The following is a 115343-nucleotide window of genomic DNA, read 5'->3' on the forward strand; positions in this document are numbered from 1 at the left end:
CCACCCGTCACTTCAACATAACCTCGTTGTTCGAGCGAATTTATAGCCAACGGATCTGTAACGCCCATCAAGAGCTCAAGGGTCATTCCTCCTGACAAAGACAGGACATCCATAACAAGTTGTTCCCGTTCGGAAAGACCTGCCAAGGACGTCAGCACGGTGTCCGTGACAATCCCGCTGTACCTGAAAGGCTCCCCCGACATAACCCACACGCCATCCGTCTGCACAATAGAGGAAGCGGAGATCTGCTCCGGTAGGAGAACTTCTGCTACGCGAGGGTTCCCCCCGGTAGCCCCCCAGATTGCCTCGCTGACTGACTGCGAAACCTTTCCATCAAGGGCTGCCTCAAGCCATTCGGCTGTTTCCTGCTTGGTGAAGGGGTCAACTTCAATTCTGCGCAGAAGTCCGTCTTTCCAGAGCCCGACTATGGCCTCAGGCGCCTGCAGCGGGTCCTCGCAGGCTGCTAACAATTGAACGGTCCCATTTGCGGTAAGTTGACCCACTACCAACGCCGCAAGATCATCCAGATTATGCACGTTGTCAACGCAAAGAATGATGCTGCGACCGTTCGCCCTGCTCCGGAGCAGGCCGGTTATGCCGCGTAAAACTGCCAGAGGATTTACTACCACAGCCTCATCCAGGTCATTCAGCAGCGAGCTGAACGCGCCGTAGGGCATCCGTGAGGCCACAGAACTGCCACGGATACTGACTGTATAGGCGGAATCATTCAGCTGCTCCACCACTTTTCGCATCAGGTATGTCTTGCCCGTGCCGTATTCGCCAACGAGGATGGCGCCGCATCCCTGACTACGGGTCAAAATCATAATCGTGTCGTCTATGAGCGTTTGACGAGCGTACGTGGCACGTTCAATCTTCTGCCGGATACGGGATATTGAATCCTGGGCGACGCTGAACTGTCCCGCTACAGCAGCACCTGTTTGCAACATCGTGACTTCCTCGTGTTCAGTCGGGAGAGCTGACTTCAGCTTACGAACGTCCACTACGAGGGACATCAGTATGGAGTACTCCATTTCCCCGTACCACTCCAAGAAGAGAAAGCAGGTGTACTCAGTAGTTGGCGAGTGCCGGGGCTTGGAAAGCAAGTAGTTTTATGGAGACAGCCAGGAATGAAAACGGCATACCGAGAGCTGTGACTCCCAGAGTCGCCTTGGGTCTCAGGCACGAGAGCGCGGAACTCCGTTCAGCCGCTGTACCGGATCGCCGGACTGATTGATAAGTTCCAGGGCAGTTCTCAACACCGTGCTTGACGTGTGAACTGTGTAGGGGAAGTAGACAACTTCCACACCTACTTGGCTGAGGGCAACCTCAATCCGCTGCCCTTCGGGGGTGCCGCGCCAGTCGTCCCCTTTAAAGTAGACGTTGAAGCCCAGCTCCTCCCAGACCGCCAGCTTATCCGTGACAACCTGGGCGAATACTTTGTCCACGTAACCGATGTTCCTGACAATTTCCAAACGTTCTGCGAATGGAACTACGGGAAGTCTGCCTTTCACTTGCTCAACAATCTCATCAGAAACAACTCCCGCGATAAGAAAGTCGCATTGGCTCTTGGCATGCTTAAGTATGTTGAGGTGTCCTACGTGAAACAGGTCAAAAACACCAGATGCATAACCGATCCTGAGACCCACGTCTGCTCCTTCCGCTTCCGGCCGGCAAGCGGCCCTTAGTAGGCTCCGACCGGCTTCAGGAGCACTTTGACAGTCCGCCAAAGAATCATGATGTCGCCGGTCAGCGACCAGTTTTCGACGTAGTAGAGATCCCAGCGGACGCTCTCGTCCCAGCCGAGGTTCGATCTCCCGTTTATTTGCCAGAGTCCCGTTATTCCGGGCTTGATCAGGAGGCGACGGCGGACGTCGCCTTCATAGCCCTCCACTTCTGAAGGAAGTTGCGGCCGCGGTCCCACCAGGCTCATGTCCCCTTTGAGGACATTCCAGAACTGCGGCAGCTCATCCAGCGAGTACTTCCGCATCCATAGTCCGCATTTGGTAATGCGGGGATCGTTCTTGATCTTGAATAGCAAGCCTGCAGCTTCATTCTGGGCGCGCAGATCAACAAGTTCAGCTTCAGCCGTCTGAACCATCGAGCGGAACTTGACCATCCGGAAGCGTTTGCCGTTCAGCCCCACTCTCTCCTGCAGGAAAAGGACGGGACCACGGCTGTCTATTGCGATAATCCCTGCGAGGATGCAGAACACCGGCAGTAAAAGCACCAGGGCACCAACGGCAGCGAGGATGTCTACAAAGCGTTTGAGCGTGTGCTTCCCGCCGGTGAACTGCGGCAGCTCCACATGCATCATCGGGAGACCTTCCACCGGGCGCCAGTGGATCCGTGGGCCAGCGATGTCGGTAAGGCTCGAGGCCAGGACAAGGCCTGCACTGGTTCCCTCCAACGCCCAGCCCAGCCGCTTAATCGCTTGGGTTCCTCCCGGCAATTGGCCTGCCACCACAACCGCGTTTGCTCCCGAGGCTTTGACCTGCGTGGCAACGGTGTCTATCGAGCAGAGAACAGGAACCCTTGTGGCGGAAATCTGGAGATACGCGTGTTCAAAGTCCGACGGCAAAGCTGCCCCAACCACTTCGTAAGCCGCTCCCGAAACCTTGCCGAACTGGCGGACGACATATTCGACGTCGTTCCGTTCCCCTACCACTATGACCTTGGACAAATAGTGCCCGAATTGCCGCTGCCGGTTCAACCAAGCACGCCATTGCCAGCGGCTCAGGAGGAGTAAGAGTGCTCCGCCTGGCAGCGCCAGGGCGAAGTAGCTGCGGATCACTTCAATGTCCAGAACGAGTACGACGATTGCGATTCCGCCGAAAATGCCCAAAGTGGCGTCCAGGACGCGCTTGTACTCTTCGGAACCGACGCCCAGGACAGTCTCATCACGGGTCCGATGGATTTCCAGGGCCAGAATCCATGCGATCAGGATGCAGATGCTAACGGTCAGATACGGCGTTCCGGCGTCTGTACTTTGAAACAGTGCATCACCGGTCTCAAACCGGATGCCGTAAGCAACACTTACAGTACCGGCGATGATGGCAGCGTCGGTAGCGCGAAGCCACCTGCGATACCGCTTCGCCCAGGACCGGCCCGAATCCACCGCAACCGGCGGCGTACCGTCGGAAGACCAAGTAGGGGACCCTCCGGCCAAGGCGAGTGACTTGGCAAGGCTACGGCCAAAACGTCGCTGTCTCACCCCCGCCTTTGTGGGAAATTCGTCGACGGCGCTCATTGGTGCTCCCCCACAAAGCAAGCTGTTGAGGGCACCAGCTTCTGAGACCGTTTAAGGGAGCCGACGACGACTGGGGGGAGAGCCCTGGTCTCAGGAGGCTCTGACGCCGTCGGCTCCGACCGAGGGGCGCGGGTGCCGGAAAGGACACTGCGTGGTTCCAGGGAGGAAGGCGAGAGTGGAAGGGACCCGCCTGAACGGCAGGTCTGAAGTGCGATGAGTGAAGGTGCCTTGTGGGAAAACTTCACGCCCGAGATGCGAAGCCTGATTTTGGGAACGATGGATTCCCGGAGCTTATTCATCCTGAGACCATTCTGGGTAGGTTCCACTGGATTGCCTCCAGTCAACCGCCTCAGTCGCATTGGGGCATCGGTAGTGGTTACCCGACTTCTTAGGACCATAAGACTGCGTACTACTTGCATGTACTCAGTTACGGGCGGAAGGCTTTCCCACAGCACCCCGGAAGAACGCGTTTTACGCCCGGATTGGGGATAGCGAGGCCGATCCGCTTCAACGCGTACTCACCTGCAGGATCTGCTGCCCGTCCCAGGAAGGGGGTCCCAGGCGCCTAAAGCTGCACTGCGGAAGCGAGCTGGTCCCTGCCGCGGATACCAAGTTTGGCGTAGCTGCGGTAAAGGTGTCCTTCAACGGTCCGGACCGAAACCATCAGCTTGTCAGCGATCTGCCTGTCGGTCAGCCCTTCAACAGCGAGCACGACGATGTCCTTCTCGCGCCGCGTCAGGTGCACCCCAGCGGACGATTCAGATGCCGCTGCCCCGATGTCCAGGGTGACTCGAAGTTCCCTGTCGCAATCATCCCGGCGGCTGGCAGCCTCCCTGGACCGCATCCGGTTGCCGGCCGTGCCGTAGCGGTCAGACGCAGCCGCAAACAGGTTCCGTGCAACCCGGATCAGTCCTGCCGCGTGAACTGCTTCGCCTGCTTCCATGTAGTCAGCAGCGGTACCCGAGAGGTGCGCAACGGCAAACTTATGCCATGCTCCGGCCCAGGCGCCTTCCATGTTCTCTGTCAGACTGGCAATCCGGGAGAAGTCACCCGCATGCCCCAGTCTGGCCGCCACTCCGTGGATCAAAAGCTCTGCTTCGGGCGATGACACGGCCGAGGGGTCGCCAAGGAGTGCCAGCAGAGTGACAGGGCCGGCATCGCCTGCCTGCAGGACATCGATGCTGGCGGCAGAAAAAACGCGGGCGTACTCGGCGTCGAACCCGCGCCCAAAGGTCTCAAGATAGTCAAAATCCTGCAGGAGACGGCGGGCTTTGGCGGTGTCTCCAGTTCTGGCAGCCGCGTAGGATGCAGCCGCCAGAGTCATGGGCAACAAACCAAGGGGGTCATTCTCGCGTAGGGACTCAACTGCCGGGGAGAGGTACGATCCGGCGGCATCGAGCATGTCGCGCAACAGCAGGGAAATGCCACGCCAGCTTTGCACGGTACCCCCGAAGGTGACCAACGCATGGCTTCGCTGACTTGTATACGCTCTGAGGGAGTCCTCCACCGCTACCCAGTGTCCGGCGGCCATCGCTGCACCCAGTTGGCGATGGAGAACAAACTCGGGGAAGAAAAAGAGCTCGCTGGCGTCCGCTGTGAGGATTGCCTGTGCTTCGGCGGCAAGCTTTTCGCCAGCCTCGGAGCGCCCCTCTGAACGAAGCACTTCTGAGCGCATTGTCAGCATAAAAGCGGCTCGAGCAGGTGACCCTCCGTTGGTCCCCACTCCGGGTGGCCCGGACTCGAATTCATCCAGGTATTTACCCAGTGAGCGGTAGTCGGCAGCAGCACTCAGCGCGAAAAGTTCCAGGACATTCCAGTGCCGCATCTCGCTGCCGGAAGCATCCGACTGTTCTCCCGTTTTGGCTGCATGGCCGTTAATGTCCAGGAGTCGTCGGGCATCTTCGAGGAACGCCTCCGGAATATGGCCCAGGGCGCCGTGGGTGCAAGCCCAGAGGAGTACGTCCCCGGGGTTCCGTGCAGGTTCCCCGTCGGCGGCAAAGTGGAGATCCAGCCGCTTCGCTGCTTCCTCGTACCTGCCCTGGTTGTAATGGGCCCGCGCCATGGCGACCTGCCCGCGCTGGCGGAGGTCAGGATCACGGATGCGCGCCGCCGCGTCGAGCGCCAGCGGGTCCTGAAACAGCCTGGCGGCCATGACTGATGCCTCCAGCAATTCCGCGTCGGGCACTTCGGCTCCGCATTCCAGCGACCAGCTGACCATTCGCAGCATCCCCTCCGCTGACGTGGCGTGGTGGTGTGCGTGCTCAAGGAGTTGCTTGCGTAAATGGAGGCTTCTTGATGCTGAAACCATGCGGCGGAGGGCCCCGCTGTAGCTTGGGTACAACAAGCGGAGCTCGGCCGTCGCTCCTGTTGATTCCCGCACTAGTTGGTGTTCCAAGAGGGAACGTACGGCACGGGCACCGCACACTTCTTCGATAAGGCCCCGTGGAACGGGTTCGGAGAGAGCAATCAGTTTCAATGCCTCCTGCTCCTCGGCGCTCCGGCGCTGAAGTTGTTTTGCGACGACGTCTGTGAGCTTGCGTCCCCCTGATGGCCAGTTACCCAGAAGCAGCCAGATGCCGTTCCGCTTGACCAAACATCCGGACTCGATGGCATCGTTCAGGAGGCAGTCCAGCAACAAGGGATTGCCCCCTGATTCTGCCCAGAGAGCCTGCACAGTGATCTCCGGGACGATGCCTTCCAAGGCGTGGCCCACAGCCTCGGCTACCTGCTCCTGCGTCAGGGGCCGTAGATCGATACGATCCGCGAGTCCGTCGTACCAAAGCTGATTCATGGCAGCAGGAAGGCCGGGGCGGGAACGGCCGGTGGCCAGGACGCTTGCCCAACCGGCAGAAACCATGTCAACCACAATGCTTGCAGTGGCGTCATCCAGGTGATGGGCGTCATCGACCACCAGAAGGAGCGGGCCGTCCTTGGCTGAGCGGAGTTTTTGGAAATAGGTCCACACCGACCTCAGCACGGCGACGGGAGATAAGGCGTCTTCCGCCGACAAACCGGACGTGTATGGTGCTAAAACGCCGAAGGGAACCCTAGCCAGCGACGAACTTCCATGGATCCGCAGAACATTCATGTCCCGCGCAAGCCGTTCACTGATCGCTTCGACCAGGGCGCTTTTGCCGATCCCCGGCCCGGAGATCAGAAATACTGCCTGGCTGGTTTTGCTGAGGATGGTGTGACAGACGCGTTCCATCGTCTCCCGGCGACCGGTCAGTTGCCGGTTCACCGATCCTGACTTCGGAATCCGGCCGCTAGACGAGTCCAGGCAAATCACCCCGCGAGGTCACGCCAAGCTTGGTGAAGACCTGGTACAGATGGCCCTCGACGGTGCGGACCGAGACGCCCATCTCCTGGGCTATGTCGCGGTTGGACGTGCCCCGGCCCGCCAGGCGTGCAATCTGCCGTTCCCTCGCGGTAAGGAGCGGACTTCCACTGCTGGGAATGATGGGCAAACTGCTGACAGTGGAAGAGAGGTGGTCCAGCCGGGACTGCGCAATCCGGGCAGATCCCGAATCACCGGCCATGCGGGCAAAATCAACAGCCAGGGCCGCACAGCGCGCCTCTACGACATCGAGCTCCATTGACGCGGCGAGCTCGCCCCCGGCGAGGAGGACTTTTGCGTCCCTTGTCCGGGTGCCGACGGCGATCAGCCTCGACATTTCGGCTAACGGACCCTGGCGGTGCCCGGCCACGTTTTCCAGGAGGCGGTAGTCTTCCTCCGACCCGTTGACTGTTGCGCCGAGGAGGCTGATTCCGGCCAACGTGAACCTGCCCTCCACGATGTCCTCGCGGGCGGAGGCCAGAAGTCTGTTGCTTGCGTCCGCTTCCCCCAGCCATCGACCTGCCATGTCAGCACAGAAGTTGGTGACGGTCTTGACAGCGAAAGTGCATTCGCCCCGGGACGTGCGCAGCTTTTCAAGGTACTTCCGTGCCTGGCCGGCGTCACCTAGTTGGGCGTAGGCAAAGGCCGTTGCCGCGTAAGCGGCTTGGAGGGTGTTCATGACGGGCCGAAGCTCAAGCTGCGCCACGGAGGAAAGAAGGGATTCCAGCGCAATGGCTCCGCGTCCTGAATAGACGTAGGCAAGGCCCGTAGACAACTCTGAGCCGGACGTTCGGAAAGCGAGGCCACGGGCGTCCTGGGACTTGGGAGGGTTGACGAGGTCCAAGCACTGCCGCCACCTGCCTGCCTGAAGCAACACGGTGAAAGCACGGACTGAGAACTTTTCGCGGAGTCCTACGATGTGTCCGGCGTCGGAGAGCTGACCGCCGAGTAGCCGCATGAGCTGCAGCGCGTCCATCTCCCGCCCCATCGTTGAAAGGGCTTCCATGAGGATGATGGCCGACTGCATCCTGAACCAGAGGTCGTTGTTCAGTTGAGGGTCAGCCGCCTCTTCAAGATCATGGATGATGTGCCCGAAATTTCCCGTGAAGGCATGGTATTCGAACTCGCTCAGGCTGATCCGGTTGGCAGCTGCAGCCAGCGGATCCGGCCACGATAACTTGATGCCGCGCTTCACTCCCAGGCGCTCCCGTGCCTGGTCCAGGAGTTCAGGCACCTTGCTTTTATGCTCGGGCAACCACACCATGACGTCACATTTCGCCGCTACAACTTCGGCGAAGTCCAGGTCAGCGAGTTCTTGGAGCTGAGCCGGGGTGATGTCCTCAAGGGCGGCCATGGCCTGCAGGGGAAGATCCAGAAGCAGGTAGGACGCGGCCTTCTGGCGTTGCCCTGCCACCCATTCGTCATCCGTTTTTTTAATGCTGCCGGCGCAGGTCAGGGCAAACCTCGGATCGAAGAGCTGGTTGGCCGCCTCTGCTGCCGCCAGGGACAGCGGCGGGCGCAGTTCCGCCTCACATTCATGGGTCCACGCGGCAAAGCCTATGAGCTCTTCAAGTGTCATGTGGGATACATCGGGTTCACGATCGCCTAAGAGCCGGGTACGCAACTCCCTACGCCGCGCAACGCTCAGCCAGGACCTCACCACATCACCGAGGTACTGTTCCCTAAGGGTCACCCAGCGGTTGTCTGAGCGGGCTACGGCCAACAGCCCTGCGTCTTCCATGTCAGCGATGATGTCCGTGCCGAATACGCCAGTGAGCCGTGTAAGGGAAACAGTCCGCGCACAGGACAGCATTTCAATTACTGCCCGCGTCTCAGGGGACTCACGGGTCCAGCGGGATCGGACGATGTCATCGAGCCCGGTGCCGCCGTCGAGAACCACTTTGTCCCGCAACGTCCACACCGAGTCGGAAAGGATAAGGTTCCCCGCCAGTTGCTGCTCAGCCACGAGCGCCTTCAGGAGCATGGGGTTGCCACCCACAATGGAGTGGAAAGTGCTCACGAGCGACGAGGAGACACGGTGACCCAGCAAGGAGAGCAGCACCTGCTTGGTCTGCAGTTCGTTGAGGTTCTCCAATCGCACCTCGGTGAGACGGCGTTCGGTCAAAAGCCAGTGGAAATCCGCCGGCAGATCGCTGATGTTCGGGGCAATCGCGATGATCCTCGCCGTGCGTGTCAGCAGGATGTTCAGCAGCACCCCTGCACTCATATCATCCAGGCTGGCTGTGCTGTCGAGCGTGATGACGCAGGGCCTCCCACCGGCATCGTTGCGAATGAGGGAGGTGATGCCCTGGAGAATAGCAGTGGGTGATCCCATAGCGGCCTGCGGAAGCCGGGCGAGGAGAAATGCAAGGCAGCCGTACGGAGTCTTGGAACCGGCCAAGGTGTTGCGCAACTGAAGACTGTAGATCTCGGGGCCCAATTCCATGACTGCGGTCCTGGCAAGTGAAGACTTGCCAACACCGCGTGCTCCCGTGATGACAACGCCCATGGAATCGGCGTCTGTTAATGTAGCGCGAATGTGGCCGAGATCTGCGCTTCTTGCCGGCAGCGACCATTTCTGGTGCTCATCCGGACCAGCAAACGTCACTGGATCGGCAAGCGCGCTACCAGTAGACCCACGTCCCCAGTTGAGTGGCTCAATTGACATGAACTTTTCCTTACGTCCCGCGTGGCGGGTATAAGGTGTTTCTGACCTTCCCCCGCTTAGGAGAAGACTACCTCGTGGCGCCGACTGTAAAACAGGGCAGGCACCACCTAGATTTCATCAAGGTTTGCGCATTCCAAGGGCGTTCTGTCAAGCCCCCGAAAGGAGCGCTTTCCTCTCCATGCCGGAGGCCTGTACCGGACCGGCAGGACGTCAGGCTTTGACCGGATGAAATTTCTGTTGGGCGGCTGTCAGGCCATCCCGGACGAGGAGTTCGACGGCGTCGGCGGCCTCATCCACGAGGAAGGGAAGATCCTTCTTTTCCGCCGTCGAGAAATCCCTCAGAACGTAGTCCGCGGTGTCCATTCGACCTTGCGGGCGACCTACTCCTACGCGCACTCGAAGGTAGTCCTTGGTGGCCAGGGCCTTCGAAATGTCCCGTAATCCGTTGTGCCCGCCTTCCCCTCCACCAAGCTTCAGCTTGACTGTATTAAAGGGGATATCAATTTCATCATGGACAACAACCACGTGTGCCGGATCCACCGAGTAAAAAGTGGCCAGGCCGGAGACAGGACCGCCGGAGACATTCATATAGCTGAGGGGTTTGGCGAGCACCACTCGCGGACCGCCAGGTCCCAGCCGGCCCTCCACAATCTGGGCTCTGGCCTTATGTGTCTTGAAGCTCCCGCCCACGCGGGCTGCAAGTTCGTCCAGAACCATTTGGCCCACGTTGTGCCTGTTGCGGCTGTACCCGGGTCCCGGGTTTCCAAGGCCTGCTATCAGCCACGTCTCAGTCATGAAATCCATCCTAGATTGGCGAACGCCCTCTTTTGGCACCGCCGGTTCAGCACTGCACGCTCCAAGCAACGCCAGGAAACGACAGTGGCCGGGTCCACGGACCCGGCCACTGTATTAACTCGCTGGTGCTACTCGGCGGAAGCTGCGGCCTCGCCGGCCTCGCCCTCTTCCTCTTCACCGGACTCAGTGGCCTCGGAGATGTGAACCACCAGGGCGTCGGCGTCAGCCAGCAGGACAGAGCCCTTCGGCAGGACCAGGTCCGATGCGTGGATGTGCTCACCGGCCGTGCGGCCTTCGATGTCAACCTCGACGGCGGTGGGCAGGTGGGTTGCCTCGGCCTCAAGGGAGATCACGGTGAGTTCCTGGTTGTAGACGTTACCCGGAGCAAGCTCACCGGTGACGTGGACGGGGACGTCAACGGTGACCTTTTCGCCCTTGATGACGGTCAGCAGGTCAATGTGCTCGATGATCTGCTTGATGGGATCGCGCTGGATGTCCTTGACCAGGGCGAGGTGCACGTCACCGTTGATGTCCAGGGACAGCAGGGCGTTGGCCTTGCGGACCGCGAGAGTGGTGGCCTTGCTGGGGAGGGTGATGTGGATGGGCTCTGCACCGTGGCCGTAGATAACAGCGGGAATCTGGTTGGCCATGCGTGCGCGGCGGGCGAAGCCCTTTCCGAATTCGGTACGTACTTCTGCTGCGAGCTTCTGCTCAGACATGTGGATCTCCTTGAAGACTAAAGTGTGTTCAGCAAGGGCGGAGGTCTGTTGCGACCTTCAACGCCGGCCAGCCTTTGCGGCTGTCCTTTACGAAGGAGATTCAGACCCAGTCGATAACGGAGACTGCGGTATTGATCCGTAGTTACCGGAACTAACGGCCGCTCTCCCTCGCCAAGGTATCGTCAAAAAGTTTACCAGCGTCGGACCCGATTCCTGAAAACGGGCCCGACGCCGGCTGGAGCGGCCAGCTGGCATGTTGAATTTTGATGCCGGCCGGGCTCAGGCGTTGCCGTCGAACAGGCTCGTCACGGACCCGTCGTCGAACACTTCGCGGATGGCCCGGGCAATCAACGGTGCGATGGAGAGCACTGTGAGTTGGGGGAAGCTCTTGTCTGCGGTGATCGGCAAGGTGTTGGTTACAACAACCTCGCGCGCCCCGGACTCGGAAAGCCTGCGGGCGGCCGGATCGGAGAACACCGCGTGGGTGGCCGCGATAATGACATCCTTGGCGCCGGCGTTCTTCAGGACCTGCACCGCGCCCGAGATGGTACCGCCGGTGTCGATCATGTCATCGATGAGGACGCAGGTCCGGCCCTCAATCTGGCCCACTACCGTCTTGGAGACAGCCTGGTTGGGAACAGTCAGGTCTCGGCTCTTGTGGACGAAAGCCAGCGGTGCGCCACCCAGGCGTTCCGCCCATTGCTCGGCGACGCGCACGCGGCCGGTGTCCGGGGAGACCACTGTAATGTTCTCCGCGTCCACCCGGGTGCGGATGTAGTCGGCCAGGAGCGGGATGGCCATGAGGTGGTCCACGGGGCCGTCAAAGAACCCCTGGATCTGGGAAGTGTGCAGGTCCACACTCATGATGCGGTCAGCACCGGCTGTCTTGTACAGATCTGCGATCAGTCTGGCCGAAATGGGCTCCCGGCCACGGCCCTTTTTGTCCTGTCGCGCGTAAGGGTAGAAAGGGGAAACTACGGTGATGCGCTTAGCAGAGGCCCGCTTCAGCGAATCAATCATGATCAGCTGTTCCATCAGCCAGTTGTTCAGCGGTGCCGGATGCGCTTGGATCACGAATGCATCCGTGCCGCGAACGCTTTCACCCGCACGGACGTAGATCTCGCCGTTCGCGAAATCATAAGCGTCAACGGGCAGCAATTCTGTGCCGAGCTCCTTGGCGATTTCGCGGGCAAGGTCGGGATGGGCCCGCCCAGCAGCGAGTACCAGCTTCTTCTCGCCGCGCGCCGTAATTTCGGTCATGGTTGCTTGCCTTCTTCTGTTGATGCGGGAGTGTTTGAGGAATCCTCGCGGTTCGCAGCGGCTTCTGCCAGCTTTGCTGAGACGCTGCCCGGCCGGTTTGCTGCCACCCAGCCTTCGGCGTTGCGCTGCTTAGCCAACGAAAGGGCGAGTGCCCCAGCCGGAACGTTTTGCCGAATGACGGCACCTGCCCCAGTGTAGGCTCCGTCGCCGACCTCGACCGGGGCCACGAAAACCGTATTCGAACCTGTGCGTACGCCGGAGCCGATCACCGTGCGGTGCTTCTTTTCGCCGTCGTAGTTTGCCGTGATGTTCCCGCACCCGATATTGGTGTCTTCGCCGATTTCAGTGTCACCTGCATAGCCAAGATGGGAGAGCTTCGAGCCGCGCCCGATGGTCACGTTTTTGGTTTCGTAGAATGCGCCGATCTTGCCGGACTCGCCAAGGACGGTGCCTGGCCGCAGGTAGGTGAACGGCCCGACGCTGGAACCAGCTCCAAGAACCGCCCCGGAACCGTGGGTACGGGTTACGGTGGAGCCCTCCCCCACCGTCACGTCCGTGAGGGTGGTGTCGGGGCCGACGACGGCGTCCCTCGCCACGTGCGTGGCGCCGTGGAGTTGCGTGTTCGGCAGCAGCCGCACATCTTCCTCAAGGATCACTGTCGAGTCGATCCACGTGGTGGCGGGGTCAACAACGGTGACTCCTGCCCGCATCCAGGCCTCCACAACGCGCCGGTTGTGCTCCGCGCCAAGTGCTGAGAGCTGGACCCGGTCATTCGCGCCTTCAACCTGCCAGCGGTCGGAGGTGATTACCGCAGCGACACGTCCACCTGCCGCCCGGGCCAGCCCGAGGACGTCAGTGAGGTACTTCTCGCCCTGGGCATTGTCCGTGGTGATGTGGCGCAGTGAATCCCGGAGGACTGCTGCATCGAAGGCGTAGATTCCCGAATTGACCTCTTTGATGCCTAGCTCGGCGTCGGAGGCATCCTTATGTTCCCGGATTCCTGCGACAGTTCCATCAACGTCCCGGAGAATCCTGCCGTAACCAGTCGCGTCGTCGAGGACAGCTGTCAGGACAGTGGCAGCGTTTCCCTCCGATTCGTGGACGGAAATGAGCTCGGAGAGCAAGTCTCCGGTAAGGAGCGGGACATCGCCGTAAGTGACTACAACAGTTCCGTCGAGCGGTGCGGTGCTGTCCAGTGCTTCCAAGGCAACTTCGACGGCCCGCCCGGTGCCGGGAAGATCGTCCTGATCCACGATCAACGCGGACGGGTCCAGTTCATTCAGATGGGAAGCGACAAGGTCACGTTCATGACGGACCACCAGGGCAAGCTGCCTTGGGTTGACGGAGCGGGCCGTGTGGAGAGCGTGGCCCACAAGGGAACGTCCGCCAATTTCATGAAGGATTTTTGGTGTGCGCGACTTCATCCGGGTACCGGCACCTGCAGCCAGGACGATGACGGCGGCGGGACCAGTATTTACGGGGCTCACGTACAGAGTCTCCTTGCTAGATTGCTCGGTGGATCGCGTTCAGCGTGCTGATTACTGGCCTGTGATGCGGCAAACGATCCGGAGCTGCAGTCCGGCCGAGGCATCAAGATCATCCTACTGGACACGCTTTCATCCCCACCCGGGTTGCCGGTGACCCGGCTACTGCGGCAGTTCCGCCCATAGGATTCGAACCTATACTCCACGGCTCCAAAGGCCGGGGTGCTGCCATTACACCAGAGCGGACCGCGCCCCGGAGTCAAGCCCGCGGCACGAGAATCAATTCTGCCATGAACGTCGGCGCACATGCGACTCAGCCCCAATCGCAGCCCCGGACCATTGCGACTGATAGGGCATGATGGAGCAGTGAGCAAGAGCGCAGGCATGCCCCAAGGGGCGGAGAACCCAACCGGCACGCCGGCCCGGGAGCCGCGTCATATCCCACGCTCCCGCATGACAGGTCTGCAGCGACGAACCCAGCTGATCGAGGTGGGACGCGGACTTTTCGCGGCCCGTGGGCTGGATGGAACCACCATTGAGGAAATTGCTGCCGCTGCGGGCGTATCCAAGCCAGTCATCTACGAGCACTTCGGGTCCAAGGAAGGCCTCTACACACAAGTGGTGGAATGTGAGTTCCGCATCCTCCTCGCCTCCGTCAACGAAGCGCTGACAGAGGAAGCCAAACCCCGGGTCTTGGTGGAACGTGCCGCTTTGGCCCTCCTGACATACATCGAGGACCGGACGGACGGCTTCAGAATCCTCATGCGCGATGCTCCCCCGTCTCAGCCCGAGGGTGCCTTCTCCACGTTGCTTTCCCATGTCACTGCACGCGTAGAGCACATTCTTGGCGATGAATTTTTGCGCCGCGGATTTAGCTCGGCGGACGGCGCCATGTACGCCCAGATGCTCGTGGGTATGGTGGCAATGACCGGGCAGTGGTGGCAGGACAGCCGTCAGCCGGATAAACGCGAAGTGGCAGCCCACCTGGTGAACCTGGCCTGGAACGGTCTGACAGGCCTGCAAAAGGAACCAGAGCTCCACAGCGAAGACTAGTTCGCCTATCCGCCTAAACACTGCATCTGGAATCTCGCCGGGTAGGCCGGCACATCCGTGGCTTGGCAGCGGGTGGCATCCGGAAGCGTGCGTCTAAGCGAGGAACGAGCGAGCACGCGGAGGATGCCAGTTGCTGCCATGCGCCCAATTGCAGAGTTTACTCGCCGAGGACTTCCAATGCCTCGAGCCATTCGAGCTCCAGGGCTTCCCGGTCCTCGGCAAGGGTCTTCAGCTTTTTGTTGAGCTCAGCCATGGCGTCAAAGTCGTTGTCGGCCGTGCTCTTGACCATCTGGGCGTGGATCTTTTCCTCCTGCTGGCTGACCTTGCCCAGCTGGCGTTCGATCCTGTTCTTGGCCTTGCGGGCATCCCGCTTCTCGGCTTCGGACGCTCCCGGGGCTGCAGGAGCGTTGCTGCCGCTTGCGGCGATGACGGGATTGCCGCCTCCGGTGATGGTGGAACCCGCGAGAGCCGATTCCCGCAGTTCCAGGTACTGATCCACGCCACGGGGCAGGGCGCGGATCTTGCCGTCACCCAGCAGTGCCATCTGGTGATCAGTGGCGCGTTCCAGCAGGTAGCGGTCGTGACTGACCACAACCAGGGTTCCAGGCCAGCCGTCGAGGACATCCTCCACCGCGGCAAGGGTGTCCGTATCGAGGTCGTTGGTGGGCTCATCGAGCATGAGCACGTTGGGCTCACCCACCAGCAGCCGCAAGAGCTGCAGACGTCGCCGTTCGCCACCGGACAGGTCGCGCACGGGAGTCCATTGCTTCTCGTTCGTGAATCCAAGCTGCTCAACAAGCTGGCCCGCAGTGAACTCCTTGCCGCCGACGTTGAAGGAGCGCTTCTCGCGCTCAATCACCTCAATAACGCGAAGGTCGGCGACGTCGTCGAGCTCCTTGACCTCCTGGGTCAGCACAGCCGTAACTACTGTCTTGCCGCGCTTGACCTTGCCCGACGTCGGCTCGATCTCGCCGTTAAGGAGCTTCAGGAGTGTCGTTTTTCCGGCGCCGTTCACGCCCACCAGTCCGAGCCGCTCGCCGGGAGCCAGCCGAAGGGTGATGTTGTCGAAGAGTTTCTGGCCGGGTTCCCCGCCGAGGAAGTCCAGCGTGACGTTTTCCAGATCCAAAACGTCCTTGCCCAGGCGGGCGGTGGCCATCTTGCTCAGGGCCATCGAATCTCGAGGCTCGGGGACATCCGCGATCAAGGCGTTGGCTGCCTCAATCCTGAACTTGGGTTTGGCGGTTCGGGCCGGTGCACCGCGCCTCAGCCAGGCAAGTTCCTTCTTTACGAGCTGCTGGCGCTTGCTTTCCACCACGGACGCCGAGCGGTCCCGCTCAGCGCGGGCCAGAACGTAGGCCGCGTAGCCGCCATCGAAAGGATCCATGATGCCATCATGAATCTCCCACGTCTTGGTGCAGACTTCGTCGAGGAACCAGCGGTCGTGAGTAACCACCAGGAAGGCGCCCTGGTTGGCCCGCCACCGTGTTTTGAGGTGACGGGAAAGCCAGGCGACGCCTTCGACGTCGAGGTGGTTGGTGGGCTCGTCGAGCATGATGACGTCGTGATCCTCGATCAGCAGCTTAGCCAACGCTACGCGCCGCTTTTGTCCGCCGGAAAGGGCGTGGACGTTTGCATGCCAGTCGACGTCCGAGACCAGCCCACCCATGACCTCGCGGATCTGAGGGTTCCGGGCCCATTCGTAGTCGGCCTGGTCCCCCACAATGGCGGCACCCACGGTTAGGTCGCCGTCGAGCACGTCACTCTGGTCCAGGTACCCGATGTTGACGTCGCCGCGTTTGGTCACCCGGCCTGAATCGGGGGTGGAGCGCATGGAGAGGAGGCGCATCAGCGTCGACTTGCCGTCACCGTTCCGGCCCACCATGCCGATCCGGTCGCCCTCTTCCAAGCCGAGGGTGACGCCGTCGAGGACGGTACGGGTTGCATACGAGACCGTGAGGTTCTCGCCGCCGAGCAGGTGAGCCACTGGGAACTGCTTTCTTAGGAAAAGGTCAAAACTGTCAAAACTACTAAAGGAGCGTATCGGAGATGATCCGCGCACCATGTACCGGGCCGTGGACGGCTTGGGCGTTGAGGCCATGATGGCGAAGATCTTCCGCCAGGCCTTCCGCCGCTGCAGGATTATGGGCCAGCAACGCCACCGTTGGACCAGAGCCCGACACAAGGCCGGCAATGGCGCCACGGGATTCACCGAGTCCAAGGGTATCCCGCAGCCCGGGCGCCAGTTCAAACGAGGCGCGCTGCAGGTCATTGATCATCACCCGGCTGAGGGCGTCAGCATCGCCGCTCCGCAATGCCTTGAGTATCTTGGGATCGACGGCGGTTGGCTCGTGAATCGGGAGTCCTTCCGCGTCGCGCAACTTGTCCAGGGTCCGGAAAACTTCAGGGGTCGGCAGGCCAAAGTCCGCCGTAACCAGCACCCAGTCTGTCTGGGCCTTGGCGAGGGCCGGCGACAGTTCATCACCCACCCCGAGCCCCACTGCAGTTCCGCCAAGCAGGGAGAACGGGACGTCGGCGCCGAGCTCAGCTGCCAAGTGGGCAAGTTCATCACGGGACAGTCCGCTGTTCCAGAGCGCGTCGCAGGCCACCAGGGTGGCTGCCGCATCCGCAGAACCACCTCCCATGCCTCCCGCAACGGGTACACGCTTAGTGATTTCCAGGTGGACGCCGGTAGGGTGCTCGGATACATCGGCCATGATCGCAGCAGCCTTGTAGGCAAGGTTCCGCTCGTCGAGGGGAATATCCACGTCGTCGAGGTCCAGGGTGCTGGCCGGGGCGATGCTGACCGTGATCCCAGGGGTCGCCGTACTGGTTGCTGCTACTTCCTCATAGAGGGAAACAGCGAGGTAGACGCTGGCGACTGAGTGATAGCCGTCTTCCCGCAGGGGTCCTACGCCGAGTGAGACGTTAACCTTGCCCGGAGCCTTGGCCCGAACAGTACGTGCTGCAAAGCGCCCTCTCACTGCGTTCATAAGTCCAAGCTATGGCATGGCAGGGCGGCGCTCCAAGAAAGACCGGAGAGCAGGGACTCAGACTTCGTGGGTCGCACGGGCTTCAGCGATCCTGGCGAAACCAGTGATATCTATTACCTCGCCGCGCGCTGAAGGGTCGATGCCTGCTGCCCGCAGGCACCGTTCGGCTTCGGCCGCACTTCCTGCCCATCCGGCCAAGGCCGCACGCAATGTTTTTCGGCGCTGGGCGAAAGCGGCATCAATGACTGCAAACACCTGCTCGCGGCTGGCCGTTGTGACGGGCGCTTCCCTCCGAGTGAAGGACACCAGGCCCGAGCTGATCTTTGGAGCCGGCCAGAAAACGTTCATGCCGATGACTCCGGCTTTCCGCATACTGCTGTACCAGGCAGCCTTCACAGACGGCACGCCGTAGGTCTTCGAGCCAGGGCCGGCTGCCAAACGGTCCGCCACTTCATCCTGGACCATCACCAGGCCATGCTGAAGGCTTGGGAAATACTGCAGGAGGTGCAGCACCACGGGAACCGCCACGTTGTAGGGCAGGTTGGCCACCAGCGCCGTGGGCTCCACTGGCAGGCTTGTCACCTTCATTGCATCAGCGAGTACCAAGTGGAAGTCCTGGGCAGCTTCCGGACGCCACGCCTTCACGGTGTCGGGCAGTTTGCCCGCCAGCACTGGATCGATTTCGACGGCGACAACAGCCTTGGCCGCATCCAGCAGGCCCAGGGTCAGTGAGCCAAGGCCCGGGCCCACCTCAAGCACCGTTTCATCAGCATGAATGTCAGCAACGGAAACGATGCGGCGGATGGTGTTTCCGTCAATGACAAAGTTTTGACCGAGGGTCTTGGTGGGGCGGACCCCGATCTCCTCTGCAAGCCTGCGGATGTCGGAGGCGCCCAAAAGGGGTGCGGGCGCCGCGGTGCCGGGCGTAGCGGGAGTCAGTTCAGTCACCTAGGTATCCTATCCCGTCGGGGCACGCCGGCCGTGGCCATGGAGACGGCAAAGGCCGGCGCGGGAGATCCCCGGCCGGCCTTGCTTCCCTCACCGCTGTGGTCAGCTGCGACGAAGGATTTGCCATCTTTAGTGGCTACGGCTTGTCAGCTGCTGGCGGCCCAACCACAACCCCACGGCTGGAGTCCGCGCTGAGCATAGACGCGGTTGGCGATATCGATCTGCTGGGCTTTTGTGGCCAGGCTTGCGTTCGGGGCGTACGCCCCTCCGCCTGAACCGATCCAGGTCCGGATATCGAACTGAAGTCCGCCGTAATAGCCGTTTCCGGTGTTGATCGACCAGTTTCCGCCGGACTCGCACTGGGCAATCTTGTCCCACATCGCTTCGTTCATCATTGCCGGAGCAGAAGCACCGGTGTTCGCAGCGGCGGCCGGCGCCGCTACAGGCGCAGCCACCTTGGTGCCCACTGTCACTTTTTCAGTGACGGGCTGGGCGGTGATGTCCTCGGAAACGAGCGTGCGGGAGGCTTCCCGTCCATCGACCAGGACGAGTTTGAAGGTCTTGTCTACCTTGCCGGCCGCGCCGGCCTGGGTGACCTTCCTCTCCCCCTTGGGCAGATCAGCACTTTCCGAAGACAGTGTCTCGAAAGGGATCTCTTCGGAGGTAGTGGCGGTCTTGCTGGCGTCAACCCGGGATACCTTGATGACCATGTCACTTACCACAGGGGCGTGAGCCGGCTGTGAGCTGCGGTCGCTTGCGCCCAGGACGATGCCGGCATCGTCCAGCACATCGGCCACGGTGGGGGCTGTTGTGATGGTTTTGCGTGCTTTGCCGTCTGCCACGATGCTTACGTTCTTCGGGGTGGAGATGGTGACAAACGATCCGGAGACGGCCAGCTGGGAGTCCTTCGGAACAGACACCGAGGATGCGCTGGCAACTCCAAGTTCGGTGACGAGGCCTTCGACGTTGGCGGAAGTCGTGCTAACGGTCTTTTCCGCGCCATCCAGGTTGATCTTCACTGCCTTAACGCGGTTGACATTGATGACTGAGCCGTTTTCAACTGTGGCGTCCACCGAGGGGGACACACGGTCTGCTGCCTGGAGCTCCACCTTTGCGGCCTTTACCACTTGGCCGACGGTGCCCCCAAACGTCTGGACCGAACTTACCTGGCCGTCAACGTTAAGGGTGATTGTTTTGTTGTTGCCGACAAAGGCCACGAGTCCCAGCACGAGTGCCACTAGCACCACAAGCTGGGTTCCGACCTTGACGACGCTTAACTTGCCGTCGGAAGTGAATAGTTTGACCACGATTGCCCGTAACTTTTGATCCATCCGGGCACGGGGAATAACGCACACGCCTATTGCAAGCTCTGTGCCCTCAGGGCAAAGCCGGACGACGTCCGATAGCTTGCAGCACGCCTGTGCGCCGCCACACTTGAGCTCCCCGCGCGCGCGAACGGTGCGGCCCGGAGAGCAGTGAATTATCCGAAGGCCTTCCCCGACCCCGGCTAATAGTTGTCCACTGTAACCGAAGCGTTATAAACCCACCAACAAATTTGCATACCCGGTATAGCACCCGTGGGACTGGTGGGGTCACCGGTTCAGTCCCAGGAGCCGTATGCCCGCAGCGTGTTAGCGGCAATGCCGGAGCACAGTCCGGACAGCTCAGAGCTTGTCAATTCCGCCATGGCCCGGACAGTGTAGGGGATCATATAGCTGGCATTCGGCCGGCCGCGGAACGGGTGCGGCGTCAAGTAAGGGGCATCGGTTTCAACCAGCACGCGGTCCGGGTCCGCAATGGCAAGGGCGCTCCGGAGATTACCCGCATTCTTGAACGTCAACGTCCCGGCGAAGGACATGTACCAGCCCTCGGTGTTGCAGATTCGAGCGAGAGCTTCATCACCGGAAAAGCAGTGGAAGACCACCCGGGAAGGTGCGCCTTCTTCCTTAAGGACCTGCACGACGTCGTCGTGCGCATCCCGGTCGTGGATCTGCAGCGTGAGGTCCAAGCGCTTGGCGATATCTATGTGACGGCGGAACGAATATCGCTGATGGGCAAGGCCTTCTCCCTCCGTGCGGTAGAAATCAAGCCCCGTCTCACCGATGGCACGGATTCGAGGGTGTGCAGCGAGTATTTCTATCTCAGAGAGAGCCTCCTCCAGTTTTCCGTTCCGGGCGTACTCGGGGGCGTCATTGGGGTGAATCGCCACCGCCCCGAGGAGGCGGGAATCCCGTTCTACAGCCTCAACGGTGAACCGTGAGGACTCAATGTCGCATCCCACCTGGATGGCGCCTTGGACTCCAACGGCTTCGGCCGCGTCCAGGGCGGCTGAAGCATCAACCGTCAGGGATCCGGAACGAAAATCCAGATGGGTGTGATTGTCCATGACAGGTACGGGAAGCGGTTCGGGCGCGGGCGGGTAGCCGTGCCTGCCGGAACCGTCGCTGCCTGGCTCACGGAAGGGCACGGGAGTCAGCGGGGTGAGCATCCCTCTACCTTAACCGGGCGAAGTCGCCAGATTTACCCGGAACTCTCTGTTAGGCCCGGCAGTTGTGTTAGTAGTCTGGTACCAAGACAGGCACACACCCGTTGGCGGGCGCCGGCTGTCCCAGCCGTCCCGTCGAGTTCCCCCAGGGCTGAAAGGTTGCCGATGGACCCCCAGCGACACATCACCGTAGATGAAACGCTTCCCGACAGGCAGGGATTGGCTGTTGCTGCGGCAGCGGCCGGGCATGTGAATGGCCACAGGCCTGCCGCGATGCGGGCCGAGGCCTTCCATGCAGCGAGCGAGCGAATACTGACGGCTATCAATACCGTTATCGATGGGAAGGCCGATGCCGCCAAGCTCGCCCTGACTGTTTTGTTGGCCCAGGGCCATTTGCTGCTCGAAGATGTGCCAGGGGTCGGCAAGACGCTGCTGGCAAAGACGCTGGCGCGGACCATTGATTGCTCAGTCAGCCGAATTCAGTTCACTCCGGACCTTCTGCCTTCGGACGTCACTGGCGTCTCCATCTACAACCAGGCCTCCCGGCTCTTCGAATTCCGGCCAGGAGCAGTCTTCGCCAACATCGTGATCGGCGATGAGATCAACCGGGCGTCTGCCAAAACCCAGTCGGCCCTTCTGGAATGCATGGAGGAGCACCAGGTCACTGTGGATGGCGACTCCTACCATCTGGATGAGCCGTTTATGGTGGTAGCCACCCAGAATCCGATTGAGATGGAGGGAACCTATCCCCTTCCGGAAGCGCAGCGGGACAGGTTCATGGCGCGGATTTCCATGGGGTATCCGGACAAAGACTCCGAAATAGAGATGCTGGAGACACATCAGGCAACGTCTCCCCTCGCCAACGTCTCCGCAGTGGTTACGGCAGCGGACGTTGCTGCAATGATCACAACGGTGCAGCAGGTTTACGTTTCCCAGGCCGTGAAGGAATACACGGTTGCCATCGGACGCGCCACCCGCGAGAGCGCTCTTCTGCGGCTTGGGGCGAGCCCGCGCTCCCTGCTTCAATTGCTGCGGGCGGCCAAGGCCACGGCCGCCTTGGATGGCCGGGACTTCGTTCTTCCAGATGATGTGATGGGGATCGCCGAGTCGGTGCTCGCGCACAGGATCATTTTGGACCGCAAAGCGGCCAGCACAGGTGAGAGCCCCCAAAGCGTTATCCGGGGAATCCTCGCCAAGATTCCAGTCGAACAGAATGTTGCCCTCTCCGCGGCGAGGCTGGCAGGCCAGCGCGGACTGGATCCGGGACAAACACTGCGGAACCCCAGTTAGCAGGAAAACACTGTGGCTGTCCTTGATTACCTTCCCAAGCACATTTTCAGTACCCGCGGCTGGGGCCTCCTGGCAGCCGGCGTTCTGGCGCTCCTGCTCGCCCAGGTCATGGGGCGGCGCGATCTCCTCACCCTGGCCGTGCTGCTCATCCTGTTGCCGCTTGTGGCGCTCCTCGGCGTCAGGATCCTGAAGCCGAGGTTCAAGGTCTACCGGGAATTCAATCCGTCCACCGTCGAAACCTCCGCAACCACAACCGTCAGGCTTGCGGTTGCCAGGGCCGGTGCGGGGGCCGGTGTTGTGATCATGGAGGAGAAGCTTCCGCCGCGGTTCGGAGAGTCCCCGGCATTCCGGTTCCCTGCACGCTCTGCAGTCGGCGGAACCAGCCGCTACGAGTACCACCTCAGGTCGGGGAAGCGCGGTCAGTTCACCATTGGCCCGGTCACAGCCGAATTCAGTGATCCTTTTGGACTTTCGCTCCATCGCCATGCCATAGACGACGGCGACACGCTCACCGTGACACCGGCCGCCGTCGAACTGCCCATGACCGGGCTCGCGGGTGCCCGCGGCAACGACGGCGTGACCGCCACGCGGATCCGGGCCAATCCCAGCGATGACGACGTCATGACACGGGAATACCGCCACGGCGATCCCATGCGGAGGGTGCATTGGGCAGCAACCGCACGTCACGGCGAGCTTATGGTGCGCCAAGAGGAATCTGTCACGACGCCGGAAGCCACCATCATCCTCGATCAGAGGTACACCGCTTTCCACAACGGTCTTAACTCCGTTTTCAGCGGAACGCACGGGGATTCCGGCCAGGAACTCGTCACCAGCGACGCGTTTGAATGGGCCGTCACAGCAGCCATGTCCATCAGCGCCCACCTGGCGGAACGCAACTACGTACTTCGATTCCTTGATGCGCAAGGGGATCCTGCCTTCCTGCACTCGCCCTCGGCGCCCGAACCGGAGTCTGAGGACTTCAGCGGAACGGCAGGACTGCAGTCCGTGGCCGAAAGCCTTGCGGCAATCCAGTTGTCAGGTTCCCATCACGTCCGCCGGGATTCCGCCCGAAAGGAAAGTGACCGGAGGGATGGTGACCGCAGGGACAGTGAGGCAGATGGAGACAAGCGGGAAATTCGGGACACCCGTGATCCACTCCCGGCTGAAAGCGGTCCCCGGCCCTTTGACGACCGCCTGATCGACAAGCTTTCCGCCCATCGTCTCAGGGGACCCCTCCTCGCGATTCTGGGAAAGGTCACGCTGCAGGAAGCCCGGTCCTTGTCACAGGCAGCCGCCTTCGGTGCCAACGCCTTCGCGATCGTCATCACCGAGCATCCCGAAGCAGCCCATGGCGCATTGGAAGCCCTCCGGCGTGGCGGCTGGCGGGCTATCGCGGTCAAGGCAACCACGTCCCTTCCTGCAGCCTGGGTCTCATTCGATGAGGGCGATGCCGCAGTATCCACGGCGGCCGCGGACGTACGACGAGGAGCAGGAGTAGACCGATGACCATGACGCCCCAACGGGCAGAGGCGTCAGCACCCGCCCTTGTCCTGGAACCAACCGACCCCGGCCAAGGTGCTTCTCGCCGTGTTGGCCCCTACCCGTGGGCCATGGCGGCGGCTGTGGCGGTGGCCGTGTGTGGTGCCGCTGCGTCGCTCAATGGGGTCCTCCGCGGCTGGGCATGGTACATGCCGGTCGTAACCACTGTCATTGTGGTGGTAATTGCGATGGCGTTGCTGCGGAAGGTCCGGGCCCAGCCGTTAGTGGTCGCTGCAGGCGGCTTGGTCTCCCTTGTCCTTATCCTGACCTTCACCTTTTTCCGAAGAAACAGCATCGCTGGAATGATTCCATCCGGCGAGACGATCGAGATGCTGGGGCAGTACGTACGCAGGGCCACAGAAACAGTCCTCGCAGAAAGTGCCCCTGTCGCCCCCAATGTCGGGATCGTCCTGGTGACGTGCGCCGTCCTGGGGCTGGTGGTGATCCTGGTGGACGCGCTTGCCGTCCCCCTCGGGATGCCGGCCACGAGCGGCCTTGGACTCATTGCGGTCCTGGTGGTTCCGGCCATGATCAAGCCCCAAAGCATAGGGCTCCCGGCGTTCATAATCACCGCCGTCGGCTACCTGATGATCGTGGGCTGCAGCCAGTGGTTCTCTGCTAACCGCTTGCAGGTTGGAGCGGGCAGGAATCCGGGGCAGTTGAAGCGGGCGGCCATGACAGGCGGAGTGGCGCTTCTTGCCACCCTCCTGCTTCAGCCAATGATTCCAGGTTTCGACAGGGGCACCTTTCCCCAAGGCTCGCGCCTGAACCCGTGGGGTTCATCAAGCGGCCTCAATCCAATGATCAGCCTGGGCAACAGCCTCCGCAGCCCCACTGGGGAGGGGCGGATTACGTATGCTTCCACGGCCACCTCACCCCTCTACCTCAGATCAGTAACGGTTGACCGGTTCGACGGCGAGTCCTGGGCGCCAGATGACCGTAACGACACGCGTCGGGGAGGCGTGGCAAGGTTGGATCCCGGGTACGAGATCAACGCCACCGACACCGTGCGCAGCATTACGGCCATCAACGCGGGGCAATTCACCAGCCCGTACCTTCCGGTACCGTATGCGCCCGCCGGTGTGAACGGCCTCGATGGCACGTGGAGCTGGGATCCTTCCACATTGAGCATCAAGGGCGTGGACAGCAATTCCCGAGGACAGCAATACGTGGTGGTCTCGTCCATGCCTACCCTGACGGCAGACCTGCTGGCCAGGTCGTCCGCTCCTGTGCGCGGCATCTCAGACGATTTCATCCGCGCACCGGCGGGGGTGCCCGAGATTGTTAAGACAACGGCGGACACAATTACCCGGGAAAGCAACACATCCTACTCCAAGGCCCTGGCGATCCAGCGATATCTTCGTTCCTCGGAATTCACGTACTCGCTGGAATCTCCCGTCCAGGGAGGCTATGACGGGAACGGACTATCCGTCCTGGCCGATTTCCTCGCCAAAAAGAGCGGCTACTGCATCCACTATGCATCTGCGATGGCTGTTATGGCCCGGCTTGAGGGCATCCCCAGCCGCATTGCAGTGGGTTATGCGCCGGGCAGGCCAACTGGTCAGACGGTGTCGGTGGCGGGGCAGGGCGCGTTGCCAGAATATGAGGTTGACGCCCGGGATGCGCACGCATGGCCGGAACTGTACTTCGAAGGTCTGGGCTGGGTTCCGTTCGAGCCAACCCCCTCGCGAGGCGTTGTTCCGGACTACGCCTCGGAGACAAGTGCCTCCGGCGGGGCCAGTACCAACCAGAACAACGATGATCTCATTCCGTCAGGCCCCGCCAGCGCCGCACCCCTCCCCAGCACAGCACCCGTACCGCTTCCCGGCGGTGAGGTTGGTGGACCGGCTGGGTTCCAAGTGCTGCCGGTCCTCTATGGCGCTCTGGGCATCTTGCTGATCGGCTTGCTGCTGGCTTCGCCGCGGTTGATTCGCACGGGGCTGCGTTCCCGCCGGCTGAAACCTGGATCCGTTGGCGGCGACGATACCGCCCTGCAGTCCTGGGCCGAACTCCGCGACCTGGCCGTTGATTACGGAATACCCCCACGACCCAGCGAGACACCCCGGCATTTCTCCGCCCGCCTCCGCCGGTCAGGAGCGCTCGGCGAGGAACACGGAAGGGACGGTGCAGCCCACCGGGCCGTTAACTCGCTGGTACAGGACTTTGAGCGCCGCGAATATGGCCGGCCCCTCCGGTCCCAAGCTGTCCTCGAGGAATCGGGACCAGGGGGCACTCCTGCCGCGATCGCCGCCGCCCGGATTGAGCTGGTCATCGCTGCCCTAAGGGCTAACGCCCGGCGCCTGGTACGGTTCCGGGCTGCGTGGCTCCCGCCTGCTGTGATGAACCGCTGGCAGTCCACTATTGGCACGCCGTTCCGCGCAACGGCCAGGCGCGTTGCCACCGGGCGGCGGACCGCCGCACGAACATGGGTGAGGACGCGCGACGGCCTGCGCCGTGTCCGGGAAGGCTAGCAAAGGAAGGCTGACGGAACGCCAGGGTTCTTGGAGCCGGGTCGACTCGAAACCAGAGCTAAGCCAAGCCTGACCGGAAGAGCTATCCGGCGTAAGGGTCGGCAATGCCGATGTACTGGGTGTAAAGATATTCCTCGATGCCTTCGAGGCCCCCTTCACGCCCGAGGCCGGACTGCTTCACGCCGCCAAAGGGAGCTGCGGCATTGGAGACGACGCCGGCGTTAAGGCCGAGCATTCCGGTTTCCAGGCGTTCCCCCATCCGGATCCCCCGATTGAGATCCCGCGTGTAAACGTAAGCCACCAGCCCGTATTCGGTGTTATTGGCAAGACGGACGGCTTCATCTTCAGTGTCGAAAGTGATGATCGGGGCCACCGGTCCGAAGATTTCTTCTGACAGGATCCGTGTGCCCTCGGTAACGCCCTTGAGGATGGTGGGCTGGTAGAAATAGCCGGGCCCCTCCACCGGGGCGCCACCCAGTACGGTAACGGCTCCGGCAGCAACAGCGTCCGATACAAGTTCGTGTACCTTGTCCCTGCTCTTCGCGTCAATAAGCGGACCCACCTTGGAATTCTCTTCGGTTCCACGGGCCGTGGTCATCTCCGCCATTTTTACCGCGAACTTTTCCGCGAATTCATCAGCCACGGACTCGTGCACGATGAAGCGGTTGGCCGCGGTGCAGGCCTCGCCCATGTTCCGAAGTTTGGCGAGCATGGCGCCCGCAACCGCTGCGTCGACGTCGGCATCCCCGAACACCACAAAGGGTGCATTTCCGCCTAGCTCCATGGACGTCCTGAGGACGGTTTCGGACGCGTCCGAGAGCAGACGGCGGCCAACCTCAGTGGAGCCGGTGAAGGAGAGCTTCCGCAAGCGGGAGTCTTTAATCAGCGGACCGGTGGTGGCTCCCGCCGTCGAGGTAGGGATGACGTTCAGGACGCCGGCCGGAAGCCCGGCCTCCATCATGGTGGCTGCGAAGAGCTGCGAGGTCAGCGGAGTGAGGTTGGCCGATTTGAGCACCATGGTGCAGCCGGCAGCGACGGCCGGGGCCACCTTTCGGGTAGCCATGGCAAGCGGGAAATTCCACGGCGTGATCAGCAGGCATGGCCCTACTGGCTTCTTCTGGACCAGGAGCCTGGACTTCCCGTCCGGGGAGACAGAGTAGCGTCCGAAGGCCCGGACCGCTTCCTCAGAGAACCAGCGCAGGAATTCTGCCCCGTATGTAACTTCGCCGCGGGCTTCAGCCAAGGGCTTTCCCATTTCCAGGGTCATCAGCAGGGCAAAGTCGTCGGCACGCTCCGTCACAAGCTCGAATGCGCGGCGCAGGATTTCCCCGCGCTCACGGGCAGGAACTTTGGCCCAGGATTCCTGGGCAGCGGCGGCGGCATCAAGGGCAGCGGCGCCATCCTCCGGACCGGCGTCGGCGATGCTGAGGAGCGTATTCCCAGTGGACGGATCCTCGACGTCGAACGTCTTCCCGGAAGCAGCGGGACACCACTCGCCATTGATCAGAAGGCCGGTGGGAACAGAGGACAGCAGCTCGCGCTCACGCTCCGCGGTTACAGTGTGGTGTGCAGTGACAGTCACGATGACTCCCTCGTCAGCAGTTGGTACGGGTGGGTTCAGCCAGAAGCTGGATTACTGCCACGGTACTGCCCGGCTCTCAGGGGTGTCTACGAAATTGCGCACTACTCAGAGCACTGGACGCTGTGCAGGTGCACAGCAGTCAGCGTGCAGCCAACACTGCCGAATAAAGCTCACGTTTGCTGACCCTGACGTCCTCCGCAACGGCAGCAACGGCTTCCTTGAGGCGGATCCCCTGGGACATCAGTTCGTTGACTGCGGCGACATGATCCTCAGGCTGCCCGGGCGCTTTTTCCGGCGCGCCGCCCACTACCACGGCTATTTCGCCTCGGACTTCCTGGGTCTCCGCCCATTCGAGCAACTCTCGCAGAGGACCGCGAATCACTTCCTCATACGTCTTGGTGAGTTCACGGCAGACGGCTGCCTGCCGGTCAGCACCGAACCGCTCATGCAGGGCACGGAGCATTGGCTCAAGCCTGTGCGGCGCCTCAAAGAAGACCATGGTCCGGCGTTCGTGGTCGAGCTCAGCGAGCCGGGAGGCCCTCTCCCCTGACTTACGGGGTAGAAAGCCTTCAAAGCAGAATCTGTCCGTAGGCAATCCTGACAGGGCCAGCGCAGTCAACACTGCGGACGGGCCAGGAACTGCCGTCACGGTGAGCCCTGCAGCCACAGCGCCCTCCACGAGGCGGAAGCCGGGATCTGACACGGACGGCATGCCCGCATCCGTCACCATAACCAGGGTTTTGCCCGCCTTCACATGCTCGATAAGCTCCGCAGTCTTGGTGGCTTCGTTGTGCTCGTGGTAGCTGATGATCCGCCCGGCGACTGTGATGTTCAGATTCTGGACAAGACGGTGAAGGCGCCTTGTGTCCTCAGCCGCGACGATGTCCGCCGTGCTCAGCAGCTCTATCAACCTCGAGGATGCGTCGCCCACGTTCCCGATGGGTGTGGCGGCCAATACGATCCGGCCCACGCCGACGGCTCCGCTCCCCGTCTGGTTGGCAGCGTCAGGAGCATCCGCTGGCGCAGGGCTGAGGGGAGAAGTGCTGAGTTGAGGATCCACATCAACCAGACTACTGCCGCCAAGGAGTACAGCGGCAAAAGGTAGCATGGGGCAGGTGACCCAGACCTCCCTGCAGCAGCCCGTCGAAGCCGAACCCTCGGCTCCAACAGCCACGACTCCCCCTGGTGGCGGCCGCAACCTGGAAGGCCACCGTTGGATCGCCCGGCCCTCCGAGGCGTTCACTCCCGGCGCCTTGAGGCAACGGCTGATCGGAGACATTCAAAGCTGGCGGGACTACCCGCCGTCGCTCCGGCTCTGGTACTGGTTAATCCCCACTCTGACCGCTGCTATCGCCGGGATCCTGAGGTTTGTCCGCCTTGATTCTCCCCGGAGCCTGGTCTTCGATGAGACCTACTACGTAAAAGATGGTTACTCGTACCTGATCAGTGGCTATGAACGGAGCTGGCCGGACAAAGCCAACGATTCCTTCAATGCCGGAAATCCAGGAGTGCTGCTGGGCACCCCTGAATATGTAGTCCATCCGCCGGTGGGTAAATGGATGATTGCAGCAGGCATGTGGCTTTTCGGCCCGGACAACGCCTTTGGCTGGCGGTTCGGGGCCGCCCTCACCGGAACCATCTCCGTCTTCCTGATCGCTCTCATTGCGCAAAAGCTGTTCCGTTCCCTGACACTGGGTGCCATGGCAGGGACCCTGCTCGCGGTGGACGGTCATCACATCGTGATGTCCAGGACCTCTCTGCTGGATATTTTCCTGATGTTCTGGATCCTTGCCGCTTTTGGCGCCCTGCTGATGGACCGCGACGACGGCCGACGGCGGCTCGCGGTCAGGCTGGGGCGGCAGGCGGCAGCCTCCAACGATGGCAGGCCATCCGGACTGGAGTTGTTGTCCGGCCCCTGGTTGGGCATCCGCTGGTGGCGGCTGGCCGCCGGAATGTGCTTGGGCCTGGCTGTGGGAACCAAATGGTCCGGCCTCTTCTTCGTCGCGGCGTTTGGCCTGCTGACGGTATTCTGGGACCTCAATGCCCGGCGTATCGCGGGAATCCGTGGCTGGATCAGCGGGGGCATTATTAAGGACGGCATCCCTGCTTTCCTTGCGATGATCCCCGTGGCCGCAGTGGTCTACCTGGGGACGTGGACGGGGTGGTTGCTCTCCAAAGACGCCTATTATCGCCGCTGGGCGGATACCCACCCTTCAAGCGAGTGGGGCTGGTTGCCCGATTGGGCACGGTCACTGGCCCACTATCACCTCGAAGCCTACAAATTCCACCAGGGACTGAGCTCGGAGCACCCTTACGAGGCCAGTCCCTGGACGTGGCTGGTCATGGGACGGCCCACTTCCTTCTTCTACGAGTCACCCAAAGCCGGAACTCCCGGCTGTGTTGGGGCGAACTGCACTTCAGCCATACTTTCCGTGGGCAATCCACTGATCTGGTGGAGTGCAGCGATCGCCGTCGTAATCCTGCTCTTCTGGTGGATGGGGAGGCGGGATTGGAGGGCAGGAGGCATCCTTGCCGGCATTGCTGCCGGCTATCTTCCCTGGTTCCTCTATCCGGAACGCACCACATTCTTTTTCTATGCCGTGTCCTTCGAGCCGTTCCTGATATTGGCCCTGGTGTATTGTCTGGGCCTGGTGCTCGGCAAGCGCAGTGACAGCGTGCTGCGGCGGCGGTCCGGCCTCTATTTTGTGGCCTTGTTCCTCGTGTGCGTAATGCTGTTATCCGCGTTCTTCTATCCGGTGTGGACCGCCGAGGTCATCTCCTATGAGCAATGGCGGTTCCGGATGTGGATGCCGTCCTGGATCTAGGAGACCACCACGGGGTCCAGTTCGTCAGGCTTTGACTTCCGCGACGCCAGCCGTGCCATCTGCTCCCGAAGTAGCGGGTTTGTCCTCCGAAAGCAGTCCGCGGCGTTTGGCGGTTGGCCAGGTCAGGATCATGGTAATGATGGCCGTAAGCAGCACGAGGGCCGCAATAACGATCCCGGCGTCTATCCAGAACTGCCCGGGGAACAACCGGATGAGCGTGTCTTCCAAGGCGAAGGTCCAGGACCCGCTGGCAAAGAATATCCGGTGGAACTCAGTGAAGAACTGCTCCCACCCCAGAAACGCCAGCACGCCGAGACCGATGATGATCATCAGGGTGACGATCGAGCCTGCAAACAATCCTCGGCGAACTCCCCCGGTGCTGCGGCGGCGAAGGTAAATGATGGCGATGATGCTCAGCAGCGCCAGCAGAATCCCGGCACCGAAGGCTGACAGGATCACGAGTTTGACGTCAGCCATGTGACTGACCTCGCCGTCCTTGAACAGCTGGTCGCCACTGCGGTTCACCAGCTCACCAAGATACCGGGTACCGGCCCAGTTCCCGAGGTAGTCCACGGTATAGGAACCGTACGTCATCCGGTCATCAGTGCTGAAGCCGTATCCGTCGCCCGGGAACCCCGGCCGGTTGTACTCCACCCAGAGGAACAAGGGGCTGGTGACGGCGCGGACTGCCAGCACCAGCAGAATGACGGGGTAGAAAACGGCAAGTGCCACCTGCATAACCCGAGGCAACACGGGCTTGGATTTCGCAGCCAGTTCCCGCTCCGCGTTCCGGCGCTGCACTTCGTCCTCGGGGGGACGGACCTGCAGAGCTGAGGTAGGGAGAGGTTCGCGGAAATGCGAGCCTGCCTTGGCCGGCGAGGCCCCCTTGCCTGACGTCATACCGCCAGCAGGTGCCTCGCCGCTGGCAGCAGCCGCACCGCTGGCAGATGCCGCACCGCTGGATGCCAGGGGCTCCGCCGCAGACTCGGCCGCCTTCCGATCGGCCCTGCTGCCCGCCTGGGGCAATCCTCCCGTTACCGCATCGCCGGTCTTTGCTCCGGCATTGGCTCCGCTGCCGCCAGCCGTTCCCTGATCTGTTTTTGCTGACTTCGTCTGGGCTGGGGTGGACTGGGCTGGGGATGCCTGAGTTGACGTTGCCGGTGCCGGCTTCATCCAGTCGAACGCGGGCGCGTCGGAATCCGCGGAGGGATCAAGATGGTGATCCTGGCGGTTAGGAGGGGTGGGTGTCTTTTCAGTCACTGCTGCATCGCTTCCGTAGGGCTCCGCGTTGCCAGTCGGGGGAATCGGCAACGCTATTTCTCTCCAGACGAGCCTACCGTCAGGGGCTTCCACCGGGCGAGGTGCCACCCCTGCAGGAACCATTACGCTCCGGCAACGATTACGTTCCGGCGAACGATGCCGCCTGGTTGGAGGCCACAGTTCCCGGGAGGATCATGCGGTGATCCCCGAGTAGCCGGCGTCCTGATCGTTGAGATCCCCGCGTGCGCCGGACATGTAAGCCCTCTTGCCAAGAACAAGGGCGTAAACCCAGTAGGCGGCCAGAACAGCAGCACCGATTGCCAGCTTTGCCCATACCGGGAGGAAACTGGGCGTCACAAAACCCTCCACGATTCCCGAAATAAACAGGACCAGGACAAGACCCAGGGCCACCGTGATCAGTGAACGGCCTTCCTGCGCCACCGCCTGGCTTCGCGTGCGGGGACCTGGGACGATCCATGCCCAGAAGATTTTAAGACCGGCTGCGGCAGCTATGAAGACCGCCGTCAGTTCCATCATCCCGTGTGGAAGGATGTAGCTGAAGAACACGTCCGACTTGCCAACGGAGGCAAAGACGCCGGCAGCGACACCGATGCCCTGGGCATTCATGAAGAGAATCATCGGCACCCAGAAGCCCGTAATTCCAAGTGCCACGGCCTGCGCACAGATCCAGGCGTTGTTGGTCCATACCGCACCGGCAAACGAGGCAGCAGGATTCTCGGAGTAGTAGTTAATGAAGTCCTCCTCCACGTACTGCCTCACCCTCTCGTCACTGCCAAAAGCAGCCCGCAGGGCCTCAGGGGAAGAGCCGATCCACCAGGCGTATGCAGCGGCGACCAGGCAGAATGCGATTCCACACCACAGTGTCAGCCAGCGGAGTCGGTAGAAGGCTGCAGGAAGGGCAATCACGAAGAACTTCGCAACATCGTCCATAAAATTCGAGCGTGCACCGGTAAATCTGGTGCGTGACTGGGCGAGGGTTGCGGAGAGCGTGGCGGACAGCCCGCTTTCCGGGGCAACCGAGCGGAGCAGGGAAAGATGGGACGACGTCACCTGATAGAGGCGTAAAAGCTCGTCGGCTTCCTGCCCGGTCAAGCTGCGTTTGTACGCAAGGTCATGAAGCCTTGACCATTTGTCACTGTTGACCGCAGAAAACGCATCAATGTCCACGGGACCACCCTAGCCTGCGCAATAGACTGTCAACATCAGGATCCTTGCTGAGTCAGGATTTGCTAATAGGGATGGGGCCCTGCTTTGAGTTCAATCATCACGGGCGAGGCAGTCGTCCTGGAGTTGCGTCCGGCCTCCTTCGCCGCACGCGCGTTGGGTTTGCTGCTCGACGTCCTGGTCAACATTGTGCTGTTCATCCTCATCCTCATCCTGATGTCATCCGTCTGGGACGAAATCGACGAAGCCGCAATGAGAGCCGGCGTTCTGGTCACTGTTGTGTTCTGCTTTGTGATGGTCCCCGTAGCTATTGAAACGGTGACGCGCGGGCTGTCGCTGGGTAAGTTGGCGGCTGGACTCCGGATTGTGCGCGACGACGGCGGAGCCATCCGTTTCCGGCATGCTGTTATCCGGGGACTGACCGGCTTCATTGAGATCTACCTGACTTTTGGCGGCCTGGCCATCGCCGTCGCGCTTTTCAACGACAAATCCAAACGCCTCGGTGACATCCTTGCCGGTACCTACTCCTTGCGTCGGAGAGTACCCGCCGAGCCTGCCCTGCCTTTGTTTGTTCCACCTCACTTGAGGTCATGGGTGGCTTTGGCTGATATCGGCCGCATTCCAGATGGCTCAGCACGCCGTGCCGTCCAGTTCATGCGCCAGGCAGGAAGAATGGCGCCCGCCTCACGCATTGGCATGGCGGCGTCCCTCGCAACGGAAATTGCGGAGCATGTGGCACCGGCACCTCCCCCGGGAACCTATCCAGAGGACTACCTGGCGGCAGTCCTTGCCGAGCGCCGGGAACGCGAGATGAACCGCCTGGTCAAGGCAAGGGAACGCAGCAACAGGATCGGAGAACGGCTGCACCGCCTCCCCTACGCTCGCGACAGCAAATAGCCCGGAACGGCAGCTGGCCGCGGTAGGTTTACAGACGCCCTAACTGGCGGCGGTTCCCCGAGGTCGCTCAGATTGAGGTCGGTCAGATAGCAGCGGTCAGCGCTTCGCGTACTCGGCCCAGGGAATGTTCCAGTCGCCGTAGCCTTCAAGCGGCTCCACTGCCGGCGCTCCGGTGTTGAGCGTCTGGACAACATCGCCTGTCTTCATGTTGTTGAAGAACCAGGCCGCGTCCTCCGGCAGGAGACCCACACAGCCGTGGGACACGTTGTACTTGCCGACAGCTCCCCAGGCCGACTCAAGCGCCTGGTGGACATAGACGCCCGAGGATGTCAGCCGGTTGGCGTACTCCACCGTGAGCGGCGGATAGTAGCCTTTGTCCCCGGGCTTGAGCCCGATGCTCCCGGCGTTGAACTTCGAGTGGCGCTCCTGCTCCATGATGACGGCGTATCCGGTGGGCGAGAGCCACTCCGGGTCGCCCAAGGTCACGGGAGCCGTTTTGACCAGTTGGCCGTCAAAATAGACCTTCATGGTTTTGGTGATGTCGTCCACGACGGCGAGACGCTGGGGCCCTGTGCTGAAGGCAACCGTGGAGTCAAAGTTGCCGATCATTCCGTTCCCGAAATCGACACCGAACAACTTCATGTCCACGGTGACCGTGCTGTTTGAGGCCCAGAAGGTTTCGGGACGGATGCGCACGCGCTGGTCCGAGTACCAGTGCCAGGCCACGGTCTGTCCGGATGAGGCTTTGACGGTGACGGCCTTTTCCACGGCTTCTTTGTTAATGACAGGTTCACTGAACACGATTTCGATGGGCTGACCGGAGCCCACTGTGGCGCCGTTCTCCGGATACACAGCCGCATCGGCTTCGTTGGCCTTGGCTACGGTGGTGAATGTCTGGGTCTTTTTGGTCTCGCGACCGGCCTCATCAACAATCGTGAAACTGTAGTTATAGGCGGTGTTGAAGGTCAGCGGGTCCACGGTTGTCCAGGTGGTGCCGTCGGCGCTCAGAGAACCCTTAAGGGGCGTGCCGCCGTCAGCCGGAACCAGGACTACATCCTTGACCTGCCCGTTGATTGCCTTTACGGAGGGGGCCGCAGCAGGGTTGACCCCTTTCGCGCCGTCAGTTGGGGTGACACCCAGTTCAACAGCCTTCACCACAGGAGCGGCAAGGCCGGGAGTGTTGCGGACCGGACTGGCGGATTCGGAGGCAATAGCCTGTCCGGCCCAGCTGGGAGCCGTCGCCACCCCTATTCCACCAGCGGCAACAGCCGCGCACATCGCCACAACGGCAATGATTTTCCCGGTTTTCCGGTTGCTGATCTCAGTCATGCCAAATTCTCCGTGTCCCCCGACAGCCGATAGTCAGCCCCCGTTAATCTGTTCAGCGTGCACTGCTGACGTTCCGATTTTATCCCACACGCAAACCGCTCAAGACCAAAACGTGACGCCGGCCCCAAGTGTGGCCTTAACCGGCAATGGCCCCGGATCGGTCGGGGGCCATTGCGGAGCTGAACTCAGTAGCGGTAGTGCTCAGGCTTGTACGGACCTGCGGCGTCGATGTCCAGGTACTCAGCCTGGTCCTTCGAGAGCTCCGTCAATTCAACGCCCAAGGCGTCAAGGTGAAGCCGGGCCACCTTCTCGTCGAGGATCTTGGGAAGGACGTAAACCCGGTTCTCGTATTCCTTCTGCCCGTCGGGCTGGTCCTTCTTCGTGAACAGCTCGATCTGGGCGATCGTCTGGTTCGCGAAGGAGTTGCTCATGACGAAGGACGGATGGCCGGTGGCATTGCCCAGGTTCAGGAGCCTGCCTTCGGACAACACAATGATGGAACGGGCTTTCTGTTCTTCCGAAGCATCGTCAGCGAAGACCCACTCATGGACCTGGGGCTTGATTTCCACTTTGCGGATTCCGGGGATCCGGGCCAGTCCGGCCATGTCGATTTCATTGTCGAAGTGACCGATGTTGCCCACAATGGCCTTGTTCTTCATGGCGACCATGTGATCGGCCATGATGACGTCCTTGTTGCCCGTTGTGGTGATGAAGATGTCACCCTGCCCCAACACAGATTCAAGCTTGGCCACCTGGTAGCCGTCCATTGCAGCCTGAAGGGCGCAGATGGGATCGATCTCGGTGACAATGACACGGGCACCTTGGCCGCGCAGGGCTTCCGCGGCACCCTTCCCGACGTCGCCATAACCGCAGACGACGGCGACCTTGCCGCCGATGAGGACATCGGTGGCCCGGTTGAGTCCGTCAGGAAGGGAGTGCCGGATTCCGTACTTATTATCGAACTTGCTCTTGGTAACCGAATCGTTGACGTTGATGGCCGGGAAAAGTAGCTTTCCCTGCTCCGCCAGCTGGTAAAGGCGGTGGACGCCGGTGGTGGTCTCTTCGCTCACGCCATGAATCCGGGCTGCCATCCTGGTCCACTTCTGCGGGTCCTCAGCAAGGGTCCTCTTGAGCAGGTCCAGGACAATCGCGTATTCCTCAGGATCGTCCGCAGCAGCCGACGGAACTGCTCCGGCTGCCTCAAACTCCACACCGCGGTGAAGCAGCAGCGTAGCGTCACCGCCGTCGTCGAGAATCATGTTGGGTCCCAGCTCCGGATCAGTTTCCGCACCTGGCCACGTGAGAATCTGTTCAGCGGTCCACCAGTACTCCTCGAGGGTTTCACCCTTCCAGGCGAATACGGGGACACCTTGGGGATCTTCTTCGGTCCCCTTGCCCACGACAACCGCCGCGGCGGCCTCGTCCTGTGTGGAGAAGATGTTGCAGGAGGCCCAGCGGACCTCGGCGCCCAGCGCCGTCAACGTTTCAATCAGTACGGCGGTCTGGACCGTCATGTGCAACGAACCGGCGATCCTGGCGCCCTTGAGGGGCTGCGTGGGACCGAATTCTGCACGCAGGGACATGAGCCCGGGCATTTCATGTTCTGCCAGGCGAATTTGATGCCGCCCAGCCTCCGCGAGGGAGATATCAGCAACCTTGTAGTCGAGAGTCATGTGAATCCTTTGGTAAAGCCGGAGAGATGTACTGGAATGAATAGCTTGCGGGACAGGGCCAGGAAGGCGTTCTGTTAGTGCTCGACTGGCAGATGGGTCGCCGGTGGAAGGACGGCGTCGTGCTGGTCCGATGGTGCGGCGGTCGCGGCTGGCAGAAGTTCGGGCGGCAAGAGCAGCGGGATGCCATCCTCGATGGGATAGCGGAGCATCTCCCCGGTTTCCCCTGGCATCGTTGACACGAGTTCCTCGCCGTCCTGTACAAGTGAAGATCCCGTGACGGGGCAACGCAGGATAGACAGCAGTTCAGCACTGATCTTTGGCATGGTGGATGCTCCTGGCGGGCGCCGCAGCGGGGCGCCGTTAGCTGACGGATTTGCAGCTTCAAGCCTACCGCCAGTTGCCCTCAGGAGGGTTCGCGGAGGATTCGCAGATGTCCCCGGCGGGTGCCCTCGGTGGGAGTGGGAGCTTCCAGCACGCCTGGGGATGCACGGTGGCCAGTCGATGGTTCCTTGTCCGAAGGACGGGAGGCTGCCTCACGAACGGCGTGTGCCAATGCCAAGAGGTCGTCCGGGCCGGGCTGCGGTGGATGCGTAGGCATAGCCAGTCTCAGTACTTCCCAGCCTCGGGGCACAGTCAAAGATCCGGCGTGTTGCTCGCAAAGGTCGTAACAATGCGGCTCAGCGTAGGTGGCCAAAGGCCCCAGGACAGCGGTCGAGTCTGCATAGACGTACGTCAGAGTGGCTACCGCGGACTGGCGGCAGGCTGATCTTGAACATTGACGAATTGCACCCACGACATCACAGACTACTCCCCTTACAGCCCGGCTTGATGTATTGCGACGCCGTGCCTCCCGCCGTGCCGGACCAGCGGCCCCGCCTGATGAATCTGACTGCCGTGGCTACGAGCTTTTTGTCGCGAATTTCATTCCGCGGGTTTACAGTCAGTGTATGCAGTCATCGAACCATGATCCGGCTTTTACGGTCCGGTTGGCTGACCAGGCCGCCGACCCTCGGGAAGCGAGCCTTCAGGACTCCACCGCTACCGATCCAAAGGGCCAAGCTCTCGCCATTAAGGGCTTCAGGCAGCGGCGCAGGAACCGGCACGGTCGGGGCCTCCGCGGCGAACTGATGCTGCCCACACTGCCCGGTTACCGCACCCGGTCCGAGCGCTTTGATGAGCTGGTCCTCGATTCAGCGCAGCGTCTGCATGACATCTGGGGAAAACCGCTCGACGGCGTCCGCTTTGCTGTGGATGAAATACCGCCGGGGCTCGAACAACTCGTGGCGGATTCTGCGCCCGCTCCCATGGGCTCCTACGAACCTGCCACTGCGGATGAGGGTCCCGTGATCACTCTTTACCGCCGGGTTGTGGAGCAATCCTGCAGCAGCAGGGAAGAACTGCAGGATCTTGTCCACGACGTTGTGGTGGAGCACACGGCAGAAATGCTTGGCGTTGCACCCGAGACTCTTGACCCCGTCTACCGGCGGCGGTACTGAGTCTGCTGGCTCCCCGATGCACGCAGCGCAGCATCATCAATAGCCGGCTACAGCATCAGTAACCCAGGGTCACCGGGACTTCTTCCTGCCCGGCCGCACCGGGCGCAAAAGCCACGACAGAGACGTCGGTGCTTTTGTCTTTGCCCAGCAGGACAGCGCCGTAGGCAGGGTCACCTGAAGCGGAGATGACATAACCCAGCACCGCCGCCCCGTCCACTTTTTCGGGAACCTGGATGCTCGCCGTCGTGCCCCCCGCTATATCGGCAGTGCCAGCTTCGCGGATCTTTCCGTCCTCAGTGATGGGCGTGAACGTGATCTTGGCCCGGTCCTCTGGTGCTCCGAACACGAGAGTCCGCTCCCCCGCGCGAGGGACCGGCACCACGTGTTCGCTGCCAAGCCTGGCTGAAGCCGGTGACCATGCGACGTCTGATGCCTCACCCGATTTGGTTCCGCGGGTAACGCGTGCCGCAGCGGCAAAGGAGACATCGGAAGTGGCTGACACCATGTATTGGCCAGCCGGCACGCCGGCGAGAGAAATCTCCGTCACTGAGCCGGCTTTCGCGGTCACAACACCTCCGTTGGGAAGGGCTTTTTGGCCGTCACGCCCAAAGAGCTTGATTTCCACGACGGCGTCCGCAGGCCCGGGAACGGCCAGTTGCAAGGCGGGTCCGGCATCTGCATAGCCGGCCTTCGACGTCTGCGACTTGATGTCGGCTGCATCCTCAATGGACACTCCGGACACCACCTGGCGCACTGACGGTGGTGCTCCGGGCGCTATGAAGTCCACACCTCCGGGGGTCAATCCACGCAGGACGCTTTGCTGGATGACGGCCGTGACAGGTCCGCCGACGCTGCGGACATGGACGGCGAGCCTTTCCTGCTCAGCAGCGAGTCCGGCCAGGACGATGGAGCGGGTGCTACCCGGGGGAACCAGCAGGCCTCGACTTCCAGGAGCCTGGATTTGCCCTGCCTTGCCAAAGAGATCCAGGCTGACTGTTGCCGGAGTACTCGAAGCATTGCTCAGGTTCAGGACCGCTGTCCTGCCTACCGACGTGTTCGCTCCCACCAACCACAGGTCGTTGGCTGGCTCCTGGCACGCCGCAGCCGCCGATCCGCGAAGGTCTCCGTCCGTAGCTGTGTAGCTCATGACTGCGCTGGCGGTGGCCTGCCGGTCGTTGAGCGCGTCGGCGCTCAGCACACTGACTGCATCCACATCCCGCTGGGACACAACACCGGCTGCGAGAGCTGCTGCACCCGTTTGCGCGAGCGTTCCCTCAGTGTCCTTTGAAACCTCTGTCAGCGTTTTTCCATCGAGGGCGGCCAAGCGGCTCTCCGGGACTTTTCCGGCGCTGGTGCTCAGCACGGCAGCGTCAACCAAGCTGTTGGCTGTGCCTGATTCCGGGCTGAACTGAGGATCGGTTCCTACCGGAGTGCCTTCAAGAAGCCGGGCAGGCCCGGGGCAGATTTCCACCTTGCTTCCCGCTGGTACCGCAGTGAGTGGAGCATCGAGGTGCCTGCTCCCCGAGGCAGAAGGAAGGATGGACGCCGCTGTCACCACGCCCGCTGCACAGGCCAGGACACCAACGGCGGACAGGGCACGTTTCACGGCACCTCTGGCGCCCTTTAGCCGGGGCCCTTTGATAGCCTTGGCCGCTTTTACTGCCTTCTTTGCGGGCTTGCCGGGCGCTTTTCCGGTAGCTTTTCCAGATGGTTTTTCCGGTGCTTTTCCGGACGGTTCCGGTTTGCTGTCGGTTGCCGGTTTGCTGTCTGGCGTCTGCTTGCTGTCTGGCGTCTGCTTGCTGTTCGGCGCAGTGTCCGGCATAGGTGGCACGGCCGGAACCCCCGCGGATTCAGAGGGGGACACGCCGTCGTCGTCATCCTTATGCATTCTGGTGTTCCTTACGCAGCGAGCCTTCATCCCGTGACAGGCCGGAATTCAGCCTGCGGGCAGGTACGGGAATGGCAAGAATGATCGTCAGTCCAATCACAATGGCCTGGGCCAGTCCCGAAGGGAATGCCCACGGATTTTCATAACGGATAGTTAGTTGCCCGCCTTGGGAAGGCAGCGTAAACGCCTGTGCCCAGCCGGAAGTGGTTGACGTCAGGTGTCGTCCGTCCAGCCACGCGCTCCATCCGGCATCGGCGCGCTCCGCAAGGACCACCAACCGTCCTTCGTCGCCGGCAGGTACCGGAACGTCGACCGACTCGAGACCGGATGGCACCATCGCAACGGTTGCGCCCTTTCCGTCAACAATGCGGACCCGGTGGGCGACGTCGGCGGCATCGATGACCGGCTGGTTCAGGGGGCTTATCCGCCACAACCATCCGACATCGGTCTGGCCCACAGTGACTAGACCAGGAACGGCATCAATTCGGCTGGCCGTGAGCTGGGCGGCGGTGTCGGCTGCACGCAGAACCACGAAGCCCACCCCCAACTGCTCCAGCTCAGTGCGGGGATCCACGCCCTGAGCAGCAACAATGATGGCTACAGCTTTACGGAGGGACGCGGTGGCGGCGTCGTCGTCCCTGACTGTTTCCTCGCCGGGTCCACCCATGATGTTGCGGGCGGCAGCGATGGTGGAGATGTCGTCAAGGGTGGTCCCCGCTCCACGCATCAGAGTCGCATCAAATGAGCCATCCTCCTGGGTGCTGATCAAGAGCGTCCGCGTCTGCTCCGGTCCGACACCCCGGTCGATGGCAGTCGCAGGCAGTATCCGGGGTTGGGTTGCCGCAATCAGCATTGGAGTTCCCAGTGGCGCGTCCTGCTTGGAATCGTCTTGCCCGGCCGCCCGGGGCACCACGTTTTGCGTTGTCCATGCGGTAAGACCGGCGAGAGGACCGGCGAGCAGCAGAACGGCGGTCAGAACGGCCAGCGAACGGGCGGCAACGCGCCGCCTCCGCAAACCTGTGACTCTTTCCGAGACTGCCAGCAGCCGCTCCGCTCCGATGACCGCTGCCCCCAGCAATGCAATGGAGGCGGCCGAGACAAACGGTCCGCTAAAGGGTGTCACAAGGGTGTCTGTCGATTCCCCCGTGGCAACCTGTCCGGCCAGCCAGCCTCCGGCAAGCATTATCAGCGCTGCCAACCACAGGGTCCGGGAAGTGGCCGCTCCGCGGCCAGGCATAAAGAGGCCTGCCACGGCCACCAACAATGTGGGCAGGCCGACAAGTACCGCCACCAGGAGCGCCCACGGAATGGTGCTTCCGGAAAAGACCGGCAGGCCGGACAGCCCACCGAAAACGTCGAACTCCAGCGGCTGTCCCAGTAGCTGTTGCCATAGAGGTGCAGCATTGGACGCGAGCGGCAGTCCCGGGTCCGCCAGCAGAGCTCGGGGACGGTCCAGCACAGAAAGGCCGAAAGGAATAAAGAGGACAGCGCTGGGCAGCAGAGCCCACCAAAGGGTCCGGCCGCGGCGGCGCAACATAAGGCCCAGCAGGACAATGATCGCGAATGATGGAAGCAGCAGGGATGGTGCAGCGGCAGTCAGGACTGCCAATGCCAGGCCCGCCGCTGCAGCTGCCGTCCAGGAGGGAGTTCCGTTGACTCCGGGCTTTGTGGGCGGATTCTCACGGAAGCGCGACTCCCCCTCTGCAGGAATGCTGAACCGGCCATGGCCAATTGCAGTGCCGGTGGCACGCAAGAGCGCAAGCACCAGCAAAGGCAGCATTACGTGCGCCAGGAGGGCGCCCAAACGGCCTTGGTTCAGGGAAATCTGCAGGGCCGGGGCTCCGGCCCAGAGCAGCGCCGCGATGAATCGGATCCTTCGGCGTGCGGTAAACCCTCCGGACGCAAACCACGCGGTGAGGCCCGAGAGCGGCATCGCGAGGAAAACCAGCAAGGTAATAACTATGTTGCCGTTGCCGCCACCCAGGATGCTGAGTACCCAGAGGAGGAATGCAAAGGGGTCACCGTGACCCGGTACGCCGGCACCCAGTCCTATCCACCAGCTCGAGGCATGGTGCCACACCTCGGCAAGGCCTGACGACAATGGCAGGAGAGCCCCACCGGAAACAGCTTCGGCTTGGAGCAGGGTTAACAGCCCCGTCACTGAAGCTACGGAGGCAAGGATAACGGCCGCCAGGGCGCCGTTTCCCACCCAGCCTCGTTTTGTGGTGGTCAGAGCGGCGAAGTCATCGCTTGAGTCTCCGCTGGGCTGTTCATCCAGAGGATCGTTGGAGATTGAGTCCTCGGAATCGTGGGAGCCAATGGCTTCCATCAGCGAACGCCTGTGCGACCATACCTCGCGGCGAGGTGTCTGGAGGCCCTTGATGACGGAGCGCCGGATGCGCCTGGTACGGGCGGCTTCCCTCCGACCCCGAATAACAGCGTCCGAACGGCTTAGTGAAACCAGTGTGGCCAGCAGTTGGGAGAACCCGTGTCCGGGGTCCTTCACCGCAATGCTCAGCAACAACTTGAACAGACTGCCCAGCAAGGCACCAATGGCGTGCCCGGGAACCTTCCACAATTGCGAATGCTTTAGCCGCAGGTAGACCTGGGCCCTTCTTGCCGCCGCAGCATTGCCCATGGCATGCGGGCGGTGGGAAACATGGAAGACCTTCGCCGAGGGCACAACCACCACCCGGTGGCCGGCAAGCCTGTTACGCCAGCAGAAGTCAACGTCATCGCCCGTTCCGGGGAGGGCGGGATCGAATCCCTTAAGGTCCTCCCAGACGTCGCGGCGGACCAGCATGCCGGCTGAGTTGACCGCGAAGGTGTCGGTCCTGCCGTCATATTGGCCTTGATCGAGTTCATCAACCTCGATCAGCGTCAATCGCTCGCCCCACCGGCTCGTAGAAAGCCCGACGTCGATGAGGCGGCGCCCGGCGTCCCAGTCCAGTTGCTTGCACCCGGCTACAGTCACTGAGGGCGCACGTTCGACGGCGTACAACAGTTCGGCGAGGGCGGCAGGGTGGGGGGCGGCGTCGTCGTGAATCAGCCAGATCCATTCAGTGGACGGACGGCTCTCCTGACCCCACGGCGATTTGGCCGTCAGGCCCGCTCGAACGGCACCTCCCATCCCGGTTTTTGCGCCCGTGAAGGAAATAACGTTCGCCTGACCGAAAGCTTCTTCCAAAAGCGCTGCCGAGTTGTCGCGGGAACCGGTGTCTACACCGATGAAGGCGTCAATGGGCCGGGTCTGCTGCGCCAGCGCAGCGAGGGTCCGTGGGAGATAGCCACCGCCGTTGTGGGAGACCACAACGGCCGTGACCAGTACGTCCTGATGAATCAGACCGCTCGCTTTCTCAGCCGACGACGCTCGCGCTCGGAGAGGCCTCCCCAGATGCCAAACCTTTCGTCGTTCGACAACGCGTACTCCAGGCACTGAGAGCGCACATTGCATGCTCCGCAGACCTTTTTAGCGTCACGGGTTGATCCGCCCTTTTCAGGAAAAAAAGCTTCCGGATCGGTTTGCGCACACAGTGCATCGGTCTGCCATCCGAGCTCGCCTTCGTCGTCGAAGCCTTGCTCCATAGGGAGGCCGATCCAGACTGGCTGGGCGGTGGTGCCCGAATGGAGCGTCTGCAGCTCCATGGGCGGGTCAAGAGGATCGTCGTGCTCCTGGGTCCCCTCCAGAAGTGCCTCGTGTGCGGCCAGAAATGCTGTGGCCTGGTCCTGCAGTGAATCCTTAGTGCTTTGGTCGTACCGTTCCGCAGCATCCGGGTCAGCCGGATCTACGTACCAGTCGCTTGGTACCCCCCTTGAACGGTATTTTGCCGTTGCCTGACCGGCGACGACGGCATCTTCCTGGATACGCTCAGCTTGCCCCATGGCGTCCCTTCCTGATGTTGCCGCCCTTGCCTGCTTACTGTGGCACTCGGTTGTGTGCCATGTAGTCGAACAAGAGCTTTCGATAACTAATTACACGCGTGTAAGTAGCAGTGCGTCAAGCGGCGTCCGGGATAATAATCAACACAGGGTGCGTTTGGGTGCCGCGCCACGCCCGGGAATTTTCCGACAGGAGCGCGCAGCAGCAAGGATTTTGACAGCATGCTGAGTTGTTTTGGAGGCATTTACCGGAATCCCGGCAAAGTTGCGGTCACGGTTAAATAACACCAGCAACGTTACTAAACTGAACGTGTCGGAGATCACACAACAAGCTCTCAACCCTCCGGTTGTGCGCCCGGCGGCCCCCTGTTTAACGGCTTGAGGGCTCCGGTTCAGCGGCGTGAGGGGCCATGGCAAGATGGGAGCCATGAGCATCCCGGCGACTGAACTGATGACAGCCCTTCGTTCCGGACATTCCACCTCCCCACGGCTTACCTGGTATGGGCCCGACTCCGAACGCGTCGAGCTCTCCGGCCGTGTGCTGGATAACTGGGTGGCCAAAACCAGCAACCTGCTCCAGGACGAGCTCGACGCCGGCCCCGGCTCCCGGCTCAAGCTGGACCTGCCTCCGCATTGGAAATCTGTCATTCTGGCCTTGGCCGCCTGGCAGCTCGGGATGACCACGGTCCTGGGCGATGGTGAAGCGGACCTCTTGGTCACCGGAGAGCCGGAAGCCCCAGTCGGTTCAGCCACATACGACGCCGTCATGGCAGTTCCGCTGCCGGCATTGGCTATGCGTTGGCCCGGCGAACTCCCGCCCGGCGTCGTTGACTACGCCGCGGAGGTCCGCTCGCACGGTGACGTTTTTATGGCCCACACCGACCCGGATCCTGCCGACCCCGCCGTTACATCCGCGGATGGAACCACATACCGCCATGCTGACCTGCTGGACGGTTTCGCCGCCGGCCATGAAAACGGCGCCCGGCTCCTGGTGAAGGCCAGCGAGGGACTGGAGCAGGTTCTGGTCCAGTCCCTGGGTGCATGGCAACAGGACGGGTCGGTAGTTTTGGTGCACTCCGACGTCGAGATTACGGACAGACTCCTGGCCAACGAGCGCGTCCACGGCAGCTGAAGCAACCAGTCACCTGACTGAGCTACTCAGCGGACGGTGCTGGAGGGCGGACGGAGCTAGAGGGCTTTTCCTGGCCCGTCCGAATCCTTGACGGCCTTCTGGTTTCCTGATTCCGGGGCATCATGTCGCGGAACGGTGACCGTTTCCTTTTCATGGGCATGCGGGTGCAGTTCGATGAGCTCGTGGTCGTGGGAGAACTCCGGCTCTTCATCCAGTTCCTTGTTGAAGACCAGGAAGCGGTACGCGAAAAACCTCACCACGGTGGCCACCAGAATGCCGAAGACCCCGGCCAGGAAGAGGAGGTTCTTATCGGTAATGTTCAGGCCGTACTGCGCCGCAGCCGTCAGTCCGGTGGAAATTCCAATGCCGATGCCGTTGATCAGAGCGAACATTACGAACTCGCGTGTCACGTTGTCCTGCCGACGGTGGCGGAACGTCCACAGGCGGTTCGCGATCCAGGAGAAGATTGTGGCGACTGTGGCTCCAACCAGCCGTGCCTTGGCATTGCTGTCAATCATCGGCCCGTGCATAAGGTAGTAGGTGAGACCGTTGTCGATGACGAATGCCACGCCACCCACAGCACCAAATTTGGCAACCTCGCGCCAGAACAGCGAGGCTAGCCCCCGGATACGCTCTGCAAGTGTGTAAAACATGACCCTCCATGGCTGAATGAGAATTAGGCCACTGGGCCGGGAATCCATTTTAGCCCGGCAGGCTGGGAGACAACTCCGAATATCCTGCTTTTACGCGCAGGCCGCTAACGAATGAGGCGCAAAACACGTTCCTCGCGGGGTGGAAGTCCGTAACCGGTCCCCTGTTCTGTAGGCTGGCACATGTGACTTTTCCAGTAATCGGCGTAGTTGGCGGCGGCCAATTAGCGCGCATGATGGCTCCTGCAGCTACAGCCCTCGGCTTCGAACTCCGCGTTCTGGCTGAAGGGGACGACGTTTCAGCCGTCTCCGCGGTACCCACCGCTCCGGTCGGCGACTACAAGGACCTGGACGCCCTCCTGGAGTTCTCCCGCGGCCTTGACGTTATGACTTTCGATCACGAACACGTCCCCACCGAGCATCTCCGCGCTCTCCTTCAGGCAGGGGTCAACGTTCAACCCGGTCCTGACGCCCTGGTCAATGCCCAGGACAAGCTGATCATGCGTGCTGCTATCGACCGCCTGGAGCTCCCGAATCCGGCATGGGCCGCTGTGCACGACGTCGGGGAACTGACCGCCTTCGGTGACAAAACCGGCTGGCCAATTGTCCTGAAAATGCCCCGGGGCGGCTACGACGGTAAGGGCGTGCGTATTGTCGCAACGCCGGAGGAAGCAGCTGCCGCCAGCGATTGGTTCGAGGCCATGAACCCCCTCCTCGCTGAAGCAAAGGTCGATTTCAGCAGGGAACTCTCGGCCCTCGTTGCCCGGACCCCTGACGGCGAATCCCGGGCATGGCCAGTGGTGCACACCGTGCAGGTTGACGGAGTGTGTGACGAGGTCATTGCTCCCGCCCAGGGCATGTCCCTGGATGTCGCTGCAGCCGCCGAAGAGGCAGCGGTTCGGATCGCCAATGAGCTCGGGGTTACCGGCGTCATGGCTGTGGAAATGTTCGAGACGCCCGGGGTGGGCGCAGGTTTCCTGATTAACGAGTTGGCCATGCGCCCTCACAACACAGGCCACTGGACCCAGGACGGCTCGGTAACAAGCCAGTTTGAACAGCACCTCCGTGCAGTCCTTAATCTGCCTCTTGGCGCCACCGACGTCCTTGGCGCCGTAGCCGTCATGAAGAACTTTCTGGGCGGAGAAAACCAGGACCTGTATTCGGCGTATCACCTGGCCCTCGCTGTTGAACCGGCAGCCAAGGTGCATTGCTACGGCAAGGCGGTGCGTCCGGGCAGGAAGATCGGCCATGTGAACCTGGTGGGCTCCTCGGCGGCTGATGTTGACTCCCTCCGGAAACGCGCGACGACGGTTGCCGCCACTATTCGCGACGGCCGGCGGCCTGCCCAGTCGGCAAATGCAACTTCCGAGGAGAACTCATGACCAGCGAATCTGCTGCCCCTTCCGGAACAGCAAAGCCGGTGCCCCTTGTTGGCCTGGTTATGGGCTCCGACTCGGACTGGCCCGTCATGGAAGCCGCGGCCGATGCGTTGGCAGAATTCGGAATACCGTTTGAAGCGGACGTTGTCTCGGCCCACCGCATGCCTCTCGAGATGATTCGTTATGGCCAAACCGCTCATGAACGAGGCCTGCGCGTCATCATTGCAGGGGCAGGCGGCGCGGCACACCTGCCCGGGATGCTGGCCTCAGTGACCCCCTTGCCGGTAATTGGCGTCCCTGTACCACTGAAAACTTTGGACGGCATGGATTCCCTGCTCTCCATAGTGCAGATGCCGGCCGGAGTACCCGTGGCGACGGTCTCGATCGCAGGCGCCCGAAATGCCGGGCTGCTCGCCGTCCGGATGCTTGCCTCCGCAACTGACGAACTTGCCCTCCGCCTCCAAGGTGAGCTGCTGGAATTCGCGCAAGAACTCAATAACGTCGCCACCCGCAAGGGCGAAGCCCTCCGCCAAAAGGCCGGCGAAGTGTTCTCCGACGGAAACGTCATTCGCCGGGGCAGCCGTTAGGGAGCACAAGATGTCCAACACCCAACTACACACGGATGAGCAGCAAGGCGGAGTCCTGACGGACCCGGTGCGTCATCCGGGCAGTGCGGCCTCCCCCGTCAGGACGAAGCGCGCCTTCGTTCTGATCCTGCTGACATTGTTTGTGCCCGGAAGCGCGCAGATCGTCGCCGGCGACCGCAGACTTGGCCGGCGTGCGCTGCGTGTCACCCTGGCTGCCTGGGCGCTTATTGTGCTCATGCTGATTCTGGTGGCCACGAACCGGTCACTCTTGATCGGCTTGGTCACGAACCAGGTCACGTCCCTGATTCTCATCCTGGTCCTGGTTGCCTTCGCCGTGGGGTGGGCCATTTTGTTCATCAACACCCTCAGGCTGATTCGTCCGGTGCTTCTCGAGCCCCCCGTCCGCCCTGTTGTCGGCGTTGCGCTGGTGCTCGCCATGGTCCTCAGCAGCGGTTCCCTGGGCTACGCGGCCTACCTGCTGAACATCGGCCGAAACGCCATCGGCAATATTTTCGCATCGGGGCCGGCCATCGAGCCCTCAGAGGGCAGGTACAACTTCCTGATGATGGGCGGCGACGCCGGTGCCGACCGCACGGGGCGGCGACCTGACAGCCTGTCCGTGATCAGCGTTGATGCAGAGACCGGCAAAACAGCCATTATCTCCATCCCCCGGAATCTGCAGAACGCGCAGTTCAGCGAAGACTCACCGATGCGCCAGATTTATCCTGACGGCTATGACTGCGGCAATGAATGCCTCATCAACGCCATCAACACCGAGGTCACTAATGAACACCAGAATCTGTATCCCGGCGTGACCGACCCCGGCGCACAGGCAACGTTGGAAGCGGTCTCAGGCTCCCTCGGCATTAAGGTGCAGGCATACGTCCTCGTGGACATGGAGGGCTTCTCCAAGCTCATCGATGCCATGGGCGGCATCAGGATCAAGGCCGGAGGGTGGGTTCCCATGAGCGGCCCCATGGTGGACGAGGCGAACGGGATCCATGGCATGCCGGAGGGATGGATTCCTGCAGGGGAACAGCATCTGGATGGTCACCACGCGCTCTGGTACGGCCGGTCGCGGGAATTTGTGGACGATTATTCGCGTATCCAGCGTCAACAGTGTGTGCAGCAGGCCATGTTGAAGCAGCTGGACCCCGCTACCCTGCTGTCCAAATTCCAGGACATCGCCGAGGCCGGAACAAAGGTGGTGGACTCCAACATCTCGGCTTCCCAGCTGGGGAGCTTTGTGGATCTTGCTGTGAAGGCCAAGGGACAGGACGTAGCGCGCCTGACCATCGGCCCGCCGGACTTTGATGCCTCCTTCTCGACTGTTCCGGATTTCGGGATCATCCACGACAAGGTGCGCCAGCTGTTCAGCAGCCAGGCTTCCCCTTCTGCGGGTGCCCTGGACGACGCCATGGTGGATCCTTTGGCCCGGCACGCCGCCTCCGGCGGGCAACCCATCGCTGCCGGACCGGTGACAGGGGTGCCCCTGACACAGCCTGCACCGGCGCCGTCGGACTTCACGCCGGTAACCACCACGCCGGACGGGCAGCCGATCACAGCCGAGATGCTGAACGAGTTGAAACGCCTCGGCGACGAACAGTCGATCCGCGAACTCGTGGCTACCAACGGACAGTGCGCACCGTTGTAAACCCTCCCGGCCTCCGGTGTCAGTAGCGCCGGGAACGAGGCAGCCATTTATGAAGCAGAAACAGATAGGGATTCCTGATTTTGTACGAAATTGAGAATGTCCTCCGCCCTTACGCTTGGGGTTCGAAGACGGCTATAGCGGGTTTTCTGGGACGGCCGGAGTCCGGCCAGCCGGAAGCCGAGCTGTGGCTTGGGGCCCACCCTGGCGCCCCTTCCGTCGCGAAGACAGCCGACGGCGGGACGCACAGGCTGGACTCCATCATTGCGGCCGACCCAGAGCATCACCTCGGGGCAGCAAGCATGGCCGAGTTTGGGCCCCGCCTGCCGTTCCTCCTGAAGGTGCTGGCGGCAGAGAGCCCGTTGTCCCTGCAGGTGCATCCCACGCTCGAGCAGGCCAGGGAAGGTTTCGCCCGGGAGGAAGCCTCCCGCGTGGACCTCAAGGCCCTGGAACGCAACTACAAGGATGACAACCACAAACCCGAAATGATCCTCGCGGTGACGCAGTTCGAGGCCCTCTGCGGGTTCCGCCCGGTTCCCTCCACCCTCGCGTTACTGGAGCATGTTGAGCGTTCTATGGAGCAACTGTCGTTGGAAGTTCCCGCTGTTCTGCGTCTCGTTATGGAGGACCTGAAGGCGAACGCGGAACCTGAAGCACTGAGGGCAGCATTTACACGGCTGATCAGTGGAGGCCAGGAAGTTTCCGACGCCGTTGGGCAGCTTATTGCCGCGCTGAAGGCGGGACTGGTTCAGAAGCCCTATGAAAAGGAACTCACCACAGCATCTGAGCTGAATAATCATTATCCGGGTGATCCTGGTGTTCTGATTTCCCTGCTGTTGAACCGGATTTCGCTCCGGCCCGGTGAGGCTATGTACCTTCCCGCCGGAAATATCCACGCCTACCTGCATGGGCTCGGCATCGAGGTCATGGCATCGTCGGACAACGTCCTCCGCGGCGGCCTGACCCCGAAATTCATTGACGTCCCGGAGCTGCTCAGCACCATCAATTTTTCGGCTGTTGCCGTGCCGATGCTCGCGCCCGAGTCGTCGGTTCTGGGCCAGGAGCTGTACTGCCCACCGTTCAAAGAATTCCAGCTCCAGCAGGTGGTCATTGCTCCCGACGCCGAGCCCGTGCCAGTGGCACAGTCCGGCGCGGCGCTGATCATCGTGGTTGCCGGTTCCGTGCTGCTCGATTCCCCGAAGGGAGATCTACACCTGGATCGCGGAGGCAGTGCATACATACCCGCGGCGGAGGCACCCGTGAACATTCACCCCGTATCCGGGGCGACTGAAACTGCCCGCGCTTTTGCCGTGACTACAGCATTGAGGGCCTGATCATGGATTCCTTCCTACAGTCCCCTGCGTGGGCCCGGTTCCAGCGTTCCCTCGGCAGGACGGTGCACGAGGAGTCCGGTCCCGGTTGGAGCTTCCTGGCCATCGAGGAGAAGAATCCCGCGGGAACGGTATTGTATTCGCCGTACGGCCCGGTGGCTGATTCGCTGGAGTCGTTCGACGTGGCCCTGGCCTCACTGGTGGCTCTGGCCAAGCGCTGCGGTGCGGTCTGTGCCCGGATCGAGCCGGTCAAGGCCGGTCTGCCGGACGGCCAAGCCGATGGCCTCCTGCGGGGTCGTGGACTCGAACCGGCGCCCTCCAACCAGCAGCCTGAGCTGAGCTGGATTATTGATCTGGAACCGGATCTCAAGGACATCCTCTCTGGCATGAAGCCGGTGAACCGCAATCTCTACCGCAACATCCATAAGAAGGGCGTCACCTTCCGCAGCTCGCAGGATCCGGAAGACATCGGTGTGCTTCTGAACTTCCTTCACATGACGGCCCGGCGGAACGGATTCAAGCCCCAAAGCGATGAATACCTGAAGCAAGTGGCGGTGTCGCTGATGCCTGCAGGCGCGGCCACCCTGTACATAGCCGAGCTGCATGGCGAACCCATCGCTGCTGCCTTGGCGTACGATTCCGGAGACACGCGGACCTACGCCCATGCTGCCCTGGACGACACGCACAGGAAACTCAGCGCAGGGATCCCCTTGCTAGTGACCCTCATTGCGGAGGCAAAGGAGAAAGGGCTCAAGTACGTGGATCTGTGGGGGGTGGCACCCTCGGACCAACCCGACCACAAGTGGGCGGGCTTTACCGCCTTCAAAAAGTCCTTCGGTGGCCGCGAAGTTGCCTACGCGGGTACGTGGGACTTCCCGGTCAAGAAAATCCGTTACTCCGCTTACCAGCTCGCGCGTAAAGCCCGCGACAAGGCGAAGACTCTCCGAAGCAAAGTCCCAGCGCGAACCGGTAACTAACGCTCTCAGATGCCGGACCACCCTTAACGCGAACTGGCAGTCAACGACCGTAACCTGTGGGGTTGCGGTCGTTGGCTGCCTGTTCAGGATGGGGCAGAGCGTGGTGCCTAGCGGCGGGCGTAGCCTTCCCACTTGCTGGCCTGGTGCTCGCCGTCCACGAAACGGATGGTGCCGGACTTCGACCGCATCACGATGGACTGGGTGAGGACCTTGTCCTTGGCGTAGCGCACGCCCTTGAGGAGGTCGCCGTCGGTGATGCCGGTGGCGGCAAAGTAGCAGTTGTCGCTGGTGACGAGATCGTTCGTAGAAAGCACACGGTCGAGATCGTGGCCGGCGTCGATGGCCTTCTGCTTCTCGTCATCGCTGGTGGGCCACAGCCGGCCCTGGATGACGCCGCCGAGCGACTTGATGGCGCAGGCAGCAACGATTCCTTCAGGAGTGCCGCCGATGCCCATCAGGGCGTCGACGCCGGTGCCGGTGCGGACAGCGGCAATGGCCCCTGCAACGTCACCGTCCATGATGAACTTGGTCCGGGCTCCGGCTTCGCGGATTTCCTCCACGAGCGGGCGGTGGCGGTCACGGTCCAGGATCATGACATTAAGCTGATTGACCTTGACGCCCTTGGCCTTGGCGATCAGGTGCAGGTTCTGCTTTACCGGTAAACGCAGGTCAACCATATCGGCGGCTTCCGGGCCGGTGACCAGCTTCTCCATGTAGAACACTGCGGAGGGATCGAACATGGAGCCACGCTCGGCAACCGCCAGAACGGCCAGTGCGTTGTTGATGCCCAGGGCGGTCAGGCGCGTTCCATCGATGGGATCGACGGCGACGTCACACTCCGGGCCCGTACCGTCACCGACCTGCTCACCGTTGAATAGCATGGGGGCTTCATCTTTTTCGCCTTCACCGATGACCACAACGCCATTGAAGTGGACGGTCTGTAGGAAGGAACGCATGGCGTCGACGGCGGCGCCGTCCGCTTTGTTCTTGTCACCGAAGCCAACCCAGTGGCCTCCCGCAATTGCTGCCGCCTCGGTAACGCGGACAAGTTCAAGGGCGAGGTTGCGGTCTGGCTCGTCCAGTCCTACAGCGAGCGACGGAGAAAGTGTGGAGTACTTCTGGCTAATAGACGCAGGTGACACGTGAACCTCTTCTTTGAGTGGCGATCATTGAACCCGTATGGCCGGAAGTCCGTACGGTGATTCCTCTGCTTTGATCATAGTCGGGGCCGCAAGCGAAGGTCGCGAAATGACTCGGCCGGGAAATACCGCAGCTTCTCCCAACGGCGGGCTCCGAGTGTGAGAACGTCCCGTGCATGAGCGACTATAGAGGGGTGAGTGATATGCAGGACAGGCACGCAAGCCATGCCCCGGAACCAGCCGCCGGCGCTGCTTCCGGCGCCAGCGTCCAAACCCCGACCAAGCCCGTAATCCCCGCTGCAGCAGCGAAACGGGCCAATGCATCGGTTATCGGAATGATGATCGCGCTGGCCGTGAGCATTGCCGCGTTCCTTCCCACCGTGCTGATGAACCCCGCCCCGAAGACCGACGGTTTCCGGCCGGACATCAACGTCAGCGCAGTGGCACAGAATGCTGCGGATGTGGCCGGATTCACACCGGTGGCTCCCAATCCCGGCGACACATACCGCCCCAATTACGCGCGGTGGGAATCGGGAACGGAAAGTGGAGTGCCCACTTGGGAGATCGGCTACGTCACCCCGAAAGAGGCGTTTATCGGCCTTGCCCAGACGGCTCAGGCCAATCCGACGTGGCTGGTGCAGCAGGTCGAGAACGCCCCGGTAACAGGAAAACGGAACGCCGGAGGCCTGGACTGGGAGTTGCGCGACTCCGGAAAAGGCAAGAAAAGCATGGTGCTGGTACACCAGGGAACCACTGTGGTGCTGACGGGAGCTGCGCAGCTGGACGAATTTTCGGTGCTGGCCGCCGCCGTCGTTCAGTCACTGAACAGTAATCCTCCCGCAACGATTTCACCTACGGCAGCACCTTCCCCGTAAGGTATTGGCCGTGGCTACTTATCTGACTCCCGCGCTGGCATGGCGCCGCCTGCGCGAAGGCAACGAGCGCTTTGTATCCGGTCAATCCTCCCACCCCAACCAAGACGCTTCCCGGCGCTCCTCGCTGGTGGAGAACCAACACCCTTTCGCGGTCATCTTCGGCTGTTCCGATTCCCGTCTTGCTGCTGAAATCATCTTCGATCTGGGCCTCGGCGACGCTTTCGTGGTGCGCACCGCAGGGCAGGTCATCGACGACGCCGTACTCGGCTCGCTGGAATATAGCGTCAGCGAACTGGCCGTGCCTCTCATCGTGGTCCTTGGCCATGACAGCTGCGGCGCCGTCAGCGCAACAAAGACGGCTGTCGAAACCGGCAAAATGCCCATTGGCTTCATCCGGGACCTCGTGGAGCGGATCACGCCTTCAGTGCTGACTTCGCTACGGAACGATCAGCACGAGGTCAACGACATGGTGGTTGAGCATGTCAAGCAGACGTCGCAACGCCTCGTGGACAGTTCACGTGTGATTTCCACCGCCATTGAGAACGGCCGGGTGGCGGTCATCGGACTCTCGTACAGTCTCGCGGAGGGCCGCGCCGGCTTTATTTCCGGAGTCGGGGACCTCTAGGCTCCTTCCGGCGGATTCAACGCGGCTCGCGGGAACACCGGGGCAGGGGCCCTTCATGGTTTTCAGTGCAGGGCCCTGTCGACCTAAGCTAGCCCCATGACTTCCACTACTGAAGAGTTCCGCATTGAACATGACACGATGGGCGAAGTCCGCGTCCCCGTGAACGCCCTGTACCGCGCACAGACGCAACGTGCAGTGGAGAACTTCCCCATCTCAGGCAAGACCCTCGAACGCGCCCACATTGAGGCGCTGGCCCGGGTCAAGAAGGCTGCAGCCTTGGCGAATGCAGAACTGGGAGTGCTCGACGGCGAGCTTGCCCAGGCAATTGCCGATGCTGCTGATGAGGTTGCTTCCGGAAAGTACGACGGCGACTTCCCCATCGACGTCTTCCAGACCGGTTCGGGCACGTCCTCGAATATGAACACCAATGAGGTCATCGCCGAGCTCGCCTCGCGTGCCCTGACCTCCGCAGGAAGTGACAAGGTTGTCCACCCGAACGACCACGTCAACGCCTCGCAGTCGTCCAATGACGTTTTCCCGACGTCCGTTCACGTTGCCGCCACCTCTGCCCTCATCAACGACCTCATCCCGGCCCTGGGCTACCTCGCCGGCTCCCTGGACCGGAAGGCCGTCGAGTTCAAGGACGTCGTTAAGTCCGGCCGCACCCACCTGATGGACGCCACGCCCGTCACTCTCGGCCAGGAATTCGGAGGCTATGCTGCGCAGGTCCGTTATGGCATCGAGCGGATCAACGCTTCGCTCCCCCGCGTGGCCGAGGTTCCGTTGGGCGGCACTGCGGTTGGCACGGGCATCAACACCCCTGCCGGCTTCCCCGAACGCGTCATTGAACTGCTGGCCGCAGACACGGGGTTGCCCCTGACCGAGGCCCGCAACCACTTCGAGGCACAGGCCAACCGTGACGGCCTCATCGAGGCTTCCAGCCAACTGCGCAACATCGCAATCTCCTTTATGAAGATCAACAATGACCTCCGCTGGATGGGTTCGGGTCCCAACACGGGCTTGGGCGAGATTGCCATTCCTGACCTGCAGCCTGGCTCCTCGATCATGCCCGGCAAGGTCAACCCGGTCATCTGCGAAGCCTCCATCATGGTGTGCGCCCAGGTTATCGGCAACGACACCGCCATCGCCTGGTCCGGCACCAACGGTGCCTTTGAGCTGAACGTCGGTATCCCGGTTATGGCCGCCAACCTCCTGGAATCCGTGCGCCTGCTCGCCAACACCAGCCGCGTCATGGCGGACAAGATGATCGACGGCATCACAGCCAACGTTGAGCGGGCCCGCTTCCTCGCCGAAGCTTCCCCGTCCATCGTGACCCCGCTCAACAAGTTCATCGGCTACGAGAATGCCGCCAAGATCGCCAAGAAGGCGGTGGCTGAGGGCCTGACCATCCGCGAAACCGTAGTGGCCATGGGCTTCCTCGATCGCGGCGAGCTGACCGAAGAACAGCTGGACACGGCCCTCGACGTCATGTCCATGACGAGGCCTCCGCACAAGGCCTAGGTCTCCACCGCCTCCCTTGCTTCGCTACGCTCAGCCAGGGAACCCTCGGCGGCGGCGGCCCCAGGCGGAGTTCGACTGATTTAGCCAGTTCAACCCAGTTCGACGGCGGCCCGGGACCTTTCGCACGAAAGGTCCCGGGCCGCCGTCGTTGTACCCACAATGCGGGTTATAGGCGCAATTCGGGTTACGGGCGCAATTCGGCTTTTTCCCATAGTCCGAATCTGCCGCAGCAGACTCTACCTATGGGACTGATATATCAATCCTCGAGCGCAATGTTACGATTGGAATTACAGCAGAGTCAGTAGGCTTTCGATGATTCCGCTTCGGCCATTTACCGAGGAATGGAGAGTCCCTTGAACGCACTTCCCGTACTGCCATCGGCAGAGGATGCCGTCCTCTCCCAAGCAGAGGCAGCCTACCGGCAGTTGCGCGACAAGCTGATCATGCTCGAAATCCGGCCCGGCGAACCCATCAACGATGGACAGCTGGCGGCTGAACTTGGCTATGGGCGCACACCGGTACGGGAGGCCATCAAACGTCTTGAGATCGACCATCTGGTGGTCTCCTACCCGCGGCGCGGAACGTTTGCCACCAGCGTGGACTTCACTGAACTTGCCGACGTCTCCGAGATCCGGGAGCTCCTGGAACCGCTTGCAGCACGTCGCGCAGCAAAGAGGGCAAGCGCCCAAATGCGGCAGGAACTACTGTCCACAGCCACGACCATTGCCACAATGGACCCCAGCCCAGCGGAGTCCCGGGATCTCATGCGGTATGACCTGACAGTGCATCGGCTGATCTACAAGGCAGCTGCCAATCCTCATCTGGAAGACACCCTGATCCGCTACGACAATCTGGCAACGCGTATTTGGTGCCTGGTGTTGGACAAAGTCCCGTCAATCAGCGGCCACATCACTGAGCACGTGGACTTGCTGAAGGCGGTGGCTGAGGGTGACGCGGACAAAGCAGGTGAGCTTGCCCTTCACCACGTCACAAGCTTTGAGCAGACCATCCGCAAGGTTCTGTAAGGAGCCCCTGCCTTTGGGGAACCAATACCTTCACCTTCGGGGAACCCCTGCCTTCGCTTCCAAAGTTACCTTCGCTTCCAAAGTTTGGGCCAGTTCATGCTGAGCAGAATCAGTGCCAGCAAGACTGCGTCCACGGTCATAATTCCGCCGATAAGGTACGCCCATCCAGCCACAATAATCTCCTGACTTGGTCCCCCAGGCCGATCGATTTCTCAAGTGTCGCACGGCTGGAGGCCGGACGGAATGCCTGATTGGAGACCAAAAGAGTCCCTAGTCTGACCTGGGCTTCAAGCCGTTGCCTGGAATGTCAGCTTCGTCGCAATTCCCGGTCTAGGATCGACACTGTGGAACTAATCGAGAGAACCCAACAGGCGGCTGTCTGGCGGGTATGCGGGCCGCAGAAACTACTTTCGAGCGTGGATGATGGCCTCGAACACTGACCCCGAATCCGACATTGAAGCTGAGGGCGGCCAGCAAGGCGGCGTTCAATCCGTGGACCGGGCACTGGCTGTGCTGGAGATCCTGGCCCGGGACGGCCATGCCGGCGTGAGCGAAATCGCTGAAGAAATGCACATTCACAAATCAACTGCTTCACGGCTGCTCGGATCGCTGGTGAGCAGGGAGATGGTCTACCAGAACAGTGAGCGCGGAAAGTACCAGCTGGGCTTCGGCATCCTGCGGCTGGCAAGCTCGATTCCAGGCAGGCTGAGCCTGGTACGGGAGGCCCGCCCCGTGCTGGAAAGTTTGGCAGAGCAATACAAGGAGACAGTAAACCTCGCCGTTCTACGGTCCAACTACGCCGTTAACGTGGATCAGGCAATGGGCCCCTCAACGTTGGCTACCTATGACTGGGTGGGCAGTCTCACACCCCTTCACGCCACGTCCAGCGGAAAGGTCCTGCTGGCAGCACTTTCGGCCGACGAGAGGGACCGGATCCTGAAGGAGACCGGCCTGCCGGCAAGGACTCCCCGGACTATTACCAACAAAGCAAAGCTGGAAAACGAACTGCTGACAGTTTCCCGCGAGGGCTACGGTGTTGCCCGTGAGGAGTTCGAGATCGGGCTCAACTCCATGGCTGTTCCCGTGTACAACCACGTGGGAGCGGTAATTGGCGCAGTCAGTATTTCCGGCCCGGCTTTCCGTTTTGATCCGGAGAAGACGCCGGGACTTGTTGAGGCACTGAAGCAGGCCGGGCTGCAGATCAGCGCGAATATGGGTTACACGCGACGGTAAGGGTCGTCGGCAACGTCACGAGCCCGCCTACGGCTCCATCGCTAAAAATGTCAGACCCTCGCAAGATGATGGAGGCATGGGAGGCGGAGCAGTAGAGAGGGCATTTGAGGCCATCGAGGCCGCTGTTGCTGTGCTTACTGCCGAAGTAGATGGCTCTGGAGCCGGTTCTAATTCCGAAGCCAATCCACTGAGCGCCCTGACGGACAGCTGCTTGGATATTCTTGCCGGGATCTCCAAGTCCGAGGCGCAGATCGCTGCTCTGAAGGTTGCGGCCGCTGCAAGATATACAGAGACGGCCGCTTCGCTCGCCTCGCCAGTGGTATCGGTGCAAGATGCCGCGGCCCGGGAGATGGCTATCACCGCTGAGGTCGCATGCGTGCTCACCATCGGCGAACGCGCCGCTGGTGCATTGTTGGCCCAGGCCCACGCCCTTACTACGACGTTGCCTCTGACCCTTTCTGCTCTGCAGGCTGGCAGCATCTCGTGGCAGCACGCGCGGGCCATGATTGATGAAGCAGCGTGTCTTGATCCGGTTGGAGCAGGGGCATTGGAAGCGCATTTCCTGGATCCGGAGGCGCCCAATCCGGCCCGTGGCTGCCCTCCCGGGGAACTGCCGGCGTCGCGGTTCCGCAAAAAAGCCCGCACTTGGCGCGAACGCCACCACGCTGAGAGCATCGAAAAGCGGCACGCCAAAGGTGTCTTGGAGCGGCGTGTGGAGTACATGCCCGATCAGGACGGCATGGCGTGGCTCTCTGTGTATCTCCCTGCTGCCACGGCCAATGCGATCTGGAACCGAACCACTGCCGTCTCGAGGGGCCTACAGGCACCCGACGAACCGCGGACTCTCCCGCAGCTGCGGGCCGATGTCGTGGCGGCCGCCCTGCTTAGCACGGGGAGCGGCGATGGGATGCGGGCTGGGCGTGTTCCCTCGCCTGGTGCTCAGGTCTTGGTGACGGTGCCCGTGTTTTCGCTGCTCGGTGCCACCGATGAGCCTGCGCTGCTCGACGGGTACGGTCCGATCCCCGCCTCCGTGGCCAGGGGTCTTGTGGCCAACGGGGCCGACTCGTTTTACCGCGTCCTGGTCGATCCCCGCGACGGTGCACCGCTGGAAATCGGCCGCACCAGCTATCGGCTCACCAAAGCCATGCGGACCTGGCTTCGGCTGCGCGACGGAAAATGCCCCTTCCCAGGTTGTAGCAACCACTCGCTGGATAACGAAGCAGACCACCTCCTCGCCTGGCACAAGGGCGGAACCACCGGCATCAGTAACCTCGGACAACCCTGCCCCAAACACCACCGCCTCAAGCACGCCAGCACCTGGACCCCCACACCGGCAGCAAGGAACGAACCGCCCGGATGGACCTCACCCTCGGGGCGGCACTATAGAAGCGAACAGCAGGACTGGGAACCACCACGCTGGCCCAGGAATCTGAAGCGCGCGCTGAATTTGAGCGCGCGGAATTCACCCCCGCTGAATTTGAACGCGCAGCGGCCGCACCCAACAGCGGCCTATGCTCCGCGCCGTCACTCGTCCTTCGACCACCCCGGCGAGACCTTGGGCGAGGAGTCATTGCAGCGGTTCCTCCGTGTCAACGCCTGACTTTCCTTACCGTGGGGGTTTTGTTTGTGCTGTCCCGGGCTTGCTTGGGCTGTCCCCAGCTTGTTTGTGCTGTCCCGGGCTTGCTTGGGCTGTCCCCAGCTTGTTTGTGCTGTCTCGGGCTTGCTTGGGCTGTCCCCAGCTTGTTTGCGCTGTCCCGGGCTTGCTTGGGCTGTCCCCAGCTTGCTTGTGCTGTCTCGGGCTTGCTTGGGCTGTCCCCAGCTTGTTTGCGCTGTCCCGGGCTTGCTTGGGCTGTCCCCACCTTGTTTGGGCTGTCCCCAGCTTGTTTGTGCTTAGTCCGGGCATGACTAAGGCGCGCCAGCATTCTCGGCGCGCCTTAGTGGGACTTCTGCGTGGAGTTCGCTGGCTACTGTGAAACCTTCGCCAGCGTCTCCCGTTCCGCTCCAATGGTTGTGCTGTCGCCATGGCCGGTGCGCACCACAATCTCGGGGGGAAGTGTCAACAGCCGCTCCCGGATGGACGTGAGGATGGTGGGGTAATCGCTGTAGGACCTGCCAGTGGCGCCAGGTCCGCCGTTGAAGAGGGTGTCTCCAGTGAACACCGTTCCTTCCTCCTCCAAAAGGAAGCAGGTGGAGCCCGGCGAATGACCGGGGGTGTGGATCGCCCGGAGGGTGGCGCCTGCCACCTGTACCAGATCCCCGTCGGCGAGGTCCCGGTCCGGGCTGGTTCCGGGGTAGACCTGCTCCCATAGCATCAGGTCGTCAGGGTGCAGGTGGATGGGCGCGTTCACCGCCTCAGCGACGGCCCTGGCCGCCCCAATGTGGTCGTTGTGGGCATGGGTGAGCAGGATGGCAAGCACCTTCCGGCCGCGGACCTGGCTGATGATAGCGGCGGAATCATGCGGAGAATCGATGATCACGCATTCGTCGTCGTTCCCCACGATCCAGACGTTGTTGTCAACGTCCCATGTGCCGCCGTCGAGCGAAAAACTCCCGGAGGTGACCAGGTTCTCGATGCTAACGCCCATCAGAGCTGCCCCACCGAAGGAAGTTCGACAACGGATCGCAGGACCTTGCCCTCATGCATCTTTTCGAAGGCCTCCTCCACCTGGTCAATGGTGATTCGCTCCGTGACGAACGCGTCCAAGTTCAGGTTGCCCTGCTTGTAGTGCTCCACCAGCATGGGGAAGTCGCGGGACGGCAAGCAGTCCCCGTACCAGGATGACTTCAGGGAGCCGCCCCGGCCAAAAACATCCAGCAGCGGCAGTTCAAGCTTCATGTCCGGCGTCGGGACGCCCACCAGCACAACACGGCCGGCAAGGTCGCGCGCGTAGAACGCCTGCTTGTACGTCTCCGGACGGCCGACGGCGTCAATCACCACATCGGCACCGTTGCCTCCGGTCAAGGACCGGATGGCCTCGACCGGGTCTGTCTTTGAGGAATCAATGCCGTGGGTGGCCCCCAAGGACCTGGCCAGGTCCACCTTGTTGGCGTCAATATCGACGGCGATGATGGTGGTGGCACCTGCCAGCTTTGCCCCGGCGATCGCTGCGATACCCACGCCGCCACAACCGATCACGGCTACTGACTCGCCACGCTTAACCTCGCCAGTGTTGATTGCGGCCCCAATCCCGGCCATCACACCACAGCCAAGCAGCCCGACGGCGGCGGGATCGACGTCGTCGTCAACCTTTGTGCACTGCCCCGCAGCCACCAAGGTCTTCTCGGCGAAGGCGCCTATACCGAGGGCGGGTGAGAGTTCGGTGCCATCCTCAAGAGTCATCTTCTGCGTGGCGTTGAAGGTGTTGAAGCAGTATTGGGGCTGTCCCTTGGCGCATGCCCGGCAGTTGCCGCAGACGGCACGCCAGTTAAGGATGACGCGGTCCCCCGCCGCCACGTCCGTGACCCCGGGACCAACGGCGCTGACCACTCCCGTGGCTTCATGACCCAGCAGGATGGGGAAATCATCGGTGATTCCGCCCTGTTTGTAGTGAAGGTCGGTGTGGCAGACCCCGCAGGTGAGGATGTCCACCAAGGCCTCGCCAGGACCCGGGTCCGGCACCAGGATTGTCTCCACAGAAACGGGAGCGTTCTTTTCCCTTGAGATGACGGCCTTTACTTTGTGCACCATTTACTTCTGTTCCTTTCGTTGACCGGACTAATATGGCCGATCCGACTAACAAATCCTATGAGTCGCGGAGCCAGCATTCGGCTACCCAAATGGACCGCTGGCTGCACCCAAAGGGATGGCTCGTGGGCTGGCTGTGTCACTTGCCTGATCGAGAAGCCGCGAAGTGGACACTGCAAGACTTTCCTACAATTGCGTATTACACAACAAGATGCACGTAGCGCGTACTGGTGAATATGACAGTCGGCACGCAGGGGTGTCAATAGCGGCCCAGATGCCAATAACAATGGCGCTCAAACGTTTACCACCGGGTTCCCTCTCGGCCGGATGATCAGCGGGTTCCGTTTGGTCCTTTCCATGTGGTCACCTTCATCGCTGCTGCAAGGAGCCGTTGGTTCAGAATCATTGCGTATGCGGTACCGAGGAAGAAGGTTGCCATCGAGATGGCAACGGGGACGGCAGCTATTCGCCCGAAGTTGGGGAGGATGACCATTGCTATCCCTCCGATGAATGACAGCGCAGCCATTATGAAGCAGAAGATGATGCCTGGCGGGTTAGAACGGATTGCCTGCTCCACGCGGGCGATGTATCCGGCCGACTTGGGTGGCTTCCTGCTGAACCTGAGTCCAACCGAGATGAGCCAGCCTAGCCCCGAGAGGGCGAGTCCCAGGAGGGTCATCCCTACCCCGGTCTCGATTTCCGCAGTCTGACCAACCACCATGGCAGTGATTGCATATACGGCCCCACAGATGGCCAGCAGCATAGCGAAATACCACCATCCGAACACCGCGGTTCGACGCTGTGCAACAGCTACGGCGAGGGCGACCTCAGGTGGGGTCGCAGGGTCGTATCTCATGGTCCTCCTATAGGACTGAATGGTTTGCTCGCAGTGATCCTGTGCTGCAGCCGCTCGAAAAGTCACTGCCCGCCTCGGCGGCCGCGCTCCAAACGGTTCCACCTCGGCCAGCATCAACCGAAGCCTGCCTGCCCATCTGCGGGGCCCTACGGCTCGAAGTGGACTGCCTCGGCAGGATCCAGCGCGAGGTGGATACTCGCAAGATGGCCGGGCATGAGCTCCGGCAGTTCGTCCAGGCTGAACCAGCCCACGGCCAGTGATTCGTCGTCGTTGACCCGAGGTTCCCCTGAGACGTGGCGGCAGCGGAAAGCCACATCAAGGAATTCGCAGACGTCGCCGTTCGGGAAAGTCACGGGCCCCACAGTGCCAACAGAGACCACGCGTTCAGGTTCGGCAATGATGGCTGTCTCCTCGAAGATCTCCCGGACGATGCCCGGTGCCGGGTGCTCGCCTGGTTCGAGCATGCCCGTAATCAAGGCCCACTGCCTGTTGTCAGACCGTTGGCCCAGCAGTACCCGGCCTTCGTCATCAAAAACAATGCCCCGCACGGCCGGCAGCCAGAGTGGGTCGTTGCCGATCTTCTGACGGATTTTGAGAATGTAGTCCGGAGTCGCCATCAAGCCAGCCTAGCTGAGGACGCTAACAGATTGGGGTTGGCCTGGTAAACGGCAGGGACTGATGCAACCAGCTGGCCTAACCATAGGTATTAGGGCCGGAATCCTTGAGCTCCACGGTCCCATGGCTGTTCCGCAGCACCAGCGACTCCCCGGCCAGCTCCCAGGTCACCGCTTGTTTGAAGAGCTCATGGGTCCAATTTTCATAGCTGCCTTCAGGTCCCGGGCATGCCATCGCCGTCGAAACAATGTCTCCTGGAATCAGTTGGTTTCCTTGGACTGTCACACTCACGCCCATCGAATTACAGGGTGTTCCCACTCCAATGGTCCAGGTGCCGTTCGCGAAGATAGACGACACAACAAGGGGTTGGGCTTTCAGCCACTCAAGCTCGCCGGAGCCATCCCTTCCGCCAACAGAGGTGAACGTACGGCACCCAAGCGGTCCACCATGGCAACTGGGAACCGGATCGGGGGTAGCGGGAGCTGCGGGCACAGTCGCCAGAGGGACGCCGGGTTCTGACGGCATGCCTGATTCCCATGGCTCGGCCGATCCCAGGGGCGCACCCGGTTCCGACCGCGAATCAGGGGGCACCGGGACCTCCGAGGCTGTGAAGACGACGGGGAGAGTGGGCTTTGGAGCAGGCGCCCCGGGAAGATCGCCGCATCCTCCCAAGGCAACTGAGAAGGCTACGGCTATCGGGAGGATCCGTGCCATCCTGCTCAAAGGATTGCCTACCACTTCACATTCTCCCCAAATTAGCCCGTCAACGCGTACTGGTCCCCAGTTTCCTCTCAGGGGCATGCGGCGGAAAGGCTGGCCGGTAACGGAACGGCGGCAATTCAGCAGCGACTTGGCACCCACTCGGCAGCGGCAAATTCCTACATGACACATCATTCGGCTGCGTCCCACAGACCTGACTAATCCTCAGGCTGGAAGAAACAGCATGGCAGTGGCGGTGCCGGCAAGCATAAAGGGGCCAAACGGGATGTCTGATTTAAGGGTTCCCCGGCGGGCCGCCAGCAGTCCCAAACTCCACAAACCGCCGAAGAGGAAGGCGGCAAACGTGCCGGCGAAGATATGCGCCCAGCCAAGATACCCGAGGTAGATCCCCAGCACTCCAGCAAGCTTGACGTCACCAAATCCCATGCCTGGCGGGTACACCATTCGGAGAACGAAATAGAAGAGCCACATGACAGCGGCGCCGGCCAGAACGCGGAGCCCTGGTATCCCCCAGAGGGAAGCTCCGCCGTCGGGGGCTTCCGCGGCCGCGAGCGCCCCGGAAACCGCATAGACCGTCGTGGCTCCGAGCAGGAGTACGCCGGCCACGCCATAAGAGGGAAATACGATCCTGTTCGGCAGCAGGTGGTGTTTCACGTCGATAACTGTGAGCCACGCGGCCATGACCAGAAAGTAGGCGCACGCTGCCAGCACAAGCCAGAAGGCCAACGGTGTGGCTTCCCACAGTTCACCCAGTCGTCGGATCACTCTCCGGATGCTACCGGCTTTTCAGGGCAGGCGGCCGACGCCCACGCGTAAACTGTGGATATGTGGTCGTGGGACACCCAGCACCAGGCACAATCCGCCCAGCCGAATGGCAGCATGGACGCGCCTACGCGGTTCCGGAACTTGTGCCGGTCCTCGCCCTGGAAGTGGCAAACTCTCCGCTTTGAGTACCGGGAACAACCTGCTGGTTCCGCGTCAGCGGACCAGGCCCCTGAGGCCGTTATGGTCCGGGCCTGGCTGCGACGGCCCGGGGCGCTGCGCCTCGAATCAGCCGATGGCACTGTGCTGCACAGCACCACGGGCATCAACGACTCCCGCGACGGCCTCTACGTCAGTTCCACCAGGAAGTCCTGGTTACTGCCGCCCCAGCTTGTCACGCCCGTTTATGACGACGGCGGGCTGGTCCGCCGTCGTCCAGAGGCCGCTTACGGCGAGCCTTGTTTCGGAAACGGCCGCTTTGCGGCGGCCTTGGACCCCGTCGAGCTGGCCGGAAATGCCCCGGTTCCCGCTGAATTCCCCAACCTCAATGCGGTGGAGCTGCATTCCATCACTGACGTAGATCACGAGGGGCGCCCGGCAATGCAGGCCATAGCGGTCCCTAACGCTGCTTATCGGCCCACGGATCCGTCGGCGCCGCTCTGCCGCGAGGGCCGCAACCTGGTGAGGGTCGACGTCGGTACGGGCGTCTGCGTTGCCAGCAGTTGGTTGGACGGTCCTGCCGGCGGTCATTGGCTAAAGATCCTCGCCGTGGACGAGTACATGCTTGACGATTTGTTCCTGGCCGAGTCCATGAACCTGACCGACGTCCGCCGCCACATCAGCTGGGATCTCCCCGGCGGCGCGTAACTCCCGGCACGCCGGCAATGGGACTAGGCTTCCTGAATGACTACTCTGCGCACCATCTGGCCGCCGTTCGGGCTCACTCTTACCACTCCACGGCTTGAACTGCGCCCGATCCGGGACGAGGACATTCCCTCCGCTGTGGAAGCTGCAACCTGTGGCATCCACGATCCGGGCCGCAGCCCGTTCAGCAATCCCTGGACGGAAGTTCCGGCTGATGAACTGGGTGCCAATATGGCCCGGTGGTATTGGCAGTGCCGTGCGGGTACCTCTCCAGAGTCATGGATGCTGCTGTTCGGCGTCTGGCATGAGGGCCAGTTCCTGGGATGCCAGGACGTTGAGGCAAAGGACTTCGCAACGCTGAAGACCGTCGCCACCGGGTCCTGGCTCAGGAGCAGCGCCCAAGGCCAGGGTTTCGGCAAGGAAATGCGAGCAGCCATGATCTTCTATGCCTTCGACTACCTGAAAGCGGACCTTGCCCGGTCCGAGGCACTCGACTGGAACGCGCCGTCGCTCGGTGTCTCCCGGTCGCTCGGCTACGAGTCGAACGGGACAAGCCGCCAAGCCTGGTCCGGCACCCGGCGCATCGTCCACCAGATCCAGGTGACACCGGAAACGTTCAAGCGCCCCGACTGGACCCTGAAAGTAAAAGGCCACGAGCCCCTGGCCCAATTTCTTAAATTTTGACGCGCAGAGCGGGAGTCGAGACACCGAGTTAGCGCGGCTGCGGTTTCCCGCAAGGAGCGCATCGCCGACCAGAGCGGCTCGAAGGTCGCCAGCGACCGGAGCGACGCGTCGGGAGGTGTCTAAGCGACGGCGGGACGCCGGAGCCGCGCGAAGGTGACCTCGCGCGGCTCCTCTGCCTAGACTTCGGCCCCTTCTAGGAGTTCAGTGACAAGCGCTGCGATTGGCGAGCGTTCGGAGCGGGTCAGGGTGATGTGGCCGAAGAGCGGGTGCCCCTTCAGGGTCTCGACGACGGCGGCGATACCGTCATGCCGGCCTACGCGCAGGTTGTCGCGCTGGGCGACGTCGTGCGTCAGGACGATCTTCGAGTTCTGCCCGATCCGGCTCATAACAGTCAGCAGGACGTTCTTTTCGAGTGACTGGGCCTCGTCAACGATCACGAAGGCGTCATGCAGCGAGCGCCCGCGGATGTGGGTCAGCGGCATGACCTCGAGCATGCCCCGGTCCATCACCTCTTCCACCACTTCCTGGCTGACCAGTGCCCCGAGGGTATCGAAAACCGCCTGCGCCCAGGGGTTCATTTTCTCGGATTCGGAACCGGGCAGGTAGCCAAGCTCCTGACCGCCCACCGCGTAGAGCGGCCTGAAAACAATCACCTTTCGGTGCTCCCGCCGCTCCAGTACCGCTTCCAGCCCTGCACACAGCGCGAGCGCGGATTTTCCTGTGCCTGCCCGTCCGCCAATGGACACAATTCCCACGGAGGGGTCCATGAGCATGTCGATGGCTAACCGCTGCTCGGCAGAACGCCCGTGCAGCCCAAATACGTCACGGTCTCCCTTGACCAGCCGGACCTGTTTGTCCGCTCCCACCCTGCCGAGCGCTGAGCCCCTTGAGGAGAGAATCACCAGGTTGGTGTTTACCGGCATTTCTGCGGCGGCGGGGATGAAGACAGGCTCGTGCCCGTACAGCGTGGACACCTCGGCCTCGCTCGCGTCCACCTCGGCAACACCGGTCCAGCCGGAGTCCTTCACAAGCTCGTTGCGGTATTCGTCCGCGTTGAGCCCCATCGCCGAAGCCTTCACGCGCATGGGCAGGTCCTTGGAGACCACCGTCACGTTGCGTCCCTCATTGGCGAGGTTCTTGGCGACGGCGAGAATGCGGCTGTCATTGTCCCCGCTCCGGAACCCCGCGGGAAGCACCTCGCTGGATATGTGGTTCATCTCCACCACGAGCGTCCCGCCGTCGTTCCCCAGGGGAATGGGGCGGTTGAGTCCGCCGTGCTGGACCCGAAGGTCATCAAGGAGCCGCAGCGCCTTCCGGGCAAAGTACCCCAGTTCAGGATCGTGGCGTTTTCCCTCAAGCTCGGTGATCACCACGATGGGCACTATCACTTCATGCTCCGCGAACCGCAAGAGCGCACGGGGGTCGGAGATCAAAACGGAGGTGTCAATGACGAAGGTGGAAACGTCGGCCCTGAGCCCGGTTTGTTTGCTGGAAACAGAAAGACCGGCTGCAGCATCTTTTTTCGCTGCACCGGTCTTTGAATTTGCTCGCTTGGCGCGAGAGGTAGCCTTCTCACCCTGATCGGTAACGACTTCGGGCAATTGTTCAGAAATAGCCACATCGACTCCAGCCCCGGTGCACATGCCCGGAATTGTTATTGGTGAGGCGGCTCGGCCCGGAGGCCGGGCACGGCCCCCCATACATCCGGTGCGAAAATTCGCTCCATGTACTGGCCTCCCCGATCAGCGGGCGGTTTACCTGCTGATGTTCTTAACGTAAATCGCGGGCGGTAAATTTCCAACGCCATTCGCTGGCGATTCCTGCAGTGTCCAGGTGAACGCTCGGTAAATGCCGGAAGTCAGGATCCGAACCGCCGCTGCCTGCCGGTGTAGTCGCGCAGAGCCCGCAGGAAATCAACCTTTCGGAAGGCCGGCCACAGTGCCTCGCAGAAGTAGAACTCGCTGTAGGCGCTTTGCCACATCAGGAAACCGGAGAGGCGCTGCTCTCCGGACGTTCTGATCACGAGGTCGGGATCGGGCTGCCCGCGGGTGTAGAGGAACCGCGAGATGTCATCCACTGAGAGCTCATCAGCCAGTTTGCCGATGTCTTCTCCTTTGTCCACAGCGTCGTGGAGTAATTCGCGCACGGCGTCAACGATTTCACGCCTCCCGCCGTATCCCACGGCTACGTTGACGTGGAGTTTTTCACGGACTGGCGTCCGGGCTGTGAGTTTGTTGAGGCGGTCGGCCAGATACCCCGGCAAAAGCTCGGGAGCGCCCATGGCGTGCACGGAAACGTGTTCGTCTTCGTCCAGCTGGTCCAGGGTATTGGCGATAATTCCCATCAGCATGTCCAGTTCCTCGCCGGAACGGTTCATGTTGTCTGTTGACAGCATGTAGAGGGTCACCACATTGATGCCCAGCTCCTTGCACCAGCCCAGAAATTCGTGGATCTTGTCTGCGCCTGCCTGATGACCCTGGCTGGTTGGCGCATTGAACTGCTTGGCCCACCTGCGGTTGCCGTCAACCATCACGCCGATGTGTTTGGGCATCCGATCCGCATCAAGGGAACGCAGCAGTCTGCGTTCGTAGAAATCGTAGAGAATACCGGGCATTTCCAACCGGAGACTCACCTGACTTCCCTTGATGTATGACGGCAGTGCAAATCCAAGGCTACCTGCCTGACGTAGGTGCGGGGCACCGCTCACAGGCTTCATCACTGGCTGCCGTTCATTACCAGCCAGTAACTTACTGCCGCGTAAGTTATTCTGGGAGGCATGGGAAGCACAGCTGCAGAGGGTGGAATGACGCCAGGAGACGGCCGGGATCCGGGGCCGGCTCAGGATGCCGTAACCCGGATTGCCGAACTGCTGACGATCAAACCGAAGTGGCGCGGCTGGATCCACACCGTAACGGCACCTCTGGCGCTGGCTGCTGGTGTGGTGCTGGTGCTGATCGCCCCCAGTGATGACCTAAAGCTCACCTCCGCCATCTATGCACTGACCGGCGTCCTGCTGTTCGGAGTCAGTGCGGTATACCACCGCGGGAACTGGCCTCCAAGGGCCAAAATGGTTCTCAAACGGGTGGATCACACTAACATCATGCTGGTGATCGCCGGAAGCTATACGCCCTTGGCCTGGGCGCTCCTGGAACGGCCCAAGGCGGTTTTCCTCCTCTGGCTCATTTGGTCCGGTGCCATCCTGGGCGTTCTTTTCCGGTTGCTGTGGACGAATGCTCCGCGGTGGCTTTACGTGCCGATCTACATTGCCCTTGGCTGCGGATCCCTGTTTTATCTGCCGGACTTCTTCACAGCGAGTGTCCCTGCTGCCCTGCTGATCTGTATTGGTGGTGCCTTCTACATCGCCGGCGCCGTGTTCTATGCCCTCAAAAAGCCGAACTTCAGCTATGAGCACTTCGGATTTCATGAACTTTTTCACGCGTTCACGGTGCTCGCCTTTGCCGCTCACTTCGTGGCAATCGCTATCGCTGTACTGAGCTGACACGTACAGAGCTGACACGTACAGAGCTGACACGTACTGAGCCGACAGTCTCTGAGCGGCGGCTTTCCCTACGGCGGCTTTTCCGGGCGCGCCTCAATCTCAACGTCGCAGTCCGCCGGCCACAAGATCAGGCAGAAGCGTCATACGGTCAAACACCGTTGTGGCCCGTCCTGCCAATGCACCGGCCGGAGTTACTCCCCCGGAGAAGGCAAAAACATGCATGCCCGCAGCCCTCGCGGCCTCAACACCATGGACGCTGTCTTCCACCACCGCACACTCTTGGGGCCCGAATCCCAAAGAGTCTGCCGCGTGGAGAAACAGATCAGGTGCCGGCTTGCCCCGCCGCACGTCCTCGGCACTGAAAATCCTGCCTTCGAACCGAGGCAGCAGTCCTGTCTTTCCCAGAGTCCGCCGTATCTTGCTGTGGGTCCCGCTGGAAGCCACACAATGCGGCAGGCCCAACCGGTCGAGGGCGTCTTCAATTCCATCAACAGCATTCAGGTGCAGGTCAAACGCCCGCCGATACCAATCCTGATAGGCATCGTCCCACCCGGCAGGGAGGGTAATTTCCAAGTGTTCTTCAATCTGGGCGACGAAGTCAGCTTCGGATTTTCCAACGAAGCGCCGGACTATCTCGTCGAGCTGGAGATCCCAGCCAAGGTCGGCGAGGACACGCTGGTCCACCCGGATAGCAATGGTCTCGGAATCGACCAGGACCCCGTCGCAATCGAAGATCACCAGCTTGAACGGTGATCTACCTTGCCCCTGCTGAATTGAGGAGCCGTCAAGCCTCATCGGGTCATTCCGGCCAGGCGATCCATCAGTTCGGGAACGGTGCCGACCGGACGCTCGCACACCATGTTCCGGCAGAGATACACCTGCGGTGCTCCGTCTGGCCCGGCCGTACGGGCGTGAAGCAGCGGAACAGCGTCATCGTCGTCGTCGGGATTGCCTCCCAGGGCAATCACCAGACCGGGACTCGGGGACTGCAACAGGGCCCGGTGCAGCTCAGCGCGCTGTGGACCGGGAAGCCCGACGACGGCGGCCTCCACGGGGCCAGCCAGTTCGGCTTGCGCTGTTGCCAGCATCCATCCTGCAGCCCGGGGCGCCCGCGTGGCGAGGGGTTCAACCAGCGACAGGATCCTCCCTGCCTTCTCCCGATGAGGGAGGGAGCCGGTCAACGCGGAATAGCTCAGGAGGGCGCCGGCAAAGGCTGCCGCACCGCTTGGTGTGGCGTTGTCGAAGGGGTCCAGCCCGTGCCGCCTCCCCTGGGCATTGAAGACCTGCTCCGATTCCGCGGTCGTGTCCACGAGCGTACCGTCCACCGTGAAATGAACCTCGGCGGATTTAAGGATGGACTCGGCAAAGCGGAACCAGTGCGCGTTCCCTGTCACGGCATAGAGGGACAAGAGACCGTCTGCGCAGAAAGCATAATCCTCAAGCAGGCCGCCGATCCCCCGCGCCTGGCCCGCGTGCGAGACCCGCAGCAGCCGGCCGATACCCGTCTCTCCCTCGGGCCTCCAGTGCACGCGCTCCAGGTACCTTGCGATCCCTTCGGCGGCCTCAAGATACTCCGGGTGGTCCAGCAGGCTCCCGGCTTCCGCCAACGCCGCGACCGCAAGGCCATTCCAGCCGGCAACCACCTTGTCATCGCGTTCCGGCTGGGGGCGGGCCGAGCGTGCCTCCAGGAGAATCGGCCGGACGCGTTCCCACAACGCGGCCTCCCTGGTATCGAGGGCCCGCCCGGGGTGCAGCGGTGACGCATCTGCCGTGACAGTGCCTTCTCCGCGGACGTTCATCATCCGGGCCACTGCCGCTCCATCATCTGGCCCCAGCAACTGCCGCAGCTCAGCGGGAGTCCAAAGATAACCGGCACCCTCATGATGCTCACCGTCAATGACTGTGTCCGCATCCAGGGACGAGGCCAGTGCCAGATCGCCCCGGCCTGGCAAGCCGGGCAACGACTCGTGCCCGGACTTCATACCCAGTGAGGAAATCATCCACGCCGCCGTACGTTCGGCCACCTTCGCTGCTTCAGCGGCGGGATAAAGGGAGCCGGGCGCATCGGGGGAAAGGCTGTCCAGCCGAAGCCAGTGGACGTATACCCGGAGCAACTGGGCGTTGTCGTAAAGCATCTTCTCAAAGTGTGGAACCGACCAGTCTTGCGTCACAGAGTAACGCGCGAATCCGCCGTCGAGCTGGTCAAAAAGAGCAGAGCGGGACATGGCAGCGAGCGTTCTGCCAGCCATGTCAGCAGCAGCCTGCGCTGTTTCGGAAGGTACCGCCGAATGGCGGATCAGGAATTCCAGCACGGACGACGGCGGGAACTTAGGTGCGCTGCCGAACCCTCCGGCAGGATCCTCAGAGCGGGCCAGAGCGCGGAGGGCATCGGACAGAAGCTCTGCATCTATTGTTGCGGGCGGCCCGGTCAGCTCTACGACTCCTGCGGAAGTGGCTTGGCCGAGTCCCAGGGCAAGCGACTCTGCATTCTGCTCGACGGCGTCACGTCGTTCGGTCCACGCATCCCGAACGGCCTCGAGGACCTGGCGGAAGGAGGGGCGCCCGGGTATGGGACGCGGTGGATAGTACGTGCCGGCGTGGAAGGCACGGCCGTCGGGGGTGAGGAACACCGACATCGGCCAGCCGCCCTCCCCGCTGATGGCCTGAGTGGCAGCCATATAGACAGCGTCCACGTCCGGACGCTCCTCGCGGTCCACTTTGACCGGAACAAAGTGGGCGTTCAGGAAGGCCGCGGTTTCCTCGTCCGCAAAGGACTCCTGGGCCATCACATGGCACCAGTGGCAGGCGGCATACCCGATGGAGAGGAAAACAGGGACGTCCCGCCGGGCGGCGGCAGCGAAAGCCTCGTCGCCAAAGGGACGCCAATGCACAGGATTCTCCGCATGCTGGCGAAGGTAGGCAGAGAGTTCCCCGCCCAGTGCGTTCCCCGCACCGGAATCGAACTCCGCCCGTGGACGGTCAGCGCCCGGCTGGTCCTGCATTCCCGTTCGCGTCACTCTCATCGGAGGCCGCTGCAGCAGCAGCCAGGCGCTGCTCTTCCACCTGGGCGCGGTACCTGACCCGGCGGATACGGCGGACCATGTCCACAATCAGCAGCGTGGTGGCCACCACGAAAAAGGCGGTCATGATGAAGCCCCAGAGACCGGGGGTCACCTGGTCTTCTGAAAGCCCGGCGCGCAACGACGGCGAAGGAGAGGGCGGCGTTGTGGTTGCCAGGACAAGGAGCAAGTGGTGCACTGTCATTTACCTTCTGTATAACTGGGCCGGCATATCTTCTACGCGGAATAGAAATGTCCAGCTGAGACTATCTTAGCCCCGCAAAAAGATCCTTCTCGGGAAGATCTGTCTGCACTCTGGACTTGACCAGGGTGTAGTCCTCCCACGGCCAGGCGCGGCGTTGCATTTCGGGTGAAACGGCGAAGAAAAATCCCAGCGGATCCACTTGGGTGCGGTGTGCCCTCAGAGCATCGTCGCGCGCCTCGAAGTAATCCCCGCAGTCAATCTGCGTTGTGGTTTGGTGCGTCGGCATCGGCGGCGTGTGGCCCTCGGCGTCAGTCTCCAGCCAGGCGGCGAGCCTTTCGGCGTACGGCGACTGCAGTCCGGCTTCTTCCAACGCAAAGTGCAGGGCACGGAAGCGTTCAGGGCTGAAGGCGCGGTCATAGTAGAGCTTGCCCGGCATCCAGGGTTCGCCAATGCCGACATACTTGTCGGGATCCCCTGCAGCTTCAAAAGCTTCCACAGCCACGCGGTGGGCCATGATGTGGTCAGGATGCGGATAACCCCCGTTTTCGTCGTAGCTGAGGATGACATGGGGCCTGAAGTCACGGACCAGCCTTACAAGGGGTGCAGCTGCCCGCTCAAGGGGTTGAAGAGCGAACGAACCCGGCGGAAGAGGCGGAAGCGGGTCGCCTTCGGGGAGGCCGGAGTCAACGAAACCCAGCCATCGCTGGCGGACGCCGAGCACTTTGGCTGCTTGTGCCATCTCCAGGTGGCGGGCACCGGCCATATCCCGTTTGGGGTGTGGCGCCGTCTCCATTGCAGGGTTCTGGATGTCACCGCGTGAGCCATCGGTGCAGGTCGCCACCATTACGTCAACGCCCGAGGCCGCATACATTGCCATTGTGGCGGCCCCTTTACTCGATTCGTCGTCCGGGTGCGCATGGACGGCCAACAGGCGTAGGGACGCTGGCGGATTGGTGGGCGCAGTCATCTTGGACGGCTCCTCTTTCTGTTGTTCCTGCATTGGGTTTCACTGCATGGACGTTCACACTGCCGGCCTTCGCTGAGCACTTGTTTCACTCAGTATTCGTTTCAGTGAGCACGCCTGTTGGCGGCGCAGCGGAAAACCCGGCGATAGCTGCACTGTGGCCAGCCATTTAAACCCCCGGAAAATTCCCCTTCACTTCCACACTAAACTGGACGGGTGACTTCCGAGGATCAGCCGGCCTCTGCCCGCCCGTCAAACACCAGCCTAGCCAATCGGTACGGCGGCCAAAAGCGCGCTTGGACCGTCAAGACCAAGCGGGTTGCTGTGCTGTCAGCACTCATCGTGGGCATCGCGTTGATGGCTTGGATTTCCACCTCGTTTTCCACCAACAACGTCACCTTCAAGGACGTCGGTTACAGCACGCCTGACGCCACTCAGGCGGTTATTGACTTCCAGGTAACAAAGGGCCCTGACGTCGCTGTGAAGTGTGCCGTCAAAGCGTTGGATTCCAAGTTCGCGGTGGTGGGATGGAAAGTTGTAGACATCGGTCCGAACAGCGTGGACACAGGCTCTGACGGCGGCAGGACAACCATCCACAGCGTGATCCTGCGGACGGAGTCCCAGGCCGTCTCCGGCGTAGTGGACAACTGCTGGATTCCCGGCGCGGGGAAGTAAATCCGATCCACGAAATGTGAGCCACACCGCAGTCTTCTTGGGTTTGTCCACAGGATTGCCTACAATGGATCAATACCTTAGCCCTGCTGAGCTGGTTACTGCGTCCTGAAAGTGGCCTGTCCGGTGGGGCATTTGTTTGTCAGATCCACAAGAGGAGAAGTCCGTGTCTACCACCAACAGTGCGCCTGCAGCTTGGCTTACCCAAGAAGCTTTTGACCGCCTGAAGGCAGAGCTGGACCACCTTTCCGGCCCCGGCCGTGCGGAGATCGTCCAGAAAATTGAAGCTGCCCGCCAGGAGGGTGACCTTAAGGAAAACGGCGGTTACCACGCTGCAAAAGAGGAGCAGGGAAAGATTGAGGCCCGCATCCGTCAGCTGACTGCGCTGCTCCGCGACGCCCACGTGGGCGAGGCTCCTGCCGACGATGGAATTGTCGAGCCTGGCATGCTGGTCGTTGCGAAGATCGCGGGCGATGAAGAGACTTTCCTGCTCGGTTCACGGGAGATTGCCGGGGACTCTGACCTGGATGTGTTCAGCGAGAAATCTCCCCTTGGCGCTGCAATCGTTGGCCACAAGGAGGGCGATAACCTCAGCTATGTCGCTCCCAACGGCAAGGAAATCACGGTGGAAATCATCTCTGCCAAACCTTACGTAGGCTAGCCTTCCGGCTCGGCCTGGCAGTGCCTGCACCACGCCAGCGCTAGAAGTCCGTCAGCCAAAACGATGCCGGCCCTCCCGTAAACGGGAGGGCCGGCGTCGTGCATTTAAGCGTCGCTGCTGGAGTGATTGATCCTTGTCCTCAAGACGCCGGCGGCCGCAAAGCCACCCAGCGCACCGCCCAGGTGAGCCTGCCAGGAAACGAAATGGGCAACCGTGGGAAGGATGCCGAACAGTATGCTGCCGTAAACCATAAACAGCACGGCAGAAAGCAGGATCTGCCACCAGCTGCGGTTAAAGAACCCCCGAACCAGCAGGAAAGCAAAAAATCCGAAGACCAGACCCGACGCACCCACTGTTATTCCGCCGTCGCCGATCAGCCAGACCACCAGGCCCGATCCCAGCCAGCTCAAGGCAGTGGTGGTGAGGAACACGCGCAACCCTGACATCAGCACCAGGAAACCGAAGATGATCAGCGGGAAGGAATTGGAGATCAGGTGCCCGAAGTTGGCGTGCAGCAGCGGGAATGTGAAAATGTCCAGCAGGCCGTCCGGGCTCCTCGGGCGCAGGCCGAACGTCAGGTTCAGCGAGTGGAACATCAACAGGTTGACCACTTCGATGATGAACAACAGGATGACGAAGGACCCGACCACCAGCAGACCGCTCTTGGCCCGTGCCGCCGGCGTGTCAAAACCTGGCCTAGGCCCCTTGCCGCGTGGCCCTTTTCCGCCTGCCTCCAGCATCATTGACCCTAGTGCACCACGATCGGCTGGAATCCCTCTGCGCGCAAGGCGCCGAGAACCTGTTCGCAGTGCTCGTGGCCCTTCGTCTCCAGGTTCACGGTGATGGAGACGTCGCCCATGCTGATGGAGCCTCCCACCCTGGTGTGGTCCAGACCGGTCACGTTGGCATCGTTCTCAGCGATGATACGTGCAATGGTTGCAAGGGAACCGGGGCGGTCGTCAAGCATCATCCGTACTGTCATGTACCGCCCTGCTGCTGACAGGCCGCGCTGGATCACCTTGAGCATCAGCATGGGGTCGATGTTGCCGCCGGACAGGATCACTGCGGTGTTACCGGGGTTCTCGATCTTGCCATCCATGAGCGCCGCGACCCCCACAGCTCCTGCAGGCTCCACCACCATCTTTGCGCGCTCCAGGAGGAAGATCAGAGCACGCGCCAGGGAATCCTCGCTGACGGTGACCACGTCATCAACGAGTTCCCGGATGATGCTGAACGGCAACTGCCCGGGACGGCCCACAGCAATGCCATCTGCCATGGTGGACACCCTCTTGAGCGGAACGAGCGCGTCGGCTGCAAGGGAAGGCGGATAGGCGGCGGCGTTTTCAGCCTGCACACCGATGATGCGGATATCGCGTCCCAGTTCCCTGGCCCGGGCCTTGACTGCAACTGCCACCCCTGCCAGAAGCCCACCGCCTCCAACGCCCATCAGGATGGTGTCGACGTTGGGGATCTGTTCAAGGATCTCCAGTCCAACAGTTCCCTGGCCGGCAACGACGTCGACGTTGTCGAACGGGTGGACGAACACGGCGCCGGTTTCGTTGGCGTAGCGCTGGGCTTCGGCAAGGGCTTCATCCACGTTGTGACCGTGCAGGATGACCTCCGCACCGTGGCTCCGGGTGGCCGCAAGCTTGGGCAGCGCGACTCCCAGCGGCATGTAGATGCGTGCCTTGATGCCCAGGCTCTTGGCGCCTACCGCGACACCCTGTGCGTGGTTGCCGGCTGATGCGGCCACCACGCCTCTCTTCTTTTCCTCGGCTGACAGGCGGGCCATGCGCACATACGCGCCGCGAACCTTGAAGGAACCGGCCCGCTGCAGGTTTTCACACTTGAAAAAGACGTCTCCGCCCACCATCGTGCCCAAGGCCCGGGATGACTCCACCGGCGTCCGTGTAATGATCCCTTCAAGCAGCTTTTGCGCCTCCAGGACATCGTCCAGCGTGACGGGCAGGCTCTTGAGGGTTTTCACGAACTATTCTCCTTTAGGGTTTTCGGCTCCGGTATCCGGTCCGGCGTGGCCGGGGATACCTGAATGCTGCACGGCGCCTTTGCCGTTTCGGGGCTTGGCACCCGGAAGGTGAGCTTCCTTGAAGGTGTTGTCCCTGCCGGCTTCTGCGGTATCCCCGGTTGCCCGGGCGTCCGCGACTGCCGGCACTCCTTCATATTCCCACGTCCTGCCGGCAATATAGCGAATTGCCGAGTTTGCTACGGCCAGGATGGGTACCGAGAACAGCGCGCCAGGGATACCGGCAAGGTAGGAACCCGCGGCAACTGAGAGAATCACGGCCACCGGGTGGAGCGCTACCGCCCTGCCCATGACCAGCGGCTGGAGGATATGGCTTTCGAGCTGCTGGACCACGAGCACGATGCCCAGCATGATCAGTGCGTTGACTACGCCGTTAGCCACCAGCGCCAGCAACACTGCAACAGCGCCCGTGACCAGGGCGCCGACGATGGGGATAAAGGAACCGATGAAGACCAGGACACTCAACGGCAGGGCCAGCGGCACTCCGATGATGGCCGCACCCACGCCGATGCCCACTGCATCGACGAAGGCGACGAACATCTGGATTCGAACATAGCTGACCATGGATGCCCAGCCCTTGCGTCCGGCTCCGCTGGTTGCTGCCCGCGCCTTCCGTGGCAGCAGCCTGACAAGAAACGCCCAGATCCGTTCGCCTTCCAGGAGGAAGAAGATGGTCACGAAGAGGGCGATAAGGAGTCCGGCGGCGAAGTGGCCCGCGGTATTCCCAAAGGACAGAGCGCCGCTCAGAATGCTGCTGGAGTTGTTTTGCAGCGCATCAGTGGCCTCTTTGAGGTACTGGTCAATCTGGGCGGCCGAGAGATGAAGGGGCCCCTCCGCAAGCCACGTCTGCACCTTCTGGACACCGGCAAGCGCTTCGGTCCACAGCTCGCTGAATCCCGTCACCAGCTGCCTGCCAACCAGCGCCAGGGCACCGGCGATGACCCCGATGAACCCAAGCAAGGTGATGGCAACGGCCAGCCCGTTGGGCACGCCTTGCTGTTTCAGCCATCGGGTTACCGGGCTAAGAAGGCCTGCGAGAAGGGCAGCAACCATGACCGGGATTATGAGGAAACTGATCCGGCTGAGAAGCCAGATCAGGCCGGCGCTGACCAGCAGGATCAGGCCGATACGCCAGGCCCAGGATGCTGCAATGCGGATCCCGTACGGAATGTCCTGATCGAGTTCGCGGTCCGTTCGCGGCCTGGCGCCAGCGGCGGAACCGGCCCCGGGAAGGGGCTCAGGAACAGCGTTCGTTACAGTTTCGGGCGGGGCCTCCGGGACCGTTTCCGTGTCAGGAACGACGGCGGCGTTCGGCGGGAGGCTGCCCCCCGGCCCTGCCTCGCGCACAGTCTCAGGAACGACGGCGGCATTCGGGTTTGCGGCATTGCCACCTGGCGCTGCTGCCGGGGATCCTTCCGTGGCTGGGTATCCTCCCGCGACCGGGGTAGCGGGGCTGGGGCTGGGGCTGCTGGAGGGTACGGCGTCCTTGGCTGGCGTCATAGCCTAATGATTCACCAGCGAGGCGCTGATGGGAAACCGGACGCGGTTACCGCTGCCGGCTGTCAGGCGTCTCCGCTGAGCCCGTTGGAAAGCCCGTGCCCACCCGAAGTCCTGTGCTCACAGGCTTGGCATATCCTCACAGGCGAGGCATATCCTCATCGGCGAGGCTGGCGTCAATCCCCCACGTCATACTGAATGCCTCCCCGGGAGCAAGCCAACGGAGACCGTCGCCGCTGTTAAAGGCATTGGCCGGACCGGTCATAGGTTCAATTGCCACTGCTTTTGCCCTGCCCGGGAACGTATCGGTCACGAACACGTGCACGTAGCGGCAGGATTCGTCCTGCCAGAGGCTGACACTGCTGCCGTCGCCGGCCGTTAGCGTTTGGCGGGCAACGCCGTCGTCGAACTCGAGGTCTGTGAAGGCGACATCGAGGTCCAGCTCAGACACCCGGCGTCCGCCATGGAGATCGTTGTCTCCGTCTACTGCCGCAGAGCTGCGGGGAATCAGTTGTGAGTCCGCCACCAGCCGGGTGGACGCCTTGACCGTAAGAAGCAGTTCTTCCGCAGATACATCGCCCAACCGCAGGTATGGGTGGGCGCCGAGCACGAACGGAGCAGGCTCCTGCGAGTCATTGACGAGTGTCTGCCGCACGTGCAGGCCCAGATCCTCCGTGAGGGAGTACTGCACCTGATGCCTTACCAGGAACGGATATCCGTGCTGCGGAAAAACTACGCCCTCCAGAGTGACCGAGGAATCGGATTCCGTCAGGAGCTGGTAGGCGGTGTTGCGCAGGAGGCCATGGCTGGCGTTGTTGCGCGAAACTTCGGTGATGTCCAGCTGCTGTTTTTTCCCGTTCAGCTGCCACACACCGTTTTCGATCCTGTTTGCCCAAGGTGCCAGGGTTATGCCGGTTGCGCCAGGCGGAATCTGGGCGTCGCCGTAGCTTTCCGTAAGCTGGGTTCCCCCACGGCTGAACAGCCGCAATCCTGCGGCGAGTTCCGTTACTACGGCCAGGGCGTCGCCGAGACGGAGTTCATATTGGCGTCCGGTGGCACAATGCCTCGTCCCACTGTTTGCAACGTCAGTGTTCCGGTCCATGCTGGGATTCATGGCACCACCGTACAGGTCAATCTCCTGCCCGGCACAGTGGAAGACGGCTGGCTGGGCATTGGGCTTTTCCGCCATGCCTTACCACGCTTTGTTATCTTTTGTTAGAAACTATTACTTTTTGATCGTTTATGAAATAATGGTTATCGAACCCCACCGGACGTCCACCGCTTAAAGGGACTGATCCCGCTAGCATGGCAATCCCCCGAACCCCCAAAGAAATAAGGACCGCACCCATGACTGCTATCACCAGCACCCAGCTTGCCGATGGCAGGGAGCTGATCTACTTCGACGACACTGACGAGACCGCCCACGGTCGGAGCCAGGCGGATACGGTGGACCACCGGCCCCTGCCCGCGCGCGGGGAGCCAGGTGAAGTCAGGTTCGATGCCCTGACCGATGAATGGGTGGCTGTCGCAGCGCACCGGCAGAGCCGCACCCACCTGCCGCCAGCAGACCAGTGCCCCATCTGCCCCACCACAGCCAACAACCCCTCCGAGATCCCTGCGCCGGATTACGACGTCGTGGTGTTCGAGAACCGTTTTCCCTCCCTCGGCCCGGCCTTGGGATCCATCCCCGACCACCCGCAATGGGGTACCACAGGCCCGGCGTACGGCCGATGTGAGGTTGTCTCCTTCACCCCGGACCACACCGGTTCATTCAGCGGACTGACTGAGGTGCGGGCGCGCACAGTCATTGAAGCCTGGGCGCACCGTACAGAAGCCTTGAGCGCCATGAAAGGCATCAAGCAGGTGTTCCCGTTTGAAAACCGGGGCGCAGATATCGGCGTCACCCTCCATCATCCGCATGGGCAGATTTACGCCTACCCGTACGTCACGCCGCGTGCCGGCGTCCTGGGAGCAGCCGCCCGGAAGTTTTACGACGCCGCCGATGGTCGTGAGACCCTCACCGGTTCACTCCTGCGGTCCGAGCGCGAGGACGGCAGCCGTATGGTGCTTGAGGGAGAAAATTTCAGCGCGTACGTGCCCTTCGCCGCACGCTGGCCGTTGGAGATCCACCTGGTGCCTCACCGCCAGGTCCCGGATCTGGCCGCTCTGACCGGAGAAGAGAAGGACGAGCTCTCCCATGTCTATCTGGATCTGCTGAAACGGCTCGACACCCTCTACCCCACTCCTACGCCCTACATTTCGGCTTGGCATCAGGCGCCACTGGATGACCTCCTTCGCCCTGCCGGCTACCTGCACCTCCAGTTGACATCACCACGCCGCGCCGCAGATAAACTCAAATACCTGGCCGGCTCAGAAGCGGCCATGGGTGCTTTTATCAACGACACAACCCCTGAACTTGTCGCCGAGAGACTGCGTGCGGTTGGCACGCAGCCGTCCTCACTGAACCACACCCCGGAAGGTGTCCCTGCATGACTGCTCCCTTGACCGCCAGCCAGCTGGCCGCCCGTTTTACCGAGGCGTTCGGCGCCGAGCCCGACGGCGTCTGGATGGCACCGGGGCGCGTCAACCTCATTGGTGAGCACACGGACTACAACGAAGGCTTTGTCCTTCCCTTTGCCATCGACAAAACGGCAAGGATCGCCGTCCGCACCAGGCCGGACTCCGTCCTACGCCTGCTCTCCACCTACGGGGATCAGGGCATGACGACGGCGGACACCACCGCACTGGATAAATCCACGACGCGCGGGTGGACCAAGTACCCGCTCGGCGTAATCTGGGCCATGCAACAGCGTGGCATCACCGTCCCGGGCATGGATCTGCTGCTCGATTCAGATGTTCCCCTGGGTGCAGGGCTGTCCTCCTCCCATGCCATCGAATGCGCCGTCATCTCAGCCCTGAACGAGCTGACGGGAGCGGGCCTGGAAGCCGAGGAGATGGTCCTGGCCACCCAACGGGCGGAAAACGACTTCGTCGGAGCCCCAACCGGCATCATGGACCAGTCGGCGTCGTTGCGCGGCGCCAAGGACCACGCTGTGTTCCTGGACTGCCGGGACCAGACCGTCAAGCTGGTGCCGTTCGAGGCGCATCCCGCCGGTCTTGTGATGCTGGTGATCGACACCAAGGTTTCCCACTCGCATGCCGACGGCGGTTACGCTTCACGCCGCGCCTCCTGTGAACTAGGGGCTGATGTGCTCGGCGTCAAGGCCCTCCGCGACGTTGGCATCGAGGAGCTCGAGGAGGCCAGCGGGCTCCTGGATGAAGAAACCTTCCGTCGGGTGCGCCATGTGGTGACGGAGAACGACCGCGTGCTTCAAACAGTTGAGCTCCTGGCCAGCGAGGGTCCCCGCGCCATCGGCCCGCTCCTCGATGCCAGCCACGTGTCCATGCGGGACGACTTTGAAATCTCCTGCCGCGAGCTCGACCTTGCTGTTGAGACGTCCCGCTCGAACGGGGCCATCGGAGCCAGGATGACTGGCGGAGGTTTTGGCGGTGCGGCCATAGCGCTCACTCCCCTGGAAGCCGAGCAACAGGTGCGCACCGCCGTCGTGCAGGCTTTCGCGCACGCCGGCTACACAGCTCCCGATATTTTCACTGTTACCCCTGCTGAGGGGGCCATGCGGCTGGCGTGACCACGGCGTAGGCTGGGGCCATGCCTGAAGCTGTCATTGTTTCCGTTGCCAGGAGCCCCATCGGCCGAGCGTTCAAGGGCTCCCTCAAAGACGAACGGCCCGACGACCTGGCAGCGGCCATGGTCACCGCTGCCCTGGACAAGATTCCCCAGTTCAACCCTCGCGGCCATGATGGCGAGGGCCTGGACGATCTCTACCTGGGCTGTGCCGAGCCAAGCGGAGAAGCAGGGTCCAACATGGCACGCGTGGTCACCATCCTGACCAACCTGGACGATGTACCGGCAGCAACAGTCAACAGGTTCTGTGCCTCCAGCCTCCAAACCATACGGATGGCTTTCCACGCCATCAAGGCCGGGGAGGGGCGGGCTTTCGTCGCGGGCGGCGTCGAGGCTGTTTCCCGCTACAGCTCCTGGGCGGGGGCCGGCGAAACGGACGCGCACAACCACAATCCGCTCTTCGAAGCCGCCGGCCAGCGCACTGCTGCCCGGGCTGCCTCGAACACGCCCTGGACCGATCCCCGCATGGGCGAGCGGATGCCTGATATCTATATCTCCATGGGCCAGACCGCGGAGAACGTCGCCACAACCCACGGAATCAGCAGGGCTGAACAGGATGAGTGGGCTGTCCTGAGCCAGAACCGTGCCGAGGCTGCCATAGCCTCCGGATTCTTCGCGCGCGAGATTTCCCCTTACACACGGCGGGACGGCACCGTGGTCAGCAAGGACGATTCACCCCGCTCGGGAGTGACCATGGAAGCAGTCAGTGCCTTACAGCCCGTCTTCCGTACAGAAGGGACGGTTACTGCCGGCAATGCTTGCCCCCTGAACGACGGTGCCGCTGCTGCCGTGGTGATGAGCGATACCCGGGCACGTGAACTTGGCCTTCAACCCCTTGCCCGAATCGTGTCCACGGGGGTCAGCGCCTTGTCACCTGAATTGATGGGCATGGGGCCGGTGGAGGCAACCCGTCGGGCCCTGGCAGCTGCAGGGCTCGGGATCGGGGACATAGACCTCGTGGAGCTCAACGAAGCGTTCGCCGTCCAGGTGGTCGCGAGCGCCCGCGAACTGGGCATCGACCACTCCCGGCTTAACGTTCACGGGGGCGCCATTGCCCTGGGCCACCCCTTTGGAATGACTGGAACCCGTATGACGGCAACCCTGCTCAACGGGCTGTCCTCCACCGACGGAACGCTGGGGCTCGCCACGCTCTGCGTCGGTGGCGGCCAGGGAATGGCCATGATTGTGGAACGCCTCAGCTGAGGGACAGCAAAAAGCAGGGCCCCGCCTTTCGAAGTTATTCGAAAGGCGGGGCCCTGCTTCAGTGTGGAATCTGCCTGCGGCTAATCTTCGCCGCGGAGAATTGCCAGGAGCCGGATGATCTCGACGTACAGCCACACCAGGGTCACTGTGAGGCCGAATGCGGCGGTCCAGGAGAACCGCTGCGGTGCTCCGGCCCGGACTCCTGCCTCGATGCTGGTGAAGTCCATAATCAGCGAGAATGCGGCGAGGCCGATCGCCAGGACGCCGATGAGGATGCCCACAATCCCATGGCGCAGGCCGAACGGCTCCGTGACCATACCAGTCATCATCATCACGAGGTTTACCACTGAGAAGAGGGCATAACCGACCATTGCGATCAGGAAGAAGCGCATGGCCTTGGGGGTGGCGCGCACCTTGCCGCTCTTGAAGAGCAAAAGCGTCACGGTAAAGACGGACAATGTGCCGATGACGGCCTGAAGTCCGACTCCCTCGTACATGCTGTCCAGGATGCGGGTCAGGCCACCGAGGAACAGTCCTTCGAGGCCGGCGTAGGCCAGGATGAGTGCCGGTGAGGGCTGCTTCTTGAAGGTGTTAACCAGGGCGAGCACAAACCCGCCAAGCGCACCGACGATCATCAGCATGCTCGCGAGGCCCATGCCCACGACCAGCGTCACAGCTGCACCGGCCATGAGGACTCCGAGGCAAGCGGCGGTCTTGACGATGACGTCGTCGAAAGTCATCCGTCCGACGTCGGCACGTCCGGCTGCCGGCGCGTTGTACATGTCCTGGAGCTGGTCCTGCGAAAGATTCTGCGGCTGACCGTAAGGGTTCTGCCCAAACTGGTTCTGGCCGTACTGCGGCTGGCCATACTGATTCTGGCCATACGGGTTTTGACCGAACTGGTTCTGGCCATACGGAGCCTGCGGAACAGGCGGTGCCTGGGTGGCTCCACGGAAATTCTTTCCGTTGAAGATCGGGTTTCCGCCAAGTGCCATTGCGGGTGTCCTCCATATAAAGGGGGTGGTTAATAATCCTTATAGATCAAGGTATCAATTTCCACGAGCAGTAGGCAGATTTGGTTCCCGGAAACGCTTACCCGCAACCGAACCGTGACATCAGAAGCCCCCGCTGTCCCCAGCGAAAGGCTGGCAGCTTTGGCAGCGCTCACTTCATGCCGGTCCCATCGGGAGCCCAACCCCACCGGTTGTTACCTTATTGCGACGTTGAAGCCCCTATAGGCCAGCATTTTTTGTATCTACCGGGCTGTAACATAGGCCAAGCAAGGTGACGAATCTCACAAGCCATTACGGTTTGCGCATCGCAGTACCGCACCACCCTTTAGTTGCCTGCATCGTTCGCAGTGGTTGCAATGGCGCAACCCGATCACCCCCCAAGCGGAGGTTTTTTATTTTGAGAAGCACACCGAGAGGCACGTTGCACCGGAGACGGGGCAGGTTGTTGAAAGCGGTGGGGGCCGTGTTTGCCGCCATCATCACAATCCTGCTCGTCGTCGCACCGGCGTCGCAAGCCACCACCCCCTCACCCACACCGTCGCCAACAAGCACGGTGTTCCAAAACAGCATCAGCGGCTTCCTCCGGGATGACGAGCGTAAACCCATCGCAGATGTCACCATCACCGCCACAAGCGGCGATTTCACCGGAACCGCAAAGTCCGCCGCCAACGGCGCCTGGACAATCGGCGTGCCTACTCAGGGAACCTATGAAGTGGAGCTGGACGAGTCCACGCTTCCAGAGGGCATCAAGCTGGCAGAAGGCCAGGACAATCCACGAAATGTCACCTTCAGCCAGACCTCCAATCTCTCGGTGATCTTCGCCTTCGGCAAAGGAATCGTGGTACAGGAACAGAACTTCGCGCAGAACCTGCTCAACCGCTTGGTGGCAGGCCTGAGTTTCGGCCTTCTGCTGGCCCTGGCGTCTGTTGGACTTTCCCTTATCTTCGGTACCACTGGCCTCACGAACTTTGCTCACGGTGAGATGGTCACGTTAGGCGCAGTGGTCATGTTCGGGCTCAGCGCCATGAACCTGCCCTTCTGGCTTGCGGGACTCCTGGCACTCGTCCTCGGCGGGCTCTCGGGTTATGTTCAGGACGCGGGCCTCTGGAAGCCCCTGCGTGCGCGCGGTACCGGGCTTGTCCCGATGATGATCGTGAGCATCGGACTTGCCCTCGCTGTCCGCTATGTCATCCAGTTCAACTTCGGCGGCGCAACCCAGCAGCTGCCCTTCGCCCAGTCCCCCGAGATCCAACTCGGCCCGGTATCCATCTCCCCCAACAACCTGTGGTCGCTGGTCATCAGCGCGGTTGTCATCGCAGTAATCGGCATTGTCCTGCTCAAGACCCGTCTGGGGAAGGCCACACGCGCTGTGGCTGACAACCCTGCGTTGGCAGCAGCGTCGGGTATCGACGTCGACGGCGTGATCCGCATCGTGTGGGTTGCAGGCGGCATGTTGGCAGCCCTTGGCGGCATTCTCTGGGCCTACTACCGGCCCGGTGTCACGTTCGACATGGGCTCGCAGATCCTGTTGCTGATTTTCGCCGGCGTCACCCTCGGCGGTCTGGGAACCGTCTTCGGTGCCTTGGTCGGATCCATTATCGTTGGCATCTTCGTCGAACTGACCACTGTCTTCGGACTGGCCGCCGACCTCAAGTATGTGGGCGCCCTCTTCATCATGATCATCGTCCTCTTGTTCCGCCCGCAGGGAATCCTCGGCCGGCGTGAGCGTGTGGGTTAGGAGACAGCCATGGACTTCGGATTTATTTTTTCCAGCGCCCTCAGTGAGCTTTTCACTCCGACGACGGCGGCATACGCCCTCGCCGCCCTCGGCCTCGCCGTCCACTTCGGCTACTCAGGCCTGCTGAACTTCGGCCAGGCAGGCTTTATGGCGGTGGGAGCCTACGGCTTTGCCATCTCCACACTGACCTTCGGCGTGCCGTTCTTCGTCGGATTGCTCATCGCCGTCATCTGTTCCAGCCTGTTTGCACTGCTGCTTGGTATCCCCACGCTGCGGCTGCGGGCTGACTACCTGGCCATTGTGACTATCGCCGCAGCAGAAATCGTGCGGTACATCGTCACAACCAACCAGCTTGATGCAGTCACAGGATCAGCCGACGGCCTCGGAGCTTTCGAAGGCGGTTTCTACGCCATGAACCCCTTCCCCGAGGGTTCCTACATGGGGATGAACAATCGTGACTTCTTCATCCGGGTCGTAGCCTGGGCCCTGGTTATTGTGTGCTGCCTGCTCGTCTGGCTCCTGATGCGCAGCCCCTGGGGCCGTGTCCTTAAGGGAATCCGCGAAGACGAGAACGCAGTCCGCTCCCTTGGGAAAAACGTCTACGCCTACAAGATGCAGGCACTGGTCATCGGCGGCATCCTTGGCGCATTCGCAGGCATGGTGTTCACCTTGCCCCGCGGCGCCGTCCAGCCCGCCAACTATGGAACTGAACTGACGTTCTTCCTTTGGACCTGCCTCCTCCTCGGCGGCATGTCCACGGTCCTGGGGCCCGTTGTGGGCGCCATGATCTTCTGGGTGGTCCTGTCCCTGACTCAGGGCATCCTCTACGGTCTCATCGAATCCGGCGCAGTTTCCTGGCTGACCACGGTCCAGGCGGGCCAGCTGCGTTACATCCTGGTTGGCATTGCCCTGATGCTGCTAATGATCTTTAGACCCCAGGGCGTCTTTGGTAACAAGAAGGAGCTGGCGTTCGCATGAGCCACAGCGCACATTCCACAAGCAACACCACTGGCAGCACCGCACAGGGCGCCACAGGCGTCGATTACATGACAGATACCAGTCCGATTGCCGATGGGGAAGCCGCACCCGGCTGCAAGAAGAGGGATCCCATTGTTGTAGCGGAAAACGTTACGCGGAGCTTCGGCGGCATCAACGCCGTCGACGTCCAATACCTCGAGATCCCGCGGCACAAGATCACAGCTCTCATCGGTCCCAACGGGGCCGGGAAGACGACGCTCTTCAACCTCCTGACCGGTTTCGATACGCCAAACTCCGGGAAATGGCAGTTTGACGGCAAGAACATTGAGGGCGTGCCCTCGTACAAGCTGGCCCGCATGGGCATGGTGCGCACCTTCCAGCTCACCAAGGTGATGGGCAAGCTCACTGTCATGGAGAACATGCGGCTCGGTGGCGCTGACCAGCCAGGTGAACGGCTCTCCAAGGCACTCTTCAAAGGTATTTGGGGCAGCCGGGAGAAGGAACTCACCTCCCAGGCGGACGCCTTGCTCGAGAAATTCAAGCTCGACGCCAAAAAGGACGATTACGCAGCGTCCCTCTCCGGCGGCCAACGCAAGCTGCTTGAGATGGCCCGTTCCCTTATGGTCCGGCCCAGGTTGGTGATGCTGGACGAGCCCATGGCCGGGGTGAACCCGGCCCTGACCCAGTCGCTGCTGGATCACATCAAGAACCTCAAGGCCGAAGGCATGACCGTGCTGTTCGTGGAGCACGACATGAACATGGTCAGGCACATCGCCGACTGGGTCGTAGTAATGGCCGAAGGAAAGATCGTGGCCGAGGGTCCCCCTGGTGAAGTGATGAAGAACCCCGCTGTTATCGATGCTTACCTTGGCGCCCACCACGATGTGGATCTTGGCGACACTGAAGGCATCAAGGAACTGGAAGCAGTACTCGAAGCCGACGAGGAATCCATCGTTGGTACCGAAAACGCCGGCATCATCGCGGTTGATTCAGTAGTGCCCAAGATCAGGGAAGCTGACACCGAACAACCCGACCTCAGCCCTGCAGCCCACCAGGCTCCGGCCGCCGATGAGCCCAACTCCCCCGAGTCAGGCATGGCTGATCCCGGCCGCACAGACAAGGACAAAGAATGAGTGCAACCAGCGCAGCGACGTCACCTCAAATGGCGTCCACCGATGACGTCGTCGTAAAGGTTACCGATCTCGTCGCCGGCTATCTTCCCGGCGTAAACATCCTCAACGGCTGCAGCATTGAAGCCCGCAAGGGTGAGCTGATCGGCATCATCGGCCCCAACGGCGCCGGCAAGTCCACCCTGCTGAAGGCCATGTTCGGACTCGTCAAGGTTCATTCAGGCTCGGTTGTGGTGCGTGGACAGGACATCACCGGGCTCAAGGCGAACAAGCTGGTCACCCAGGGCGTGGGTTTTGTTCCGCAGAACAACAACGTGTTTGCCACCCTCACCATCGAGGAAAACATGCAGATGGGCATGTTCCAGCGGCCCAAAGACTTCGCCAAAAGGTTTGAGTTCGTCACCAGCCTGTTTCCCGAACTCGGCAAGCGGCGGGCCCAGCGTGCAGGCTCCCTGTCCGGCGGTGAACGCCAGATGGTTGCCATGGGACGCGCACTCATGATGGAACCTGCTGTTCTGCTGCTTGATGAGCCCTCTGCCGGCCTCTCACCCGTCAAACAGGACGAGACGTTCCTCCGCGTCCACGAGATCAACAGGGCGGGTGTCTCGGTGATCATGGTTGAGCAGAACGCCCGCCGCTGCCTGCAGATCTGCGACCGTGGCTACGTCCTGGACCAGGGGAAGGATGCCTACACGGGTACCGGCCGCGAATTGATGAAGGATCCCAAGGTTATCCAGCTCTACCTCGGCACCTTGGCCGACACAGTGGAGTAAATCGGCTGGGCGAGTAATCAGCTGTCTTACCCGGATAACCCCGGGAGAAGGGCCGTCACCATCCGGTGGCGGCCCTTCTGCTTGGGTGCCCCACCATCCACTGGCGCCCCCCTATGCGCAGGGCCTCACAGTGCACTCACCCAGCAGGCGGCGGGCCTGTCAGCTGGCCTCACTAAGCAGGGGGTCGTTCCCGGGCAACTGGAAGGCCCCCGTCCGAGGCTTGAAACTGCCTGGACGGGGGCCCTCCTTTAGTGTCGGTTAGCGCTCGGCTTTACAGCTTGCCGAATTCTTCCTTCACGGGTGTGTACTTGTTGTCGTCCTGGTACTCGTAGATGCCGATGAAGGCTTCAGTCGGGTCACCAGCGTCCGAGAACGTTACGGGGCCGGACTGGCCGTCGTAGTCAATGTCCTTGCCCTCGCGAAGCAACGTGACACAGGACGGGTAATCGCTGCACTTCTCGCCGGCTTCGGAGACAGCCTTCAGTTGCTTGGAAATCTCCACACCGTTGGTGCTCTTGGCCGCTTCCGAGGCCAGTGCGATCAGGTTCACGGCGTCGTAGGACTCTCCGGAGTAGCTGTAGTCCTTGAGGGCCGGATCGATGGCCAGGAGCTTCTTCTTGAAGTCATCCTTGGCGAACGTGCCAGGGATGGTTCCCTGGGCGCCCTTCAGGGTTCCCGGCTGCAGGTCCTTGCTGTAGTCAGCCATGTTGCCGTCCACGAGGAACATCTGGTTAGGCTTGACGCCCTTGCCGGTCAGCAGCGGAATGATGCTCTTTGCCTCGTCGAAGGTGATCAGGGCGATGGCATCCGGCTTGGCTGCAATGACCTTGTCCACCTGGCTGCTGAACTGGGAGTCGCCCGTGTTGTACAGCTCTTCGGCAACAACCTTGCCGCCGGCTGCCTCAAAGGCTTCCTTGACGTTCTTCTGCAGGCCGGTTCCATAGGCATCGTTCAGGACGATCATGCCAACGGTCTGGGCGCCACAGGTGGCCATGTAGTTTCCGAGGACCTTGCCCTGCAGGACGTCAGAGGGCGCGGTACGCCAGTACAGGCCCTTGTCATCCCACGTGGTGAAGTCAGGGGACGTGTTGGCCGGTGAGAAGTGGATGACACCAGCGCCGGTGATCTGGTTGATGACCGTCTTGGAGACAGACGATGAGGCTGCGCCAACAATCGCGCTGACGCCCTGGCCGAGCAAAGCCGACGTGGACTGCGTCGCAATATCTGTCTTGGTGTCACCGGAGTCGCGGTGAATAACTTCTACAGGCTTGCCAAGGACACCGCCAGCGGCGTTGACCTCCTGGATGCCAAGGTTAACACCGGCGATTTCGGGTGGGCCAAGGAATGCCAGGTTGCCCGTTGTCGGCAGAAGCGAGCCGATCTTCAACGGTGTGTCGGTGGTGGTGGTTGACTCTGGGACGGAACCGGATGCTGCTGCGGGCGCGGTGGTGGTGCCGCCTCCAGCTCCTGCAGGACAGGCGATGCCTGCGGACGGTGCCGTGGTGGTTTCTGTCGAGCCGGGGGTAGGTGAACCGCCACAAGCCGTAGCCAGAAGAGCGACACCGAAGCTAAGCGCTGTGAGCTTAGCAACCCGTGGCGCTGCCTGGGGAATTGCAATCATTTAGAATCTCCTCGATCGAAAGGTGCGAACGGCCTTTGATGCGAATTACCAGGTGTTCCTGGGTTTAACTTTCAAGCTAGTGCAATTTTGGCCCGAAAATAAGTGACTACGGTCACATCCTTATAACACTCGTTGCCTATGGGAAACCTAACGGCCCTAGGGAGCCAAGGTGAGGCGCAGCAGGGTGCCGAAAATCGGAAGGCAAGAGGTGCGCCGGCGTAGCGAAGCAAGCCGTGCAACAAAGTGCCCCAGGTGGGACTCGAACCCACAACACGCGGATTTTAAGTCCGCTGCCTCTGCCAATTGGGCTACTGGGGCGCCCGGTCAATGTTATCCCGTCAAATGCGTGCAAGTGGCCCGGCGTACCGGAATGTCCCATGGATGCCTCCAGGCCACACTGCCAGCGGGAGCAACTGGAAGTAATCACCCCACCCCGGGTCCGGCGGATCAATACCAAGGGAGGTTGATGGCACAAACCCGAACCGCTCATAGTAGACGGGACTTCCCAGCAGAGCGATACCCCATTCCCCCGCTGCATTGGCCCGGACAACAGTCTCGTGCATCAGCGCCGAGCCTATGCCGTGCCGCTGCAGCTTGGGCACCACCCCTATGGGGCCCAGGCCCAGCAGCTCCAGCTCACCAACCCAACCTCGGGTGCTGATAACGTGGCCCACAATTTCGCCGTCGAGCTCTGCAACGATGCTGAACCGGGGCAGGTACTCATCACAATCAAAAAGCTGGCGGAGCACCTCCACCTCTATCGGCTCACCTTCTACCGGCAGGCCCGTCGCCGGTGACACGGCGAAGGCCGCCGCAGTGAGCTCCAGGAGCGCGTCCCTGTCCTCCGGGCGCTCGTCGCGCAGCACGAGCTGGGGCGCCGGCACATGGGCATTCTCAGCCGCAAGTTCGGTCAGCACAGCCATAGCTCGAGGAGCGTCGGCAACAGGGACCAGCAGATGATCGTGGTGGAACCCGGCCAGCACGTTGCAGCTGATCTTGGCTGATGTCAGTGCGGCGCTCACCGCAGCCGTTAAGCCCACCGCCTCAAGGGCCGAGTGGACCTGGAGGGTGATCCAGGACGCCACGAAATCGTACTGCAATCCCAGCGCGTCCGCCTCGCTCCGCGACAGCACCACAGTGAGGCCCTCGGCTTCCCGGACAGCTGCTTCAATGCCGCCTCCCAGTGGCTTGCCGTGCGGCCAGAGAGCGTACACATAGTCGCCCTGCCGCAGTGCGGGCTGCATCGTCGCCAGAAGTGCCTGGAGGTCTTTTTCGCCTGTCATGGGGCCAGTCTACGTAGCCGGCCGTCCGCAGAAGCCAGCTGAAGCAGCAGTGTCGGAGCGCGTTAACGACGACGGCGGCCATCCCCGATAAGGGAACGGCCGCCGTCGCGCGTTACAGAGTGTGTGTCAGCGCAGCTACTTGCTGTCCGCCGAAACTGATTCCTTGGCATTAGCCACCGGAGCCCCTTGCTTGCCCGCAGGAATCTCCGGCTGGGCCGCAGCGGCAGGCTTGGGTGCCGGAGTAGCAGCAGCAACGAAGGCGCCGCGCGGGTTGTCCAGGTCGATCAGCTGAGTAGTGTCGCGGCCCACAAAGAAGGCGATGATCCAGTTGAGGATGACCCGGAACTTGCGCTCAAAGGTAGGCATCGCCATTCCGTGGTAGCCGCGGTGGGCCAGCCAGGCGAGTCCGCCCTTGAGGCCGATGCTGCCGATTAGATTGATGTTGGCAACGCCCTTCCACTCACCGAAACCGGCAACAGCGCCCAGGTTCTTGTGCTTGTAGTCCTTGAGGTCCTTCTCCCACCGGGAGGCCCACAGGTTCTTGGCAAGCCGCTTGGCCTGGCGCAGCGCATGCTGTGCGTTGGGGACGCAGAAGCCGCCCACTCCACCGCCGGAAAGGTCGGGAACAGCTGCGACGTCGCCGGCAGCCCAGGCGTTTTCGACGATGCCTTCGTCCCCGGCGATGCGGAGGTCCGGCAAGGTGCGGACACGGCCGCGCTCATCCAGGGGGAAATCGGTGGAGCGCACCATCGGGTTAGCCTGCACGCCTGCAGTCCAGACCAGGGTGTCAGCCTCAAATTCCTGTGCCAGCGTCTTATCCGGCAGGTTGATCAGCTTGAGGGCGCCCTCGGCGTTGTCCAGCGACGTGTTCAGCAGCACCTCGATGCCGCGGCTGCGGAGGTGCTCCACAACCCACTCGGCCTGCTTCTCTGTGACCTCGGGCATGATGCGGCCCATGGCTTCAACCAGTACGAAGCGGACTTCCTCCTGGCTGATGCGGGGGTTGTTCCGGACAGCTGCGCGGGCCAGATCTTCCATCTCGGTGATGCACTCAATACCTGCGAAGCCACCTCCCACAACGACGAAGGTGAGGGCCCGGGCGCGTTCGGCGGGGTCGGTCATCACGGAGGCGGCTTCGATCCGCTCGAGAACCTTGTTGCGGAGTGCAACAGCTTCCTCGATGGTCTTGAGGCCGATCCCCTTGTCAGCGAGTCCCTTGATGGGGAAGGTGCGCGTAATGGCACCAGCTGCAACAACAACGTCGAAGTAAGGAACTTCAAAGTTGGCGCCGCCGTCCGCCGGTGCTACAACGGCCGTCCGGTTGGCGTGATCGATGGAGACGACACGGCCCTGGATCAGCTCGGTCTGCTTGAGGTGCTGACGGTGCGAAACAACGGCATGGCGTGCCTCGATGTTTCCACCGGCAACCTCCGGCAGGAACGGCTGGTAGGTCATGTAGGGCAGGGGATCAACGAGGGTGACGATGCCACCGGCATTCGCGATCTTCTTCTGCAGTTTGAGGGCTACGTACAGGCCGACGTACCCGCCGCCTACGACGAGTACCCTGGGACGGTCCTGGAGCTGTGGGGTGGTTGCCATGTTTCAAGAATACAGTAGTTTGTGAAAATCTTCACTAACTAGGTCCGGCCCCTGTCCGCTGACTGGACGGGACAGCTTCAAGGACTCCGGTATCAGGCTCTTCCGGCGCTTTAACGGGATTCCTGTATGCCCGCAGAAACTGTAAAGTCCCGGCGCCGACAATGGCCAGGAAGAGTAATCCGAAGCCCACCACTACGACAGCGGGAAGGACCGCCTGGCCCGTGGAGGGAGCCTGTGCTGCAGGCACCGTCGCTTCGGGAAGGGTGGGGGCAGCACTCGTGGGCCGTTCGCTGGGAACAGTTGCCGCAGGCGCCTCCCCTCCCCTGCGGTGAACCCGGATCCAGTCCGAAATGGTGCCCAACGGATTCACTGCGGTTTCTGGAACATTGGCTTTCAGCGCCGCCTCTGCGTTCAGGACTCCGAAGCCATAGATGGGATCCTTGCCCGGGACACCGGCGTCTTTAGCGGTGGTGACGATGCGGTTGATCACCTGCCGGGCGCTCATCTCCGGCCACTTGGAACGGATCAGCGCGGCAACGCCGGCCACAATCGGCGTCGCCCCCGATGTTCCGGCCCATTCCGCATAGCCGCCGCCCGGCATGCCACCGAGCAGGTCTTCGGCGGGGGCAGCCACGCCGATGCTTATGCCTTGTGAGGACGAATCGACGCTGGCCACGCCTTTGCGGTCCAACCCGGCCACGGTGAGCACGCCGGGGATCGTGGCAGGTGCTCCGACCTGAACGTTTCCCCCCACCCGGTTTCCGGCCGCCGCAACAATGACCACATCCTTTTGCTCGGCATAGAGGAAGGCCGCATCCCAGCTCTGGGGCCACTGCGGTGAAGTGCTGCCTAGCGAGATGTTGATGACCCTCGCCCCGTTGTCCACTGCCCACCGGACGGCATTTGGAATCTGTTCCTGATCGGTCCTGCCACCCGGGTTCGGCGAACCGAGCCAGGTGGAGACTGAAAGAATCTGGGCTTCGGGAGCAACGCCCATAATCCCGTCGGGCCCTGTTGTGGGTTCCGGACCGCTGCTCGGCTTCGCGGTTGAATCCTTAGGCTGGTGTCCACGGCCTGCCAGCATTGTTGCAACCAGCGTCCCGTGCTCCGGCTTCGCTCCGATGCTCTTGCGTCCATCCGGGCTGCCGGCGCCCGAGGCATCAGTGCCTCCTACAACCACACCCATAAGGTCAGGGTGCTCCGCGTCCACGCCGCTGTCGATCACGGCCACCTTTACGTTGGCGCCCTTGGAGACCTCCCAGGCCTTGGTGATGCCGGATTCGGCCAGCCAGTACTGCTTGTCCCGCCAGGCATCGGCGTGTGCGGCCGGCGCCGCGACAAGAGCGGTGGTCAGGCTTCCGCCAGCGAGGGCCACAGCGATGAGTGCGGAGGCGGTCCGGCGGTACCGGGCTGTTGCTCTGGTCATTCTGGTCCAATCGACTGTACGTCAGGCGGCACTTAGGGTGGTCAGGCCCTGTCAGCCAGTGGGTGGGGCGTGAAGGCGGCTAGAGGGCGCTGAGGGCAATTCCGTCGAGAATATCGTGTTCGCTGCTGACAGCCGTAGTTATCCGGCCTTCAGTGACCTCGGCCATCCGCTCCAGCACGCGGCGCCACACCAGCGCCCCCGCCCCGATAACGTCGACCCGGCCCGGGTGCATATAGGGCAGGGCCGCCCTTTCCGCACGTGTCATCCGCAGCAGGTCGCTGGCCGCCTCCCGGATCACCTCGATGCTCAGTTCGCTGCCGTGGATTGCGCTGGGCGAGTACTCAGGCAGCCGCAAGGCGTGCGCGGTAATGGTGGTAATGGAGCCGGCAACGCCGACGACGGCGGCAGTACGTTCGAGGGGAACCGTCAGTGCCGCTTGGCTGATGGCGGCATCGACGTCGGCCTCCGCCGCGGCGATCTCCTGGGCGCTCGGAGGGTCACTGAGCAGATGGCGTTCCGTCATTCTGACACACCCGATATCCACCGATTTCGCGGCAATCACGCCGGAGACATCGCCCAGCACAAACTCCGTGCTTCCACCTCCCAGATCCACTACCAACACAGGGTCCTGGTCTCTGGAGGGCAGCACACTGCTGGCTCCGGCAAAGGACAACGCAGCCTCCTCGTCTCCGGAAATGACTTCCGGTTCCACGCCGAGGAGCTCGCGGATGCCGTCCACAAAGACCTGCCGGTTGGCAGCATCCCTGGTGGCCGAGGTCGCCACGAACCTGACCTGGCTGGCCCTGTGGTCCCTGATCATCGACGCATAGTCCGCCGCTGCAGCGAAGGTCCGGTCGAGTGCCTCCTGCGCCAACTCCCCCGTGGCATCCACCCCTTGGCCGAGCCGCACCACCCGCATTTCCCGCACCACATCGTTCAGGGCAAATGTGCCGTCCTGGCGTGCGGCATCAGCGATCAGAAGGCGGATTGAATTTGTGCCGCAGTCAACGGCTGCTACCCGGGTCATGGGAGATCCTTCCGTGCGGCAGGGCCGCGTACAGGGGCGGGGCGGCCGACGATGTCAGGCAAGCCTTGGGGGCCGTGACGGCTTAGTTCCCGGGAAGGCGTCTCGCCGGCGGTATCCCAGGCTCCGGCGCAGTAGCAACGGTCGGCCGTCCACCACTCTGCGATGGCAGTCAGCGCTTCATCACCGAGAGGGTTCACGCCCGGCCCGGCAGCCAGGGAGTGCCCCACCAGGACGTGGAGGCATTTGACGCGGGTGGGCATCCCGCCTGCTGAAACGCCGCCGATCTCCGGCACCGCGCCGATTCCGCAGCGTGCGCCGATTTCGTTCCGGGAGCGCAGGTAGGCCTCGTGGGCGGACCGGTAACGCTCTGCCAGGAGGATGTCTTCAGTGAGCCGCTCGTTCATGGTGTTCATCAGCCCAGCGGCCTCAAGCCGCGATACAGCGGAGGTGATGACGGGGTGTGTCAGGTAAAACGTCGTCGGGAACGGGGTTCCGTTGCTGAGCCGGGGTGCAGTGGCCGCGACCAGGGGGTTGCCGCAGACACAGCGCGCCGGAATCTCGACGACGTCCCTTACCGGCCGGCCGAGCTGGCGGCTGAGGACGTCAAGATCCTTTTCTGACGGCTGGCGGAGTTCCTCAGGCGAGGCCGCTGCATTCGATTCCACTGCGTTCCATTCCATTACGTTCATTCCACCGCGATCAATTCCACGGCGCTCATTTGACCGCGCTGGCACCTTCGTGCCCGGCGGGGCTGTCCGGGGACACTCCAAGCGGTGGGTGCCGCTTCTAGTCTGTTGCCGACCGCCGGATGGACTCCCAAAGGGCATCCACCCATGGCAAGTTGGCCGGGTCTTCTGCTGATCCTGCACCGGCCTGTCCACTGCTGCTTCCGGCAGGCTCATTGCTGCCAAAAACCCAATAGCTGGTCTCACCCGGCATAACCATGTTAATGCGGTCCCGGGCCTGCTGTTTGACGTAGTTGGGATCCTGCCATCGGGAGACCTGCTGCCTAAGGCCGTTTTGCTCTGCCTTGCGGGCGGCAATGTCCGCTTCCAGAGCAGCTATTTCGGCTGATTTGTCGACGTAAATCTTCACTGTCGGTGCGAGCATCACAGTGATGGCGATCATCACCACTGCCAGCGCCAACAACCGCCCGGAAAACGCCCGTGCAGGAACAGGATCCAGGGACTCGTCTCCATTGCGTTCGGAGGGCCGGGGTCTCTTCAGGCTGTAACGCGGTGTTCCCACGCCGCTGCGGGCCTCCGCTTTGGCCTGCCCTGCGGAGGACTTGTTCGTTCCGCGCTTACCGGCAGCAGGTTTGGCCGTGCCCGTTTCATCTGCTGCGGCCTTGGCTGCTCCCGGTTTATCACCGGTAACTTTTGCAGCACTCTGGGGTTCGCCTGCCCGCAGCCCCTGGCTTGCGGAACCAGCCTTCGTCCCTGAAGCTGTGGAGCCGAAATTCGCCTGAATGACGTCGCCGCCATCGGTCCCTTCCGCCTTGGGGGCCGCAGTGGTGACCCTGGGAACCTTGGGACGTCGGGTTGCCATGACACTCCTGTAATGCCCTTGTCCTTGCGGGCGGTTGCTGCTCTTGCCTTGCTGCTGTTCTCTTGGTGATTCTGCCGGCCCGCGTGGGAGCCGATGCCTGCCCGGTTAAAGAAAACCGGTGGCCATGGTCTTTCAACCATAGCCACCGGTCAGGCGTTTTCGCGGCTACTAGCCCCTGAAACGCGGGAACGCGCTGCGGCCGGCGTAGCGTGCGGCGTCGTCGAGTTCTTCTTCGATGCGCAGCAGCTGGTTGTACTTGGCCACACGCTCCGAACGTGCCGGGGCGCCCGTCTTGATCTGGCCGGCGTTCGTGGCGACGGAGATGTCGGCGATGGTGGTGTCCTCGGTCTCGCCTGAGCGGTGTGAGGTGATGGTGGTGAAGCCGGCACGCTGGGCCAGGCTGACGGCGTCCAGAGTTTCGGTCAGTGAACCGATCTGGTTGACCTTCACCAGCAGAGAGTTGGCGGTCTTGGTGTCAATGCCGCGCTGCAGGATGGACGGGTTGGTGACGAACAGGTCATCGCCAACGAGCTGGACCTTGTCACCGATGGTGTCAGTGAGGGTCTTCCAGCCTTCCCAGTCGTTCTCATCCAGCGGGTCTTCGATGGAGACCAGCGGGTAGTCGGCGACGAGTTCGGCGTAGTAGGCGCTCATCTCGGTAGCGGAAAGCGCCTTGCCTTCGAACTGGTATGCACCGTCCGTGAAGAACTCGGAGGAGGCAACGTCCAGCGCCAGTGCGATGTCCGTACCCGGGGTGTAGCCGGCGTTCTTGATGGCTTCCTGGATCAGGTCCAGTGCAGCACGGTTGGACGGCAGGTTCGGCGCGAAGCCGCCTTCATCGCCAAGGCCCGTGGAGAGGCCCTTTTCCTGGAGGACGGCCTTCAGTGCGTGGTAAACCTCAACGCCCCAGCGCAGGCCCTCGGAGAAGGTCTCGGCACCGAGCGGGACAACCATGAATTCCTGGATGTCGACGTCGGAATCGGCGTGGGAGCCGCCGTTGAGGATGTTCATCAGGGGTACGGGCAGAACGTGGGCGTTCGGTCCGCCCAAGTACTTGTACAGGGGCAGGTCCGCAGACGCCGCAGCAGCGTTGGCAACGGCCAGGGATACACCCAGGATTGCGTTGGCGCCGAGCTTGCTCTTGTTGGGTGTACCGTCCAGGTCGATCATGGCCTGATCGATGCTGCGCTGGTCTGTGGCGTCGAAGCCAATCAGGGCAGGTGCGATCTGGTCGATGACGGCGTCGACGGCCTTCTGGACGCCCTTGCCGAGGTAACGGCCCTTGTCTCCGTCGCGGAGTTCGACGGCCTCGTGCTCGCCGGTGGAAGCACCGGACGGGACTGCTGCGCGGCCGATCTGGCCGTCGGAAAGCAGAACTTCAACTTCTACTGTCGGGTTGCCGCGGGAATCGAGGATCTCGCGGGCGTGGATGGCATCGATAAGCGCCATGAATATGCTCCTTATGGTGAAGCGATTTACTGGGAATCTAGCTGAAAACTCGACGTACTCGTCAGGACAAGCGTAGTCGAGAGTGGTACAGGTTACGGAAACCTCTCCGGCACCTTGACGTCATGAAGGCGAGTGGTTGCCTTCCTGGAATTCGCGGATGGTCCCCCGCAGGGCACGTTCTGCATCCAGGCCCCGGGCCCGTGCCCCCGCTACAAGGCCAAAAAGGAGCTCGCCCAGCTCTTTTTCGGAGTACGCGCCGTGCCCCGCCGCAGGCATTGATACAGGCGTTGATACAGGCATTAATGCAGCCAACTTCTCAGGCGGTACGGCGGGTAGATCCAGTCCGGCCCGCTCTGCCCGGTCCAGTGACTTCTGGGCGCGGGCAAGAGCGGGTAAGGCGAGCGGGATGCCTTCAAAGACACCAGTGCCTGCCGGCTTTTCCGTCCTCTTGACGGCATCCCATTTCTCCACAATCTCAGCCACTGTGGCCGGGAAAGTCTCCTGGAGAGTGCCGTCGGGGCGGAAAACGTGGGGGTTGCGGCGGATCATCTTGCCGGTGATGCTGCGGACGACGTCGTCGAATTCAAAAACATCGCGTTCCTGGGCCAGGCGGGCGTGGAGGACAACCTGCAGGAGCACATCGCCCAGTTCACCTTGGAGTTCGGCCTCGGCAGCGCCCGTCTCGATGGTCTCGGCGACCTCAAAGGCTTCCTCCAGCAGATACTCCACCAGCGACTCGTGGGTTAGCTCCCCCATCCAGGGGCAGTGCTCCCGGAGGGCCGCGACGACAGCGATGAGGTCTGCAACGGGAGATCCGTTGCTTTCCAGACGGCTGCCGTCCGGCCCGTTTCCGTGGCTGTCAGGCAAGGTTGGCGTAGGCGTCGTTGATGTATTCGACGAGGGCTTCCTTTTCTTCGAGCGGCAGGAAGGCGGCCTCGGCGGCGTTCAGGGTGAGTTCAAGCAGGTCGTCAAGGTCGTAATCGAACGTCTCAACCAGGAGTTCAAACTCGTCGGTGAGTGTCACCCCGCTCATAAGGCGGTTGTCGGTGTTGATGGTGACGTTGAAGCCCAGCTGGTACAGCATGTCCAACGGGTGGCTGTCGAGGTCGTCGCCGAATCCTGCGATGGCGCCCGTCTGCAGGTTGGAGGAGGGGCAGATTTCCAAGGCGATGCCCCGGTCCCGGACCCAGCTTGAAAGGTTCCCAAGCGTCACGAGTCCCACGTTGTCGTCGTCGTCAGCGGCATCTTCCGCGTCTTCGAACTCAACCATGATGTCCTCGGCGATGCGTACACCGTGGCCCAGCCGGAGGGCCCGGCCGTCCACCAGTGCGGACTGGATGCTTTCCAGTCCTGCGGCCTCGCCGGCGTGGACGGTGGCCGGGAAGTTGTTTTCAGCCAGGTAGGTGAAGGCTTCCTTGAAGCGTGAGGGGAGGAACCCGTCCTCAGCTCCGGCGATGTCGAAGCCCACCGCGCCGCGGTCCCGGTGCCGCACAGCAAGTTCGGCGATTTCCTGGCCGCGGTCAGCGTGGCGCATGGCAGTGATGAGCTGGCCCACCTGGATGTCGCGGCCGCTTTCGGCAACGGAGTCCACTCCTGCCTCAAGCCCGGCCTGGACGGCCTCAACCGTCTCGTCCAGGGTCAGACCCTTCTGGAGGTGCTGCTCGGGTGCCCAGCGCACTTCGCCGTACACGACGCCGTCGTCCGCCAGGTCCTCGACGAACTCCTTGGCGACCCGGAACAGGCCGTCTTTGGTCTGCATGACCGCAACGGTGTGATCGAAGGTTTCGAGGTAGCGGACAAGGGAGCCTGAATCGGCGGATTCCCGGAACCACTCGCCGAGCGCCACAGGATCGGTGGTGGGGAGGGTGTGTCCCACTTCATTCGCGAGTTCAATAATGGTGGACGGGCGCAATCCGCCATCCAGATGGTCGTGCAGGGAGACCTTGGGAAGGCTCTTCAGGTCGAAGTCGAGGGCAGGGGCAGCGTCAAGGATAGGCTCAGTCACGTTCCAACCTTAGGGTTGGCGGCCTGCTAATGCCAGCCGCTAGGTTCCCCTGGGTTCTGCGTCCACTGCGGCAGGGGCGAGGATGGGAGAAGTGCCGGATTCCGGGGTCTGCGCGCCGGCAGGACCGCCGTCCAGCCATTCATCAACCACTTCGGCATCATTACGGGCGAGGTGCTTGTGCCACCACCGCAGCACGTGGTCGATGAGGATTCCCAGCACGATGGCGAACACCACGGCAATTCCGGCGCTGAGCAGCGGATTGTGGTGGAGCCAGGGGAACGAGCTTGCCAGGATGCCGATGCCGATTGAGTAGCCCACCCAGGTGATGCAGGCGAAGGCGTCCAGCAGGAAAAAGCGGCGGTGCGCAAAACCGGTACTCCCGGCCACGTAATTGACCGCCACCCGCCCCCACGGGATATACCTTGCGGTGAAGATCAGGACAGCGCCGCGTTTTTCGAGTTCGTAGCGTGCCCAGCCGAAGGCTTTTTGGACCTTCGCCCGGCGCATCCACTTCCACCGTTCAAGGCCGATCCTCCGGCCCAGGAGGAAAGCCATGTTGTCACCGGCGATGGCTCCCACCAGGGCAGTTGTCCCGAGGATCCAAAGATTGGGTTCCCCGCTGTGCCGGGAAAACGCTGCGAGCGCGACAATAAGGGTCTCGCTGGGGACCACCATGGCGAAGCCGTCAACGAAGAAAAACACCAGCAATACAGGGTAGATCCACCACTGTCCCGCCGCATGGAGCACGGCCTCATTAATAAACTCCACGCGGTGGTTCTCCTAGACGAAAAATCGCTCAGCTGCATGTGATGGAAATCGCTCTTCAGTGTCCCACGGCCGGGGCGTCGTTCGCTACGCCCCGGCCGGGGGAAACACCAGTTTGAGCGTATCTTTATCTACCGACTGGAAGTATCCACCCAGGGGCTGATTTCCCAACCAGGGAAGTACGTCTAAAGGCTGAAAGCCCGCTTGGAGGCCGTGTCCTCAGGCGCCCGCCTCGCGGGACGCCTCACGCTCGCCGGACTCTTCATCCGGCTCTTCCGGAAGCTTGCCGCGCAGCCTGCTGATCACAAGGTCCACCACAATGCCAAGGCCCACCGCGCAGATGATGGCGATCACGGCGCCAAGCAGATGATTGTTCTCGAACCACTGCCCGAAAAACAGGCCGATTCCTACTGAGTAGGCCGCCCACAGGATTGCTGAGAGCACCGTGAGCAGCACAAAGCGCACGTGCGGGAAGTGCGTGGCTCCCGCGGTGAGGTTGACCGCCACGCGGCCAATGGGAATGAACCGGGCTACGAGGATCAGGGAGGCAGGGCGTTTCCTCAATTCAAGCCCGGCCCAGCGGAACGCCTTCTGCATCCGACGTCCCCGCATCCACCTCCAACGGTTTACCCCCACACCCCGGCCAATCAAATACGCGATGTTGTCGCCCAGGAACGCCCCGAGCGCTGCGACTGTTGCGAGGAGCCAAGGATTAGGGACATCAGCCGTCGCAGCAACAGCAGCCAGTCCAACAACCACGGATTCGCTGGGTATGGGTGGGAAAAACCCATCAATGAGGCAACACGCCAGCACCAGGAACAGGACCCAGGGCTGCGCGGCCGCCGCGAGAATGAAGTCGTTGATTTCCTGCATAGTTTCCTAACAGCCGGCCGAACGTGTTCGCTCCTGCTTATGCTATGCGGTCGATAATGAGTTGCTGCGCCGGCCGGGAACCATCGGGGGCGATGGTTACGGCGTGTTCAAGGGCTTCCTTGGCCCGTGCGAATTTTTCCGGGGTGTCCGTCAGCAGCGTCATCAGCGGCTCTCCTGCCCTCACTGCCGCACCGGGTTTTGCGTGCATGCGAACACCCGCACCGGCCTGGACCTGGTCCTCCTTGCGGGCCCGGCCCGCACCGAGGCGCCACGCGGCTACCCCCACAGCCAAAGCATCAAGTTCCACCAGCACGCCGTCGGCCGGCGCGTAAATCACTTCTGACTCCTTGGCCACCGGGAGCGCGGCACGGGGATCCCCGCCCTGCGCCTCGACCATGCGGTTCCAGACGTCCATCGCCCGGCCGTCCTTGAGGGCTGCCCGTGGATCCGCATCGTGGACGCCGGCGCAGGCCAGCATCTCCTCGGCAAGCCTTACGGTCAATTCGACGACGTCGTCCGGACCGCCGCCTGCAAGCACCTCCACCGATTCCTCTACTTCGATCGCATTGCCTGCTGTCAGGCCCAGCGGTGTATCCATGTTGGTCAGCAGCGCCACGGTGTTGACACCGGCGTCCTTACCCAGGGCCACCATTGTCTCCGCCAGTTCACGGGCCCGGCCCTCGTCCTTCATAAAGGCACCGCTGCCCACTTTGACGTCGAGTACCAGAGAGCCGGTACCTTCAGCGATCTTCTTGCTCATGATGGAGGAGGCAATCAGCGGAATGGCTTCCACGGTTCCGGTAACGTCCCGCAGGGCGTACAGCTTCTTGTCGGCAGGGGCGAGGCCGGCGCCGGCCGCACAGATCACGGCCCCCACGTCCTGGAGCTGGGCCATCATTTCCTCGTTGCTGAGCGCGGCACGCCAGCCGGGGATGGATTCGAGCTTGTCCAGCGTGCCGCCCGTGTGGCCAAGCCCGCGGCCGGAGAGCTGCGGCACTGCCACGCCGAACACTGCAACAAGCGGTGCCAGCGGAAGGGTAATCTTGTCCCCCACGCCGCCCGTGGAGTGTTTGTCGCTGGTAGCCTTCACGCCGCCGTCGGGACGACGCAGTGCAGAGAAATCCATCCGCTCGCCTGAGGCGATCATGGCGGCAGTCCAGCGGGAGATTTCCGCCCGGTCCATGCCGTTGAGCAGGATGGCCATGTTCAGTGCCGCCATCTGCTCATCGGCAATGGCGCCCCGGGTGTAGGCGTCTATGGTCCAGTCGATCTGCTCCGGGCTGAGTACACCCTTGTCCCGCTTGATGCGGATGATGTCGACGGCGTCGAACGCTTCTGTTTTGTTTGGGGTGAGTGTCACCGGGTTTCCTCCAAGTGTTGAGGACCAAATGCATCGGGAAGCACCTGGTCCATTGTCTTGATTCCCTGCGTGGTCATAATTTCCATGTCCGGTGCGCGGAATTCGTAAAGCAGCTGGCGACACCGCCCGCACGGCATGAGCACCTGGCCGCCACCGTCCACGCAATAGAAAGCACGCAGCAGGCCGCCTCCCGTCATGTGCAGGTTGCCCACCAACGAACATTCAGCGCATAGACCCAGGCCGTAACTGGCGTTTTCCACGTTGCAGCCGCTGACGATCCGGCCGTCCGAGGTAAGGGCCGCGGCCCCCACCGGGAACCTTGAGTAGGGGGCGTAGGCGTTGTTCATTGCGGCGACTGCGGCAGCCTCCAAAGCCTGCCAGTCGACTTCCATAATGGTCATCTCCGTCAACCCTTAACGTACGGAATGCCACTCGCGGCAGGTGGCCGCGAGCGGCCCACCAGCCCGGCAACGGCGAGCACTGTCACAAGGTACGGCAGCATGGCCATGAACTGGCTCGGCACCGGCGTACCGATGATGGTCACGATGCTTTGCAGGTTGTCGGCAAAACCGAACAGCAATGCTGCGAAGAAGGCGCCGATGGGGTTCCAGCGCCCGAAGATCAGGGCTGCCAGGGCGATGAAGCCGCGCCCGCCGGAGATCTCCTTGGTGAAGCTGTCGATGGCCACCAGTGTGAAGAACGAGCCGCCAATACCTGCAATCGCACCGCCCAGGGTGACGTTCCAGAATCGGGTGGCGTTGACCTTGATGCCCATGGTGTCCGCTGCTTCCGGATGTTCACCCACGGCGCGGACCCTCAGGCCCCATTTTGTCTTGAACAATCCGATCCACACGACGATGACCGCGATGTACATGAGGTAACCCACCACGGACTGCCTGAAGAGGATAGGCCCGATCAGGGGAATGCTGGAGAGCACCGGGATGTCCACAATAGGCAGCCTGTCCGGCGAGTTGAACTGCTCCGGGTCAGCCTGCATCACAGTGCTGTACATGAAACCGGTCAGGCCGGACACCAGGACGTTCAGCACCACACCAACGATGATCTGGTTGACGAGGTATTTGATGCTGAACAGGGCAAGGACCATGGAGACGATGGCGCCCGCGACGGCCGCAGCCAGGAGTCCGATAAACGGGTTCTTGGTAATGCTTGCCACGATGGCGGCCGTGAAGGCACCGCCCAGCAACTGTCCCTCGATGGCGATATTCACCACGCCGACCCGCTCGCACAAAACGCCTGACAGCGAGCCGAAGACCAGCGGAACGGCAAGCGTCACGGATCCGGCGATCAGCCCGGCAAGGGAAATGTTCGGCGTGCGTGCGCCTCCCACCAGCCAGATCAGGAAGGCCACAACGAATACGACAATGAATGCAATGGGAAGCCACCGCGGGGCTGACTGGTTCCTCGTCTTCAGATAGACCGCATATCCGGCCATGCCGAGAAGGACCACAGACAACACAATGCCCGCAAGGAACGCCGGCACTTCGACGGCGGGCAGCTGGAAGAAGTCGCCCGCTGAGGAAATCCCGAACTTTGCGCTCTGGTTGGGACCCCTGACTCCAAAGAACACGAAGGCCACCAGGCCCAGTGCCGCCAGCAGGATGGGGATCTTCCATGTGACTGGTTTGGCTGAAGAGCCCTGGATCCGGGTAGAGCCCGGCTGCGGGGTCCCCGGCTTGGGTGCGGTGGTTGTTGTGCTCATGCTGCACCTCCGGTGGTGGCTGCCGTTGTGGACTTACCGGCGGTAGCCGTTTTCTTCCGCCGCGGGTTAAGCCCGAAGACGGCCCGCACCAGAGGCGGGGCTGCGATGAACAGAACGATAAGCGACTGGACCACCAGGACAATGTCGATCGGCGTTCCGGTCTGGATCTGCATCTGGACCGCACCGGCGCGGAAGGCGCCAAACAGCAGGCCGGCCGCAAAAGTGCCCCACGGCGTCGAGCGTCCCAACAGCGCCACTGTAATGGCGTCAAAACCATAGGTGGCAGCGACGCCGTCCGTAAGAACCTTTTCGGTTCCCGCCACCTGGGCTACACCGGACATCCCCGCCAAGGCCCCGGCGAGGGCCATGACAAGGATGGTGGCGCGTGGGACGTTGATTCCAGCGGTCAGTGCGGCCTTGGGGTTGGCGCCAACCGCCCTGAACTCGAAGCCGATGGTGGAGCGGTTAAGCAGCCACCACACCAGTACCGTGGCCGCGATGGCCAGGACAAAGCCAAGGTGGAGCCGGTACTGGGTGCCGAAAATCTGCGGGTAAACCGCGCTGGGATCCAGGATGGGGGAGATAGGGTTGGTCTCCCCCGGACGCTGGAATGCGGGAGTGTTCAGCAAATAGCGGAGGAAGTACAGCGCTATGTAGTTGAACATGATGGTCAGAATCACCTCATGGGCACCGGTGCGTGCTTTGAGATAACCCACCAGGCCTCCCCAGATGGCACCGCCAATGATGCCCGCCACGAGGACCAGCAGCAGATGGAGCCCCAACGGCAAATGCAGGGCAAAGCCAACCCAGGCTGCGAGGATACCGGCCATGATGATCTGGCCCTGGGCACCGATGTTGAACAGACCTGCGCGGAAGGCGAGTGCCACACCCAGGCCTGCCGTGATCAAGGGCGTCGCTATGGTGAGGGTCTCCATAAACGGTGCAAACTGGGCGACAGCTGTGTTCCCCCGGGGGTTGAACACAGACCCTTGGAAAAGGGCCACGTAAGAACGGGTGGCCGCATTCCAGACCGCCAGGAGGAAATCTGTGGGCCGCGCGAAAAGGTAAGTGGCTGAGGCTCCCACCTGCTTGTCCGTACTGGCGATGAGCAAACCGCCCAGGATCAGGGCCAAGAGGACGGCCAGCAGGGATACCATCCCGCTGCCCGTGAAAATTTTACGGAGCAGGGTGTCGGGACCGCCCGGCAGCTCGCCGCTCTGGGCAGATACCGGCACCGCTGAAGGGCCCATGGCACCGCCGGCCGTATCCAGCGCTACGGTGGCCGCGGTATCTTCAGCCGGAGCAGGAGCATCCGCGGCGTCTGTGGGCTCTGCAGGTTCAGTGGGTTTGGCTGATTTCTTCGAGTGATCATCCGCCACGTGCTTGTGTTTCTCAGACATGGTCGCCTCCTTCGGCGCGGGAGGTGGAGGGTTCAGGGGATGATCCATCGTCCGGCGAACCATCGTCCGGCGAACCCTGATGGTGGGCTTGGTCGGAGTGGGCTGCCTCATCAGGAGACAGACCTGCCATCATCAGGCCCAGGACATCCCTGCTGGTGCCGGCTGGAACAATCCCCACCAGCTTGCCCTTGTAAAGCACGGCGATCCGGTCCGCCAGCTCCATGACCTCATCAAGTTCAGTGGACACAATCATTACCGGAGTGCCGTTGTCCCGTTCGGCGACGATTCGCCGATGCAGGAATTCGATGGAGCCTACGTCCACGCCGCGGGTGGGCTGGGAAGCAATGAAAAGACGGAGCGGACGTGACAGTTCACGCGCCATCACCACCTTCTGCTGGTTTCCGCCGGAGAGGGTGCCGGCGGCCAGCGACCCGGAAGGCGTGCGGATATCAAATTCGCCAATCCTGGACGTGGCGTTTTCCAGGATCTTCGCCGGGCTCATGCCGATTCCCTTGGCGAAGGGAGCCTGGTCATAGAGGTCCAGTACCAGGTTCTCAGCAATGGAGAAGGTGCCGATCAGCCCGTCCACTTTCCGGTCCTCGGGAACGAATCCGACGCCGGCCTGAAGCACGTCCTTCACGCTGCGGCCAAGGAGTTCCTCCCCGTCGAGCAGGATGGATCCGTGGACACGCTCCTGCAGGCCCAGAATCGCTTCGGTGAGTTCCGTTTGGCCGTTACCCTGGACGCCAGCCACCGCAAGGATCTCGCCCCGGGCGATGCCGAAGCTGATTCCGTCCACCACGTGCTGCCCGCTGGGGGCAATCACAGTGAGGTCCCGGACCTCAAAAGTGGTTTCCTGCGGCCGGGCAGGCTCTTTGTCCAGTGTCAGGCTCACGGAGCGGCCCACCATCATGGAAGCCAGCTCAGTGGTTGAAGCTCCGGGAGCTGCGGTGCCCACCACCTTGCCGCGGCGGATCACGGTAATGGTGTCCGAGACTGCCTTCACTTCGCGGAGTTTGTGCGAGATAAAGACGATGGAAGTCCCGCTGCTTTTGAGCTGTCTCATGATGTCAAGGAGTTCGTCCGTATCCTGCGGGGTGAGGACCGCCGTCGGCTCATCGAGGATGAGGACCTTAGCGTCCCGGACAAGGGCCTTGATGATTTCAACGCGCTGCTGCACGCCCACAGGGAGGTCTTCCACCAAAGCGTCAGGGTCGACGTCGAAACCGTAGCGGTCAGAGATTTCCTTGATTTTCCGGCGGGTATCGTCCAGGTTAAGGAAGCCGCCGGCTTTGGTGGTTTCGGCGCCCAGCGCGACGTTTTCGGCAACGGTGAACACCGGCACCAGCATGAAGTGCTGATGCACCATCCCGATGCCGGCCGCCATGGCGTCACCTGGGCCGCGGAAGCTGACGGGTTTGCCGTCGATGAGGATTTCGCCGTCGGTGGGCTCGTACAAGCCATAGAGGACGTTCATCAGGGTGGACTTGCCGGCCCCGTTCTCACCCAACAGGCAATGAATCTGACCGGGTTCAACAACCACATCAATGTGATCGTTGGCTAGCAGGGAGCCAAAGCGTTTGGTAATCCCCTTGAGTTCAAGTTTCAAAACTCTGACCAATCTCGAAGCGTCCGGCGGATCTATCCGGACGGGATATGTGGCTGCAGCATCAGCCTAGTACCTGCCACCGTGGGCGGAACCAGGCCATGCACAACAGAAAAAGGAGAATGCCAACGAAAAGCGCCACCTCCCGTCCAGTAGTAACTGTCCGGGTGGCGGCGCCTTGCGTTGGAATCAGGGCGTTGGGGATCAGGCCTTGGGGCTGGCTGCGGATTCCACCTTCACCTTGCCGTCCACAATGTCCTTCTTGATCTGTTCCAGCTCCGACTTCAGCTCAGCAGGAACTGCCGATTCCAGGTCGTGGAAAGGAGCAAGCTGTACACCGTTGTTGGCCAGGGTACCGACGTACGGGGTGTTGGAGAACTTGCCTTCCTTGTCTTCCTTCACCACGTTCTCAACAGCGTCACCCATCTGCTTCATTACCGAGGTCAACATGATGTCCTTGTAATCAGGAGCGGTGCGGAAGCCGTCAGAGTCAACCCAGATGAGTTTGACGTCCTTGCCTGCGGCCTTCGCTTCCTGCAGCGCAGCGCCGGCGCCCTTACCCACCGGGCCGGCAACGGGCATGACGATGTCAGCACCCTGATCCAGGAAGTTCTGGGTCAGCTGCTTGCCCTTGTCCTGCTTTTCGAAGTCGCCTGTGAAGCTGCCATCCTGGGCGGCCTTATCCCAGCCAAGGACCTTGACGTCCTTGCCCTTCTGTTCGTTGTAGTACTTCACGCCATCGGCGTAGCCGTCCATAAAGATGGTGACGGTGGGGATCTTGATCCCGCCGAAGGTAGCAACCGTTCCGGTCTTCGTAGTTCCGGCAGCAAGATACCCGGCCATGAAAGCCGCCTGAGCGGTGTCGTAGATAATCGGCTTGACGTTGCTGATCGCGGGATCGTAGGCGAAGTCGATGATGGCGAAGTGGCTGTCAGGGTTGGTGGTGGCGATCTTCTTCGTGGCGTCGCCCAGGAGGAATCCGACTGTGACGGTGAGGTCGCAGCCTGCCGTGACCATCGCGTTGAGGTTCGGCTCGAAGTCATTGTTGGTCTTGGATTCGACCTGGTTGACCTTGATGCCGAGATCCTCTTCGGCTTTCTTCAGGCCCTCGTACGAGGACTGATTGAACGACTGGTCATCGAATCCACCGGAGTCTGACACGATGCAGCCGGCGTAATCGCTGGCCGTGGCAGCCGGGCCCCCCGCCTCAGGGGGTGCCCCGCAAGCCGTCAGCAGGAGAGCGGCCGCACCTGCGGTGGCCACTCCGACCATGGAACCGCGCTTGACGGTTGCACGCAGTGAGTTCTTCAATGTTCCTCCAGGAAAAAAGAGATAGGCGCTACGACGGTTCAATGAGTGTCCGTTTCTAATGCTCCACACTGAAATTCTGTTTTCACTGATGGGTTCGCAGCACTGCGCCGTAGCGCACTGATACAAGCAACTTTAGTGTCCTGGAACACGTCCTGGCGCACCCTGGAAGCCATTATCGGCATATCGTTGAGAACTTGTTACCTACGGGTAGGGCTGCGTGCAAGTCATATGACACCAGGCGCCGGTGACCCGACCTGGAACTTACAGACGAACCAGCATTTTGCCGGTGTTTGCACCGTCGAGGAGGTCCATAAATGCCTGCGGCGCGTTCTCCAGCCCGTCCACGATCGTCTCGTCGTAGCGGACGGTGCCATCGGCCAGCCAACGGGACATCCTGGCAGCGAATTCGGCTGCATGCTGCCGCTGGCCGCCTACCAGGAAACCCCGCAGGGTGAGCTGCTTCCCGATGGCCAGCATCAGGTTGTGCGGGGCAGGGGTTGGCTCGGTGGCGTTGTACTGGGCAATCGCACCGCACATCGCCACCCGACCGCCAACGTTCAAAACGGACAACGCGGCCTCGAGGTGTTCGCCACCAACGTTGTCGAAGTACACGTCGATCCCGGCGTCGCCGGCCGCTTCCTTGAGCTGATCCTTCACCGGGCCGTCGTGGTACTTGAAGGCTGCATCGAATCCAAGTTCAAGCAGCCTGTCCACTTTCTCCTGGGACCCGGCAGAACCGATGACGCGGGATGCGCCCATCGCTTTGGCTATCTGGCCAACCAGGGAGCCTACCGCCCCCGCTGCTCCGGAAACGAAAACGGCGTCGCCCTCCTTGAACTCCGCCACCTTCAACAGGCCGGCGTAAGCCGTCAGGCCGGTCATTCCGAGGGCGCCTAGGAAGGCGGAGGCTGGAGCAAGGTCCGTGCTGGCAACGGTAGTGGAGCCTGCGTCAGCAACAGAGTGCTCACGCCAGCCCAGTGAATGCACGACGACGTCCCCCACCTTCCGGTCCTGGGACCGGGACGCGATAACCTCACCTACCGCGCCGCCGTCGAGCGCTTCCCCTACCGCAAACGGGGCCGAGTAGGACTTGACGTCATTCATCCGGCCACGCATGTAGGGATCCACCGAGATGAAAAGGTTCCGTACCAGCACCTGGCCGTCTTCCAACTCCGGAATGGCAGCCTTTGCGAGACGGAAGTTCTCCGGCACGGGGCGCCCTGTGGGCCGGGATGCCAGTTGGATGACACGGGTGGTTGTAGCGGTTTCCTGGCTCATGCGGCCACCTCCAGGATCTTGATGTCGACGTTGATGTTGCCGCGTGTGGCATTGGAATACGGGCAGATCTGATGCGCCTTGGCCACCAGCTCCTCTGCCGTTGCGAGATCCAGGGCGGGAAGGGCGATCTCGAGTTCGGCGGCAAGCCCGTAACCAGGGCCGTCATCCAGTGCGCCGATGTGAATCCTGGCCGCGACGGCGGAATCGGTGAGGTCGGCGCGGTACTTACGGCCAACAGTTCGCAGCGCGGAGTGGAAGCATGCGGCGTAGCCGGCGGCGAACAATTGCTCAGGGTTGGTTCCCTGGCCGTCGCCTCCAAGCTCTACAGGGGCCGCGAGGGTGACGTCCAGCTTGCCGTCCTTGCTGCGGGCACTGCCTTCGCGGCCTTCGCCCGATGCCAGTGCTTCTGCTGTGTAAAGAGTCTTCATGTGGTACCCGATCTGTTGTGGGTGGCTAATTCTCAGAGGTGACTGTGGAGGGCGGAGGTCAGCTTGTCCAGGGTTGCGCGCAGCTGTTCCAGCTCGTTCGCGGACAGCTTGGCGGCATCTGCAAGGTGCTGCGGAATCCCTGTTGCCTTGGCGCTGAGGCTCCTGCCCGAATCGGTCAGCGTGATCTCCATCCGCCGCTCGTCCAACGCTGACCGGCGGCGTTCCACGAGCTCAAGGGACTCAAGCCGTTTCAGAAGCGGCGAAAGTGTTCCCGAATCCAGTCCGAGCTCCTCCCCGAGTTCCCGGACGCTCCGCGGCTCGCTCTCCCAGAGGACCAGCATCACGAGGTACTGGGGGTAGGTGAGCCCCAGCTCCTCCAGGATTGGCCGGTAAACCGCTGTGGCTGCTTTTGATGCCGAGTAGAGGGCGAAGCAGAGCTGGCGGTTGAGTCTGGGAGCATCGGTCATACTGCAACCGTAGCCCACAATTACATTGTGCACAACTCAATTGCCGAAAGCGATCCAAAGGATCGCTCAAAGTGAGGTAACTAGAGGTCGCGGATGGTCCGGAGCGCTGCAGCCGTGAGCACCTGAATGCCGTAGCCAAGGGCACGCTCGTCCAGGATGTAGTCTCCGCGGTGGAGGTCGTATTCTTCGCCGCCGGGAGTTTTGGTGCCCAGCCGCATCATTGCTCCAGGACGCTCGGCCAGGAACCAGGCAAAGTCCTCCCCGCCCATTGACTGCGGGGTGAGGACAACCGCCCCTTCGCCAATTTCGGCACGCGCGGCGGCTTCAATCAAGGCTGTTTCGTGCTCGGAGTTAACCACCGGCGGAACCCCACGCGTGTGCTCTAGGTGGACCTCAACCCCATAGGGCGCGGCTATCTCATGGACGATTTCATCCAGGAGTTCGCCGGCGCTCTTCCAGGCGTCGCGGTCCAGGCACCGCATGGTGCCGGCCATGTAGCCGCTGGCAGGGATGGCGTTGGGTGCCGAGCCTGCGGAAATCTGGCCCCAGACCACTGAGACCCCGCTGCGCACATCAACGCGGCGGGAAAGGACAGCGGGCACGTTGACGGCGATCTGCGAGAGGGCAAACACGAGGTCTTCGGTAAGGTGCGGGCGGGAAGTGTGCCCTCCCCGGCCGCTCAGGGTGATCTTGATTGTGTCCGAAGCCGACGTAATGGCGCCGATCCGCGTGCCGATCTTGCCTACGTCAATCCGGGGATCACAGTGAAGCGCAAGGATGCGCGGCACGCCTTCAAGCACGCCCTGCTCGATGCACGAGTGGGCACCTCCGGGCATGGTCTCCTCTGCCGGCTGGAAAACAATGCGGACAGAGCCACGCAGCGGCGACTCCAGGTGCATCCGGTGCAGGACGAGTGCAATGCCGAGCATGGTGGCGGTGTGCACGTCATGCCCACAGGCGTGCGTGACACCGTGGTTCTTCGAGGCAAACGGGAGGCCGGTTTCCTCAATGATGGGCAAAGCATCGATGTCACCGCGGAGGGCCGTTGCGATGGGGCCCTCACCGACGTCCACTGTGAGTCCCGTGCCCTCAAGCCGGTGCGGTTTGAGCCCTGCTGCTTCGAGCCGTGCTACGAGCTTGTCAGTGGTGCGGAACTCCTTAAACGACAGTTCCGGGTGCGCATGGAGGTCACGCCGGAATTCGATCAGTTCCGGCAGGAGGGATTCCAGCCATGGCCCCACCAGGTCGGTGGGCTCAGCTTCAGTAGTGTAATTGCGCACGCAATAACTCTAGCGAGCGGACAAAGAATAGCGGCATCGCCGTCTCCCCGTTACGGTTCCAGCCGGTTTTTGCGGCCCCACGCCGTCAGAGGACGTCGGTGTCGCCGCTCGCCTTCAGTGCGTCCACAGCAGCCTTGACGCGCTGCGAGTGCTCCTTGGTGGTCACCAGCAAGGCATCGGGGGTGTCCACGATGACCACGTCCTTGATACCGATCAGGGCAATGACGCGCTTGGTATCGGAGACCACCACGCCGGAGGCATTCTCGGTGAACACGCGGGCGCCTTCTCCGAGGACAGTGACGTCATGTACTTCCTTGGCGCTGTTCAGCCTTCCCACAGAGGCGAAGTCTCCGACGTCGTCCCAGCGGAAAAGACCCGGCACGACGGCGACGTCCCCTGCCGCCGCTGCGGGTTCAGCCACGGCGTAGTCAATGGCTATCTTCGGAAGTGTCGGCCAAACGCGGGCAGTGACGTCATCACGTTCCGGACCATCCCAGGCCTGGGCTATTTCCAGCAGGCCCTTGAAAAGCTCAGGCTGGTTGGCTTCGAGGTGCTTCAGCATGAGGGCAACCGGCGCGACGAACATGCCCGCATTCCAGACGTAGTCACCGCTGTCCACGTACTCCTGGGCCACTTCTTCACTCGGCTTTTCCACGAACTCCACGACCGCCTGCGCATTGGGCGCCAACGGCACAGCGAGGTTGCGTCCTGAGCGGATGTAGCCGAAACCGGTGGACGGATGGGTCGGTTTGATACCGATCGTGACGATCTTGCCGGCAGCTGCGGTGTGGATTGCCTCCCGGACGGTGTCCTGGAAGAGGTTGTCAGGGCTGATGACGTGGTCCGCGGCGAAGGATCCCATAATGGTGTCCGGATCACGCTGGTGCAGGATGGCTGCGGCCAGGCCGATGGCAGCGCCGGAGTCCTTCGGCTCGCTCTCGAGCACGAGGTCGCTGTCCTGCAGTTCGGGCAACTGGCTGCAGACCGCCGTCCGGTGCGCCGTTCCGGTCACCACCAGGACCTTCTTGCCGGCCAGCGGCTCAAGGCGATCGTAGGTTGCACGGAGCAGCGTGCTGCCGGATCCCGTGAGGTCGTGGAGGAATTTCGGGGCTGCTGCCCGCGACAGGGGCCAAAGGCGGGTCCC

At 61.9% G+C, this 115343-nt stretch carries 98 protein-coding genes and 2 tRNA genes (2 of these 100 cut by a window edge); 31 read left to right on the top strand and 69 right to left on the bottom strand.

The features are described 5' to 3' along the window. The 10 genes from M1E02_RS14950 to M1E02_RS14995 form a co-directional block, all read right to left on the bottom strand. A protein-coding gene (locus M1E02_RS14950) for a LuxR C-terminal-related transcriptional regulator (RefSeq protein WP_479375015.1) crosses the window boundary here: on the bottom strand, window positions 1-1031 show its beginning. It extends 1756 nt beyond the left edge of the window; only the first 1031 of its 2787 coding nucleotides appear in the window; it begins with the start codon at window positions 1029-1031; its stop codon lies off the left edge, out of view. A 144-nt stretch (window positions 1032-1175) separates the two neighbouring features. Then, on the bottom strand, window positions 1176-1646 hold the full coding sequence (locus tag M1E02_RS14955) for an FAD synthase family protein (RefSeq protein ID WP_479375016.1): 471 nt from the start codon (window positions 1644-1646) through the stop codon (window positions 1176-1178). Window positions 1647-1681: 35 nt separating this feature from the next. Next, the gene (locus tag M1E02_RS14960) at window positions 1682-3247 is read right to left on the bottom strand and encodes a sugar transferase (protein WP_479375017.1); all 1566 of its coding nucleotides are present in this window, start codon (window positions 3245-3247) and stop codon (window positions 1682-1684) included. A gap of 565 nt (window positions 3248-3812) precedes the next feature. After that, window positions 3813-6488: a helix-turn-helix transcriptional regulator gene (locus M1E02_RS14965; RefSeq protein WP_479375018.1), complete on the bottom strand. Its 2676-nt coding sequence runs from the start codon at window positions 6486-6488 to the stop codon at window positions 3813-3815. Window positions 6489-6513: 25 nt separating this feature from the next. Further along, entirely contained in the window at window positions 6514-9252 is a 2739-nt protein-coding gene (locus M1E02_RS14970; protein WP_479375019.1) for a helix-turn-helix transcriptional regulator, read from the bottom strand. A gap of 210 nt (window positions 9253-9462) precedes the next feature. Next, a complete protein-coding gene (gene pth / locus M1E02_RS14975) occupies window positions 9463-10047 on the bottom strand; it encodes an aminoacyl-tRNA hydrolase (RefSeq protein WP_479375020.1) in 585 nt (194 codons plus the stop codon). 128 nt (window positions 10048-10175) lie between these two features. After that, on the bottom strand, window positions 10176-10766 hold the full coding sequence (locus tag M1E02_RS14980) for a 50S ribosomal protein L25/general stress protein Ctc (protein WP_479375021.1): 591 nt from the start codon (window positions 10764-10766) through the stop codon (window positions 10176-10178). A gap of 279 nt (window positions 10767-11045) precedes the next feature. Continuing rightward, on the bottom strand, window positions 11046-12026 hold the full coding sequence (locus M1E02_RS14985) for a ribose-phosphate diphosphokinase (protein WP_247044377.1): 981 nt from the start codon (window positions 12024-12026) through the stop codon (window positions 11046-11048). After that, window positions 12023-13513, bottom strand: a complete 1491-nt coding sequence (gene glmU / locus M1E02_RS14990) for a bifunctional UDP-N-acetylglucosamine diphosphorylase/glucosamine-1-phosphate N-acetyltransferase GlmU (protein ID WP_479375022.1) — start codon at window positions 13511-13513, stop codon at window positions 12023-12025. The genes M1E02_RS14985 and glmU overlap by 4 nt, the downstream gene beginning before the upstream one ends. A gap of 171 nt (window positions 13514-13684) precedes the next feature. Further along, window positions 13685-13756 (bottom strand) — tRNA-Gln (locus tag M1E02_RS14995). A 207-nt stretch (window positions 13757-13963) separates the two neighbouring features. Here M1E02_RS14995 and M1E02_RS15000 point away from each other — a divergent pair. Further along, window positions 13964-14563 (top strand): TetR/AcrR family transcriptional regulator, encoded by a 600-nt coding sequence (locus tag M1E02_RS15000; protein ID WP_479378174.1) that lies wholly within the window; start codon window positions 13964-13966, stop codon window positions 14561-14563. Between the two features lie 157 nt (window positions 14564-14720). Here the strand turns inward: M1E02_RS15000 and M1E02_RS15005 are convergent, their stop codons facing one another. The 5 genes from M1E02_RS15005 to M1E02_RS15025 all read right to left on the bottom strand — a co-directional run bounded on the left by M1E02_RS15005 (window position 14721) and on the right by M1E02_RS15025 (window position 20989). Then, window positions 14721-16547 (bottom strand): ABC-F family ATP-binding cassette domain-containing protein, encoded by a 1827-nt coding sequence (locus M1E02_RS15005; RefSeq protein WP_479375023.1) that lies wholly within the window; start codon window positions 16545-16547, stop codon window positions 14721-14723. Between the two features lie 43 nt (window positions 16548-16590). Continuing rightward, window positions 16591-17553 carry a 4-(cytidine 5'-diphospho)-2-C-methyl-D-erythritol kinase gene (locus tag M1E02_RS15010; RefSeq protein ID WP_479375024.1) on the bottom strand — a complete coding sequence of 321 codons (963 nt, stop codon included), beginning with the start codon at window positions 17551-17553 and terminating at the stop codon, window positions 16591-16593. Window positions 17554-17610: 57 nt separating this feature from the next. Next, on the bottom strand, window positions 17611-18492 hold the full coding sequence (rsmA, locus tag M1E02_RS15015; protein ID WP_479378175.1) for a 16S rRNA (adenine(1518)-N(6)/adenine(1519)-N(6))-dimethyltransferase RsmA: 882 nt from the start codon (window positions 18490-18492) through the stop codon (window positions 17611-17613). A gap of 155 nt (window positions 18493-18647) precedes the next feature. Continuing rightward, window positions 18648-19832 (bottom strand): transglycosylase family protein, encoded by a 1185-nt coding sequence (locus M1E02_RS15020; RefSeq protein ID WP_479375025.1) that lies wholly within the window; start codon window positions 19830-19832, stop codon window positions 18648-18650. Between the two features lie 269 nt (window positions 19833-20101). Continuing rightward, window positions 20102-20989, bottom strand: coding sequence for a TatD family hydrolase (locus tag M1E02_RS15025; protein ID WP_479375026.1), 888 nt, complete (start codon window positions 20987-20989; stop codon window positions 20102-20104). Window positions 20990-21151: 162 nt separating this feature from the next. On the opposite strand from M1E02_RS15025, the gene M1E02_RS15030 reads away from it, so the two are divergent. Genes M1E02_RS15030 through M1E02_RS15040 form a run of 3 tightly spaced genes read left to right on the top strand, consistent with a single transcriptional unit; the run spans window position 21152 to window position 26286 of the window. Then, the gene (locus M1E02_RS15030; RefSeq protein ID WP_479375027.1) at window positions 21152-22276 is read left to right on the top strand and encodes an AAA family ATPase; all 1125 of its coding nucleotides are present in this window, start codon (window positions 21152-21154) and stop codon (window positions 22274-22276) included. A 12-nt stretch (window positions 22277-22288) separates the two neighbouring features. Continuing rightward, complete coding sequence (locus M1E02_RS15035) at window positions 22289-23782, top strand: DUF58 domain-containing protein (protein ID WP_479375028.1); 1494 nt, start codon at window positions 22289-22291, stop codon at window positions 23780-23782. Further along, the gene (locus M1E02_RS15040; RefSeq protein ID WP_479375029.1) at window positions 23779-26286 is read left to right on the top strand and encodes a transglutaminase TgpA family protein; all 2508 of its coding nucleotides are present in this window, start codon (window positions 23779-23781) and stop codon (window positions 26284-26286) included. The genes M1E02_RS15035 and M1E02_RS15040 overlap by 4 nt, the downstream gene beginning before the upstream one ends. Window positions 26287-26368: 82 nt before the next feature. Here the strand turns inward: M1E02_RS15040 and M1E02_RS15045 are convergent, their stop codons facing one another. Further along, window positions 26369-27868, bottom strand: a complete 1500-nt coding sequence (locus M1E02_RS15045) for an NAD-dependent succinate-semialdehyde dehydrogenase (RefSeq protein ID WP_479375030.1) — start codon at window positions 27866-27868, stop codon at window positions 26369-26371. Between the two features lie 139 nt (window positions 27869-28007). After that, on the bottom strand, window positions 28008-28928 hold the full coding sequence (gene rsmI, locus M1E02_RS15050) for a 16S rRNA (cytidine(1402)-2'-O)-methyltransferase (RefSeq protein WP_479375031.1): 921 nt from the start codon (window positions 28926-28928) through the stop codon (window positions 28008-28010). A gap of 46 nt (window positions 28929-28974) precedes the next feature. On the opposite strand from rsmI, the gene M1E02_RS15055 reads away from it, so the two are divergent. Next, window positions 28975-30693 carry a dolichyl-phosphate-mannose--protein mannosyltransferase gene (locus tag M1E02_RS15055; RefSeq protein WP_479375032.1) on the top strand — a complete coding sequence of 573 codons (1719 nt, stop codon included), beginning with the start codon at window positions 28975-28977 and terminating at the stop codon, window positions 30691-30693. A 24-nt stretch (window positions 30694-30717) separates the two neighbouring features. On the opposite strand, the gene M1E02_RS15060 is transcribed toward M1E02_RS15055, so the two are convergent. Together M1E02_RS15060 and M1E02_RS15065 are read right to left on the bottom strand one after the other, a co-directional pair. Beyond that, window positions 30718-31953 (bottom strand): TIGR01906 family membrane protein, encoded by a 1236-nt coding sequence (locus tag M1E02_RS15060; protein WP_479375033.1) that lies wholly within the window; start codon window positions 31951-31953, stop codon window positions 30718-30720. A 192-nt stretch (window positions 31954-32145) separates the two neighbouring features. Beyond that, entirely contained in the window at window positions 32146-33141 is a 996-nt protein-coding gene (locus M1E02_RS15065) for a stage II sporulation protein M (protein ID WP_479375034.1), read from the bottom strand. A gap of 84 nt (window positions 33142-33225) precedes the next feature. Between M1E02_RS15065 and M1E02_RS15070 the strand changes: the two genes are divergently transcribed. Next, window positions 33226-34035, top strand: a complete 810-nt coding sequence (locus M1E02_RS15070) for an RDD family protein (protein ID WP_479375035.1) — start codon at window positions 33226-33228, stop codon at window positions 34033-34035. Window positions 34036-34131: 96 nt separating this feature from the next. Here M1E02_RS15070 and M1E02_RS15075 read toward each other — a convergent pair whose 3' ends face one another. The 4 genes from M1E02_RS15075 to M1E02_RS15090 all read right to left on the bottom strand — a co-directional run bounded on the left by M1E02_RS15075 (window position 34132) and on the right by M1E02_RS15090 (window position 37830). Further along, window positions 34132-35364 (bottom strand): L,D-transpeptidase, encoded by a 1233-nt coding sequence (locus tag M1E02_RS15075; protein ID WP_479375036.1) that lies wholly within the window; start codon window positions 35362-35364, stop codon window positions 34132-34134. Window positions 35365-35549: 185 nt separating this feature from the next. Then, window positions 35550-37037: an adenosylhomocysteinase gene (gene ahcY / locus M1E02_RS15080; RefSeq protein WP_479375037.1), complete on the bottom strand. Its 1488-nt coding sequence runs from the start codon at window positions 37035-37037 to the stop codon at window positions 35550-35552. A 74-nt stretch (window positions 37038-37111) separates the two neighbouring features. Next, the gene (locus tag M1E02_RS15085) at window positions 37112-37360 is read right to left on the bottom strand and encodes a Trm112 family protein (RefSeq protein WP_479375038.1); all 249 of its coding nucleotides are present in this window, start codon (window positions 37358-37360) and stop codon (window positions 37112-37114) included. 80 nt (window positions 37361-37440) lie between these two features. After that, window positions 37441-37830: a DUF3499 domain-containing protein gene (locus tag M1E02_RS15090; RefSeq protein ID WP_247044416.1), complete on the bottom strand. Its 390-nt coding sequence runs from the start codon at window positions 37828-37830 to the stop codon at window positions 37441-37443. Between the two features lie 154 nt (window positions 37831-37984). Between M1E02_RS15090 and M1E02_RS15095 the strand changes: the two genes are divergently transcribed. Further along, a complete protein-coding gene (locus M1E02_RS15095) occupies window positions 37985-38533 on the top strand; it encodes a metallopeptidase family protein (protein ID WP_479375039.1) in 549 nt (182 codons plus the stop codon). Window positions 38534-38588: 55 nt separating this feature from the next. On the opposite strand, the gene M1E02_RS15100 is transcribed toward M1E02_RS15095, so the two are convergent. From M1E02_RS15100 to M1E02_RS15110, 3 genes are read right to left on the bottom strand one after another with little or no spacing between them, the layout of a single operon-like run. After that, window positions 38589-40421, bottom strand: a complete 1833-nt coding sequence (locus M1E02_RS15100) for a DUF5719 family protein (RefSeq protein WP_479375040.1) — start codon at window positions 40419-40421, stop codon at window positions 38589-38591. Continuing rightward, on the bottom strand, window positions 40414-43731 hold the full coding sequence (locus M1E02_RS15105) for a glycosyltransferase (protein WP_479375041.1): 3318 nt from the start codon (window positions 43729-43731) through the stop codon (window positions 40414-40416). The genes M1E02_RS15100 and M1E02_RS15105 overlap by 8 nt, the downstream gene beginning before the upstream one ends. Window positions 43732-43760: 29 nt before the next feature. Continuing rightward, on the bottom strand, window positions 43761-44303 hold the full coding sequence (locus tag M1E02_RS15110) for a WhiB family transcriptional regulator (RefSeq protein WP_479375042.1): 543 nt from the start codon (window positions 44301-44303) through the stop codon (window positions 43761-43763). A 424-nt stretch (window positions 44304-44727) separates the two neighbouring features. Here M1E02_RS15110 and M1E02_RS15115 point away from each other — a divergent pair, with 424 nt between their 5' ends. Further along, the gene (locus tag M1E02_RS15115; protein ID WP_479375043.1) at window positions 44728-45432 is read left to right on the top strand and encodes a TIGR03089 family protein; all 705 of its coding nucleotides are present in this window, start codon (window positions 44728-44730) and stop codon (window positions 45430-45432) included. Between the two features lie 56 nt (window positions 45433-45488). On the opposite strand, the gene M1E02_RS15120 is transcribed toward M1E02_RS15115, so the two are convergent. Then, window positions 45489-46085 carry a GtrA family protein gene (locus M1E02_RS15120; RefSeq protein WP_479375044.1) on the bottom strand — a complete coding sequence of 199 codons (597 nt, stop codon included), beginning with the start codon at window positions 46083-46085 and terminating at the stop codon, window positions 45489-45491. Window positions 46086-46315: 230 nt separating this feature from the next. Here M1E02_RS15120 and M1E02_RS15125 point away from each other — a divergent pair, with 230 nt between their 5' ends. From M1E02_RS15125 to M1E02_RS15145, 5 genes are all read left to right on the top strand, one after another. Further along, window positions 46316-47464 carry a 5-(carboxyamino)imidazole ribonucleotide synthase gene (locus M1E02_RS15125; protein ID WP_479378176.1) on the top strand — a complete coding sequence of 383 codons (1149 nt, stop codon included), beginning with the start codon at window positions 46316-46318 and terminating at the stop codon, window positions 47462-47464. Next, entirely contained in the window at window positions 47461-48048 is a 588-nt protein-coding gene (purE, locus tag M1E02_RS15130; protein WP_479375045.1) for a 5-(carboxyamino)imidazole ribonucleotide mutase, read from the top strand. Before M1E02_RS15125 ends, purE begins: the two co-directional genes overlap by 4 nt. A 10-nt stretch (window positions 48049-48058) precedes the next feature. Continuing rightward, window positions 48059-49702, top strand: a complete 1644-nt coding sequence (locus tag M1E02_RS15135) for an LCP family glycopolymer transferase (RefSeq protein WP_479375046.1) — start codon at window positions 48059-48061, stop codon at window positions 49700-49702. Window positions 49703-49782: 80 nt separating this feature from the next. Further along, window positions 49783-51033 (top strand): mannose-6-phosphate isomerase, class I, encoded by a 1251-nt coding sequence (gene manA, locus M1E02_RS15140; RefSeq protein ID WP_479375047.1) that lies wholly within the window; start codon window positions 49783-49785, stop codon window positions 51031-51033. Between the two features lie 2 nt (window positions 51034-51035). Further along, window positions 51036-52007: a lipid II:glycine glycyltransferase FemX gene (locus tag M1E02_RS15145; protein ID WP_479375048.1), complete on the top strand. Its 972-nt coding sequence runs from the start codon at window positions 51036-51038 to the stop codon at window positions 52005-52007. 107 nt (window positions 52008-52114) lie between these two features. Here M1E02_RS15145 and glpX read toward each other — a convergent pair whose 3' ends face one another. Further along, entirely contained in the window at window positions 52115-53149 is a 1035-nt protein-coding gene (glpX, locus tag M1E02_RS15150) for a class II fructose-bisphosphatase (RefSeq protein WP_479375049.1), read from the bottom strand. 173 nt (window positions 53150-53322) lie between these two features. On the opposite strand from glpX, the gene M1E02_RS15155 reads away from it, so the two are divergent. From M1E02_RS15155 to M1E02_RS15180, 6 genes are all read left to right on the top strand, one after another. After that, the gene (locus tag M1E02_RS15155) at window positions 53323-54021 is read left to right on the top strand and encodes a DUF4245 domain-containing protein (RefSeq protein ID WP_479375050.1); all 699 of its coding nucleotides are present in this window, start codon (window positions 53323-53325) and stop codon (window positions 54019-54021) included. 10 nt (window positions 54022-54031) lie between these two features. Beyond that, window positions 54032-54646, top strand: a complete 615-nt coding sequence (locus M1E02_RS15160; RefSeq protein ID WP_479375051.1) for a carbonic anhydrase — start codon at window positions 54032-54034, stop codon at window positions 54644-54646. Between the two features lie 96 nt (window positions 54647-54742). Continuing rightward, on the top strand, window positions 54743-56167 hold the full coding sequence (locus M1E02_RS15165; RefSeq protein WP_479375052.1) for a class II fumarate hydratase: 1425 nt from the start codon (window positions 54743-54745) through the stop codon (window positions 56165-56167). Window positions 56168-56520: 353 nt separating this feature from the next. Beyond that, entirely contained in the window at window positions 56521-57192 is a 672-nt protein-coding gene (locus M1E02_RS15170; RefSeq protein ID WP_479375053.1) for a GntR family transcriptional regulator, read from the top strand. 423 nt (window positions 57193-57615) lie between these two features. Next, a complete protein-coding gene (locus M1E02_RS15175) occupies window positions 57616-58425 on the top strand; it encodes an IclR family transcriptional regulator (protein ID WP_479378177.1) in 810 nt (269 codons plus the stop codon). A 76-nt stretch (window positions 58426-58501) separates the two neighbouring features. Beyond that, window positions 58502-60025, top strand: a complete 1524-nt coding sequence (locus M1E02_RS15180) for an HNH endonuclease signature motif containing protein (RefSeq protein ID WP_479375054.1) — start codon at window positions 58502-58504, stop codon at window positions 60023-60025. Between the two features lie 364 nt (window positions 60026-60389). On the opposite strand, the gene M1E02_RS15185 is transcribed toward M1E02_RS15180, so the two are convergent. The 6 genes from M1E02_RS15185 to M1E02_RS15210 form a co-directional block, all read right to left on the bottom strand. Then, window positions 60390-61010 (bottom strand): MBL fold metallo-hydrolase, encoded by a 621-nt coding sequence (locus tag M1E02_RS15185; RefSeq protein WP_479375055.1) that lies wholly within the window; start codon window positions 61008-61010, stop codon window positions 60390-60392. Further along, the gene (locus tag M1E02_RS15190) at window positions 61010-62113 is read right to left on the bottom strand and encodes an S-(hydroxymethyl)mycothiol dehydrogenase (RefSeq protein WP_479375056.1); all 1104 of its coding nucleotides are present in this window, start codon (window positions 62111-62113) and stop codon (window positions 61010-61012) included. Before M1E02_RS15190 ends, M1E02_RS15185 begins: the two co-directional genes overlap by 1 nt. A 328-nt stretch (window positions 62114-62441) precedes the next feature. Continuing rightward, the gene (locus tag M1E02_RS15195) at window positions 62442-62966 is read right to left on the bottom strand and encodes a hypothetical protein (RefSeq protein WP_479375057.1); all 525 of its coding nucleotides are present in this window, start codon (window positions 62964-62966) and stop codon (window positions 62442-62444) included. A 146-nt stretch (window positions 62967-63112) separates the two neighbouring features. Beyond that, complete coding sequence (locus M1E02_RS15200; RefSeq protein ID WP_479375058.1) at window positions 63113-63583, bottom strand: NUDIX hydrolase; 471 nt, start codon at window positions 63581-63583, stop codon at window positions 63113-63115. A 76-nt stretch (window positions 63584-63659) separates the two neighbouring features. Continuing rightward, window positions 63660-64106, bottom strand: coding sequence for an META domain-containing protein (locus M1E02_RS15205; RefSeq protein ID WP_479375059.1), 447 nt, complete (start codon window positions 64104-64106; stop codon window positions 63660-63662). 399 nt (window positions 64107-64505) lie between these two features. Next, window positions 64506-65066: a prepilin peptidase gene (locus M1E02_RS15210; protein ID WP_479375060.1), complete on the bottom strand. Its 561-nt coding sequence runs from the start codon at window positions 65064-65066 to the stop codon at window positions 64506-64508. A gap of 60 nt (window positions 65067-65126) precedes the next feature. Between M1E02_RS15210 and M1E02_RS15215 the strand changes: the two genes are divergently transcribed. Continuing rightward, complete coding sequence (locus tag M1E02_RS15215) at window positions 65127-65930, top strand: hypothetical protein (RefSeq protein ID WP_479375061.1); 804 nt, start codon at window positions 65127-65129, stop codon at window positions 65928-65930. Window positions 65931-65966: 36 nt separating this feature from the next. Next, window positions 65967-66611 (top strand): GNAT family N-acetyltransferase, encoded by a 645-nt coding sequence (locus tag M1E02_RS15220; protein WP_479375062.1) that lies wholly within the window; start codon window positions 65967-65969, stop codon window positions 66609-66611. 176 nt (window positions 66612-66787) lie between these two features. On the opposite strand, the gene M1E02_RS15225 is transcribed toward M1E02_RS15220, so the two are convergent. Both M1E02_RS15225 and M1E02_RS15230 read right to left on the bottom strand, forming a co-directional pair. Then, complete coding sequence (locus M1E02_RS15225) at window positions 66788-68230, bottom strand: PhoH family protein (RefSeq protein ID WP_479378178.1); 1443 nt, start codon at window positions 68228-68230, stop codon at window positions 66788-66790. 239 nt (window positions 68231-68469) lie between these two features. Further along, complete coding sequence (locus M1E02_RS15230; protein WP_479378179.1) at window positions 68470-69231, bottom strand: isoprenyl transferase; 762 nt, start codon at window positions 69229-69231, stop codon at window positions 68470-68472. Window positions 69232-69468: 237 nt separating this feature from the next. On the opposite strand from M1E02_RS15230, the gene trhA reads away from it, so the two are divergent. Then, window positions 69469-70110, top strand: a complete 642-nt coding sequence (gene trhA, locus M1E02_RS15235; protein ID WP_479378180.1) for a PAQR family membrane homeostasis protein TrhA — start codon at window positions 69469-69471, stop codon at window positions 70108-70110. 99 nt (window positions 70111-70209) lie between these two features. Here the strand turns inward: trhA and M1E02_RS15240 are convergent, their stop codons facing one another. From M1E02_RS15240 to mca, 4 genes are all read right to left on the bottom strand, one after another. Further along, window positions 70210-70905 (bottom strand): HAD family hydrolase, encoded by a 696-nt coding sequence (locus M1E02_RS15240; protein WP_479375063.1) that lies wholly within the window; start codon window positions 70903-70905, stop codon window positions 70210-70212. Continuing rightward, a complete protein-coding gene (locus M1E02_RS15245) occupies window positions 70902-73112 on the bottom strand; it encodes a thioredoxin domain-containing protein (RefSeq protein WP_479375064.1) in 2211 nt (736 codons plus the stop codon). Before M1E02_RS15245 ends, M1E02_RS15240 begins: the two co-directional genes overlap by 4 nt. Beyond that, window positions 73090-73374 (bottom strand): hypothetical protein, encoded by a 285-nt coding sequence (locus M1E02_RS15250; RefSeq protein WP_479375065.1) that lies wholly within the window; start codon window positions 73372-73374, stop codon window positions 73090-73092. Before M1E02_RS15250 ends, M1E02_RS15245 begins: the two co-directional genes overlap by 23 nt. A 61-nt stretch (window positions 73375-73435) precedes the next feature. Continuing rightward, the gene (gene mca / locus M1E02_RS15255) at window positions 73436-74341 is read right to left on the bottom strand and encodes a mycothiol conjugate amidase Mca (protein ID WP_479375066.1); all 906 of its coding nucleotides are present in this window, start codon (window positions 74339-74341) and stop codon (window positions 73436-73438) included. 213 nt (window positions 74342-74554) lie between these two features. Here mca and M1E02_RS15260 point away from each other — a divergent pair, with 213 nt between their 5' ends. After that, the gene (locus M1E02_RS15260; RefSeq protein WP_479375067.1) at window positions 74555-75013 is read left to right on the top strand and encodes a DUF4307 domain-containing protein; all 459 of its coding nucleotides are present in this window, start codon (window positions 74555-74557) and stop codon (window positions 75011-75013) included. A gap of 163 nt (window positions 75014-75176) precedes the next feature. Then, window positions 75177-75671, top strand: a complete 495-nt coding sequence (greA, locus tag M1E02_RS15265) for a transcription elongation factor GreA (RefSeq protein ID WP_479375068.1) — start codon at window positions 75177-75179, stop codon at window positions 75669-75671. A 104-nt stretch (window positions 75672-75775) separates the two neighbouring features. Here the strand turns inward: greA and M1E02_RS15270 are convergent, their stop codons facing one another. The 4 genes from M1E02_RS15270 to M1E02_RS15285 all read right to left on the bottom strand — a co-directional run bounded on the left by M1E02_RS15270 (window position 75776) and on the right by M1E02_RS15285 (window position 80326). Further along, entirely contained in the window at window positions 75776-76414 is a 639-nt protein-coding gene (locus M1E02_RS15270) for a rhomboid family intramembrane serine protease (RefSeq protein ID WP_479375069.1), read from the bottom strand. Between the two features lie 5 nt (window positions 76415-76419). Further along, window positions 76420-77658, bottom strand: coding sequence for a threonine ammonia-lyase (gene ilvA, locus M1E02_RS15275; protein WP_479375070.1), 1239 nt, complete (start codon window positions 77656-77658; stop codon window positions 76420-76422). 3 nt (window positions 77659-77661) lie between these two features. Next, window positions 77662-79215, bottom strand: coding sequence for an AI-2E family transporter (locus M1E02_RS15280; protein WP_479375071.1), 1554 nt, complete (start codon window positions 79213-79215; stop codon window positions 77662-77664). 136 nt (window positions 79216-79351) lie between these two features. Then, window positions 79352-80326, bottom strand: coding sequence for an aldose 1-epimerase family protein (locus M1E02_RS15285; protein WP_479378181.1), 975 nt, complete (start codon window positions 80324-80326; stop codon window positions 79352-79354). Between the two features lie 233 nt (window positions 80327-80559). On the opposite strand from M1E02_RS15285, the gene galT reads away from it, so the two are divergent. The 3 genes from galT to M1E02_RS15300 are packed head-to-tail and all read left to right on the top strand — an operon-like array spanning window position 80560 to window position 84121. Further along, window positions 80560-81705, top strand: a complete 1146-nt coding sequence (galT, locus tag M1E02_RS15290; protein ID WP_479375072.1) for a galactose-1-phosphate uridylyltransferase — start codon at window positions 80560-80562, stop codon at window positions 81703-81705. Beyond that, window positions 81702-82862, top strand: a complete 1161-nt coding sequence (galK, locus tag M1E02_RS15295; RefSeq protein ID WP_479375073.1) for a galactokinase — start codon at window positions 81702-81704, stop codon at window positions 82860-82862. Before galT ends, galK begins: the two co-directional genes overlap by 4 nt. Window positions 82863-82882: 20 nt before the next feature. Continuing rightward, entirely contained in the window at window positions 82883-84121 is a 1239-nt protein-coding gene (locus M1E02_RS15300) for an acetyl-CoA C-acetyltransferase (RefSeq protein ID WP_479375074.1), read from the top strand. 80 nt (window positions 84122-84201) lie between these two features. On the opposite strand, the gene M1E02_RS15305 is transcribed toward M1E02_RS15300, so the two are convergent. After that, the gene (locus M1E02_RS15305) at window positions 84202-85116 is read right to left on the bottom strand and encodes a Bax inhibitor-1/YccA family protein (RefSeq protein WP_479375075.1); all 915 of its coding nucleotides are present in this window, start codon (window positions 85114-85116) and stop codon (window positions 84202-84204) included. A gap of 472 nt (window positions 85117-85588) precedes the next feature. Here M1E02_RS15305 and M1E02_RS15310 point away from each other — a divergent pair, with 472 nt between their 5' ends. From M1E02_RS15310 to M1E02_RS15325, 4 genes are all read left to right on the top strand, one after another. Next, window positions 85589-86872 carry a branched-chain amino acid ABC transporter permease gene (locus M1E02_RS15310; RefSeq protein ID WP_479375076.1) on the top strand — a complete coding sequence of 428 codons (1284 nt, stop codon included), beginning with the start codon at window positions 85589-85591 and terminating at the stop codon, window positions 86870-86872. 9 nt (window positions 86873-86881) lie between these two features. Further along, on the top strand, window positions 86882-87850 hold the full coding sequence (locus M1E02_RS15315; protein ID WP_479375077.1) for a branched-chain amino acid ABC transporter permease: 969 nt from the start codon (window positions 86882-86884) through the stop codon (window positions 87848-87850). Between the two features lie 68 nt (window positions 87851-87918). Further along, window positions 87919-88983 carry an ABC transporter ATP-binding protein gene (locus M1E02_RS15320; protein ID WP_479378182.1) on the top strand — a complete coding sequence of 355 codons (1065 nt, stop codon included), beginning with the start codon at window positions 87919-87921 and terminating at the stop codon, window positions 88981-88983. Continuing rightward, window positions 88980-89753 (top strand): ABC transporter ATP-binding protein, encoded by a 774-nt coding sequence (locus M1E02_RS15325; RefSeq protein ID WP_309106198.1) that lies wholly within the window; start codon window positions 88980-88982, stop codon window positions 89751-89753. Before M1E02_RS15320 ends, M1E02_RS15325 begins: the two co-directional genes overlap by 4 nt. A 271-nt stretch (window positions 89754-90024) precedes the next feature. Here M1E02_RS15325 and M1E02_RS15330 read toward each other — a convergent pair whose 3' ends face one another. The 24 genes from M1E02_RS15330 to M1E02_RS15445 all read right to left on the bottom strand — a co-directional run. Next, window positions 90025-91374: an ABC transporter substrate-binding protein gene (locus M1E02_RS15330; protein ID WP_479375078.1), complete on the bottom strand. Its 1350-nt coding sequence runs from the start codon at window positions 91372-91374 to the stop codon at window positions 90025-90027. A gap of 244 nt (window positions 91375-91618) precedes the next feature. Then, window positions 91619-91692: transfer RNA gene (locus M1E02_RS15335), tRNA-Leu, on the bottom strand. A gap of 20 nt (window positions 91693-91712) precedes the next feature. Then, window positions 91713-92657 (bottom strand): N-acetyltransferase, encoded by a 945-nt coding sequence (locus M1E02_RS15340; RefSeq protein ID WP_479375079.1) that lies wholly within the window; start codon window positions 92655-92657, stop codon window positions 91713-91715. Window positions 92658-92792: 135 nt separating this feature from the next. After that, entirely contained in the window at window positions 92793-94256 is a 1464-nt protein-coding gene (locus M1E02_RS15345) for an NAD(P)/FAD-dependent oxidoreductase (RefSeq protein ID WP_479375080.1), read from the bottom strand. 34 nt (window positions 94257-94290) lie between these two features. Continuing rightward, window positions 94291-95682: a S8 family serine peptidase gene (locus M1E02_RS15350; protein WP_479375081.1), complete on the bottom strand. Its 1392-nt coding sequence runs from the start codon at window positions 95680-95682 to the stop codon at window positions 94291-94293. 79 nt (window positions 95683-95761) lie between these two features. Beyond that, window positions 95762-96709: a Ppx/GppA phosphatase family protein gene (locus M1E02_RS15355; RefSeq protein WP_479375082.1), complete on the bottom strand. Its 948-nt coding sequence runs from the start codon at window positions 96707-96709 to the stop codon at window positions 95762-95764. Then, on the bottom strand, window positions 96706-97389 hold the full coding sequence (locus tag M1E02_RS15360) for a DUF501 domain-containing protein (protein WP_479375083.1): 684 nt from the start codon (window positions 97387-97389) through the stop codon (window positions 96706-96708). Before M1E02_RS15360 ends, M1E02_RS15355 begins: the two co-directional genes overlap by 4 nt. 106 nt (window positions 97390-97495) lie before the next feature. After that, window positions 97496-98257 carry an FtsB family cell division protein gene (locus M1E02_RS15365; RefSeq protein WP_479375084.1) on the bottom strand — a complete coding sequence of 254 codons (762 nt, stop codon included), beginning with the start codon at window positions 98255-98257 and terminating at the stop codon, window positions 97496-97498. 168 nt (window positions 98258-98425) lie between these two features. Next, window positions 98426-99706 carry a phosphopyruvate hydratase gene (eno, locus tag M1E02_RS15370; protein ID WP_479375085.1) on the bottom strand — a complete coding sequence of 427 codons (1281 nt, stop codon included), beginning with the start codon at window positions 99704-99706 and terminating at the stop codon, window positions 98426-98428. A 120-nt stretch (window positions 99707-99826) separates the two neighbouring features. Continuing rightward, the gene (locus M1E02_RS15375; protein WP_479378183.1) at window positions 99827-100462 is read right to left on the bottom strand and encodes a MazG nucleotide pyrophosphohydrolase domain-containing protein; all 636 of its coding nucleotides are present in this window, start codon (window positions 100460-100462) and stop codon (window positions 99827-99829) included. 103 nt (window positions 100463-100565) lie between these two features. Further along, window positions 100566-101711 (bottom strand): adenosine deaminase, encoded by a 1146-nt coding sequence (locus M1E02_RS15380; protein ID WP_479375086.1) that lies wholly within the window; start codon window positions 101709-101711, stop codon window positions 100566-100568. A 39-nt stretch (window positions 101712-101750) separates the two neighbouring features. Next, entirely contained in the window at window positions 101751-102479 is a 729-nt protein-coding gene (locus M1E02_RS15385) for a DedA family protein (protein ID WP_479375087.1), read from the bottom strand. Window positions 102480-102695: 216 nt separating this feature from the next. Then, a complete protein-coding gene (locus M1E02_RS15390) occupies window positions 102696-103349 on the bottom strand; it encodes a DedA family protein (protein WP_479375088.1) in 654 nt (217 codons plus the stop codon). Between the two features lie 37 nt (window positions 103350-103386). Next, window positions 103387-104709, bottom strand: coding sequence for a thymidine phosphorylase (locus tag M1E02_RS15395; RefSeq protein ID WP_479375089.1), 1323 nt, complete (start codon window positions 104707-104709; stop codon window positions 103387-103389). Then, entirely contained in the window at window positions 104706-105110 is a 405-nt protein-coding gene (locus M1E02_RS15400) for a cytidine deaminase (RefSeq protein ID WP_479375090.1), read from the bottom strand. Before M1E02_RS15400 ends, M1E02_RS15395 begins: the two co-directional genes overlap by 4 nt. A 5-nt stretch (window positions 105111-105115) precedes the next feature. Beyond that, entirely contained in the window at window positions 105116-106429 is a 1314-nt protein-coding gene (locus M1E02_RS15405; RefSeq protein WP_479375091.1) for an ABC transporter permease, read from the bottom strand. Next, complete coding sequence (locus M1E02_RS15410; RefSeq protein ID WP_479375092.1) at window positions 106426-107829, bottom strand: ABC transporter permease; 1404 nt, start codon at window positions 107827-107829, stop codon at window positions 106426-106428. Before M1E02_RS15410 ends, M1E02_RS15405 begins: the two co-directional genes overlap by 4 nt. Then, complete coding sequence (locus tag M1E02_RS15415; RefSeq protein WP_479375093.1) at window positions 107822-109438, bottom strand: ABC transporter ATP-binding protein; 1617 nt, start codon at window positions 109436-109438, stop codon at window positions 107822-107824. The genes M1E02_RS15410 and M1E02_RS15415 overlap by 8 nt, the downstream gene beginning before the upstream one ends. A 201-nt stretch (window positions 109439-109639) precedes the next feature. Beyond that, window positions 109640-110746, bottom strand: coding sequence for a BMP family lipoprotein (locus M1E02_RS15420; RefSeq protein ID WP_479375094.1), 1107 nt, complete (start codon window positions 110744-110746; stop codon window positions 109640-109642). A gap of 261 nt (window positions 110747-111007) precedes the next feature. After that, window positions 111008-112024: an NADP-dependent oxidoreductase gene (locus M1E02_RS15425; RefSeq protein ID WP_479375095.1), complete on the bottom strand. Its 1017-nt coding sequence runs from the start codon at window positions 112022-112024 to the stop codon at window positions 111008-111010. Continuing rightward, the gene (locus tag M1E02_RS15430; RefSeq protein WP_479375096.1) at window positions 112021-112452 is read right to left on the bottom strand and encodes an organic hydroperoxide resistance protein; all 432 of its coding nucleotides are present in this window, start codon (window positions 112450-112452) and stop codon (window positions 112021-112023) included. The genes M1E02_RS15425 and M1E02_RS15430 overlap by 4 nt, the downstream gene beginning before the upstream one ends. Window positions 112453-112484: 32 nt before the next feature. Next, complete coding sequence (locus tag M1E02_RS15435) at window positions 112485-112919, bottom strand: MarR family winged helix-turn-helix transcriptional regulator (RefSeq protein ID WP_479375097.1); 435 nt, start codon at window positions 112917-112919, stop codon at window positions 112485-112487. A gap of 80 nt (window positions 112920-112999) precedes the next feature. After that, the gene (locus M1E02_RS15440; RefSeq protein ID WP_479375098.1) at window positions 113000-114199 is read right to left on the bottom strand and encodes an amidohydrolase; all 1200 of its coding nucleotides are present in this window, start codon (window positions 114197-114199) and stop codon (window positions 113000-113002) included. 85 nt (window positions 114200-114284) lie between these two features. Beyond that, window positions 114285-115343, bottom strand: the 3' portion of a protein-coding gene (locus tag M1E02_RS15445) for a mannose-1-phosphate guanylyltransferase (protein WP_479375099.1). Its footprint extends 75 nt past the window's final position; the window shows 1059 of its 1134 coding nt (coding positions 76-1134); its start codon lies off the right edge, out of view; its stop codon occupies window positions 114285-114287.

The sequence above is a fragment of the Arthrobacter sp. Z5-13 genome (assembly GCF_056499105.1).

Excerpts from the sequence above, each read along its gene's own strand:
- M1E02_RS15360 (WP_479375083.1), bottom strand. The coding sequence starts at position 97,389 with ATGGAATGGAACGCAGTGGAATCGAATGCAGCGGCCTCGCCTGAGGAA.
- M1E02_RS15030 (WP_479375027.1), top strand. The coding sequence starts at position 21,152 with ATGGACCCCCAGCGACACATCACCGTAGATGAAACGCTTCCCGACAGG.
- M1E02_RS15305 (WP_479375075.1), bottom strand. The coding sequence starts at position 85,116 with ATGGCACTTGGCGGAAACCCGATCTTCAACGGAAAGAATTTCCGTGGA.
- M1E02_RS15340 (WP_479375079.1), bottom strand. The coding sequence starts at position 92,657 with ATGACAGGCGAAAAAGACCTCCAGGCACTTCTGGCGACGATGCAGCCC.
- M1E02_RS15025 (WP_479375026.1), bottom strand. The coding sequence starts at position 20,989 with ATGCTCACCCCGCTGACTCCCGTGCCCTTCCGTGAGCCAGGCAGCGAC.
- M1E02_RS15250 (WP_479375065.1), bottom strand. The coding sequence starts at position 73,374 with ATGACAGTGCACCACTTGCTCCTTGTCCTGGCAACCACAACGCCGCCC.
- M1E02_RS14970 (WP_479375019.1), bottom strand. The coding sequence starts at position 9,252 with ATGTCAATTGAGCCACTCAACTGGGGACGTGGGTCTACTGGTAGCGCG.
- M1E02_RS15325 (WP_309106198.1), top strand. The coding sequence starts at position 88,980 with ATGAGTGCAACCAGCGCAGCGACGTCACCTCAAATGGCGTCCACCGAT.
- M1E02_RS15330 (WP_479375078.1), bottom strand. The coding sequence starts at position 91,374 with ATGATTGCAATTCCCCAGGCAGCGCCACGGGTTGCTAAGCTCACAGCG.
- M1E02_RS15120 (WP_479375044.1), bottom strand. The coding sequence starts at position 46,085 with ATGTTTTACACACTTGCAGAGCGTATCCGGGGGCTAGCCTCGCTGTTC.
- M1E02_RS15345 (WP_479375080.1), bottom strand. The coding sequence starts at position 94,256 with ATGGCAACCACCCCACAGCTCCAGGACCGTCCCAGGGTACTCGTCGTA.
- M1E02_RS15215 (WP_479375061.1), top strand. The coding sequence starts at position 65,127 with ATGTGGTCGTGGGACACCCAGCACCAGGCACAATCCGCCCAGCCGAAT.
- M1E02_RS15075 (WP_479375036.1), bottom strand. The coding sequence starts at position 35,364 with ATGACTGAGATCAGCAACCGGAAAACCGGGAAAATCATTGCCGTTGTG.
- purE (WP_479375045.1), top strand. The coding sequence starts at position 47,461 with ATGACCAGCGAATCTGCTGCCCCTTCCGGAACAGCAAAGCCGGTGCCC.
- M1E02_RS15175 (WP_479378177.1), top strand. The coding sequence starts at position 57,616 with ATGGCCTCGAACACTGACCCCGAATCCGACATTGAAGCTGAGGGCGGC.
- M1E02_RS15200 (WP_479375058.1), bottom strand. The coding sequence starts at position 63,583 with ATGGCGACTCCGGACTACATTCTCAAAATCCGTCAGAAGATCGGCAAC.
- M1E02_RS15315 (WP_479375077.1), top strand. The coding sequence starts at position 86,882 with ATGGACTTCGGATTTATTTTTTCCAGCGCCCTCAGTGAGCTTTTCACT.
- M1E02_RS15020 (WP_479375025.1), bottom strand. The coding sequence starts at position 19,832 with ATGGATCAAAAGTTACGGGCAATCGTGGTCAAACTATTCACTTCCGAC.
- M1E02_RS15180 (WP_479375054.1), top strand. The coding sequence starts at position 58,502 with ATGGGAGGCGGAGCAGTAGAGAGGGCATTTGAGGCCATCGAGGCCGCT.
- M1E02_RS15280 (WP_479375071.1), bottom strand. The coding sequence starts at position 79,215 with ATGACGCCAGCCAAGGACGCCGTACCCTCCAGCAGCCCCAGCCCCAGC.
- M1E02_RS14960 (WP_479375017.1), bottom strand. The coding sequence starts at position 3,247 with ATGAGCGCCGTCGACGAATTTCCCACAAAGGCGGGGGTGAGACAGCGA.
- M1E02_RS15300 (WP_479375074.1), top strand. The coding sequence starts at position 82,883 with ATGCCTGAAGCTGTCATTGTTTCCGTTGCCAGGAGCCCCATCGGCCGA.
- M1E02_RS15405 (WP_479375091.1), bottom strand. The coding sequence starts at position 106,429 with ATGAGCACAACAACCACCGCACCCAAGCCGGGGACCCCGCAGCCGGGC.
- M1E02_RS15270 (WP_479375069.1), bottom strand. The coding sequence starts at position 76,414 with ATGATGCTGGAGGCAGGCGGAAAAGGGCCACGCGGCAAGGGGCCTAGG.
- M1E02_RS15145 (WP_479375048.1), top strand. The coding sequence starts at position 51,036 with ATGGATTCCTTCCTACAGTCCCCTGCGTGGGCCCGGTTCCAGCGTTCC.
- M1E02_RS15355 (WP_479375082.1), bottom strand. The coding sequence starts at position 96,709 with ATGACCCGGGTAGCAGCCGTTGACTGCGGCACAAATTCAATCCGCCTT.
- M1E02_RS15435 (WP_479375097.1), bottom strand. The coding sequence starts at position 112,919 with ATGACCGATGCTCCCAGACTCAACCGCCAGCTCTGCTTCGCCCTCTAC.
- M1E02_RS15430 (WP_479375096.1), bottom strand. The coding sequence starts at position 112,452 with ATGAAGACTCTTTACACAGCAGAAGCACTGGCATCGGGCGAAGGCCGC.
- M1E02_RS15425 (WP_479375095.1), bottom strand. The coding sequence starts at position 112,024 with ATGAGCCAGGAAACCGCTACAACCACCCGTGTCATCCAACTGGCATCC.
- M1E02_RS15155 (WP_479375050.1), top strand. The coding sequence starts at position 53,323 with ATGAGCGACTATAGAGGGGTGAGTGATATGCAGGACAGGCACGCAAGC.
- M1E02_RS15100 (WP_479375040.1), bottom strand. The coding sequence starts at position 40,421 with ATGCATAAGGATGACGACGACGGCGTGTCCCCCTCTGAATCCGCGGGG.
- M1E02_RS15350 (WP_479375081.1), bottom strand. The coding sequence starts at position 95,682 with ATGACCAGAGCAACAGCCCGGTACCGCCGGACCGCCTCCGCACTCATC.
- M1E02_RS15000 (WP_479378174.1), top strand. The coding sequence starts at position 13,964 with ATGACAGGTCTGCAGCGACGAACCCAGCTGATCGAGGTGGGACGCGGA.
- M1E02_RS15115 (WP_479375043.1), top strand. The coding sequence starts at position 44,728 with ATGAGCATCCCGGCGACTGAACTGATGACAGCCCTTCGTTCCGGACAT.
- M1E02_RS15055 (WP_479375032.1), top strand. The coding sequence starts at position 28,975 with ATGGGGCAGGTGACCCAGACCTCCCTGCAGCAGCCCGTCGAAGCCGAA.
- M1E02_RS15285 (WP_479378181.1), bottom strand. The coding sequence starts at position 80,326 with ATGAATCCCAGCATGGACCGGAACACTGACGTTGCAAACAGTGGGACG.
- M1E02_RS15040 (WP_479375029.1), top strand. The coding sequence starts at position 23,779 with ATGACCATGACGCCCCAACGGGCAGAGGCGTCAGCACCCGCCCTTGTC.
- M1E02_RS15240 (WP_479375063.1), bottom strand. The coding sequence starts at position 70,905 with ATGAGGCTTGACGGCTCCTCAATTCAGCAGGGGCAAGGTAGATCACCG.
- M1E02_RS15085 (WP_479375038.1), bottom strand. The coding sequence starts at position 37,360 with ATGCCAAAGATCAGTGCTGAACTGCTGTCTATCCTGCGTTGCCCCGTC.
- mca (WP_479375066.1), bottom strand. The coding sequence starts at position 74,341 with ATGACTGCGCCCACCAATCCGCCAGCGTCCCTACGCCTGTTGGCCGTC.
- M1E02_RS15245 (WP_479375064.1), bottom strand. The coding sequence starts at position 73,112 with ATGCAGGACCAGCCGGGCGCTGACCGTCCACGGGCGGAGTTCGATTCC.
- M1E02_RS15185 (WP_479375055.1), bottom strand. The coding sequence starts at position 61,010 with ATGGGCGTTAGCATCGAGAACCTGGTCACCTCCGGGAGTTTTTCGCTC.
- M1E02_RS14985 (WP_247044377.1), bottom strand. The coding sequence starts at position 12,026 with ATGACCGAAATTACGGCGCGCGGCGAGAAGAAGCTGGTACTCGCTGCT.
- M1E02_RS15110 (WP_479375042.1), bottom strand. The coding sequence starts at position 44,303 with ATGGGGCAAGCTGAGCGTATCCAGGAAGATGCCGTCGTCGCCGGTCAG.
- M1E02_RS14980 (WP_479375021.1), bottom strand. The coding sequence starts at position 10,766 with ATGTCTGAGCAGAAGCTCGCAGCAGAAGTACGTACCGAATTCGGAAAG.
- galK (WP_479375073.1), top strand. The coding sequence starts at position 81,702 with ATGACTGCTCCCTTGACCGCCAGCCAGCTGGCCGCCCGTTTTACCGAG.
- M1E02_RS15095 (WP_479375039.1), top strand. The coding sequence starts at position 37,985 with ATGCAGTCATCGAACCATGATCCGGCTTTTACGGTCCGGTTGGCTGAC.
- M1E02_RS15205 (WP_479375059.1), bottom strand. The coding sequence starts at position 64,106 with ATGCCGTCAGAACCCGGCGTCCCTCTGGCGACTGTGCCCGCAGCTCCC.
- M1E02_RS15165 (WP_479375052.1), top strand. The coding sequence starts at position 54,743 with ATGACTTCCACTACTGAAGAGTTCCGCATTGAACATGACACGATGGGC.
- eno (WP_479375085.1), bottom strand. The coding sequence starts at position 99,706 with ATGGCGCTTATCGATGCCATCCACGCCCGCGAGATCCTCGATTCCCGC.
- M1E02_RS15190 (WP_479375056.1), bottom strand. The coding sequence starts at position 62,113 with ATGGTGCACAAAGTAAAGGCCGTCATCTCAAGGGAAAAGAACGCTCCC.
- M1E02_RS15010 (WP_479375024.1), bottom strand. The coding sequence starts at position 17,553 with ATGAACGCAGTGAGAGGGCGCTTTGCAGCACGTACTGTTCGGGCCAAG.
- M1E02_RS15390 (WP_479375088.1), bottom strand. The coding sequence starts at position 103,349 with ATGCAGGAAATCAACGACTTCATTCTCGCGGCGGCCGCGCAGCCCTGG.
- pth (WP_479375020.1), bottom strand. The coding sequence starts at position 10,047 with ATGACTGAGACGTGGCTGATAGCAGGCCTTGGAAACCCGGGACCCGGG.
- M1E02_RS15410 (WP_479375092.1), bottom strand. The coding sequence starts at position 107,829 with ATGTCTGAGAAACACAAGCACGTGGCGGATGATCACTCGAAGAAATCA.
- M1E02_RS15375 (WP_479378183.1), bottom strand. The coding sequence starts at position 100,462 with ATGGGGGAGCTAACCCACGAGTCGCTGGTGGAGTATCTGCTGGAGGAA.
- M1E02_RS15220 (WP_479375062.1), top strand. The coding sequence starts at position 65,967 with ATGACTACTCTGCGCACCATCTGGCCGCCGTTCGGGCTCACTCTTACC.
- M1E02_RS15125 (WP_479378176.1), top strand. The coding sequence starts at position 46,316 with ATGATGGCTCCTGCAGCTACAGCCCTCGGCTTCGAACTCCGCGTTCTG.
- M1E02_RS15195 (WP_479375057.1), bottom strand. The coding sequence starts at position 62,966 with ATGAGATACGACCCTGCGACCCCACCTGAGGTCGCCCTCGCCGTAGCT.
- M1E02_RS15135 (WP_479375046.1), top strand. The coding sequence starts at position 48,059 with ATGTCCAACACCCAACTACACACGGATGAGCAGCAAGGCGGAGTCCTG.
- M1E02_RS15400 (WP_479375090.1), bottom strand. The coding sequence starts at position 105,110 with ATGACCATTATGGAAGTCGACTGGCAGGCTTTGGAGGCTGCCGCAGTC.
- ahcY (WP_479375037.1), bottom strand. The coding sequence starts at position 37,037 with ATGACTCTCGACTACAAGGTTGCTGATATCTCCCTCGCGGAGGCTGGG.
- M1E02_RS15320 (WP_479378182.1), top strand. The coding sequence starts at position 87,919 with ATGACAGATACCAGTCCGATTGCCGATGGGGAAGCCGCACCCGGCTGC.
- M1E02_RS15365 (WP_479375084.1), bottom strand. The coding sequence starts at position 98,257 with ATGGCAACCCGACGTCCCAAGGTTCCCAGGGTCACCACTGCGGCCCCC.
- galT (WP_479375072.1), top strand. The coding sequence starts at position 80,560 with ATGACTGCTATCACCAGCACCCAGCTTGCCGATGGCAGGGAGCTGATC.